Here is a 112,093-nt window from a genome sequence, read left to right as displayed (position 1 = left end):
CCCTCGGAATGGATTGCACCGGACAGTATCACTACCGGATTTTGAAGGAAGGCGATTGACCGCGATGACTGATCAGACCCAGCCCACAGCCCTTGACCTGCCGATGGCGGACCCGCTGCCGCCCGAGACGCAGAAGTATTTCGACATCTGCCAGGAAAAGCTGGGGATGGTGCCGAATGTGCTGAAAGCCAATGCGTTCGACATTAATAAGCTGAATGCCTTCACGGGGATGTACAACGATCTGATGCTGGCCGACAGCGGCCTCAGCAAGCTGGAGCGGGAGATGATCGCGGTCGTGGTCTCTTCGATCAACCGCTGCTTCTATTGCCTGGTGGCGCATGGCGCGGCAGTGCGGCAGCTGTCGGGCGATCCGCAGCTGGGCGAGATGCTGGTGATGAACTACCGGGTGGCCCCGCTGGATGCGCGGCAGCGGGCGATGCTGGATTTTGCCGCCAAGATGACAACGGCGAGTGCGGAAATCGAAGAGGCGGACCGCCAGGGCTTGCGTAAGGCGGGGTTCAGTGACCGCGACATCTGGGACATCGCCAATGTCACCGGCTTCTTCAACATGTCCAACCGGGTGGCCAGCGCAACCGCCATGGTGCCCAATCCGGAATACCACAGCCAGTGCCGCTAGGGCGGCTGCCGGCCCTTGCTGTCCTAGCCGCGGCGGCGCTGCTGGCCGGGCGGGCCGGGGCGGTGGAGATGGCCTTGCCGCCCGGCGCGGAAGCTGTGTCCGAACGGGACACTGCGCTGGGCGTCTACCAGCTGCCGGTCGGGCCGGAGGTTTCGGACAAGGTGCCTTCACAGCAGTTCGAGGGCCGGATTTCGCGCCGCACCTGGCGGGTGGAGGGCAGCAGCACGGTGCTGGAGATCCTGGCGCCGCTGCGCCAGCAGCTCATGGCGCAGGGCTATGAGGTGCTGCTTGATTGCGCGGCCCGCGATTGTGGCGGCTTCGGCTTCCGCTTCGGGACTGAGGTGGTACCGGCACCGGACATGATGGTGGATATCTCCCGCTATCACTTCCTGTCGGCGGCCAGGGACGGGCAGGCGGTCTCGATCCTGGTGTCGCGGGCGGGCGGCACGGCCTATGTGCAGATGATCACGGTGCAGCCGCCCGGCGCCGCGGTGCCGGTGGTGAAGCCCGCCGCAGAGGTGAAATCCCCGGAGCGCCCGGTGCGCCCGGTGGAGCTGGCCAAGGTGCTGGATGTCCGCGGCCATGCGGTGCTGGCCGATCTGGTGTTCGAGAGCGGCTCCACCCGGCTGCGCGAGGGCCGTTATGACAGCCTGGTGCAGCTGGCGGAATATCTGGCCGCAAACCCGGAATACAGGCTGCTGCTGGTGGGCCATACCGACACGGTCGGCTCGCAGGAGCAGAACGCCGGCATCTCAGAGCGCCGGGCGCAATCGGTGAAGGAGCGGCTGATTGAGGCTTACGGCGCGGAAGAGTCGCAGATCGGCGTGGCCGGTGCCGGTTTCCTGGCGCCGATTGCCAGCAACCTGACCCCGGAGGGCCGCGAGGCCAACAGGCGGGTGGAGGCGGTGCTGCTCGCTGACTGACTTTCTGCGGACGGGATCTGGCGAGGGGCTCCCGCCCCAGCAGGCGCCTTGGCGCAGCCAAGACGCCTTGGCATAACGGACGCGGGAGCATGGGATATGCTCTGGCGGCGGGCGAGAGGCGCTGGGAAGAGCGCAAATTCTCCGGCCGGCGCCGACATGCCTGCAGGCTCCTCCGGATGAGCGCTCTGGTGCGGGCGGGGAAAGCTGCTGCGGGTATGCGGGGCCCTTGGGAGATAGAAACGGCCGGAAAAAAAGCCCCCGCGCGGGCGCAGGGGCAGGTCTTCGAGGGAGGTCTTGGTCCGGTATTCCGTTGAACCGGTTCAGGTTTTCCATTCGGACGGGTCACGGTCGGCAAAGGCTGCGACCAGGAAATCGATGAACGCCCGCACCTTGGGCTGGGTGAACTTGCCCGGCGGGTAGACGGCGTAGATGCCCTGGGTCTCGACCGGCAGGCTGGGCATCACGTCCTCGACCAGCCCTTCCTCCATGGCTTCGGCGTAGAGGTAGCTGGGCAGGTAGGCGATGCCGAGGCCGGAAATGGCCGCGGTCAGCAGCGACTGGCCGTCATTCACTGACAGCCAGCCGGAGGTGCGCACCTGGCGCTTCTCCCCGGAGGGCGCGGTGATCTTCCAGACATTGCCGCTGGACTGGCTGGAGTAATGCAGCAGCTTGTGATTGTTCAGCTCGTCGATCTTCTGCGGGCGGCCGAATTTCTCCAGATAGGCGGGGGAGGCGATCATCCGCTTGGTGGTTTCGGTCAGCTTGCGGGCGCGCAGGGAGCTGTCCTCCAGCTCGCCGATCCGCACGGCCATGTCGAATCCTTCTGAAATCAGTTCAACATAGCGGTTGTTCAGCACCATGTTGACGGTGATGTCCGGGAAATCGCGCAGGAAGTCGGACAGGACCGGCGACAGATGATTGACGCCGAAATCGGTGGCGACGGAAATCCGCAGAAGGCCTGAGGGCGCCGATTGCATCGAGGTGACAAGCGCATCCGCTTCGCCTGCATCGTTCAGCACCCGGCGGGCGCGATCGTAGTAGGCAAGCCCGATCTCGGTCGGCGACACCCTTCGGGTGGTGCGGTTCAAAAGCCGCGCGCCCAGGCGGGCTTCCAGGCTGGAGACATGTTTGGAGACCGCCGACTTGGAAATCCCCATTTTGCGTGCCGCATCGGTGAAGCCGCCCTGGTCCACCACATTGGCAAAGGCCTCCATCTCGGTCAGTCGGTCCATGTTCACCCATCCTCGTTAAGCTGTGTTGCTGTCAGTGTTGCCGGGGAAATCGGGCAAGAACGGGGCGGGGGTGGGATAATTGCAGGGTTTTGCAGGGATCGTTTGCGCAGTGGAAACGGCACCTTACAGGACGGGCACTTGCCAGGCTTGGGTGCCAAGCGCTTACCGGCGGCTGCCGCTTTTTGTGCATTCGTTATGGGCGGCAGGATTGCCAGGGCCGGGCCAGCCGCTAGCTTTGTCTTGCTGGTTAAGCAATTTTCTGGAGGACCCGATATGAAACTGCTGATTGCGGCTGCCTTGTCTGCCTGCCTGGCGGCCCCGCTGTGGGCTGGCGGTGAGACGGCCTCGAACCCTGAGGCCAAGGTCTATTTCGCAAATGTCCAGGACGGGGACACGGTCACGTCTCCGGTAACGCTGGTTTTTGGCCTGTCGGGCATGGGGGTGGCGCCGTCGGGGATCGAGAAGGAGAACACCGGCCACCATCACCTGCTGATCGACCGCCCGCCGCTGGGCGAGGGGGAGGATGGTGCGGATGAGCTGGCCTTTGGACTGCCGTCGGATGACAACCACCTGCATTTTGGCGGCGGTCAGACCGAGGTGACACTGGAGCTGTCCCCGGGCCGTCACACGCTGCAATTGGTGCTGGGCGATGCAGGCCATGTCCCGCACTCAAGCCCGATTGTCTCTGAGCAGATCACTATCACGGTGGAGTGACGGTTCGGTCCGCGCCGAAGCATCCGGCTGATGGGGCGGGTTAGGCAGGTGGTCCTGAACAAGCAAAGGACATGCCATGCTGACCTGCATCATCCGTTACCGCATCGACCCCGCCAAGAAGGCGCAGTTTGAACAATACGCCCGTACCTGGGGGCAGGCGATTCCGCGCTGCGGGGTGGATCTGGTGGGGTATTACGCGCCGCATGAGGGGTCCTCGACGCTGGCCTACGGGATCTACAACGTGGAGAGCCTTGCGGAGTATGAGGCCTACCGCGCGCGGCTGGCGCAGGATCCGCTGGGGCGCGAAAACTACGAGTTTGCGCAGCGCGAGCGGTTCCTGCTGCGCGAAGACCGGACCTGGCTGAAGCTGGCCTCGGCGCCGCATGGGCAGGCCGGATGAGGGAGGCGCAGATGATTGCCGTGATTTTCGAGGTGGAGACCGCCGCAGGACAGAAAGAGGCCTATCTGGAAACAGCTTCGGAGCTGCGGCCCTTGCTGGAGCAGGTGGACGGGTTTTTGTCGGTGGAGCGATTCCAGAGCCTGAGCGCACCGGGCAAGCTCCTGTCGCTGTCTTTCTGGCGCGACGAGGCGGCAGTGCAGCGCTGGCGGCAGTTGGCGGAGCACCGGGCCGCGCAGGCCAAGGGGAGGGCCGGTGTCTTTGCGAACTACCGGCTGCGGGTGGCAGGTGTGATTCGGGACTACGGGATGACCGCGCGGAACGCGGCGCCTGCCGACAGCCGTGCCGTTCACGGCTGAGACCGCGGGCTGTGCGGGGAAAACCGCCCCGCGCCGCGGGCGCAGGGCGGAAACCGGTCAGGCTGCGGCGCGCGGGTGCGCGCCTTCCTCGATCTCCTCGGCGATTTTCGACACGAATGCCTTCAGATCCTCTGGCTGGCGGCTGGTCACGATGCCCTGATCCGTGACAACCTCGGCGTCTTTCCAGTTGGCGCCTGCATTGGCGATATCGGTCTTGATCGAGTGATAGGATGTCATGTCGCGGCCCTTGGCAATGCCGGCCTCCGCCAGCACCCAGGGTGCGTGGCACACTGCGGCGATCACCTTGCCGCTGTCATGGAAGGCCTTGACCAGATTGATGACATCCTCCTCGACCCGCAGCAGGTCGGGATTGATCTGGCCGCCGGGGATCACCAGCGCGTCATATCCATCGGCCTTCGCATCAGCGATTTTCAGATCGGCGTCGGCCTCGCGGCCCCAGTCGCTGCCTTCCCAGCCCTTGGCCGGCTTGCCGTCGAGGGTGGCGACATGGACCTCGGCGCCCTTTACCCGCAGCTGGTCGCGCGGGAATTCCAGTTCCGACTGCTCAAACCCATGGGTGGCAATGATCAGGATCTTTGCATCTGCGATTTTGGGCATTACGGGTTCCTTTCCTGTTCTGAAATGCCAAACCGTCCGGCCGGGCGGTGCTGCAGAACGAACGCGCCCCCGCCCGGAGGTGTTCCGGACGGGGGCGCAGGGACTGGAGGGGCGCGGCGTTTGGCCGCAGGTCAGAGGCCGGCTGCCAGACGGGTGCCCTGATTGATGGCGCGTTTGGCGTCCAGTTCCGCAGCGACGTCGGCACCGCCAATGACATGAGCGGTTAGGCCGCGTTCGGCCAGTTGATCTGCCAGTGACCGCTCAGACACCTGTCCCGCGCACAGGACGATGGTATCGGCCGGCACCAGCGTCGGGTTTTCCCGGGCCTCGCCGAAGCTCACGTGCAGGCCTTCTTCGTCGATCTTCTCGTAGTTCACGCCGCCCAGGAACTCGACGTCCTTCATCTTGAGCGTGGCGCGGTGGATCCAGCCGGTGGTCTTGCCAAGCCGTTTGCCGTGGCGTTCGGCCTTGCGCTGCAAAAGCGTCACCTGCCGGGCCGGGGCGGCGGGTTGCGGGCCCTCGGGGGCGAGGCCCGCGCGGTGCTCTGCCGGGTCGGCGACGCCCCATTCCTTCATCCAGGCGGGCAGATCGATGGCAGGGCTGTGGCCTTCTTCCAGCAGGAACTCGGAGACGTCAAAGCCGATGCCGCCAGCGCCGATCACCGCGACGCGCTGGCCGACCGGTTTCTTGTGGCGCAGCACGTCGATGTAGCTCAGCACATTGTCCCGGTCCTGACCGGGGATGGCCGGATCGCGCGGCAGAACGCCGGTGGCGATCACCACTTCGTCGAAACCGGTCAGATCATCCGCCGAAACTTCGCGGCCCAGTTCCAGCGTGATGCCGGCATCGGCCACCATTACACGGTACCAGTCCACCAGGCCCCAGAATTCCTCCTTGCCCGGCACCTGTTTGGCCATGTTGAGCTGGCCGCCGATCTCATCGGCGCGGTCGAACAGGGTGACCTTGTGGCCCCGCTGCGCCGCCGTCAGCGCGGTCGACAGGCCCGCAGGGCCGGCGCCGACGATGGCCACCGTCTTGGCGGCTGCCGCCGGTTCGATCACCAGCTCGGTCTCGTGGCAGGCGCGCGGGTTGACCAGGCAGGAGGTCAGCTTGCCGCTGAAAGTATGGTCGAGACAGGCCTGGTTGCAGGCGATACAGGGCGCGATCTGGTCCGCCTGGCCTGCTTCGGCCTTGGCGACAAAATCCGCATCCGCCAGCATCGGCCGTGCCATCGACACCATGTCGGCGCAGCCCTCCGCCAGCACTTGCTCCGCCACTTCGGGCGTGTTGATGCGGTTGGAAGTAATCACCGGGATGCCGACCTTGCCCATCAGCTTCTTGGTGACCCAGGCAAAGGCCGCGCGCGGAACGCTGGTGGCGATGGTCGGAATGCGCGCCTCATGCCAGCCGATGCCGGTGTTGAGGATGGTGGCGCCGGCCTTCTCGATTTCCTGCGCCAGCTGCACAACTTCCTCGTGGGTGGAGCCGTTGGGCACCAGGTCGATCATCGACAGGCGGTAGATGATGATGAATTCGCGGCCCACGGCCTCACGCGTGCGGCGCACGACCTCAATCGGCAACCGCATCCGGTTCTCATAGGAGCCGCCCCAGCGGTCGGTGCGCTTGTTGGTGTGGGTGACCAGGAACTGGTTGAGGAAGTATCCCTCGCTCCCCATGATCTCGACCCCGTCATAGCCGGCCTCCTGCGCCAGCCGCGCGGCGTTCACGATGTCGGCGATCTGCTTTTCGATGCCATCCTCGTCCAGCTCATGCGGCGGGAAGGGGGAGATCGGGGATTTCACGGGGCTGGGGGCGACGCATTTCGGGCCATAGGCATAGCGGCCTGCGTGCAGGATCTGCATGGCGATCCTGCCGCCTGCCTCATGCACCCGGTCCGTCACGACGCGGTGGTTTTCGACGTCCTTGGCCGATGTCATCATCGACGCGCCGGGCAGCACCGAGCCTTCCAGATTCGGGCCGATTCCGCCCGTCACCATCAGCGCGACGCCGCCGCGGGCACGGGCGGCATAGAACTCGGCCACCCGGTTCCAGTCGCCGGTCTCCTCCAGCCCGGTGTGCATGGAGCCCATCAGCACCCGGTTCTTCAGCGTGGTAAAGCCCAGATCCAGCGGGGCAAGCAGATTGGGGTACGCAGTCATCTTGAAACTCTCCCTGGCAGTTCCTTACAGGATCGGGCGCGCAGGCCGCCTTGTCACGGGCAAACGCCGCGTCACCCTCTTGCGTGCCCCGGCGGCAAGCGGTCTAAGGTTCTGGAAAAGCATTTCGAGGAGAGCCGGATGACACCGGAAGACATTGCCAAGCTGCCTTACCGCCCCAACGTGGGCGTGATGCTGATTAACGCCGAGGGCGCGGTGTTCGTCGGCCAGCGCAAGGACCGGTACAAGGACGCCTGGCAGATGCCGCAGGGCGGGATCGACAAGGGCGAGGACCCGCGGATCGCGGCGCTGCGCGAACTGGAGGAAGAAACCGGCGTGGGGCCGGAACTGGTGGAGATCATCGCAGAGAGCAATGGCTGGCTGCTTTATGACCTGCCGCATGACGTGGTGCCCGGCTTCTGGGGCGGCAAATACCGCGGGCAGGAGCAGAAGTGGTATCTGATGCGGTTCCTGGGGACAGATGACCAAGTGAACATCGAGACCGATCACCCGGAATTCTCCGCCTGGTGCTGGCAGCCGGTGGAAACCCTGGTGGAGAAGATCGTGCCCTTCAAGCGCGAGGTCTATGCGCGGGTGGTGGCAGAGTTCCGGGAGTATTTGTGAGATGCGTTTGCCGCGGTTTCTTTCCGGGGGTTTCGCCCGGCCGGCAGGCCGGGCAGCGCCTGACCTTGAAAAGGCGCTTGGCGCCTCCCCAAGGTCAGGCGTTGCCCTAAGCGTATTCGCCGCAGCGTTGTTGCCGGTAGTTTCTGTATCTCCCGCGGCGGCCCTCAGCTGCCTGCCTTGGGGCCCTGCGGACGCCTATTTGCACGCTGCTGCATCAGAGAGCGCCTATAACCTCGTCGCGGGGGAACTGCGGTTCGACGAAAGCCTGCTGCCGCAATCGCATGCGGACAATCCCAATGACACCCCGCCGCTGACCCAAATCCCGGCGCAGCTTTCCGGCAAGATGCTGGAGGGCAAATATTTCTCGGGGCGGGTCAATGTGCCAGCGGTGCTGGAGGTGGAATGCCTTGGCCCCTGGTGCGGCGGTATGAAGTCCGGTGCGGATTATGTGTTCTTTGCGGAGCAGCGGGGGCAGGATCTGGTGATCCGGGCGGGTGCCTGCGGCGGTTTCGCCTTTGACGATACGCCGGAAGTGCGGCGGCAGGTGCTGGACTGCCACCGCGGCGCAGCGTGTGAGCCGGCGATGCCGCGGTGACAGGCGTCAATCGGCCGGGGCTGCCGCACGGTTCGCGCGCAGCCGCAGACGGGATTGGCCAAGCCAAAGGCTGAAGAGGGCCAGCAGGGCCCCCAGCATCTGGTTGGGCGTCAGCGTTTCGCCCAGCAGCAGCCAGCCCAGGATCACTGCCGAAAGCGGGCTGAGCACGCCCAGCAGCGAAACCTGCGAGGGGTCGATACGGGCGAGACCCCGGAACCACAGGATATAGGTCAGCGCACCGCCGATCAGGCTCATATATGCCAGGCCCAGGATGTTGGCGGCGGTGAAGACGGGCAGCTCCGGCACCGCCCACAGCGCAACCGGGACCAGCAGCAGCCCGCCCGCGGTCAGCTGCCAGGCGGTGAAGGTGAGGGGCGGCACCGGCGGCTGCCATTTGCGCGTCAGCACCACGCCAGCCGCCATCGACACCGCCCCGCCAAGGCCCGCCAGCACGCCCAGCGTGTCAAGCTTGGCGGCGGGGGTCAGCACCAGAAGGGCAACGCCCGCGATGCTCAGCAGCGCGGCAGCGACGGCGGCGGCGCGGATCTGCGTCCCGAGCAGCGCGGCTGACAGAAACACCACGATCAGCGGCTGCACCGCGCCCAGGGTGGCGGCGACCCCGCCCGGCAGGCGGTAGGCGGAGACGAACAGAAGCACCCAGAACAGCGAGAAGTTTAGCGCGCCCAGCACCATAAGCCGCGGCAGCCAGTTGAGCGGCGGCAGCTGGCGCACCAGAAGCAACAGCAGCAAACCCGCAGGCAGTGCCCGCAGCAAGGCCACCACCAGCGGCGAGTGGCCGGGCAGCAGGGTTGTCGTCACAATATAGCTGCTGCCCCAGATGGCAGGGGCCAGCGCTGTCAGCAAAAGGGTCCGGGTGGGCATGTGTTTCTCCTTATCTTGATGTCGAGATAGTGGATTTTATCTTGACGTCAAGATGCAAGGGCTTAAACCGGTTGCCATGGATCATGTGGATTTTATTACCCAGCAATGGGGGAAAGAGCGGCCGGACCTGGATGTCACGGCCATGGGGGTGATCGGCCGGGTAGCGCGGCTGTACCTGGCCTATCAGCGCGAGATGCATAAGACCTTTGCGGAATTCGGGCTGAATGCGGCCAAGTTCGACGTGCTGGCCACTTTGCGCCGGTCCGGCGCGCCCTACACGCTGTCGCCGGGCGAGCTGCTGAAGGCTGCCATGGTGGCCTCCGGCACCATGACCAACCGGATCGACCGGCTGGAGGCGGACGGGCTGGTCAAGCGGGAGGTGAACCCGCAGGACAGCCGCAGTTTCCTGGTCGGGCTGACAGAGGAAGGGTTTGCCCTGATCGACCGGGCGGTGACGGCGCATGTGCAGACACAGACCCGGCTGCTGGCAGGGCTCAGCGCGGCGGAGGCCGAGGCCTTGACCGGGCTGCTGAGCAAGGCCCAGGCGGCAGCTGAACAATCTGAAACGGATCACCCGGGCTGAGCCTGTAATCCTGCGCGGGCTGTTGCCCTTACGTCCTGCGGACGGCAGGCGGGGCGTGGCGCGGAGCGGCAAAGCTGCTCCGCGCCACGCCCAACGGGAGGAATTGAACCATCAGGTGCGGTTTCGACGGGCGGGAGTGCCGCGCCGCACTTAGACCAGGCCGGCCTCTTCCAGCAGGTGCAGCACGTGGGTTTCCGGGCGCGGGCCGATGTGGCGGATCACCTCGCCGGCGCAGATGCAGCCCATCCGGGCGCAGATTTCCATACTGCGGCCGGTGGCCATGCCGAACAGGAAGCCGGCAGCAAACTGGTCGCCGGCACCGGTGGCATCCACCGGCACAATCGTTTCGACCGGCACGTCGATCCGCTCACCGTTGTTCAGCACCGTTACCCCGTCGCCCGAGCGGGTGCAGACCACCAGCGGGCAGATCGCAGCGGTCCTGGCAATTGCGTCTTCCAGGTCGGTGGTTTCGAACAGGGCGCAGATTTCGTCCTGGTTGCCGATCACGAAATCCAGCTCGTTGCCGATCAGATTGAGGAAATCGGCCCGGTGGCGTTCGACGCAGAACGGATCGGAGATAGAGATGCCAACCTTGCCGCCGCCCTCGCGGCAGTCACGGGCGGCCTCCAGAAAGGCGGTCTTGCCCTTGTCCTTGTCAAACAGGTAGCCCTCCAGGAACATGATCTGCGCGTTGCCGGCCACCTCTTGCGGCACGTCCGCCGAACTCAGCTCGGACGAGATGCCGAGGTAGGTGTTCATCGACCGCTCCCCGTCGGGCGAGACAAAGATCATCGACCGCGAGGTCGGCAGCTCGCCGTCGGCAACCGGCGGGTTCACGAAAGCCACGCCTTCGTTGTTCATCGCATCGGCGTAGAATTTACCCAGCGCATCGTCGCGGACCCGGCCGATGAACGCGGCCTCCAGCCCCAGCGCGCCGGCGCCCGCGATGGTGTTGGCCACTGAGCCGCCGGGGGTCAGCACCCGGTTGCCCATCGCCGCATAAAGATCCTCGCAGCGGTCGCGTTCGATCAGCTGCATGATGCCTTTTTCGATGCCCTGCTCGGCCAGGAAACTGTCCTCGCACTGCGCAATCACGTCGACCACAGCGTTGCCGATACCGACGAGATGATAGGTTTTTGTCATAAACTGCCCTCCTCGGGGATGTTCGTGCCGGGTCCGGGACCGGCGTGTCTGTTTCGATAGTTGCAATGGCCGGGGCAGGCCAGGCGGCGCGCTGCCCGCGCATGGGCTGCGTGACTGCGCCGGCGCCTCAAAGGTTCTTGTCCTCATACATGCAGAGGTCGCGGATCAGGCAGCTGCCGCACATCGGCTTGCGCGCCTTGCAGTGGTAGCGGCCATGCAGGATCAGCCAGTGATGGGCGTGCTGCTGGAAATCCACCGGGATGTTGTCTTCGATGGCGCGTTCGACGGCGTCGACATCCTTGCCCGGGCAGATGCCGGAGCGGTTGCCGACCCGGAAGATATGGGTGTCAACCGCCTGGGCCGGATAACGCCACCACATGTTCAGGACCACATTGGCGGTCTTGCGCCCGACGCCGGGAAGCGACTGCAGTGCGGCGCGGGAATTCGGGACCTCGCCGCCGTACTCCTCGACCAGGATCCGGGACAGCTTGATCACGTTCTTGGCCTTGTTGCGGTAAAGGCCGATGGTCTTGATATGCTCGATCAGGCGTTCCTCGCCCAGATCCAGCATCTTTTGCGGGGTATCCGCGATCTTGAACAGTTCATGGGTTGCCTTGTTCACGCCGGCATCTGTTGCCTGCGCGGACAGCGCCACCGCCACCACCAGCGTGTAGGCGTTGACATGCTCCAGCTCGCCCTTTGGTTCGGGCTCCGCTGCGTGAAACCGGGTAAAGATCTCGCGGAGGGTATGATAATCGAGTTGCTTGGCCATCGCGCGCCATATGTACAGGTCAGGCCTTAAAGCGCAATTTATTTTGCGCCCCGGAACCCGCTAGACGGGCGTTTCACGGCGGCACTCCGGCCAGCCTGCACAACGCGGTCTCGCCGGGCGATGGATTTCGCATGTTCCGGGTCGAATGGCGGGCCTGTGCGCGGTAATCTGGCTTGCAAGACTGCCGAAGGACACAGCGATGAATATTGAAGCCCGGGAAAGCACCTATCACTACGGCGTCATGCGGCGGGCGATTGAGCTGATCGACGATGGCGGAGAGGATCTGACGCTGGAACAGCTGGCCGCCCGCATGGACATGAGCCCGGCGCATTTCCAGCGGCTGTTCTCGGCCTGGGTCGGCGTCTCGCCGAAGCGCTATCAGCAGTATCTGCGGCTGGGCCATGCCAAGGCGCTGCTGCGCGACCGGTTCACCACGCTGCAGGCTTCGCACGCGGTGGGGCTGTCGGGATCCGGGCGGCTGCACGACCTGTTCCTGCGCTGGGAGGCGATGAGCCCCGGCGAATATGCCCGTAAGGGGGACGGGTTGCGGATATTCTGGGGCTGGTTCGACAGCCCCTTTGGCCTGGCGCTGGTGATGGGCACCGAAAAGGGCATCTGCGGGTTGGCCTTTGCAGCCGAGACCGGGGCGGAGCCCGCCATGGCCGATATGCGCGCCCGCTGGCCGCAGGCGGAATTCGTCGAGGACCCTGCGGCCTTGCGCCCGCTGGCGCAGGCGGCCTTTGCCCAGAAGGGCGAGACCGCGCTGCACATGATCGGCGCGCCGTTGCAGATCAAGGTCTGGGAGGCGCTGCTGCGCATCCCCTCCGGACATGTCACCACCTATTCCGAACTGGCCCAGGCGATCGGCTCTCCGCGCGCGGTCCGGGCCGTCGGCACCGCGGTGGGGCGCAACCCGGTCAGCTGGCTGATCCCCTGCCACCGTGCCTTGCGCAAGTCCGGGGCGCTGGGCGGCTACCACTGGGGCCTGCCGGTCAAACGCGCGATGCTTGCTTATGAGGCCGCCCGGGAGGAGGACAGCCCGGCGCAGGAAGCGCGCGCCGCCGGCTGAACAGGCGTTGCAGAAGTCCGGGCCGGGCGGGCCTTGCCGCCTGTTGCGCCTGGTGACGCCTGCGCGCTGCCTCAAGCTCGATTTCATGCGGGGCGAGGGGGCGGCGCTGGTTTTCCCAGCGGTCCAGGCCCAGGGTGATCAGCACGATCCAGTCATAACTCAGCATCGGGTTTCTCCTTCTTGAGGAGGCCAGAAAACCAGAGCACTGCTGACAGGCTGTTGTCAGTGGTATGTGCTAGGGTGTCAGCAGACTGTCACTGGAGCCTGCCCATGCCCCGCACCGGCCGCCTTTTTGAAATCATCCAGATCCTTCGCACCGCCGCGGCTCCGGTGCGGGCGGAGGATCTTGCCGGGACGCTGGAGGTCAGCAAGCGGACGATCTACCGCGACATCGCAGCGCTGCAGGCGATGCGCACGCCGGTGGAGGGCGAGGCGGGGATCGGCTACATGCTGCGCAAGGGGTACGACCTGCCGCCGCTCAATTTCGACGAGGAGGAGCTGGAGGCGCTTCACGTTGGCCTGGCGATGCTGATGCGCACCGGTGACGGCGCCTTGCAGAAGGCGGCCGCGCGGGTGAGCCACAAGATCAAGGATGTGCATGCGACCGCCGACTGGCTGCAGGTGGCCCCATGGGGCGCGCCGCTGGACGACCCAGAGCAGGGTTGCGTCTCCAAGGCGCTGCTGCGCCAGGCGGTGCGGGAAAGCCGCAAGCTGCAACTCACCTACCTCAGCCCGGAGAGCGGCGAGAGCTGCCGGACCCTGCGGCCGCTGGCGCTGATCTATCATATCGACTGCACCATGCTGGCGGCGTGGTGCGAACTGCGCGGCGGCTTCCGCCATTTCCGCACCGACCGGATGCTGGCGGCGGACGTGCTGGAGGACGGGTTTGCGCCTGAGGCGGGGGCCTTGCGTAAACTGTGGATGGAACAAGAGGGCTGGAACTTCGCCTTTGCCCCATAAAATTCGGTGTTTACGCGGATTTTGCGCGGTATTTCGCCGAAACTGCAAGACCGTCTCTTGAGTAGCCGCGGTGCCGGCATGATATTCGAGCGGACCTCCGGGCATCCCCGGATCTTAGAAAGCAGAAGGCAATTTGATGATGCAGATGAAACTCACCACGGCTGGTATTGTCGCCGCAGCACTGGGCCTGAGCGCCTGTACCGATCCCGCAACCGTCGGCACGCCGGGCAGCAACACCCAGAAGGGCGCAGTCCTGGGCGGCATCATCGGCGCGGGCGTCGGTGCGATCGCCAATGACTCCGACCGCGGCCTTGGCGCTGCAACCGGGGCGCTGGTCGGTGCAGCTGCCGGCAGCGTGATCGGCAACCAGCTTGACGCGCAGGAGCGCGAGCTGCGCCAGACCCTGGCCAATGACTCGATCACCATCGTCAACACCGGCGACCGCCTGATCCTGTCCTTCCCGAACGATCTGACCTTTGCCACCGACAGCGCCGCGGTTGCGCCGGCGGTTCAGGCCGACCTGCGCCGGGTGGCCGACAGCCTGGTGCGCTACCCCAACAGCGCCATTCAGGTGATCGGCCACACCGACAGCGATGGTGATGCCGGTTACAACCAAGGCCTCTCAGAGCGCCGCGCCAATGCGGTGGCCAGCCACATTCAGGCCGGCGGCGTGCCCTATCACCGGATGCGGATCATCGGCCGCGGCGAGTCGCAGCCGGTGGCCTCCAACCTGACCCCGGAGGGCAAGGCCCGCAACCGGCGCGTCGAAGTTGTGGTCATCCCGCAGGCGGCCTGATCCAGCTGCCGGCGGTAAAATGCACAGCCCGTCCCCCAGCGGGGCGGGCTGTTTTTTGTGTCTGCGGCCGCGCCGGTTCACGTAACGCTGCACAGTGCCTGCGCGGCATTTGCTGTTTCATGCTGCGGGCCGCCGCATACATGATGAACGATACACAGACGCGAACAGAAGGATTTCCCCATGGCTGACCCTGTACTGCTCACCATTTCCGGATCGCTGCGCCGCGAGGCGACAAACCGCAAGCTGCTGGCAGAGGCAGTCCGGGTGTTCGGGCCCGCCTCGGTGGTAGAGGCGGACCTGAACCTGCCGCTTTATGATGGCGACGACGAGGCGGCAGACGGCATCCCGCCGGCGGTTCAGACACTGGCGGATCAGATCGCGGCGGCGGATGCAGTGGTGATCTCCACCCCGGAATACAACAAGGGGCCGTCCGGCGTGCTGAAGAATGCGCTGGACTGGGTGAGCCGCACCGAAGGCAACCCCTGGGCGGATAAGCCGGTGGCGGTCATGTCGGCGGCGGCGGGCCGCGCCGGTGGCGAGCGCGCGCAGATGATCCTGCGCGGCTTCCTGGTGCCTTTCCAGCCGCGGCTGATCACCGGTCCGGAAGTGCATTTGGCCGGATCGAGCAAGGAATTCGACGAAAACGGACGGCTGACAAGCGAGCAGTATGAGGCCACGCTGACCAAGCTGATGCAGAAGCTGCGTTCGGAACTGACCCGCTGAGGCCGGTGGGGCGGCGCGCTCCCGCGCCCCAAGCTGCCCTGGCGGGCAGATTAGGGGCTTGGGCCGGGCGCCGCTGCGCGGCGCAGGGGGCCCGGTGTCAGAGGTTGTCTTCGACCCGGAAGCCCGCGGGGATGCAGTCCTTGCGGTCCAGCAGCAGATCCGCCATCACATGGGCCGCCTTAGGGGCCATGCCGAAGCCGATCTTGAAGCCGCCGTTGGCAATATAGTGGCCGTCGCGGCCGGGCCAGGCGCCCAGCATCGGGGCGCGGGACTTGGCGCGGGGGCGCACGCCGGCCCAGCGTTCAATGACTTCGGCGCCGTGCAGCACCGGCACTGCGGCGCGGGCGCGCTCGATCACGTCATCGAGCTGGGCATCTGTGGCCTTGCCGTCCTCGAACTCCCGCTCCGAGGTGGAGCCGATCGCCAGGGTGCCGTCGGCATGCGGGATAATGTGCAGGCCGTCGGCATAAAGCTGCGGCACCTCGCCTTCGTGGAACCTCAGCAGCGCGGCCTGGCCTTTGACGCCGCCGCCGACGGTCTTGCCGAAGGCCTCGTTCAGCTCCAGAAGGCCTGCGTAGCCCTTTGCGTGGACTACCTTGCCTTGATCCTGGGCCACGGCCTGGATCTCCACGCCCATCACCGCCAGGGCAGAGACCAGCGCGGCGCAGGCGCGGCGCGGGTGCATGCGGGCGCTGAGGGTGTCGTGGATGACATATCCGGTGGCGCTGGGCGGCACCCAGGGGCCAAGACTGTCCGCCTTGCAGACACGCCATTCGGCCTCGTCCTTCCACAGCTTGCGGGCGGAGAGTTCGCGCTGGCGGGCAAGTTCCAGCGTGCGTTCGTCGTTGATCGGCTGCAGGCGCCCGGTCCGGCCGTAACCGGGGGAGACACCGCCGGTGGCCTCGACCTCAGCCCAGAAGGTTTCTGCCATCAGCAGGCTTTCAAGCTGGAACTGCTTCTTGGCATTCCAGTTCTCCGGCACATGCGGGGCAAGGGCGCCAACAAGGCCTCCGCTGGAGCCTGCGCCTGCGCCATAGGGATCCGCCACCTGCACGCGCGCACCGCGGCGGGCGCAGACCCAGGCGACCGACAGGCCGAAGATGCCCGCCCCGCGCACCGTTACATCTGCCATTGCCATTTGGTATTCCTTTCGCCAGTGTCGCGCCGTTCCAGGCACTCACTTAGGGGATTATAGCATGGCAGACCAGCAGGCCCGCCTCAGCTGGCGCGATGGTACCGTTCCGGTGTCGGATCAGTTCGATGATCCCTATTTCTCGATCCAGGACGGGCTGGCGGAGACAGAGCATGTGTTCCTGGCGGGCAACGATCTGCCCGGGCGGTTTGCGCCGGGGTTCCGGATTGCCGAGCTGGGCTTTGGCACCGGACTCAATATGCTGGCGGCCTGGCGCGCCTGGGAGACGGCAGGGCAGGATGGACCGCTGCGCTTCACCAGTTTCGAGGCCTTTCCGATGGTGCCCGCTGACATGGCCAAGGCGCTGGAAGCCTTTCCGGCTATTGCCCCCTGGGGGGAGCGGTTTCTGGCGGAATGGAGCGGTACGGGCAGGTGCGATCTGGGGAGCCTGCAACTGGAGGTCATTGCCGGCGACGCGCGGATGTCGCTGCCGGAGTGGACAGGGCAGGCGGATGCCTGGTTTCTGGACGGGTTCTCGCCGGCCAAGAACCCCGAGCTTTGGGAGGAGGCCCTGATGGCGCAGGTTGCCGCACACACCGCGCCGGGCGGGACGGCTGCGACCTACACCGCGGCGGGCTTCGTGCGCCGCGGGCTTGAGGCGGCAGGATTTGAAGTGACCCGCATCCCCGGCTACGGGCGCAAGCGGCATATGACAAGGGCGGTACTGCCATGAGCACGGTTCCACAGGCCAAGAGCTTGCCCCAGCCCCGGGTGCAGCAGAACAACGTGCCGCTGGGCATCTTGCTGATGATCGGCGCCACGGTCGTCTTTGCGCTGCAGGACGGTATTTCGCGCCATCTGGCGGGCACCTACAACACCTATATGGTTGTCATGGTGCGCTACTGGTTTTTTGCCGCCTTTGTGGTGTTTCTGGCGGCAAGGACGCGGGGCGGGATCAGGGCCGCGGCCCGGACCGATCAGCTGTGGCTGCAGATCTTCCGCGGTGTGCTGCTGGTCGGGGAAATCTGCGTGGCGGTTTACGGTTTCACCGTGCTGGGCCTCATCGAAAGCCAGGCGGTGTTCATCTGCTACCCGCTGCTGGTGGCGGCCCTCAGCGGCCCGGTGCTGGGCGAAAGCGTGGGCTGGCGGCGCTGGGCGGCGATCGGTGTCGGCCTCGTTGGCGTGCTGATCATCCTGCAGCCGGGCATGGGCGTGTTCAATCCGGCGGCGGTGATCCCCTTCATCTCGGCGCTGATGTTTGCGGTCTACGGTCTGGTAACGCGCTATGCCGCGCGCCAGGACAGCACCGCAACCAGCTTCTTCTGGACCGGGGTTGCCGGCATGGTCTTCATGACCGCCATCGGCATCTGGTTCTGGGAGCCGATGAGCCAGGGCGACTGGTTCTGGATGGCGCTTTTGTGCGTTTCCGGGGTGACGGGCCACTGGCTGCTTATAAAATGCTACGAGATGGCCGAGGCCAGCGCGGTGCAACCCTTTGCCTATTTCCACCTGATTTGGGCGGCGATGCTGGGCATGGCGGTGTTTGGCGAGGTGATCCGCACCAATGTTGCCATCGGTGCGGGGGTTATCATCGCCGCAGGGCTGTTCACCCTATGGCGCGAACGCATGAAGGGTTGAGCCGCTCAGCTCCTGCGAGAACGGGACCGGCAGGGCTGTCTTGCCCAGCCGGGCGCGGTAGACCGGCAGGCTTTCGGTGACCCGCATGACGTAATTGCGCGTCTCGTTGAAGGGGATGTGCTCGATCCAGTCGACAATGTCCGGGCCGCCGCCGCGCGGATCGCCATAGCGCTCCATCCAGGACGCGGGACGGTGCGGCCCTGCATTATAACCCGCTGCCATCATCACCACGTTGCCGCGGAACTTGCCCGCCAGCCCGGCCAGGTAATTGGCTCCCAGCTTGGCGTTGTAGTCCCACTCCGCCGTCAGGCGGGAGGTGTTGTGCCCCGCCAGGATACCCAGCTCGGTCGCCACCAGTTTGGCGGTGGCCGGCATCACCTGCATCAGGCCGCGTGCGCCGGCGTGGCTGATCACTGCCGGGTCGAATTCGCTTTCGCGCCGGGCAATGGCAAGGGTCATTTCCTCAGCCATCGGCAGCTGCCGCTTGGCAACCGGATGCAGCGGATAATAGGCGCCCTCCAGCTCCACCCCGCCGCGGGCGGCACGCTTGGAGATCATCACCGCCAGATGCGGCTGGTTCAGCTCGACCGCCATCTGTCCCAGCTGGCGCGCCTGCACCGGCGGCAGGTTCTCGACCAGGTGGGTGAGGAAACGCTCGGCCAGTTCCAGATCACCTGCTTTCAGCAGCATCAGGCCGGCCTCGGCAACGGAGGACTGCATGAAATCCGCCGTCCGCCAGTCCGGCAGCTCCGCGGGTTTCACCAATGCTGGGTCAAAGGGGCGGCCCAGTTTTTCAGCCGCCAGCAGCCCATAGAAAGACGTCTGGTATTCCGCCCCCTTGGCATAGGCCTCATGCGCCTTGTCGGCTTCGCCCATCGCCGCGTAGGCCCGGCCCAGCCAGTAGCCGCCGCGGCCGATCGAGATCGGGGTTGCCACCGAGTCCATGAAACGCTGGAAGTGCACGGCAGCGAGTTCCGGGTCGCGCAGCTTCTGCAGGGCGATATAACCCGCCAGCCATTCGCAATCGGAGTATCCATAGCCGTCCGCGGGGGTGGAGAAGTGGTAGGCGGCCAGCTGATAGGCGCGCTCATGATCGCCGTCGCGCATCAGCTGCCGGGCCAGATCACGGCGGCGTTGCAGCCATTTGCCGGGTTCGCCCAGGTTTTCGGCGCTGGTGCTGCGGTCCATCATCATCGCAATGGCGCCGTCCTGCAGCCGCTTGCGGTCACGCCAGGCAAAGCGGTCGTAGGCAAGGCCTGCTGCTCCCTTCAGCCGGTCCGGAACCGCCTCGATCCGTGCGTCCACGCCGGGCGCGCGCTCCTGCAGGGCAATACGCGCCTCAGCCAGCTTGCGCTCGTCTTCGGGCACCAGCGGCAGCATCCGTTTGGCGCTGACCAGGTGATCCTCCCACAACAGCCGGTCCAGCCTGGCAGTGTGATGCGGCTTCAGCAGCTTGGCGAAATCGCGCAGGTACAGATCCTGGATGGCGCTGCCCATTGCCATGGTGCGCCAGGCCAGCACGATCTCCGCCTCGCCATCGCCGCGCTGTCCGCGGTCAATCAGCGCCTTGCCCAGGCTCAACGCGCCTTCGGCGGTTTGGGGGCGCTCATTTGCGTAGAACACCAGGATGGTCTCGCGGCCGGTTGCGGCAATCACATCCTCGTTCTCGCGCCGCAGATAATCCAGTCCCGGCCAATCCGGGCGCCGCTGCAGAAACGCCATCACATCGCCCGCCGACCCCAGCCCGGCACGCAGCCGGTGCCATTCGATAATGTCGCTGGCAGCGCTCTGCTGCGCCCCGGCCTCCCGCGCCGCCTGATCCCATTTTTCGGCCCGCATAAGCTCCAGCGCGGTGCCCAGATCGCGCGCCTGCGCCGGCGCCCCAGGCAGGGTTGCGGATATCAGCAGAATAAGGGCCAGGATGCGTGTCATCTCTTGCATTTTCCAGCAGTCCGGGGATAGAGGCTTGAACGTTACTCATTGGCGTGCCGGTATCAACTCAAATCACTGGCATTCCGTATCTTGACGGCGGCGGATTGCCGCCTGCACCTGCAGCAAAAGGGAGCGTGCCCATGTTCAAAGGCTCTATGCCAGCACTCGTCACCCCGTTTTCAAACGGCGAGCTGGATCTGGATGCGCTCAAACGCTTGGTGGAATGGCAGATTGCCGAAGGCTCCAACGCCCTGGTGCCGGTCGGCACCACCGGCGAAAGCCCGACCCTGACCCACGAAGAGCATGAAACCGTCATTGCCGAGGTGGTCAAGGCCGCGGCGGGCCGGGTGCCGGTGATTGCAGGGGCTGGTTCCAACAACACCGTCGAGATGATTCGGTTCGTGGAGTTTGCCGAGAAGGTCGGCGCCGATGCCGCCCTGGTTGTGACTCCCTATTACAACAAGCCGACCCAGCGCGGCATGGTGCAGCATTTCACAGCAGCGCATGACTGCGCCGGCATCCCGATCATCATCTACAACATCCCCGGCCGCTCGGTTGTCGACATGACCCCTGCGACCATGGGCGAGCTGGCCAAGCTGCCGCGCATCGTGGGTGTGAAGGACGCCACCGGCGATCTGGCCCGCGTCAGCCAGCAGCGCGCGTCCTGCGGCGCGGACTTCATCCAGCTGTCCGGCGAAGATGCCACTGCGCTGGGCTTTAACGCCCACGGCGGCGTCGGCTGCATCTCGGTGACCGCCAATGTGGCACCTAAGCTCTGCGCCGAGTTCCAGGCGGCGACCCTGGCGGGCGATTTTGCCAAGGCGCTGGAGTATCAGGACAAGCTGATGCCGCTGCATGAAGCGATCTTCATCGAGCCGGGCCTGGCAGGCGCAAAATACGGTCTCAGCAAGCTGGGTATGTGCAGCGAAGAAGTGCGCTCGCCGCTGACCACGCTGGAAGACAGCACCAAGGCGGCCATTGATGCTGCCATGGCCCACGCGGGCCTGCTCTGACCCCGGATTCAGTCAGGAAATGCCGGGCGGCCTCCTCGCGGAGCGCCGCCCGTTTTCATTCCAGAATCCCCTGTTCTGTTGGCTGAAAATATCCCGGGGTGAATCGCCCCGTCAGGGGCAAGAGGGGCCGGCCCCTTCTGTCTGCATCAGCGGCTCCGCCAGATGCCGCATCTTGTCCGGATTGCGGGTCACGTAAATACGGGCAATCCGCCCGTTCCGGACTTCCAGCGCGATGGCCTGAAGGATGCCGTCCGGTTCACGGCTCAGAATGGCGGGCAGGCCGTTCAGCCGGCACAGCCGCCAGTGCTCCGGCAGTCCGCGCCCGGCCTTGCGGGCCAGCCCCTCGCACAGCCGCAGCACGCGCTCCAGCCCGTAAATCGGGTTCAGCGTGGCGATTGCCTTGCCGCCGCCGTCGGAGATCAGCTGCACATCCTGCGCCAGCATCTGCGTCAGAGCCGCGGTGTCACCCGTTCTGGACGCGCGGAAAAACGCCTCGGCCAGATCCCGCCCCTGATCGGGATCTGCAGGGGCCTGCGGGCGCAGCTGCTGCACCTTGCGCCGGGCGCGTGCGGCCAGCTGGCGGCAGGCTGCGGCAGACCGGTTCAGCGCGGCGGAGATATCGTCATACGAGCTGTCGAAGATGTCGTGCAGCAAAAAGGCTGCGCGCTCCAGCGGCGACAGGGTCTCCAGCGCCAGCAGCAGCGCAACGGAGACGTCATGGTCCAGATGCTCAGCCGGGTCTTCCGTCAGCAAGGGTTCGGGCAGCCATTCGCCGGGATAGGTTTCCCGCCTGGCGCGGGCCGATTTCAGCTGGTCCAGGCACAGCCTTGTGGTGATCCGCATCAGATACCCGGTCGCGTCTTGCACCTGTGCCTGCGGTGCCGCCTGCCAGCGGAGATAGGCGTCCTGCAGGATATCCTCGGCGTCGCTGACCGTGCCCAGCATCCGGTAGGCGGCCGCAAACAATCGCGGCCGCGCGGTCAGGAACGCATCGGTTCCGTCCTTTTCCTGCTGAGCTGTCACGCGGCATTCGCCTCCTGCGCGGCAGGATGCGGGGTGCGGAAACCGATTGCAATCCGGTTCCAGGCGTTGATGGCACTGATCAGCAGCGTCAGCAGCACCTGCTCGCGCGGGGAAAACAGCTGCGCAACCTCCTCGTATGCCGCATCCGGTGCGCCGCTGGCCTCCACCCGGGTCAGCGCTTCGGTCCAGGCCAGGGCGGCCCGCTCGCGGTCCGAATAAAGTGAGGATTCGCGCCAGGCATTCAGCAGCTGCATCCGGTCCTCGCTTTCGCCATGGGCACGCAGGTCGCGGCTGTGCATGTGGATGCAGAAGGCGCAGCCGTTGATTTGCGAGGCGCGCAGTTTCACCAGTTCCACCAGGCTGTGCTCCAGAGGGCTGTCCTTGAACAGCTTTTCCTGCTCCAGCATCGGCTGAAACAGGTCAGGCGCGGCAGTGAAGTGGTCAAGGCGTTGGGTCATTTTCTGTTCCTTTCAGATGGCTTCAGGAACAGGACGAGGCAGCCGGGCGGTTTGTGACATGCCGTCAGGAAAATGCTGAAAAAAACCGGGGCGGCCTGTTCGGGCGCCCCGGCTGGCGTCAGCGTTTACCGTAATAGAGGCCGACCACATGTTCGGCCTGGGCAAAGAACAGCCAGCGCGAGACCGCGACGCCTGCGAGATGCGACAGCACCGCGAGGGCAGCAAACAGATGCTTAATCACAAAGCCCTGTACCGGTGTCAGGATCAGCAGCAGCGGCAGCGCAAAGCCGAGGGCAAAGGCAATGATCCGCAGCTTCTGCGCGTGCTTGCGGCCGACCACATGCACAAACTCCCGCAAAAGGTAGTTGGAACCTGTGTGCGGCGGCTCAAAGGCCCGCACGGACCCGCGGTCCCCCAGTCCGGTCGCAGTGCCCAGGTTGGTGCCGGAGGTTTCCAGCGCCCGGTCCCCTTTGGCCCAATAGGCCAGTTGCACTGCGCCTGCGATGGCCAGCAGCCAGGGGGCCAGATCTTCCGCACCGGCCAGCAGTGCACCGCCGGCCAGGCTGAAGGACAGGAACACCGCGGGCGTCAAGCCCATGTGCCAGCGCGGAATGGCCTTGAGCTGGGTGTAGATCATGGAGGTGGTGAAAACGGTTGCGAGGCTCAGGCCCGCGCCGGTCCAGCCCAAAAGCGTCCAATGGCTGTCCGCGAACACGGCCCCAATCGCATAAATCCCCATGACGATCAGGGCAGCAACGGCGCAAACGCCCTCCCGCGACAGCCAGCTGGTTTTCCATTGCGTGAGGGCCCGCCAGGCCCGCTCCGGGCGCCCCAGGTGGAAGGTCGAGGCCAGCAGCCCGCCCACGGCCAGCGCATAGGCAATGGCGTAGAAGACAAAGGCCACGGTGCCGGTCACAGCGGGCAGGCCGAGGCCCAGGAAGACCAGCAGGCCAAAGCCCAGGCCGGAGAGTGTGGTGAACAGGATGACGGATGGTGCCGGATGCATCAGTTCGTTCCCCCTGAAGACTGGCCCGGAAGTTTGTCGAGTGCCTTGTCTAGCCATGCGAGGAAGCCTTGCGGCTCTTCGGCGACCGGCGCCAGCAGCGGGGCGAGGATGTCGATCTGTTCCTCGATCCGGTCCTTGGGCCGGGGCGGCAGGTATTTGTTCACCGGCTTGGTGCCCATTTCCGGCATCAGGTCCATGCCGCCGCGCTCCGCCACCAGTTTTGAGACATCGCTGTCGGGATCGCCCAGATCGCCGAAGTGGCGCGCGCCTGCGGGGCAGGTCCGCACGCAGGAGGGGGTGCGGTCAATCTCCGGCAGGTTCTCGTTATAGATCCGGTCCACGCAAAGGGTGCATTTCTTCATCACGCCCTCGGCCAAGTCCAGTTCGCGCGCGCCATAGGGGCAGGACCAGGCGCAAAGGCCGCAGCCGATGCAGTGGTCCTCGTTCACCAGAACGATGCCGTCCTCCACGCGCTTGTAGCTGGCACCGGTCGGACAGACAGTGACGCAAGGCGCGTCCTCGCAGTGCAGGCAGGATTTGGGGAAGTGGATCAACTGCGCGTGCCCTTGTTGGGGCTGGACCTCGTAGGAATGCACCCGATTTAGAAAGGTCCCGGAGGGATCACCGCCGTAGGGCTCTTGATCCGACAGCGGCGCACCGTAGTTTTCGGTGTTCCACCCCTTGCAGGAAATCACGCAGGCATGGCAGCCGACGCAGGTGTCCAGGTCGATGACCAAGCCCATCTTGCGGTTTGTCTTGGCGGGAAGCTCAGTCATTGCGTACTCCCAGTGCAGAGTGAGGAGCCAAGAAAATTAGAATATTCTTGGCAATTTTCTTCGAAGAAAATTGCTCCCGTCATTTGCCGACCTTCCATTTCAGTTCCTTGGGGCCGGTGCCCACTGGCGACTCCTGCGCCGGGAAGGCTGGCTGGCTTTCCTGCAGACCGTCCGGGGCGGCGGCCTTTTCGATTTTGACCTTGAGGTCGAACCAGGCCGCTTGGCCGGTGATCGGATCGGAGTTCGCCCACCGCAGGCCGTCGCCCTTGGGCGGCAGCAATTCGTGGATCAGGTGGTTGAGCAGGAAGCCCTTCGTGGCCTCGGGCGCGTCGTCTTCCAGCGCCCAGGCCCCTTTGCGCTTGCCGATGGCGTTCCAGGTCCAGACGGTATTGCTGTTAAGTGCCGCCATCTCCATCACCGGCACGGTGATCTGCCCGTGCGGTGAGGTGACCTTGGCCCAGTCGCCGTCCTGCAGCCCGTGCTCGCGCATCAGTTTGGTGGGAACGTAAAGCGGATTGCGGCCGTGCAGCTGGCGCAGCCAGGCGTTCTGGGTGCCCCAGGAGTGATACATCGCCATCGGCCGCTGGGTCAGCGCATTGACGGTGAAGCCCTCGTTGCCCTGCTGATCCGTCTCATACCAGATCGGCAGCGGGTCCATCACCGCCTTCAGCCGCTGGCGCAGGTGATCCGGCGGCTGCCGGTTGCCGTGCCCTTCGGCGGCCAGCTGGAACTTGCGCATCGGCTCCACATAGAGCTGGAACAGATAGGGCTGCGGGCTGTCATAAAGCCCGATGCCCACCGCCCAGTCCTGATAGGCCGCGTTCCAGGGTTTGTAGTAGTCCGCGCCTTCCGGGATATGCGCCACATAGAAGCCGCCGTTTTCGATATAGCGGTTCAGCTGGTCCGGGTTCACCTCACCGCGGCCTTCCTTGTCGCCATCCTTGCCGCGGAAGCCTGCCAGCGGGCCGATGCCGGGCTTGCGCTCGTGGTTGATGATATAGTCGGCGTAATCCTTCCACTTGGGGCTGCCATCGGCGTTGGTGAAGCCCGGCAGGCTCATCCGGTTGGCCAGTTCGATCAGCACCGATTGGAACCCGCGCACATCGCGGTCCGGTTCGATCACCGGCCAGCGGATCGCATCGGCCGCCGCGTCTGCCTCGCAGATCGGGCGGTCCAGCAGCGAAATGCAATCGTGCCGCTCCAGATAGGTGGTATCGGGCAGGATCAGATCGGCATAGGCCACCATCTCCGACGAATAGGCATCGGAGTAGATGATGTGCGGGATCATGTAGCCGCCGTCGTCGTTGCGGGCGCTGAGCATCTCCATGACGCCCTTGGTGTTCATTGAAGAGTTCCACGACATGTTGGCCATGTACATGAACAAGGTGTCGATCTTGTAGGGATCGCCCGCATGGGCGTTGGAGATCACCATGTGCATCAGCCCGTGCGCCGACATCGGGTTTTCCCAGGTGAACGCCTTGTCGATGCGCTGGGGGTTGCCGTTTTCATCCAGCAGCAGATCGTCGGGGCCGCGCGGGAAGCCGAGGTGCGGTCCATCCAGCGGACGGCCGGGACGGCGGTCGCCATGCGGGGTGGGGTGTGCCTCGACGGGTTTGGGGTAGGGCGGCTTGAAGCGGAAGCCGCCGGGCACCTCGACGGTGCCCAGAAGGATCTGCAGCACATGCAGGGCGCGGCAGGTCTGGAAGCCGTTGGCATGTGCCGACACCCCGCGCATCGCGTGCATCGACACCGGGCGGCCGGTCATCTTTCTGTGGGTTTCGCCGCGGAAGTCGGTCCATTCCACATCCAGCTCAAACGCCTCGTCAAAGGCGACGCGGGCCAGCTCTCCGGCGATGGCGCGGATGCGCTTGGCCGGGATGCCGCATTTGTCCGCAATCGCCTCGGGCGCGTAGTCCGGGGACAGATAGCGTTCCGCCATCAGGTGAAAGACCGGGCGGTGGGTGACGCCGTCCTTTTCGTAGACTGCTGTCAGGTCCGGGCGCACGCCGGGCTGGTCAAAGGGGGTGAGGTTGCCGGTGTTGCGGTCGATCACCAGCATCTTGCCGTGATCATCGCGCAGGAAGAGGCCGTTGTCCGGGCCTTCGGCGGCGTTGATCAGCACCGGCGCGTTCGTGTAGCGGCTGAGGTAGTCGAGGTCGATCTTCCCCGCCTTCATCAGCACGTGGACCAGCGACAGGATGAAAAGACCGTCGGTGCCGGGTGTGATGCCGACCCAATCATCCGCCACCGCGTTATAGCCGGAGCGGATCGGGTTTACACCGATCACCCGCGCGCCGCGTTTCTTGATCTTGCCGATGCCCATCTTGATCGGATTGGAGTCATGGTCCTCGGCCACACCGAACAGCAGGAACAGCTTGGTGTGCTCCCAGTCGGGCTGGCCGAATTCCCAGAACGCGCCGCCCATGGTGTAGATGCCGGCGGTCGCCATGTTGACCGAGCAGAAGCCGCCGTGCGCGGCGTAATTCGGTGTGCCGAAGTTCTGCGCCCAGAAGCTGGTAAAGCTTTGGCTCTGGTCGCGCCCAGTGAAGAAGGCCAGCTTCTGCGGCGCGGTTTCGTGCAGCTCGTTCAGCCAGCCGACGGCGGTGCTGATCGCCTCGTCCCAGGAAATTTCCCGGAACTCTCCCGACCCGCGCGGCCCCACCCGCTTGAGCGGGGCGCGCAGCCGCGACGGGGCGTTCACCTGCATGATACCAGCCGAACCCTTGGCGCACAGGACACCCTTGTTCACCGGGTGATCGCGGTTGCCCTCGATATAGGCGACCTTACCGTCCTTCATATGCACGTTGATGCCGCAGCGGCAGGCGCACATGTAGCAGGTGGTTTTCCGCACCTCGTCGGATACAGGGGGGGACGTGTCCACCCGGGGTTGCTGGAATGTCATCTGGCCTCCCTTCTGGTCTTCCCTGGTCAGGTCAACAGCTCAATCCCCGCCAGGATCAGCCCGGCAATGAACAAAGTTTCGACGATGATCAGGGCAATGGCCGCGCCTCCTACGGCCAGGACCTGTTTCAGATTTGTTTTCATTCCCACCGCAGCAATCGCGGTGAGCAGCAGCCAGCGCGAAGCCTGGCTGAGGAATTCGGAAAGGGCCGGCGGGATCAGGCCAAAGGAGTTGATCCCGGCCAGCACCAGAAAGGCAATCACAAAGCCCGGCAGGATTGGCGGCCGCTTGCCGTCGCCGGGCAGCTCGGCAAAGGAGCGGATCATCAGCGAGGCCGCCAGCACAATCGGAGCCAGCATCGCCACCCGCATCAGCTTGACCAAAGTTGCGGTGTCGCCGGTCTGCTCGGAGATTGAGAAGCCCGCGCCGACCACCTGCGCCACGTCGTGGATGGTGCCGCCCAGGAACACGCCGGCCTGGATCGAGTTCAGCTCCAGCACATTCACCAGGATCGGATAGGCGATCATCGCCACCGTCGACAGCACGGTGACGCCCATCACCGTGAAGATCAGCCGTTCCTCGGAGCGGTCGTCACGGGGCAGGATGGCACTGATGGCCATCGCCGCCGACGCTCCGCAGATTGCCACGGAGCCTGCGGTCAGAAGCGCAAAGCGCCACTTGTGTCCAAAGAACCGCGCTACCGCGAGGCCGAAGGCAATGGTGGCGATCACGCCGCCAACAACCAGTGCAATAAGATCCCAGCCAAGCCCCATCATCAATACCATCGACACCCGCACCCCCAGCAAGGCCACCCCCAGCCGCAGCAGCGAGCGGGCGGAAAAGGCAATGCCGGGCACGGTCTTGCCCTCATCGCCCAGAAAGCTGACGGCAATTCCAAGCAGCAGCGCCAGCAGCATGGCAGGGGTTGCGTAATGCTCGGCAAGGAACTGGGCGGTGACGGCGACCAAGGCCGAAACCGCCACGCCCGGCAGCAGCTGGCGCAGCTTGTCTTGCAACTCACCCGATTGCAGCGAAGAGATGGGTGTCAGGATGGACATAGAAGGAAACCTTGCGGATGTGGCGGAGGATGGGCTGCTGGAGACGGGGGCCGGACGGCTGCGGGTGTGTTCAGTCTGTCGCGCTGCACTTGGGATAGTTTTCCAAATCAGGCGCAAATGGAAGGAAAATGTTTACTCCAGGTGGAGCAGTTTTCCTGTATGCAGGGCGATCTGCCGCTCTTCGTCTGCGGGGATGACATGGACGGCGCTGTCCGGCACTCCCGTCCAGGCCAGCCGCTGCAAGACCCTGGTGCGGATGGCTTCGGAATTTTCGCCGATGCCGCCGGTAAAGGCGATGGCGTCGATGCCTTCCATTGCAGCAATCATCGAGCCTGCGTGGCGGGCGCACCAATAGCAGAAATGCTCGACCGCAAAGCTGGCAGCTTCGCCGCCGTCCTCCAGCAGCGCGCGCATGTCGTTGGAAAGGCCGGATAGGCCAAGCAGACCGGACTGCTGCAGCAGCTCCCTGCGCACGCCGGCAATGCTGGTTTGCTCGGCCCGGTCCAGCACCGCGCCGGCGTCAATGCTGCCGGACCGTGTGCCCATCGTCAGCCCCTCCAGCGGGGAATAGCCCATTGTGGTCGCAACGCTCTGGCCATCGGCAATGGCGCACAGGCTGGCGCCGTTGCCAAGGTGGCACGCCAGCAGCCGGCGCGGCGGCGCAGTGCCGGTGGTTTCCGCCAGCCGCCGCAGCAAGGCCTCGTAGCTGAGCCCGTGAAACCCGTAGCGGCGGATCCCGGCCCGCTGCCAGGACTGCGGCACGGCATAGCGCACGGCGGCCTCAGGGTTGGTTGCGTGAAAGGCGGTGTCGAAACAGGCAACCTGCGGCAGATCCGGCAGCAGGTCCGTCAGCGTGCGGATGGCCGCTGCATTGTGCGGGTTATGCAGCGGAGCCAGCGGGCTGCAGGCGTCGATCCGGTCCAGCAGCGCCGCTGTCACACGCTCCGGACGGGTCAGGTTTGCACCGCCGTGGACAACGCGGTGGCCTGCTGCGTCGAAACTGGCAGCGGGATAGCCCTGGGCGGCGAGCCCCTCCAGCAGCCGTTCGAACGCCACTGCGTGGTCGGGCAGAGCGGCAGGCTGGCGGGTGCTGCCGATCCGCAGCACGCCGCTGTCACCGATGCCCGCTGCCTCTGCTGTCAGCAGGGATTTCAGCCCTTCGCCAAAGACGGCCAGCTTGATCGAGGAGGACCCTGCGTTGACGATAAGTATCCGGGACATTTTATGCACCTCGTTCAGACGGCAAGCTTAACGATATTGATCAGCGACAGCGCGGTCAGCATCAGCACCACCGCGCGGCGGAACAGGCTTTGGGACACCGCCTGGAAACCGCGGGACCCGGCCCAGATGCCGAGGCCCAGAATGGGGAAGGCCAGCAGGATGCCGGTCAGGGTTTGCGGCCCCACCAGCCCGTTCGCGGCCATCACCGGCAGGGCCATCAGGTCGATGCCGGTCAGGAACACAATCATGGTGGCGCGGAACACCGCGGGCGGCACCGGCTGCGCGGTCAGGAAGGCCGCCACCGGCAGCCCGCCGACACCGGCGCTGTTGGCGATGCCCGCGATGGCGCCGACACCGGCATTGCCGTTGCGCCCAACCGGCCGCTTCAGCTGCCAGCCGCTCAGCAATACCAGGCTCAAGACAAGGATCAGGCTGGAGATTGCCAGCCGCGCCTCCTGTTCGCCCAGCCGCGCCATGATGGCGATGGCTGGAACCGTGGCGACCGCCGCCCCGCCCAGCAGGGCAATGGCGCGGGGCCAGTCGACATGGGGGCGGATGCCGCGCGCCTGGAAGGCGGTCATGGCGATTTCGCAGGAAAACACCACCGGGATCAGCGGCAGCGGATTGGTGGTCAGCGCCGCCAGAATGATGAAGATCGCGGAGAACCCGAAGCCGGAAAAGCCCCGGATCAAGGCCGCCGCGAACAACGCGGCGGCCAGGTAGGCCCCCTGGCCCATAGAGAGGTCAAAGGGCAGGGGCACGTGCGTCAGACCTGCTGTTCGCGCATGTCGGCCTTGTCGATGCCTGCCACGCGGACCGGCTTCTTCATGGCATCACGGCGGAACGGTTCGCCCAGCTCCTGATTGATCATCGCTTCGATCAGGGTGGTGGTGCCGTTCTTCTGGTCTTCGATCGCCTGGGCCAGCGCCGAGGTCAGCTCGTCCATGGTGCGGGCAACCACGCCTTTCAGGCCGCAGGCCTTTGCGATGCCGGCATAAGACACCTGCTGGTCCAGCTCGGTGCCGACGAAGTTGTCATCGAACCACAGGGTGGAGTTCCGCTTTTCCGCGCCCCACTGGTAGTTGCGGAAGACCACCTGCGTGATGGCGGGCCATTCGCCGCGGCCGATCGCGGTCAGCTCGTTCACCGCGATGCCAAAGGCACCGTCGCCGGAGAAGCCCACAACCGGAGTGTCCGGGTTGCCGATCTTGGCGCCGACAACCGCCGGCAGGCCATAGCCGCAGGGGCCGAACAGGCCGGGGGCCAGATACTTGCGGCCGGCCTCGAACGACGGGTAGGCGTTGCCGATGGCGCAGTTGTTGCCGATGTCGGAGGAGATGATCGCCTCTTTCGGCAGCGCGGCCTGAATGGCGCGCCACGCCATGCGGGGGCTCATCCAGTCCGGCTTGTCGGCCCGGGCGCGCTCGTTCCAGGTGGTGCCCGGATCGTCGTCCTCGTGGGTCATCTCGGTCAGCTGCTGGGCCCAGCGGGATTTTGTTTCCGCGATACGGTTCTTGCGCTCAGCGCGGCCCTCGTCGCCAGCGGTGCCGCTGAGCTGCGCCAGGATGCCCCGTGCCACTTTGGCGGCGTCGCCGATAATGCCGACAGAGACTTTCTTGGTCAGGCCGATGCGGTCCGGGTTGATGTCGACCTGGATGATCTTGGCATTGGCCGGCCAGTACTCCATGCCATAGCCCGGCAGGGTGGAGAACGGGTTCAGGCGGGTGCCGAGGCACAGCACCACGTCAGCGTCCTTGATCAGCTCCATACCGGCCTTGGAGCCGTTATAGCCCAGCGGGCCTGCAAACAGCGGGTGCGAACCCGGGAAGGCGTCATTGTGCTGGTAGCCGACGCAGACCGGGGCATCCAGGCGCTCGGCCAGATCCTTGGAGGCCTCGATCCCGCCCTTGGACAGGACAACGCCTGCGCCATTCAGGATCACCGGGTTCTTGGCCTCTGACAGCAGCTTGGCCGCTTCGGCCACGGCGGTTTCGCCGCCGGAGGGGCGCTCGAACTCGACAATGGCGGGCAATTCGATGTCAATGACCTGGGTCCACATGTCACGCGGGATGTTCAGCTGGGCCGGGGCAGAGGCGCGCTTGGCGTTCATGATCACCCGGTTCAGCACCTCGGCCACACGGGTCGGGTCGCGCACTTCCTCCTGGTAGCAGACGCAGTCGGCGAACATGCGCATCTGCTCCATCTCCTGGAAGCCGCCCTGGCCGATGGTCTTGTTGGCCGCCTGCGGGGTGACCAGCAGCAGCGGGGTGTGGTTCCAGTAGGCGGTTTTCACGGCGGTCACGAAGTTGGTGATGCCGGGGCCGTTCTGGGCGATCATCATCGACATCTTGCCGGTGGCGCGGGTGTAGCCGTCAGCCATCATGCCGCCGGAGCCTTCGTGGGCGCAGTCCCAGAAGGTGATGCCTGCGGCGGGGAAGATGTCGGAAATCGGCATCATGGCGGAGCCGATGATGCCAAACGCGTGCTGGATGCCATGCATCTGCAGCGTTTTGACGAAGGCTTCTTCGGTGGTCATTTTCATGGCGGGTTCTCCTGAGTGAGACGCAGAATTCCTCCGGGCGCGGAGGCCGGGAATTGACTCCGGTTTAGGGGGCGGCGCAGGACCGGGTTAGGGCCAGTTTTTCCGGCTGGTAAGGCCAGAGAGGCCCTCCCGCCCGGCGTTGCTCATCCGCTGGATGCGCTGCGCCCGTTGGGCCCGGCGCCGCCCGTGCCGGGCGGCGGGCGCCTGCGGCGCCAGTTGCTTCAATCCGCCCTTGTTTCCTAAAGCGCCGCCCCAGGCCGCCAGCCTGCGCCGGTTCATCCGGTCCGAACGGGCGAGGGAGCCGCCCGGATGTTTGCGGGGGCTCAGCCTTGCTTCAGCGCGCTCGCAAGCAGTGCGAGACCGGGTTCGATCCGGGTGGCGGGAATCGACGAATAGCCCAGCCGGTAGTAGTTCTGCTTGCGGTTTCCGGCGGCGAAAAAGGGCGCACCGGGTTCGATGATAACGCTTTTCTCCTTGAGCCGCTCTGCCACCGCCAAAGTGTCCACCCCTTCCGGCGCGCGCATCCACAAGGCAGAGCCGCCATAGCCGCCCACGCCTGCGATCTGAAGGCCGTGTTTGCGAATGGCCTCCTCGATCACCGCGCGGCGGTCGTGCAGGACCTTGGCGGTGCGGCGGATCTGCGCATCATAATGCCCCAGCGACAGGAAATAGGCCACCGTGCGCTGCACGTGGCCCGGCGGATGCCGCAGCACGCTGGCGCGCAAGGCCCTTGCCTGGCGGATAAACGGTTCCGATCCAACCAGATAGCCCAGACGCAGCCCGGGAAACAGCGACTTGGAGAAGCTGCCCGCATAGATTACCCGCCCTTCGGTATCGAGCGATTTCAGTGACGGCGAGGGAGCCCCGAGGAACGACATCTCAAACTCGTAGTCGTCCTCGACGATCACCGCGTCGATATCGCTGGCCCGCCGCAACAGTTGCTTGCGGCGTTCCATCGGCATGGTGAAAGTGGTCGGGCTCTGGTGGCTGGGGGTGCAGAAGATTACATCGGTGCCTTCCGGAATTTGTTCCGGCGGCAGCCCGCCTGCGTCCACCGGGATGCAATCCATCTGGCAGCGGGTCTGCACCACCTGATCGCGCAGGGTGTAATAGGCCGGGTCCTCCACCGTCGCCCGGCGCTTGCGGTTCAACAGCAGCTGGCAGGTGATCCACAGCGCGTTCTGCGCACCGAGCGTGATCAGGATCTCCTGTGGCCGCGCAGTGATGCCGCGCCGGGGCAGTGTGTGGCGGGCAATGTATTCGATCAAGAGCGGGTCGTCCTGGTCGAAATAGTCGTTTGCCAGCGCCGCGAAATCTTTCTGCCCCAGAGCCCTCAGCGCGCACAGCCGCCAGTTGGCGTGGTCGAACAGCGCCGCATCCGCCTGACCGTAAATGAACGGATAGCGGTAGTCGCGCCAGTCCTGCGGCTTGCGCGGCGTGTCCCCGCCGGTAAAACTGCGCGCCAGCACCTTGTCCCAGTCCATCGCATCGCCGGCCTTCTGCTGCGGCGTATAGGAGGGCGGCACCGGGGCGTTATCCGACACGAAATACCCCGACCGCCCGCGCGAAGTGAGGTAGTCATTGGCCAAGAGCTCGGTATAGGCCAGGGTCACGGTGATCCGGCTGATGCCAAGATGCGCCGCCAGCTTGCGCGAGGACGGCAGCTTCTCCCCGACGCGGAACCGGCCGGACAGGATGCCCTCGGCAATCATTTCCTGGATCTGCGCCTGCAGGGTGCCCTGGGCGTCCGGGTTGAGGAAGAATGTGTCGACGGAAATGGCCATGCGCGCCACCTTAGGGTGGACTTAAACGCGGTGCAATCTGGACTTAGGGCCGGTTTGGCGAATTCCGCGCCCTGGACTGGGTCCGACGGCCCGCCAGCGAGCGGCGGTCATCAAATGGTGGTTCCTGCGGTCCCGCACCGGTCTTGCAAAACGCAATTAAAACTATAAAACTAGTTTTATCGAATCAAATGGAGCAACATCATGCAATGGGAAGAAGCCGCACAGGGCTTTGCCGCGATGGGATCGGAGGCGCGGCTGCAGGTGCTGCGCTGCCTGATCCGGGCGGGCGAGGCCGGGCTGACGGTCGGGGACATCCAGCAGCGCACCGGCATTGCGCCCTCAACCCTGGCGCATCATCTGAAATTCCTCACCGGCGCCGGTGTGGTGGCGCAGGAGCGCGTGGGGCGGTCGACGGTCAGCCGCGCCGAATTCACCCGGCTGGAGGCATTGGCCGGTTTCATCCTCAGCGAGTGCTGCGCGGATGCAGGCGCAAGGGCAGCAAACGATGGCTGAGCTGACACAACACCCCGGCAAGGCAAAAACACTGGGCAACTGGCTGAAGACGCCTTGGGCGCTGAGCTTTGCACTGCTGGCTGGCGCAGCCACCCTTGATCCTGGCAACTTCCGGTCTGTCGTGGAATTCACCCTGGCCGCGCTGGGCAGCACCGCGCGCTATATCCTGTTCGCGGTCGTGCTGCTCGCCTACCTCAAGGCGACGGGGGCCGAGGCGATGGTGGCGCGCGCTTTTGAGGGGCGGGAGACGCGGATGATCCTGCTGGCGGCGCTGTTCGGCGGGCTGGCGCCGTTCTGCTCTTGCGAGGTGATCCCGTTCATAGCCGGCCTGCTGGCACTGGGGGCACCGCTGTCGGCGGTGATGGCCTTCTGGCTGTCCTCGCCGCTGATCGACCCGCCGACGCTGCTGATCACCGCGGGCGCGCTGGGCTGGCCCTTTGCGATCGGCAAGGCGGTGGCCGCGGTGGCGCTGGGGCTGTTCGGCGGTTTTGCCATCAAGCTGCTGCGGAGGCAGGGCGTTTTCACCAATCCGCTGCGCAAGCAGCAAAGCAAAGGCTGCTGCGGCTGCGGCGGACCCAAGCTGGACACCAAGCCGAACTGGCGGTTCTGGACCGAGGCAGAGCGCCGGGTGAAGTTCCGCGAAGAGTTCGTGTCCAATGGTCTGTTCCTGCTGAAATGGCTGGCGCTGGCCTACGTGCTGGAGTCGCTCCTCGTCCACTATGTGCCGGCGGAGGTGATCGCCGGGCTGGTGGGCGGTGAAGGCGTGCTGCCGATTGCCACCGCGGCACTGGTCGGGATGCCTGCCTACCTCAATTCCTATGTCGCACCGCCGCTGCTGGCGGGGCTGATGGAGCAGGGGATGAGCGCGGGCGCGGCCATGGCCTTCATGGTGGCAGGGGCGGTCAGCTCGGTTCCTGCGATGGCGGCGGTCTGGTCGCTGGTCAGACCGCAGGTATTTGCCGCTTACCTGGGACTTGGGGTGAGCGGCGCGATCCTGTCGGGCATTCTGTTCCAGCTGATCTGAGACAGCTGCGGCGGGCAGGGTTCTCCCGCCCGTCGCAAAGCAATCGGAGATTGCTCCGCTTCCGTTGGGCCCGGCGCCGCGCTGACGCGCGGCGCTGATTTTGCCGAGAGGGCTTTCAGAGGCAGAACTGTCTGCGCAAGGGCATGTCTGATCGCGTTCTGAGCAACCGCGTCACGGACAATCCGCCGGGCGGCGGGACCTTCGGCCTCCCTGACTGGCGGGCTTCAAAAAAAGCGCCCCGGCAGAAACCGGGGCGCAGGTTGTTCGTCCAACAGGGAGAGTGTCAGCCGAAGACTTTGGTCAGGGCCTTGTCGACCGCGTCGCAGATTGCGTCGATATCGTCTGCGGTGGCGATCAGCGCCGGGCTGAAGCACAGGGTGTTGTTGCGCCCCGGCAGCGAGCGGTTGGTCACGCCGATGATCACCCCCTGCGCGCCGCATTCCGCGACAACCTGCTGGGCCAGCTTCTCGTCCACCGGCTCTTTGGTGTCGCGGTCCTGAACCAGCTCGGCACCCAGGAACAGGCCCTTGCCGCGCACGTCGCCGATCACGGCGTGCTTTTCCTGAAGCGCGCGCAGGTTGTTCAGCATCCGCTCACCCATGGCAACGCAGTTGTCGAGGAGGTTCTCGTCCTCGATGATGCGCATGTTTTCCAGCGCCGCTGCGGGGCCCGCGGTGCAGCCGCCGAAGGTGGAGATGTCGCGGAAGTAGTTCATCGGATCGCCCGCGTCGTCCTTGAACATCTCAAAGACTTCCTCGGTGGTCACCATGCAGGCAATTGCCGCATAGCCGGAGGCGACGCCCTTGGCCATGGTCACAAAGTCCGGCTTGATGCCGTACTGCTGGTAGCCGAACCATTTGCCGGTGCGGCCGACACCGCAGACCACTTCGTCGATGTGCAGAAGGATGTCGTACTTCTGGCAGATCTCCTGCACGCGCTCCCAATAGCCTTCGGGCGCCTCGATGACACCGCCGCCTGCGGTCACCGGCTCCAGGCACAGGGCGCCAACGGTCTCCGGGCCTTCGCGCAGGACTACCTCTTCGATGGCGTCTGCGGCGGCGATACCGAATTCGCGGCCGGACAGGTGCTCCAGGCCCAGCTCATGCTTGCGGTATTCCATGCAATGCGGCACGCGGACGAAGTCCGGCGCAAAGGGGCCATACTGCGCGTTGCGCTCGTCCTGGCCGCCCGCCGACATCGCCGCCAGGGTGGAGCCGTGATAGTCGCGGTCGCGGTACAGAATTTTGGTCTTCTTGCCGCCGTATTTCTTGTGGGCGATCTGCCGGACCATCTTGAAGGCCTTCTCGTTGGCCTCCGACCCCGAGTTGGTGTAGTAGACGCGGGTCATGCCCGGCATCTTGGAGATCAGCTTTTCTGCAAACAGCGCGCCAGGGATGGAGCCGGCCGAGTTGGCGAAATAGCAGACCTTCATAAGCTGGTCGTAAACCGCCTTGCAGACGCTTTCGCGGCCATAGCCGACGTTGACGGTCCAGACTCCGCCGGAGACCGCATCCAGGAATTCCTTGCCGTTCTGATCCCAGACACGCATGCCCTTGCCTTCGACAATGATGCGCGGATCCGCGCTTTCCAGCGCCTTGTGCTGGAACAGGTGGTGCCACATGTGGGCCTTGTCGGCCTCCACCACGCGGGAGAGATCGTTTTCGTTGAACGTGCCGTCCATGACATGTCCTTTCGGCGTTGGAAGTGAATCGGGCTGCCCGGCACCCTACACGGGCTTTCAGGCGTATTGTGTACCAGAAACGTCAGTTTTGCGGAATTCGTTAGGGCCAGAGCATTTGCTTGCTTAGGTCCAGAGGCCGCATCCCGGAGCAAGGCGGCGGCGGGCCGCAGACGCGGGCGGATAAAACAAATGTTCTGAGTCTGCCTTCTTGAGACCGGATGTGCCGCCGGGCCAAGCTGCGGACATCCCGGATACGAGTCGTACCGGGTCAGGCGGCAACGGAGGAGAGCGGTGGAATACAGTTTGATGGTGGCGCCCAACGGGGCCCGGCGGGGGCGCGGGGATCACCCGCAGTTGCCGGTGACGCCGCAGCAGACGGCGGAAACCGCGGCGGCCTGTTTCGCTGCAGGTGCCCATGCGCTGCATCTGCATGTGCGCGATGATGACGGGCGGCACTCGCTGGATGCTGGGCGCTACCGCGAAGCCCTTGATGCGGTGCGGGAAAGCGCGCCGGAAATGGCGGTGCAAATCACCACGGAAAGCGCGGGCATCTATGACGTGGCCGCCCAGTCCGCCTGTCTGGAGGCGCTGCGCCCGGCAGCGGCCTCTGTCTCGGTGCGGGAAATGGCGCGGGATCCGGAACTGGCCGCGCGCGCCTACGCCTTATGTGCGGAGGCGGGAACGCGGGTTCAGCATATCCTCTATCGTCCGGACTGCATCGCCCGGCTGCGCGCCTGGTATCAGGAGGGTGTTGTCCCGGCTGCCATGCGCCATGCGATCTTTGTCTTGGGCAAATACACTCCGCCGGTTCTGGCCCGGCCCGAGGGGCTTGCAGTCTTTCTGGACGCTGCGGCGGATCTGCGCCTCACCTGGGCTGCCTGCGCCTTTGGCCGCCATGAACATGCCTGCCTGCTGGCGGCGGTTGCCGCCGGAGGGGATGCGCGAATCGGATTTGAGAATAACATCGAAACACCGCAGGGCGGGCTGCTGGCAGACAATGCGGCCTCGGTCGCCGCCTTCGTTCAGGCCGCAAAGGCCCAGGGCCATACCCTCAAGGAGCGCTGATCATGAGTCATGTCTTTCCCCGCCATACGAAGGCCAGCCTGCCCACCGCTGTCGCCGGTGACGGCTGCTATCTGATCGACGCGGAGGGCAAGCGCTATTTCGATGGCTCCGGCGGCGCCGCGGTCTCCTGCCTCGGACATTCCGACGCCGGTGTGATCCAGGCGGTGCAGGAGCAGGTCGGCAAACTGGCCTTTGCCCATACCGGCTTCCTCACCTCTGAACCGGCTGAGGAACTGGCGGACCTGCTGGTCGCCAACGCGCCGGGGGACATCGACCGGGTCTATTTCGTCTCCGGCGGGTCGGAGGCGACCGAGGCTGCCATCAAACTGGCCCGCCAGTACCACTTGGAGCGTGGCGAGCCGCAGCGCCGCCATATCATCGCGCGCAAGCAGAGCTACCACGGCAACACCCTTGGCGCGCTGGCGGCAGGCGGCAACGAATGGCGCCGCACCCAGTTTGCACCGCTGCTGATCGGCATCTCCCATATCTCGCCCTGCTACGAATACATTGGCCGGAGTGAGGGTGAGAGCAGCTATGACTACGGCCAGCGGGTGGCGAATGAACTGGAGGCCGAAATCCTGCGTCTTGGTCCCGACACCGTGATGGCCTTCATGGCGGAGCCGGTGGTCGGCGCCACTTCTGGCGCAGTGCCGGCGGTTGACGGCTATTTCAAGCGCATCCGCGAGATCTGCGACCAGTACGGCGTGCTGCTGATCCTGGACGAGGTGATGTGCGGCATGGGCCGCACCGGGCATCTGTTCGCCTGCGAGGCGGATGGTGTGGCGCCCGATATCCTGTGTATCGCCAAGGGTCTGGGGGCAGGCTACCAGCCGATCGGGGCAATGCTTTGCACCCGCCAGATCTATGAGGCGATCGAGCATGGGTCCGGTTTCTTCCAGCACGGCCACACCTATATCGGCCACCCTGTCGCTACCGCTGCGGGTCTTGCCGTGGTCAAGGCGATGCTGGAGCGCGGCCTGGTGCAGCGCTGCGCGGAAATGGGAGAGAAGCTGCAGGCGGCGCTGGAGGAGCGTTTCGGCCAGCATCCCAACGTGGGCGACATCCGCGGCCGCGGCCTGTTCCGCGGGGTGGAGCTGGTGGCCGACCGCGCCACCAAGCAGCCGTTTGATCCTGCGCTGGGACTGGCCGGACGGATCAAGACGGCAGCCTTCCGGGCCGGGCTGATCTGCTACCCGATGGCGGGCACCCGCGACGGCCGGAACGGCGACCACATCCTGCTGGCGCCGCCCTTCATCATCACGGAGGAGCAGATCACCGAGGTGGTGGACAAGCTGGAAACCGCGATCGCCCAGTGCCTTCCGCAGGGGTGAACCAGACTGGTTCAGTGTCCTTTCGCCTGCCGCGCCAGCGGCAGGCACGCGTCCGCCCGTCCCACAGCGGGCGCGTTCAGCACCCGCCCGGGCGAACGCTCAGCGTATTGATCTGCGCCTAAGCGTTTTCCCGAAATTCCGGGCCGTCAAAACGCCTTTGCTGCCTGTCCCAGTTGCTCCAGAATGCTGGCGTAGTTCTCAACCCCTTGCGCACCGGTCACCAGGTGGCGGCCATTGAACACCATGGCAGGCACGCCGCGGATGCCTTGCTGCATCCAGAAAGCCTCGCGCTGGCGCACGTTTCCCGCGTGTGTGCCGCTGTCCAGGGCAGCACGAGCCGCGGCGCCGTCCAAGCCGAGGCTTGCGGCGGTCTCCACAAGCACCTCCGGGTCGGCGACATTCCTGCCATCGGTGAAATAGGCCTGCAGCAGCGCCTGTTTCATCTCGTGGCCCTGGCCTTTCTCTTCGGCCCATTCGATCAGCTGATGCGCCTGAAAGGTGTTGTAGATCCGCATCCCGTCAAAGAAGCGGAAGGTGAAGCCCAGGGCCTCGCCCAGTTCCGTCAGCTGCGCCCGCACCTGGGCCGACTGCTCTGCGGTGCTGCCGTATTTCGCCGCCAGATGCTCGCGCAGGTCCTCGCCTTCGGGGGCCATATCCGGGTTCAGCTCAAACGGCTGCCAGTGGATGTCCAATGCCACCCCGGCGCGGCGGGCGGCAAAGGCTAGCTGGTGGTAGCCGACCGCGCACCAGGGGCAGACCACGTCGGAAATGATATCGACCCGCAGGGCGGGGCTGTGGGCGGTCTCTGTCATGGCGCGTATCCTTGGATTTCCAGTGCTTCGCAAGGACATGGGGGCGCAGGCGCTGGAAAGCAACCGCTGCCCCCGGGGCCTTGCCCGGGTGCGCAATCTGCGCCAACGTGATGCGGTCCGGACAGGATGCGGTCACAATTCCCGGTGGCCGCCTGCCTTCGGACGGAGCCGCTTCCGCAGCTTGACCTGCAAGAAAGAGACCGCAATGTCCCGCATCGACCCGCTGTTTTCCCCTTCCCCCCGGGCCAGCCTGCTGTCACAGCCGATCCCGCTGGAGCGGCTGGACCGCGTGTCGCAGGAGCCGGGCATCGTCCTTTGGATCAGGCGCGACGGCCTGACCGCGCTTGGCTTCGGCAGCGGCGCAGGCGCGCAATGATCCTCTGCTGCGGCGAAGCGCTGATCGACATGATCCCAGGCGAAACCGCTGCGGGGCAGGCGGCATTTGTCCCGCATGGCGGCGGCGCGTCATTCAATACCGCGCTGGCGCTTGGCCGCCTTGGCGTGCAGGCAGGGCTGTTAACCGGGCTGTCCTCAGACGTGTTCGGGCAGCAGCTGACGCAAGCGCTGGCGGAGGCTGGTGTGGATACCTCGCTGGCGGTCGTCAGCCCCAGGCCTTGCACCCTGGCCTTTGTCCACCTGACGGGCGGGGACGCCAGTTACAGTTTCTTTGACACCGGTTCCGCCGGCTCGTCGCTCACCCCGCAGGCGCTGCCGGACTTGCCGGACAGCGTGGCTGCGCTGCTGCTCGGCGGTATCAGCCTGTGCAACCCGCCCGCGGCAGACGCCTATCTGGCGCTGGCGCAGCGCGAGGCTGGCCGCCGGCCTGTGATGCTGGATCCGAACGTGCGGGCCGGGTTTTCACGCGATGAGGCCGCCTACCGCGCGCGGCTGGGGAAAATGGTGGCGCTTGCGGATATCGTGAAGGTCTCCGAGGAGGACCTTTCCTGGCTGTGTCCCCGCGGGGATACGCCCACCAAACTGCGCGGCCTGTTTGCTGCCGGGCCGAAACTGATACTGCTGACCCGCGGCCGGGAAGGGGCCGAGGCCTATCTGCCGGACGGTCAGGTTGTGACCGCCGCGGCGGTGCCTGTCACTGTTGCTGACACGGTCGGGGCGGGTGACACCTTCAACGCGGGCTTTCTCGCGATGGCGCAGGAGCGGGGGGTGCTGAAGGCGGCGGCATCCGGGGAAATTGCCGAACCGGACCTGAAGGCCTGCCTGCACTTTGCCGTGAGGGCGGCGGCGGTGTCGGTTTCGCGCGCCGGCGCAAACCCGCCGTGGCGCGCGGAAGTGCCAGACTGATTTTGCGCTGGCTTAACTTTTGCCGAGCCTGCTGGCGTCGCGCGCCAGAGCCTCGATGGCGCCCCAGTCGCCGGCCTTGACCAGATCGGCGGGGGCCACCCAGCTGCCGCCGGCGCAAACCACATTGGGCAGGCTCAGGTAGGTTCCGGCATTGGCGGGGCTGATGCCGCCGGTGGGGCAGAAGGAGATCTGCGGCAGCGGCGCGCCGATGGCTTTCAGCGCCGGGGCACCACCCGAGGCTTCAGCCGGGAAGAACTTGAGCATTCCGTATCCGCGGGCCAAGAGCCGCATCGCCTCGGTCGCGGTGGCCGCGCCGGGCAAGAGCGGCAGGCCGATCGCTTCGCAGGCGTCGAGCAGGGCATCGGTCGCGCCGGGGGAGACGCCGAACTGCGCGCCGGCCTCCTTGGCGGCTTCGGCATCCTTGGGGGTGATCAGGGTGCCGGCCCCGACCACGCCGCCCTTCACCTGCGCCATCTCCCGGATTACGTCCAGCGCCGCGCCGGTGCGCAGGGTGACTTCCAGCGCGGGCAGGCCGCCGGCAACCAGCGCCTCGGCCAAGGGGCGGGCGTGGGCCGTGTCGTCCACCACCAGCACCGGCATCACCGGCGCCATGGCGCAAATCTCGCAGGTGCGCAGGCTGGCGTCCTGTGGGGTTATCCGCATGGCTTACACTCCAAACACGCTGGCGCCTTCGTCGGCCGAAGCGACCGAGCGGCGGAACAGGGAAAACAGCTCACGCCCGGTGCCGTGCTGATGGGCGCTGAGGTCGGCGGTCGCTGGCTCGCGCTCCAGTGCGCCTTCGGTGAGAACTTCCAGTGTGCCCTTGGCCGCATCCAGCCGCAGCAGGTCGCCGTCCTGGATCCGGGAAATCGGCCCGCCGTCCAACGCTTCAGGCACCACGTGGATCGCTGCCGGCACCTTGCCGGAAGCGCCCGACATCCGGCCATCCGTGACCAGCGCCACCTGCTGGCCGCGGCCCTGCATGATGCCGAGGAAAGGGGTGAGGCTGTGCAGTTCCGGCATTCCGTTTGCCTTGGGGCCCTGAAAGCGCACCACCACGATCACGTCGCCGGTCAGCTCGCCCGCCTTGAAGGCGGCCTTGGCCTCCTCCTGGTCGTGGAAGACGCGGGCGGGGGCTTGGACCACGTGGTGCTCCTTCGCCACCGCCGAGACCTTGATGACCGCGGTGCCCAGATTGCCGGTCAGCCGCTTCAGTCCGCCGGATTTCTGGAACGGCGCATCCGCCGGGCGCAGCACGGCGTCGTTCAGGCTCTGCCCCGGGCCTGGGCGGAAGGTGAGGCCGTCTTCCGTCAGAAAAGGTTCCTGCGTGTAATGCTCCAGCCCGTCGCCCGCGACCGTTCTGGTGTCCGGGTGCAGGAGGCCGGTTTTCAGCAGCTCGCCGATCATGTAGCCCAGCCCGCCAGCCGCGTGGAAATGGTTCACGTCGGCCAGACCGTTGGGATAGACCCGGGCCAGAAGCGGCACCACGTCGGAGAGGTCTGCAAAGTCCTGCCAGTCCAAAAGGATGCCGCCTGCCCGCGCCATGGCGATCAGGTGGATCAGCAGATTGGTCGAGCCGCCGGTGGCCATCAGCCCGACTATGCCGTTGGCATAGGCTTTCTCGTCCAGCACGTCGCAGACCGGGGTGTAAGTGTTGCCAAGGGCGCTGAGCGAGAGCGCACGCATGGCGCCTGCCACCGTCAGCGCCTCGCGCAAGGGCGTGCCGGGGTTCACGAAGGACGATCCGGGCAGGTGCAGCCCCATGAACTCCATCAGCATCTGGTTGGTGTTGGCGGTGCCGTAGAAGGTGCAGGTGCCGGGGCCGTGGTAGGCGGCCATCTCGGCCTTCAGCAGCTCCTCGCGGCCGATCTCGCCAGCGGCGAATTTCTGGCGGATATGCGCTTTTTCGTCATTGGCCAGGCCGCTGGTCATGGGTCCTGCGGGCAGGAACACCGCTGGAATATGGCCGAACGCCTGGGCGCCGATCACCAGCCCCGGCACGATCTTGTCGCAGACCCCGAGAAACACCGCAGCGTCAAAGACGTTATGGCTGAGCGCGACGCCGGTGGCCATGGCGATGGTGTCGCGGGAAAACAGGCTAAGCTCCATCCCGGCCTCGCCCTGGGTGACGCCGTCGCACATCGCGGGCACCCCGCCCGCCACCTGCGCGGTGCCGCCCGCTTCGCGCACAGCATCGCGGATCAAAGCCGGGTAGGTCTCAAACGGCTGATGCGCGGACAGCATGTCGTTATAGGCCGTGACAATTCCCAGATGCCCCTTGGAGGCCTCTGCCAGTGTCTGCTGGTCCGGTCCGGTGGCGGCATAGGCATGGGCCTGGCCGGAGCAGGACAGATGCGCGCGCGCAGGCCCCTTGCCGCGGGCCGCGCGCATCCGTTCAAGATAGGCTGCCCGCGTGGTTTCGCTGCGGGCGATGATGCGGTCGGTGACGGCGGCCAGTGTGGAATTCAAGGTCATGTGGGGCCTTTGTAGCAAACTGCGGGGGCAAAGGGGAGGGCGGCTGTCTCAGGTTCCGATACTGCGCCAGCGGCGGCCGTCGCGGTGAATCAGCAAAAGCGAGTCATCGGGCCCGGCGCTGCCGCTGTCATAGGGCTGCGGGGCTTCGCCGGTGTCTTGCCACCCGGCTATGATCGGATCGGCCCAGGCCCAGGCGGCCTCGACCTCGTCCCCGCGCATGAACAGGGTCTGGTTGCCGCGGATCACATCCATGATCAGCCGCTCGTAAGCGTCCTGCGGACGCCCCGATTCCGGCAGCTCGTCAGCAAAGGTCATGTCCAGGTTGGCGCCGGTCAGCCGCATGCCGCCGGGGCCGGGGTCCTTTATGGTGGTCTTCAGCGTGATGCCCTCATCCGGCTGCAGCCGGATCACCAGCACGTTGCCATGCACCGGGCCGGAGCCTTCGAAGATGTTGTGCGGCGGGTCGCGGAAATAGACCGCGATCTCGCTCACCCGCTCTCGCAGGCGCTTGCCGGTGCGCAGATAAAAGGGGGTGCCGGCCCAGCGCCAGTTCGCCACCTCCACCTTCAGCGCAATATAGCTTTCGGTGCGGCTGGCGGGGTTGCCCGCGTGATCGCGGTAACCGTCCCCGGCCTTGCCGCGGTACTGGCCGCGGGCGATGCTGGTTTGCGCCACCGGGCGCAGCGCTTCGATCACCTTGACCTTTTCGTCGCGCACCGCGTTGGGGGCGAAATGGGCGGGTGGCTCCATCGCGGTCAGGCACAGAAGCTGCATCAGGTGGTTCTGCACCATGTCCCGCATGGCACCGGATTTGTCGTAATATTCCTCGCGCCCCTCTATGCCGATGCTTTCGGCCACGGTGATCTGCACGTGGTCGATATGAGAGGAGTTCCAGAGGGGTTCGAACAGCGAATTGGCAAACCGCAGCGCCATCAGGTTCTGCACCGTTTCCTTGCCCAGATAATGGTCGATCCGGTAGATCTGCTGTTCCTCGAAGTGGTCCCGCAGCGCCGCATTCAGCGCCCGGGCCGAGGCGAGGTCATGGCCGAACGGCTTTTCCAGCACGATCCGGCTTTCGGGCGTCGCGATGCCGGTTTCGCTGAGGCGGCGGGCGATGTCGGGAAACAGGGCCGGCCCCACCGACAGGTAGAAGGCGCGGACCGCATCGTCGCGCAGTTTCCCGTGAATCACATCCCAGCCGCTCTCGCCCCGGGCGTCCACCGCGGCATAGTCCAAAAGCGCGGTGAAGCCGGCGATTTCCTCGGCCGTGGTCTCCACATCCTGGCCGAATTCGCGGATGGCGCCGGCGGTCTGGCTGCGGAATTCTTCTGCGGTCATTTCGCTGCGCGAGCTGCCGATGATCCGGCATTCCGTGTTGAACTGGCCGATCTGGAACCGGTGGAACAGCGCCGGCAGGATTTTGCGGCGGGCCAGGTCGCCGGTCGCGCCAAACAGCACGAGGTCAAAGGGCTGGACGGGGATGACGCGGGAAACCATTGATTTTACATCGCTGTTCCATTGAGGGCCAAAGGCCGGGCCATTGTGCCGCCTGGGGCAGGGCAATTCAATTGCCTCCGCTGGCCCGAGGCCGGTTAAAGTTGAGTTATCGCTAACATATTGTCCTGCAGCATTCCATCGGGAAATTGCCCGTTGAAGCAGGTGATGGATAAGCTGGATGATACGCACACAGAGACCCCGGCGCCGCGGCACGCAGAAACCCGTTTCCCGTCGCGGGAAACGGCTCGGAAAACATGCGGTTTCCGGCCGGAATGCGCGCCGGTTTCCGGTTCCTAGCTTGCGGGGCGCTTTCGCCGGGTTGCGATTTGATCAAATCTTGCAGCAAGGCGGCGCAGCGGCTAAGCATACCGGCAAAGACGATGGCACCAACAGGGAGGAGTGCCCATGACCCCGCTTGCAGGCCTCAAGGTGGTTGAACTTGCCCGCATCCTGGCCGGGCCCTGGATCGGCCAGTCGCTGGCGGACCTCGGTGCCGAAGTGGTGAAGGTGGAAAGTCCCGACGGCGACGATACCCGCAAATGGGGGCCGCCCTTCATCGAACGCGATGGCGACAAGTCGGCCGCCTACTATTATGCCGCCAACCGCGGCAAGGACTGTGTGACTGCCGACTTCCGGACCGAGGAGGGCAAGCAGGCGGTTCTTGAACTGATCAAGGATGCCGACATCCTGATCGAGAACTTCAAGGTCGGCGGGCTGAAGAAATACGGGCTGGACTATGACAGCCTCAGCAAAATCAATCCCCGTCTGATCTATTGCTCCGTGACCGGCTTTGGCCAGGACGGGCCTTATGCCAAACGGGCGGGGTATGATTTCCTGCTGCAGGGCATGTCGGGGCTGATGTCGATCACCGGCGCGCAGGACGGGCAGCCGCAGAAGGTCGGTGTTGCGATCACCGATATCGTCACCGGGCTTTATGGCACGATCGGCATTCTGGCAGCGGTAGAGCAGCGCCACCGGACGGGCCGCGGCCAGCATCTGGACATGTCGCTGCTGGATTGCGCCACGGCCCTGCTGGCGAACCAGGCAATGAACTATTTGGCGACCGGCGACAGCCCCACGCGGCTGGGCAATGACCACCCGAACATCGCACCCTACCAGGTGATGGCGGTGAAGGACGGCCATGTGATTCTGGCGGTGGGCAATGACGGGCAGTTCCAGCGGCTGTGCGATGTGCTGGGGCTGGCGGAGGCCAAGGCCGATGAGCGTTTCCAGACCAACCAGATGCGGGTCGCCAACCGCAAGGCGCTGACAGCGATTCTGGAGCAGGTTCTGGCCGGGTGGACGCAAGCGGATCTTCTGGCGGCGCTGGAGGCGGCGACGGTGCCTGCGGGACCGATCAACACAATAGGGCAGGCTTTCGAGGATCCGCAGGTCAAGCACCGGAAAATGCAGATCGCACCGGAGGGGGTGCCGGGGGTGCGGGGACCGTGGAAGTTCTCGGACGCGGAACTGGCGCTGGAAAAGTCGGCGCCGAAACTGCCGGAATAACCGTGCCGATGCCAATTGAAGGGGCATCCGGCTCCGCCCCGGCGGCTCGGTGCGGGTGCGGCCGGATCGGGCAGGAAAACGAAAAAAATCAGCGGCGTTCCTAGGCTGGCCGTCTCGGTTAGGGGCTAAACCGCGTCAGTTCGCTTACATCCGCTCACAAATGCTCCCTTTCCTTCGGCGGCTGATCTGGAGAATTTGCTGAGTGTGGCCAATGCCAAACCAACGACAGGAATATTTCCATGCCCGGCGCTTACCGCATCATTGAGAACACTTGGATCCCTCTGCCGGACGGTCGCAGGCTGTCGGCGCGGATCTGGATGCCAGAGGGCGCGGGGCCGTTTCCGGCGATCCTGGAGTATCTCCCCTACCGCAAGCGCGACGGCACCGCGCCCCGGGATGAAACCACGCACCCGGTTTTCGCCGCCGAAGGCTATGCCAGTATCCGGGTGGACATTGCAGGCACCGGCGACAGCGAGGGCGTGTTTGACGATGAATATTCCGAACAGGAGCTGAGCGACGGCGAGGCGGTTCTGGCCTGGATCGCGGCGCAGGATTGGTGCGGCGGCAATATTGGCATGATCGGCATCAGCTGGGGCGGATTCAACGGTCTGCAGCTGGCCTTCCGCCGTCCGGAGGCGCTGAAGGCGGTGGTGTCGGTGGCCTCGACCGTGGACCGCTACGCCGACGACATCCATTACATGGGCGGCTGCCTGCTGAGCGACAACGCAAACTGGGGCAGCCAGATGTTCGCCTATCAGTCGCGGCCTGCGGATCCCGAGCACCGGGCGGATTGGCGCGAGGACTGGATCAAGCGGATTGAGGGGATGCCTTTCATGGCTGCGGAGTGGCTGCGGCACCAGACGCGGGGGGGCTTCTGGAAGCACGGGTCGGTTTGCGAGGACTGGACGGCGATCCAGGCGCCGGTCCTGGCGATCACCGGCTGGGCCGATGCCTATGTGAATGCGCCGCCGGCGCTGGCGGCCAATCTGACCGTGCCCGCCAAGGCCATGATCGGCCCGTGGGAGCACCGCTATGCCCATATCGCCAAGCTGGATCCGGCGGATTTTCACGGCGAGGTGCTGCGCTGGTTCGGCAAGTGGCTGAAGGGCGAGGAGACCGGCGCCGAAGACTTGCCGGATTATCGCGTCTTCATGCAGGAGCACTTCAACCCAACCATGCAGAACAAGCCGCGCCGGGGCCGCTGGGTGGCGGAGGCTGAATGGCCCTCGCCGAATGTGCGGGACCGGGTGATGCATCTGGGGCAGGGCGTGCTGGCGGATCAGCCGGGCAGCGGTGTCACCGTAGTCAGCAACCCCGCGACTGTGGGGCAGGCCTCCGGCTATTTCTGCCCGGGTATGCGGTTTGACAATGAGCTGGCGGGCGATCAGGCGGAAGATGATAAGCTGTCCTCCTGTTTCGACACCGCACCCCTGACCGAGCCGCTGGAACTGCTGGGCAGGCCGCGGCTTAAGGTGACGTTCAGCGCCGACAAACCGGTGGCGCAGCTGGTGGCGCGGTTGTGCGATGTCTCGCCCGAAGGCGTGTCGCAGCGGATCACCTTCCGGCCGCTGAACCTGACATGCCGCAACGGGTACGAAACGCCGGAAAGGCTGGTGCCCGGGCAGCGCTATGAGGCGGAGATTGAGCTGAATGAATGTGCGCACCGCCTGAAACCGGGGCATGTGCTGCGGCTGGCGCTGTCGGCCTCCTATTGGCCGGTTGTGTGGCCCGCGCCGGAGGCCGCGGAGGTGACGCTGCATCTGGAGGCGTGCGCCCTGATCCTGCCGGAACGCAAGGCGGAACAGGAGATCGAACCGCAAAACCCCGGCGCGCCGCGGGAGTATCCGGTGCTGCAGGCCGAGCAGCTGCGCGCGCCTGGCGGCACTTCCAGAACCTGGACACGGGAGGACGGCGCGCTGGTGCTGGATACCTTTGACGATTACGGCAAGGCGGTGGACCCTTATCACGGCATGTGCGCGGGCAGCCATGTGACCATGCACTATGAAGTGCATCCCCAGGATCCGGCCACGGCGGCTTTTGCCAGTGACTGGACTTTCGAATTTGAGCGCGGCGGCTGGCAGGTCGCGATCGAGACCGGGAACAAAATGACCTGCGACCGGGAGAACTTCTATCTTTGGCGCAAGGTGACCGCTTACGAGGGCGCAGATCGGGATGTGGTGCTGACCAGGGAGTGGCAGGAAACGATTCCCCGCGGCGTGCTGTAAACCGGGGCGTGATGCGGGCGGATTTTCGGCAATTCGTCCGCATTTGCCCCGGTTTCGCCACAGTGCGTTACCGAAAGCACACAGGCCCTTAACCATTTAATTGCAAATTCAGCTCTTAGCGTCCCGCCGTTGCCCTGCCTGCGCCGGATCGGTCAGTATCTCGGTTAACGAGCGGTTAACAAACAGATTTGAGGGCGAGAAAGTGCAGCTTTCCGTTGTTGTGCCCTGCTACAACGAAGAAGAGTCGGTTCCCCTTCTGGTGGAGCGGCTGGTGCAGGCCATTGAACCATGGGCGCAGGACGCCGAGATTATCCTGGCGGATGACGGCTCCAGCGACGGCACCTGGGCAGCGATTGAGGCGGCCCATGCCAGGCATCCGGTGGTGCGGGGCATACGGCTGTCGGCCAACCGCGGGCATCAGGTGGCGCTGACCGCGGGGCTGGAGGCTGCGCGCGGCGCGCGGATCTTTATGCTGGACGCAGACCTGCAGGACCCGCCGGAGATCCTGCCCGATATGATGATGATGATGGACCGCGGATATGACGTGGTTTACGGGCGCCGGGCCGAACGGCAGGGGGAAACGCTGTTCAAGAAGGCCACCGCCTTTTTGTTCTATCGTTTCCTGAACACGCTGTCGGATGTGGACATTCCCAAGGACACCGGCGATTTCCGCCTGGTCAGCCGCCGGGCGCTGGATGCGGTTCTGGCGATGCCGGAGCGAGCGCGGTTTATCCGCGGCATGTTCGCCTGGGCGGGGTTCAAACAGATCGGGCTGGAGTATGTGCGCGATGCGCGGGTCGCGGGCGAGACGAAGTACCCCTTCCGGGCGATGCTGCGCTTTGCCACCGACGCGCTGACCGGCTTTTCGACCAAACCGCTGAAGATGGCGACACGGCTGGCGTTCCTGAGCCTTTACGTGACCTTCCTGATGGCGGTTTACGTATTCCTGTCGCTGGTCCTCTACAACACCGCGCCCGGCTGGGCGTCAATGCTGCTGGCGATCTCCTTCTTCTCCGGAATTCAGCTGCTGACGCTGGGGATCATGGGGGAATACATCGGGCGGCTGTACATGGAGAGCAAGCAGCGCCCGATGTATTTCCTGTCGGAGGAAACCGGCGGCGGCGCCTCCGCTGAGCCGTTGCAGATCGAGCCCGCGCCGCTGCGCAAGGAAGCGTCGTGAGCATGGCGGACACCGGGCAGATCCTGCGCTTCTCCATCGTCGGCGCGACGGTCGCGGGGCTGTATGTGCTGGCCTATACCGCGCTGCTGGCCGCGGGGACGGAGCAGGGTGCAGCCAATGCGCTGGCCTTTTCTGGTGCGGTTGCGGTGCAATATGTGCTGCAAACCTGGTGGACCTTCCGCCGCCCTTTGGGCCTGCCGGATCAGATGGCGCGGTTTGCCTGCACCATTGCTGCCGGTTTTGCCGTTTCGGCGCTGATCACGGGTTTCATCGGCCCGGCGCTTGGCTGGGCGGACTGGCTGTCCGCCGCAGCCGTCACGGTGATCTTGCCGGTTCAGAATTTCATCATCTTCCGCCTCTGGGTGTATGCCGCGGCTGGCTGACTAAAGTTCGGAGCAATCATGTCCCATATCTATTCCAACGAGTTTTATGACTACATCGACCAGGGCGCGCGCTCCTCGGCGCAGGCGATGATTTCGGTGGTTCAGCCTCATCTGCAGGCGGGCAGCGTATTGGACCTGGGCAGTGGCCGCGGCGTGTGGCTGAGCGAGTGGATCAAGGCCGGTGTGACAGATGTGGCTGGCGTTGACGGCGATTATGTCGACCGCGACCGGCTGGCGATCCCGCGCCAGCAGTTTCACGCCGCTGACCTGACCAAACCCTTTGACCTGGGCCGCAAGTTCGACCTGGCGCAGAGCCTTGAGGTGGGGGAGCACCTGCCGGAGGCAGCCTCGGAGAAGCTGGTCGGCAGCCTGACCCGCCACGCCGACCGGGTGCTGTTCTCGGCCGCGGTGCCGGGGCAGGGGGGCGAGTTCCATATCAACGAAAAACCGCTGTCCTTCTGGCAGGAAATGTTCGCCGCGCGCGGGTTCACCGCCTTTGACTTTGCCCGCCCCCGGCTGAAGCACATGCAGGGCGTCGAGCCTTGGTACCGCTATAACACCGTGCTTTATGCCAACGCCGCGGGCCGGGAAGGGCTGCCGCAAGAGGTGCTGGCAACCGAAATCCCGGCGGGGCAGAAGGTGCCGCTGGCGGGCAGCCTGGGCTGGCGGATGCGGCGCGGCATTGTCTCGCTCATGCCGCAGCCGATGGTGACCAGAATCGCTCAGGGCCGCGCCGCTGTGCTGGCCCGCCGCGCCCGCCGCCTGCAGGAGGCCGCGGGATGACACTGGCCTCTGCCGGCAGCAGCGTTGCGCCGCGGCGCGCCCTGCCGCAGCTGCCGGTCACGGTGGCAGCGGTCTTTTCGATGCTGCTGCTGACCGCGCTGTTCCAGCTGCCGGATCCGATGATCCGGCATGATGACTACCCCGCGCTGCTGGCAGATCCATCGCTGTTTTACTCAAAGACCCTGACTGAGGGGCGCTGGGTGAATTACCTGTGGCACCTGCGCGGTTTCGTGACGCCCGCCTGGCTGAATTTCCTCGCCTATCAATTTCTGTGGGCTGTCTACCTTGGCTGCCTGGTGCACAACGCCTTTGGCCGGGAAGCAGAGATCTGGCAGCGGGTGATGGTAGCACTGATTGCTGGTCTCGGCCTGCCTTGGGTGCTGATTTCATTGTGGTTCAATACGCTGATCCCCGGGCTGGCGATTGTTGCGCTTTACGCTTGGCTGGCCACCCGGCTGAGCGAGCGGGCCTGCCGCTGGCTGATGCTGGTGTTTGTGCCGGTTTCGCTGATGGCCTACACCACCTATCCGTTCCTGATCCTGGCGCTGAGCCTGACACGCGCGGGCGTCGCGCGCTCCGCCAGGGATCTTGCGGGGCTGCTGGCGCTGTTCATTGCCAGTTTCGCGCTGGGCATGCTGGCAATCTATTCGCTGAACTATGCTGTGCATGGGGTGTTCGGCGTGCCGATGGCGGAATGGCGCAACCCCAGTCCGGCCCGGGATCTGGCGTCGGCGCTGGAAAACTCCAAACTTGCCTGGCAGTTCCTGGTCAGCCTGGCGCAGAAGGGGGCCTATAACAACACGGTGCTGGTGCTGTTGCAGTGGGGCTTGCTGGCCTGCGCGGTTTGGGGCGTGCTGCGGCAGGACAAATGGCGGGCGATTTACCTGCTGTCCGGGGCAGCGCTGGGGCTCGCGCTGATTTGCCTGCAGGTGATCCGCAGCGGTATCGACATGCCAGTGCGCTCTGGCGGGTTCCTGTGGATCTTCGGGGCCATGTTCATCGGTCTGTTCGTCTTGACGCTGCGCGACAGCGGGCGGCCGCGGCTGAGCCGGAACCTGCTGTTTGCCGTGACCGCGGTCCATGTGATCTTTGGCGGGCTGACCCACCGGGTTCTGTCTGAATGGCACAGGGTGAGCCGGGTAATGGCAGCGGAGCTGGCTGAAGGGCAAGGTCCGGTGTACGTCACCGGCACCTATCTGTCGCTGGAGGCAGCCCGCAAATCGGATCTGCAAAAGCACCACTCGGTTGCGTTCCGCCTGCACTATCTCACCGGGCGCGAGATTGTAATGTGCGAAAGCCGTCCTGAAGATTGCACGCAACTGCCGGAGGAATTGCGCGCCGGTTTGCTGGGCCGGACAGGCTTCGAGGTGCGCCAGATCGACGGCGGTTCTGTACTGATGCTGTCGCCCGAGGCGCTGCGGCAGGACAAGCTTGAAGCGGCCCGTCAGCTGCGTCAGGCGGATTAGCGAAACAGATCGGGCAGGCAGGTGAGGGCCTGCCAGCCGCAGCTTGCCCGCTTTGGAAAATCAGAAGTCGAGGCCCAGATCGAGGGTTCGGGCCGAATGGGTGAGCGCACCGGAAGAGATGTAGTCGACGCCGGTCGCTGCCACTTCGGCAATGCGCTCCTGCCGCATGTTGCCGGAGGCCTCAGTCACCACCTGGCCCCTGGCCATCTCGACTGCTTTGGCCAGCGTGGGCGTATCCATGTTGTCGAGCAGAACCACATCGGCGCCGCCGGTGGCGATGACCTCGGCCAGCTGATCCAGGGTGTCGACCTCAATCTCGACCTTCATCATATGGCTGACGCTGGCCTTGGCGGCGTCGAGCACGGCCTTGATCCCGCCCGCAGCGGCAATGTGGTTGTCCTTGATCAGGATCGCATCCGACAGGCCGAAGCGGTGGTTAAAGCCGCCGCCGTGCAGCACCGCCTGTTTCTCGGCGATGCGCAGGCCCGGTGTTGTCTTGCGGGTGCAGGTGATGCGGGTGGCGGTGCCCTTGGTTTGCGCGGCAAAGGCCGCGGTCAGGGTGGCGATGCCTGTCAGCCGGCCGGCAAAGTTCAGCGCAACACGCTCCCCCGACAGGATCGAGGCGGCGGAGCCTTCGATGGTCATCAAGGTGTCGCCCTTCTTGCAAGGGCTGCCGTCGGACAGGAGGGTGTCCACCTTCAGCCCGGCATCGACCAGGTGAAAGGCGATGCGGGCGATTTGCATTCCCGACACCACGCCGTCCTCGCGGGCGTTCAGCCGGGCGGCGTAGGTGGCAGAGGCCGGGATCACCGCGCGGGTGGTGATGTCACCGTTCTGGCCCAGGTCCTCCATCAGGGCGGCGCGCACCATCGGTTCCAGGATCAGGTCGGGCAGGGTGGCGAAGTGGGTGCTCATGTCAGTTCCTTCACGGCCTCGGCGCGGATGGCCAGGGCCTCGTCCAGGGTGATGCGGGTGCGGTGGGCCTGCGCGGGGTCGGCCTTGGGGAAATCGTCGCGGAAATGGCCGCCGCGGCTCTCTTCGCGCCTTAGCGCGGCGGCAGCGATCAGCGTGGCGGTGGCGCACATGTTGATGAAGTTTTCGTCTGCCGCCTGTTCGGCCTCAAGCCGGGCGATGGAGGCCAGCGCTTGTTTCAGGCCGGCGCCGGTACGGCGCACCCCGGCGTGGGCGGTCATGGTCTGCCGCAGGCTTTCCAGCGCAGCCTGATCCATTTCCTGTCCGCCTTCCGGAAAACTGGGGCGGACGTCTTCTGCGTCTGGCGGGCTGTCCAAAGAGGCCATGTCCTGGGCCGCGTTGCGGGCATAGACCAGCGCCTCCAGCAAACCGTTGGAGGCGAGCCGGTTGGCACCATGCAGGCCGGTGGAGGAAGCCTCGCCGCAGACCCAGAGATGTTTCAGGCTGGTGCGGCCTTTCATGTCGGCCTCGACCCCGCCCATGTGGTAGTGGGCGGCGACGGCAACGGGGATCGGCTCCTGCACCGGGTCGATGCCCGCACGGGCGCAGGTTTCGGCGACCGTTGGGAAGCGGGTCAGCACCTCGGGCCCGAGCGCTGCGCGGGTGTCGAGCATCGGGCGGCGGCCAGCCTGGGTTTCGGCAAAGATGGCGCGCGCAACGATGTCGCGGGGTGCAAGCTCTGCATCCGGGTGCGCGGCCAGCATGAAGCGCTCGCCAGTTGCATTAATCAGCACCGCGCCTTCGCCGCGCAGGGCCTCGGTCGCCAGCGGCGCGGGGTCCTCGCCGATGTCAAAGGCGGTGGGATGGAATTGCACGAATTCCGGATCCGCGATGCGGGCGCCCGCGCGCGCGGCAAAGCCGATCACCTGGCCGCGGATGCGGGGCGGGTTGGTGGTGTGGGCATAAAGCCCGCCGGAGCCGCCGCCCGCCAGCAGCACGCCGGGTGCCTTGATCAGCACCGGGGCTGAGGGCGCGTCGGCGCGGGTGATCCAGATGCCGGTGACGGTGCTGCCCTCGGCCTCCAGCCGCACGGCCTGGGTGTTTTCCAGAACCTGCACAGAGGGGGCTGCGCGGACCGCGGCAATCAGCGTCCGCATGATCTGATCGCCAGCCTGATCGCCCTTGACCCGCACCACGCGAGCGGCGGAATGGGCGGCTTCGCGGCTCATCACATAATTGCCGTCGGCGTCGCGGTCGAAGGGGGTGCCAAGCTCGGTCAGGTCGACGATATGCTCGCGGGCCACCCGGGTGACCATCGCGGCGACCTCCGGGTCGACGGTGCCGGCACCGGCCTGCAGAGTATCCGCGGCGTGGGCTTCCGGCGTGTCGTGATTGGCCATGGCAGCGGCCACACCGCCCTGCGCCCAGGCTGAGCTTGCGCCTTCCCCCAGGGTTTCGGGAGAGATCACCAGGACCGGCCTGGGGGCCAGCTCAAGCGCAGCGTACAGCGCGCCCAAGCCTGCGCCGGCAATGACAATGCGGCCGGTTTCGACCACGGATCAGATGCCCAGTTTCTGCGAAAGGTCGATCATCCGCTGCACCGCGACACGCGCCTTTGCGGCCACTTCGGGATCAACCTCGACCGGCTCGGTCATGGTGTGCAGCGACCACAGGACTTTCTCCAGCGTGATCTTCTTCATGTAGGGGCACATGTTGCAGGGGCCAACAAACTCCACCTCAGGCAGCTGATCGGCGATGTTCGAGGCCATCGAGCATTCGGTGATCAGCAGAGCTTTTTCCGGCTTTTCGTCGGTCACGTATTTGACGATACCGCTGGTGGAGCCGGAGAAATCGGCCTCGGCCACAACATCGGGCGGGCATTCGGGATGCGCGATCAGCCGGGTGCCCGGGTTCCACTCGCGGAAATCGCGCAGGTCCTTGGCGGTGTACTGCTCATGCACGATGCAGGAGCCCTCCCACCAAACGATGTTCTTTTGCGGAACCTGCTGGGCAATGTTCTGGGCCAGGTACTGGTCCGGCGTCATGATGATGGTGTCTTCTTCCATCGCCGCAACGATCTGCGCGGCGTTGGAGGAGGTGCAGCAAATGTCCGACGCGGCTTTGACCTCAGCCGTGGTGTTCACATAGGTGACGACCGGCGCGCCCGGGTAGCGGCGGCGCATTTCCGCGACACCTTCGGCGGTGATGCTCTCGGCCAGGGAGCAGCCAGCCTCCATGTCGGGGATCAGCACGGTTTTCTCCGGGCTCAGGATCTTGGAGGTTTCGGCCATGAAATGCACGCCGCACTGCACGATCACGTCGGCCTCGACCCGGGTGGCCTCAATCGCCAGTTGCAGGCTGTCGCCGACAAAGTCCGAGATGCCGTGATAGATCTCCGGCGTCATGTAGTTATGCGCCAGAATCACCGCGTTGCGCTGCTTCTTCAGCTCCAGAATCGCCGCAACGTAAGGCGCATGGGCGGCCCATTCGATAGGGTTCACCACGCGGTTCATACGCGCGTAGATGTCTGCCATCTGTTCGGCCAAGGCCGGGTTGGGGGCCAGATCATAGTGGGCGGCGAGCTGATCCCGCATGGATTGCAGGTCGAACATGGCGTTTCCTCAAGGTTGCGTCCAGGGTGACACTTTGGGCGGGGGTTGTTTCACGTTCAAAACGCGCACGCAAGCGCGCGTGAATGGATTTGCGGCCAAATGCGGTGATTTGGCGCTAACAGGCGGCATGGGCCGGAGTGCCCTTGCCGGAGGACCCCGCCGGAGCCGGGGTTTCAGTGCTAAGCCTTTGACTGACCGGGTTGATATGGTGGTGAAACGGGCCTTTTTCCAGAGCTCTGCCGTTTTTAGCTGTTCCAATGCCTCCTCCTGTGATTTTGAAATCCGTCAGAGGGTGTTAGACCCGGTCTGACCGGGCTGATGCGGAGTTGAGCGAGCGGGATGACTGATCTGTGGGCAGGACTGTGCCAGGCCTTTTGGCTGCTGGTGACGCTGGACGCGGATCTGGTGGAAATCACCCTGCGCTCCCTGCGGGTGACGCTGACCGCGCTTGCCATCGCCTGTGCCATCGCGCTGCCGCTGGCGGCCTTTCTGGCGGTGCGCCGGTTCCGGCTGCGGCGGGCCACGATTGCGGTGCTGAACGCGCTGATGGGGCTGCCGCCGGTGGTGGTGGGGCTTGTTGTCTATGTGTTCTTGTCCCGCGCCGGGCCGTTCGGTGTCTTTGGCCTGCTGTTCACGCCCACGGCGATGATCATCGCGCAGGTGATCATCGTGGTGCCGCTGGTGGCCTCGGTCGCGCATCAGTCCTTGCGGGAGCTTTGGAGTGATTACCACGATCTTCTGATCTCGATGAACGCAACCCAGTTCCAGCGCATCCAGGCGCTGCTGTGGGACGGCCGCCGCGCCTTGCTGACTGCGGCGCTGGCGGGGTTTGGCCGTGCCATCGGCGAGGTCGGGGCAATCATGGTGGTGGGCGGCAACATTGACCATGCCACCCGGGTGCTGACCACGGCGATTGCCCTGGAGACAGGCAAGGGGGAGTTCGCCATGGCGCTGGGGCTTGGGTTTGTGCTGATCGCGCTGGCGATTGCGGTCAACTTGGCGATCCACTGGCTGGGCCGCACCGAGAGCGAGGGGCGCTGGTGATGCAGATGTTTCCGCTGGTGGCCCAAGGCGCCCAGGTGCGCCGGCGCGGCAAGGTGCTGGTCGGCCCGGTTGACCTGACGCTTGGCGGGCGGGGAACATCCATTGTCATTGGCCCCAACGGGGCGGGCAAGACCACGCTGTTGAAGATGCTGCATGGCATTGTGCGGATGAACGGCGGCAGCCTGAACTGGGCCTGCCCGCTGGAAGAGGCGCAGAAGCGGCAGGCATTCGTGTTCCAGACCCCGGTTATGATGCGCCGCACGGTGAGCGACAACATCGCCTATCCCTTGCGGCTGACCGGCATGAGCCGCCGTGAGGCGCGCGCGCGGGCGGCGGACTGGGCGGGCCGTGTCGGCCTTGGAGAGATCCTGCAGCGCCAGGCCACCATGCTGTCAGGCGGCGAGCGCCAGAAGCTGGCTCTGGCCCGTGCCCTGGTGCGCGAGCCGGAAGTTCTGTTCCTGGATGAACCTTGCGCTGCCCTTGATGGCCGCGCCACCCGTGAGATCGAAGAGATCCTGGCCGATGCCTCTGACAGCGGCACGCGGCTGATCATGTCCACTCACAACATGGGGCAGGCGCGGCGGCTGGCGGATGAGGTTATCTTTGTCCTGGGCGGCCGCATTCACGAATTCAGCCCGGCGGAGGTGTTCTTTGCCGGGCCGCAAACGCCGCAGGGGCGTGCTTTTCTGAACGGAGATATTGTCGAATGAAACGTCTGATAGCCGGTGCCATTGCATCTATGGTTTTCGCCACCGCCGCGCTGGCGGAAGAGATGAAGATGGCGGTAACCACCTCCTTCCACAATTCCGGTCTCGCAGAGATCCTGCTGCCGGAGATCAAGAAGGATCTGGGCCTGGATGTGCAGCTGCTGGTGGTCGGCACCGGCCAGGCGATCCGGCTGGGCGAGGCGGGCGACGTCGACGCGATCCTGGTGCATTCCAAAAAGGCCGAGGAAAAGTTTCTGGCGGGCGGCAACGGCACCCACCGGCGCGAGATCATGTACAACGACTTTGTCCTCATCGGTCCCAAAGGCGATGCGGCCGGGGTGGCCGGGGCAGAAGACGCAGCCGCGGCGCTGCAAAAGATTGCCGGTGCGGAGGCGAATTTCGTCAGCCGCGGCGATGACAGCGGCACCCACAAGAAAGAACTGGCGCTGTGGAACGCTGCCGGGCTGGACCCCGAAGGGTTTGGGGATTGGTACCGCGCTGTGGGTGCAGGCATGGGGGCTGCGCTGAACACGGCGGCGGGCATGGATGCCTATATCATGTCGGACCGTGCCAGCTGGCTGAACTTTGGCAACAAGGCAGGGCTGGCGCTGCTGTTTGCCGGGGATCCCGTGCTGTTCAACCAGTATGCCTATATCCCGGTGAACCCGGAAAAGCACGGCCACGTGAAGAACGGCCTGGCGATGCAGCTGGAGGGCTGGCTGGTCTCTGACAAGGCGAAAGAGCTGATCAACGGCTACCGGATCAACGGCGAGACGCTGTTTGTCTTCAACGCAGAACAGTAACCGGGGCTGCCCCTGTTGAGCGTCCGCCGGACGCCGCGGCAGAGCTGAGCAGGGTGCTCCCGCCCATTCCGGGCATTGTAAATGCCCTGCACGGTTGGGCGTGGCGCCGTGCCGCGCCCAACTGCGAGGCGCGATTTCAGTTGCGCTGCAGCAGGCGGGAGTATTCCGCGTTAGGGTTCACCGCCCACCGTCAGCGTCACCCGGTCGCCGGCGAACCAGGTGCGGCCGAACTCGACCGGCGTTCCTGCAGTGTCCACGCTGACCGATGTCGTGCGCAGGATCGGAGCCCCTTCGCTGATCTGCAAATGCAGCGCTTGGGTGGCGGTGGCGAGCTTGGCAGCGATGCGGGTTTCGCGGCGGGTGTAGTCCTCGACCCCGCAGCGTTTCAGGGCCTTGGTGATCGAGCTCTCCTCCTCCAGTGCCTCGCGCAGCCCTGGCAGCAGCCCGGCCGGGAACACCGCTTGGGCTAGGGCGATGGGCTGGCCGTCGGCCAATGAGAGCCCGTCGTAAACCAGCACCGGGTCGCCCGCCGTCAGCCGCAAGGCTTCAGCCTCGCGCAGCCCTGCGGCGCGGGTTTCCAGAGTCAGCAGTTTCTTGCCCGGTATCCGTCCCTCGCGTGCGAGGTTCTGGTGGAACCGGACCCGCTTGCCAATGGGGTAGTCGGTTGGCTTGGCAGCCACGAACACCCCAGCACCTCGGCGCGAATGGACCAGTCCCTGCGCCGCCATGTCCGCCAGCGCCCGGCGCACGGTGTGGCGGTTGACCCCGAACCGCGCCGACAGCTGGGCCTCAGCCGGAAGCTTGCCGCCGGTCTCATACCGGCCCTGGGCAATGTCATCGGTCAGGGCGATGGCGATGGATTTCCAAACCGGGGTGCGGGCCATGTCATGGAACTTTCATAAGTCTTCGATTGCGCCGGCCGGGGCGACTCGGCTAACATTTGTCTAGTTGTATAGTTGATGTAGACAACCCGGCCAAGAGGCATAGACAGATGAAAACCACTTTTTCCGCAGCGGACCGCAAGGGCTGGATGAGCCTTCTGGCCACTGCTGACGAGGCCCGGCTGACAGAGCTGTGGCAGGGCTGCGGGATTGATCCCGTTTATGATTGGCTGCGCCCGCCCGAGGCCGGCGGCGTTATGGTGCGGGGCCGCATGGGCGGGACCGGTGCGCCCTTCAATCTGGGGGAAATGACTGTAACGCGCTGTGCGGTATCTCTGGAGGATGGCACTGTCGGTCACGGCTATGTGCAGGGGCGCAGCAAGGCCAAGGCGGCAATGGCCGCCAAGATTGACGCGCTGATGCAGACCGGTGCGGCGGCGGGCGTGCGCAAGGCAGTGCTGGAGCCGCTGGCCGAAGAGAGGCAGGCGAAAAAGAACGCGCGAGCCGCCAAGGCGGCGGCGACCAAGGTCGAGTTTTTCACCATGGTGCGGGGGGAAGACTGATGAGCCTGGAAACCCGGAATGCCGTTTATGCCGGCGGCTTCAGCAATCCTCCGGTGGCTGCGGCACATGCGTTCCGCGCCGCGATGAAGGCCATGGCCCGGCCCGGACAGGTTCAGGACGTCACCGGGGCCGTACCGCCTGAAGGGATATCAGTCGCGGCGGGCAGCCTGCTGCTCACGCTGTGCGATCCGGAAACCGGTGTTTATCTTGCACCGGGCACCGACAGCGGGGACTTGCGCGGCTGGCTGGCGTTTCACACGGGCGCGCCGGTTGTCCCGGCGGAGCAGGCGGATTTCGCGCTTGGCAGCTGGGAGGCGCTGATGCCGCTGGACCGGTTCCGCATCGGCACCCCTGAATATCCAGACCGCTCGGCCACTTTGATTGTCGAAACGCCCGGTTTCGCTGCCCCCAACGCGGTGCTGAGCGGCCCCGGCATCAAAGGCACAGCCCGGATGCAGCTGCCGGAACTAACTGCGTTCCAGAACAATGCCGCTCTCTACCCGCTGGGAGTGGACTTCTTCTTCACCTCGGGGTCGCAGGTGGCTGCGCTGCCGCGGTCCACCGGCATCACCAGGGAGGCCTGAGTCCATGTATGTTGCTGTCAAAGGCGGCGAACGCGCCATTGAGAACGCCCATGCTTGGCTGGCAGAGGAGCGCCGCGGCGATACCAGTGTTGCGGAGCTGAGCCTGCCCCAGATCCGCGAGCAGCTGAGCCTGGCGGTGAACCGGGTGATGGCCGAAGGCTCGCTCTATGATCCGGACCTTGCTGCTCTGGCGATCAAGCAGTCCCGCGGCGATCTGATTGAGGCCATCTTCCTGATCCGCGCCTACCGCACCACCCTGCCGCGGTTCGGCTATTCGCAACCGGTGGAGACCGGGGAGATGGCCTGCGACCGCCGGATCTCGGCTACCTTCAAGGACGCCCCGGGCGGACAGGTGCTGGGTCCGACGTTCGACTACACCCACCGGCTGCTGGATTTCAAACTGGCGGCGGAGGGTGAGGTGCCAGAGGCGCCGGTGTCCGAGCCGCGCCTGGAGGCGACCCCGCATATCAGTGAGTTCCTGCAGGGCGAGGACATTATCGAGCGCGAGCCGTTCTCGGACGGCGTGCCGGGCGATCTGACCCGCGAGCCGATGTCTTTTCCGGCAGGCCGCGCGGTGCGGCTGCAATCGCTGACCCGCGGCGATGAGGGGTTCATCCTTGGCATGGCCTACTCCACTCAGCGAGGCTACGCCCGCAACCACGCCTTTGTCGGCGAATTGCGCATTGGCACGGTGCCGGTTGAGATGGACATCCCTGAGCTGGGCTTTGCCGTTGAAATCGGCGAGGTGGAGCTGACGGAATGCGAAACGGTGAACCAGTTCAAGGGCTCCAAGACGGTGCCGCCACAGTTCACCCGCGGCTACGGGCTGGTCTTTGGCCAGTCAGAGCGCAAGTCCATCGCCATGGCGCTGGTCGACCGGGCGCTGCGCTGGGAAGAGCTGGGCGAGGATAACGTTGGCGCCGCCGCGCAGGACGAGGAATTTGTACTGAGCCACGCCGACAACATCCAGGCGACCGGCTTTCTAGAGCACATCAAACTGCCGCATTACGTGGATTTTCAGTCCGAGCTGGAGCTGGTCCGCAAACTGCGCCGGGAAGCGGCAGAGCTGGCTGAGACGCTGGCGGCACGGGAGGCTGCGGAATGAACGACTACAACTTTGCATACCTGGATGAGCAGACCAAGCGCATGATCCGCCGGGCGATCCTGAAAGGGCTGGCGGTGCCGGGCTATCAGGTGCCCTTTGCCAGCCGCGAGATGCCCATGCCCTATGGCTGGGGCACGGGCGGCGTGCAGGTCTCCGCCGCGACGCTGACGCCGGAGGATACGCTGAAAGTGATCGACCAAGGCGCCGATGACACCACCAATGCGGTCTCGATCCGCAAGTTCTTTGAAAAGACGGCGGGGGTTGCCACTACCGAGGAAACGGAGAAGGCCAGCGTCATCCAGACCCGCCACCGGATCCCCGAAGCAGAGCTGACCGAAGATCAGATCCTGGTCTACCAGGTGCCGATCCCGGAACCGCTGCGTTTCCTGGAGCCGCGGGAGACCGAGACCCGCAAAATGCACAGCTTGCAGGAATACGGGCTGATGCACGTGAAACTGTACGAGGACATCTCGCAGCACGGTGCGATTGCCACCGCCTATGCCTATCCGGTGAAGGTGGAGGGGCGCTATGTCATGGACCCTTCACCTATCCCCAAGTTCGACAATCCCAAGATGGAAATGGCGGCGATCCAGCTGTTCGGCGCGGGCCGCGAACAGCGCATTTATGCGGTGCCTCCCTTTACGCAGGTTGTGTCCCTGGATTTTGAAGACTACCCGTTTGAGGCCAGCAAGGCGGATCACCCTTGCGACCTGTGCGCGGCGGAGGACAGCTATCTCGACGAGGTGATCCTGGATGACGCGGGCAACCGGATGTTTGTCTGTTCGGACACCGATTACTGCCGCACGCGGCGTGACGCAGGCCATACCGGCCGCCTGGGAGAGGGAGCGGCGTAATGGAGAGCGTGCAAAAAGTCTCAGAAGTATTGGCGGGAGGGCAGGCAATGACGCCTTTGCTGCAAGTGAAAGACGTCGCCAAGATGTATGGCGCAAGGGTTGGCTGCACCGGTGTGAGCTTCGACCTCTATCCGGGCGAGGTGATGGGGATCGTGGGCGAAAGCGGTTCCGGCAAGTCGACGCTGCTGAACAGCCTGGCGGGCCACCTTGTGCCGGACCGGGGGGAGGTGATCTTTGACACCCGCGCTGACGGGCCGGTGGATACCGTCACCATGTCTGAACCGGCGCGGCGGATGCTGGGCCGCACCGATTGGGCGTTTGTGCATCAGCACGCCCGCGACGGATTGCGCATGTCCGTGAGTGCCGGCGGCAATATCGGCGAGCGGCTGATGGCCGTTGGCAACCGTCACTATGGCGCGATCCGCGAGCAGGCGGCCGACTGGCTGGGCCGGGTGGAAATTTCGGAGAACAGGATAGATGACCGCCCCTCAGCCTTCTCCGGCGGTATGCAGCAGCGCCTGCAAATTGCCCGCAATCTGGTGACCGGCCCGCGGCTGGTATTCATGGATGAGCCGACCGGCGGTCTGGACGTGTCGGTGCAGGCGCGCCTTCTGGACCTGTTGCGCGGTCTGGTGCGCGAAATGGGGCTGAGCGCGATCATCGTGACACATGACCTGGCTGTGGTGCGGCTATTGGCGGACCGGCTGATGGTGATGAAGGACGGGCATGTGGTGGAAACCGGGCTGACCGATCAAGTGCTGGACGACCCTCAGCACGCTTATACCCAACTGCTGGTCTCCAGCGTGCTGCAAGTCTGAGGACGGGGCGATGATTGAACTGAAGAACGTGAGCAAAAGCTTCACCCTGCATAACCAGGGCAGCGCAGTGATCCCGGTGATGCAGAACGCCAGCCTGAGCGTGAAGCCTGGCGAATGCGCCGGCCTGATCGGGGCCTCCGGCGCGGGCAAGTCCACCCTGATGCGTGTGATCTACGGCAATTATCTGGCGGCTTCCGGCAGCGTGGTCGTGGGCGGCGTGGATGTGGCCAAGGCCGAGCCGCGGGAGATTCTGGCGCTGCGCCGTGAGACGCTGGGATATGTCAGCCAATTCCTGCGGGTGGTTCCGCGCGTGCCAACGCTGGATGTCGTGGCCGAGCCGCTGCTGGCGGTCGGCACGCCGGCGGATCAGGCACGGGACAAGGCGGCCTCGCTTCTGGCGCAGCTCAACATCCCCGAACGTCTGTGGAGCCTTAGCCCCACTACATTTTCGGGCGGCGAGCAGCAGCGGGTGAATATCGCGCGCGGCTTCGCATATGAGTATCCGGCGCTGCTGCTGGACGAGCCGACAGCGAGCCTCGATGCGCAAAACCGCGCCACCGTGCTGGCGCTGATCGAAGGTGCCAAGGCGCGGGGGGCTGCGATCATCGGTATCTTCCACGATGAAGCGGCGCGCCAGCAGGTTTGCGACCGGTTCATTGATGTCTCTGGCTTTGCACCAAAGGCGGCGGCATGAGTGCGCGTGCGGCAAAGGGCCCGGTCATTGCCGTGGTCGGGCCGTCGGGCGCCGGCAAGGACAGCCTGATGTCTGCCCTTGCGGTCTCCGGTCCCCGGCTGCGGCTGATGCGGCGGGTGATTACCCGCGCGCCCGAGGCGGGCGGGGAGGACTACCAGGCGGTGACGGAGGCTGAATTCTCGGCCCTTGAGCGAAATGGCGTCTTCGCCTTGCACTGGCAGGCGCATGGCCTGCACTACGGCATCCCGCGCGACATTGAGACGTTGCGGGCCGGTGCCGGCGGCGTGCTGGTCAATCTGTCCCGGGCTGTGCTGCTGCAGGCGCAGGAGGTGTTCGGCGATTTCATCGTGCTGTCGGTGACGGCACGGCCGGAGGTGCTGGCCGAGCGGCTGTCTGCCCGCGGGCGGGAAGGCGCCGAAGAGGTTCAGCGCCGTCTGGCCCGCGCAGTCAATCCCTTGCCGGACGGGCTGCGCAGGGTGCATGAAATCGACAACAGCGGTGCGCTCAGTGCAGCTGTGAGTGCCGCGCTGGCAGCCCTTCAGCCGGAGAGGGCGTAGCGGTGGATCAGGTGAAACCTGCCGTCCCGTGCTTCGCCCGCCAGCACGATGCCGCGGATAACCAGCGGTGCAGGCAGCAGCGGGATCAGGCGCTCTCCCAGCGCCGCTTCGACCGCAGGCAGGTCGGGCTTGGGCAGTTTGCCGGTGAGCGTGATGTGAAACCGGAACTGCTCCAGCACATAGGGGTAGCCCCACAGGGTGAGGTTCTTGTCCTGCTCCGGGCTCAGGCCCGCGCCGCGGCGGCGATCCAGTTCAGCCTGGGCCGGCGGCGCGCGGAAAGGGTCCAGCTCCGTGACGCAGGCGGCGGCGAGGGCGTTCAGCGCGGTTTCATCGCCAGTGGGGCGCAACGCCAGGAAGCGGCCCAGTCGGGCCAGGTGCAGCCCATCGAGCGTCACCGGCTTCTGCGCTGCGGCCAGCGCCGCGCAGGCCGCTTCCAGTGCCGACTGGGATTGCCCATCAGACAGGCGCATCGGCGGCTTCAGGGTGGCATGCAGCCCGTATTTGCGCGGGACTTCTGTTATCGCCGCCACGTCCAGCCCGGTGTTTTCCGGGTGGGGCAGGCTGCGGCCTGTTTCCAGGTCCCAGCCCAGCCAGCTGGCGGCGAACCGGCACCATTCCGCGTCCGCGGGCGGAGCATAGTAGATCGCGTATCGCGTGAATGTCACATTGGCCTCCTAAACGTGGCCTTCCATAACTCGAAAGATGTGAAGCTCAGATGACAGAAGAGTTGATCCTTGCCAATGCCACGCTGGTGCTTCCGGGGGAAACCCGCACCGGCAGCGTGAAGGTTTCCGGCGGTGAGATCGCGGATATTGCGGAGGGCACTGCGGTTCCGGCGGGCGCCGTCGACTGCGGGGGCGACTATGTCTGTCCGGGTCTGGTGGAACTGCACACCGACAATCTGGAGCGCCACATCCAGCCGCGCCCCAAGGTGGATTGGCCGCATGCCAGCGCGATCATTGCCCATGATGCGGAGCTGGCGGGCACTGGCATCACCACGGTGTTTGATGCGATGCGCGTTGGCTCGATCAGCCGCAAGGAAAGCCGCTATGGCGCCTATGCCCGCGGGCTGGCCAGCGAGCTGCTGGAGCTTCGGGCGGCGGACGCGCTGAAAATCTCGCACTTCCTGCACCTGCGGGCGGAGGTCTGCTCGGATTCTCTGGTGGCAGAGCTGGAGGCCTTTGGCGAAGCGGACAGGGTCGGGCTGGTGTCGCTGATGGACCATACTCCGGGGCAGCGGCAGTTCCGCGACCTTTCTAAGCTGGAACAGTATGTGAAGGGCAAGCACGGGTTCGACGATGCTGCATTCCAGGCGCATATCGCGCATCTAAGGGAGCTGCGCGAGACCTATGGCGACTTGCATGAGGCGGAGGCGGTGAAGGCGGCCAAACGCTTTGGCGCGGTCCTGGCAAGCCATGACGACACCACGGCAGGGCAGGTGGCCGTTTCGGCAGGCCACGGCATTCAGCTGGCGGAATTCCCCACCACGGTGGAGGCCGCGCAGGCCTGCCATGCCCATGGCATCAAGGTGATGATGGGCGCCCCGAACCTGATCCGCGGCGGATCGCACTCCGGCAATGTGGCAGCGCATGAACTGGCGGAGCTGGAGCTCTTGGACATTTTGTCGTCGGACTATGTGCCGGCGGCTCTGTTGATGGCGGCAGTGAGGCTGGGCGACCTGTGGGGCGACACGGCGCGGGGCCTGGGCACGGTCACACATGCGCCGGCCGATGCGGTGGGGCTGCACGACCGCGGGCGGCTGCAGACAGGCAAGCGCGCCGATCTGATCCGGTTCCGTGTGACAGCGGGCGCGCCAGCGGTACGCGGCGTATGGTCGCGCGGCTTGCGGGTGGCCTGACCGCCCGGCCGCGGAGGTGGGAGACGCGCCCGCCCTCTGGGGCCGGGCGGGTTCTGGTTCAGCCGGCGCGGTAAAACATGTAGCGGCCGGGCGGGATGCCCTCGGGGCCGGCAAGCTTCTCGAACCCGGCCAGCGGCTGACCGGAAACAATCATGCCGCCTGGCACCATTACCCGGGCAATAGCGGGAGACAGGGCGGCGGCCTCGGCGACGTCCTTTTCCTTCACCCCGAAACCGAAGTCATAATGCGCCAAGGCGATCCGGCGGCCTTCACCGGCGAGCCGTTCCAGCATCGGTTTTGCCTCGCCCTGCAGAAAGTCCTGTTCCGGCGGAATGCAGGAGGGGTGGCATTGAAGCACCCTGTCAATCACCCAGATCCGGCGGGCGGGGAGGATTGCGCGCAGATGGTCGTAGGTGCGCCCGTTGCCAAGCCCCATGTCCAGAACATCGCCCTCGATCCTGTTGATCTGATCTGCGGCCCAGTTCAGGCCATCACGCTGGGCGGTCAGGCGGCGCAGCATGGAGTCGAGGCGGCTCATTCAGGACATCCTTTCATCATAAATCCAGGCTTCGGCCGGTCCAGCCAGCAAACGCTTGGCAAGCGCGGCAGTGAACTCCCAGACCTTTTCATCATGCACCAAGTGGTGGGTCAGGAGGCCGTAAGGCTCTGCATTGTCCGCATCGCCCAGGCGGCGCTCGCGCAGCTGGCGCGCGGCTTGCGCGATCAGCCGCTCCGGCGGCAGCAGGCTGCGCGAGCCTTTCCAGTCGATCGGATCCAGATGCGTGTTCACCCGCAGAAGCCCGGAGGCGGGTTTGGCGCTGCTGCGCGGGCCGAAAGTGGAGACCGCGGTGAAACCGGCTCCGGCCAGCCACGTCAGCATCTCCGGCGAGACGCGGTTCCAGGGCGGCACAAACATAGGCCGCAGGCTGGTGCCAAACAGCTTCCGCAGGCGGGTCAAGCCGCGCTCGGCATCGTCCAGCAGCTCATCCAGCGGCCGGTGGGAACCGAATTCCGCCTTCTTCTCGCCTGCGGGGGCGTGGTTCTGGTGCGCCCAGCCGTGCACCACCGGGATCAGTTGCGGATTGGCTGCAACAAAACGGGTCAGATCCGGGGTGACGCCCTGCGGGATAACCGCCAGATGCACCGGCAGATCAAGCGCTGCGGAGAGGTCCGCCAAACGGTCCAGTTCCGCCGACTGGGACATCGCGTCATCGTCCCGCCACCACAGGGGCAGCGTCAGTCCCGCCTCCTGCCAGTGCTCCAGTTCCCGGTCCAGCCCGCTCCAATCCGGTGTCATCCGCGCCCTCCCGCAAGTTCTGCGGCAATCTCCACACTCCGGGCGGCTCCGTCAAACCTGAAACCGCCTGCCAGCCGCGGCGGAGCCTGCATTGCTGCCTTGACCGCAGCGCATAGCGTTTCAGGGGTGAGGTCTGCTGTTTTGATCACCTCTATGCCGTTCAGCGGGGCGAGGCTGGCGGCACGCAAGCCCTGTTCGGTCTCATTGCCCGCGTCAAAGGGGATGAGGACCGCGGGTGTGCCGGCCTGCAGCAGGTCAAGCGCGGTGTTGTAGCCGCACATGCTGACAGAGGCGGCGGCGTGAGAAAGCATCTGCCGGAAGTCCTTGCGCGCCGGTTCCAGCAGGGCGGGGGAGCCTGCCTTGGCAAATTCTGCGATCCGCGCGCCAGCGTCCGAACCGCCGATCAGCAGGCGCCAGGGGGTATCCGGCATCTGCCTGGCCGCCTCCAAGGCGGCCCGGTACAGCGGCGTGCCCACGCTGCCTCCGCCAGCACTGACAAGCACCTCGCCGCGGCCTGCCTGGTCCGGGTGCGGGTCGGCGGCGGGCGGCGCGACATAGCCAGTATAGCGCAGCTTGCTGCCCAGCATCGGCGAGACCGGCCAGCTGGCCTCCAGTCTGGTGGCCGCGGGATCGGAGTGGACCAGCACAGCATCATAGTGCCGGGCAATAACTGCATCGGCCTTTACCGCCTTCTCCGGTTTGGAAGGCGGCGCGAGGATATCACGGATGGAGGACAGGATCACCGGGCGCCGGGGCAGCGTTTCGGCAGCCTCCAGCAGCGCAAGGAATTCCTGACGCAGGGAGCGGCGGCCAAAGGGGTAGAGTTCGGTGATCAGCACATCGGGCTGCAGCCCGCGCAGAGCTGCGCAAAGGGCGTCCTTGCGGCGGGTGAGATACGCTTCGCCGGCCAAAGAGCCGTCCGCGTCCAGCAGCCTGGTGAAATCCACCCCGTCCGAGCGCAGCGGCGGCAGCTGGATCACCTCGACCCCTTCGGCATTGAGCTGCGGCGCGGGAAATCCGCCAGAGGCCACCTGCACCCGGTGTCCGGCCTCGGTAAAGGCGCGTGCCAGCGTCAGGGCCCGCGAAAGATGGCCCGTGCCGAGGAGGTGGGTGACGGCAATCAGAACCTTCATGGCGTGTCCTCGCGGATCAGCCGCACAGGTTCAGCCCAGGGTGTGAGCGAGGCGCCGTCAACCTCCACCACAAACAGCCGGTTGCGTTTGATGCGGAAGGGGGCGGGGCCGTCGAAATTCCAGCCGTGGGCGCGGGCCAGGATCATCCGCATGATGCCGATGTGGCAGACCGCGACCGCATCCCGCGTCAGCCCGTGCAGCCACGGGGCTATCCGGTCCCAGACCTCTGCCGGGCTCTCGCCGCCGGGCGGGCGGTAGTGCCAGCCCCAGTCCTCGATATCGCGGAATCCGCTGGCGGGATCGGCCTTCAGGTCCACCCCGTGCAGCCCCTCCCAGCCGCCCCAGTTCATTTCGGTCAATTCCGGCGTGGTGCGGGGCGGGCGGCCTGCCACCAATTCTGCGGTTTCGGCTGCGCGCACCAGCGGGCTGGACCATAGCTCTGCGGCGTCCCACGGGGCAGGCAGGGCGTAACCGTCCAAATCCTCTCGGGCTTGCGCGTCCAGCGGTATGTCGCTGCGCCCCTGAATGCGCCCGGCACGGTTCCAGGCGGTGTGGCCGTGCCGCAAAAGGGCGAGGCGAATCATGTCTGTGTCTCCATCAGCGGGGCGGCGATGTCCCAAAACCGGCGGGCAGCCGCGGGGGCGAGGTGGTTCCGGGCGATGTACTCACGGGCCTCCCGGCCAATGGCGCTGCGCAGGGCGGGGCTTGCCAGCAGGCCGACCGTGAAAGCTGCCAAAGCCGCCGCGCCGTCTTCGGGGGCCGGGTAGGGGCGGGTCAGCAGCACATCGCGCACGCCGGGGCGGTTCTGGGCTGCAACCGGAAGCCCATGGGCCTGCGCCTCAAGATAGACCATGCCGAAGGCTTCGTTCACGCCAGGCCACAGGAACAGGGAGGACTTGATGTAAGCCGCCGACAGATCCTCGCGCGAGAGCTGTCCGAGAAATCGGACCTGGCTGCCAAAGGGGGCCATCAGCGCCTCAACTTCGGACCGGGCCGGGCCATCGCCTGCGATGTCCAGCCGCCAGTCACCAGGCAAGTGCGCAAGTGTCTCCGCGATGATGCGGTAAGAGGCGAGCTTGTCGCCCGGGCGCATCATGCCTGCGGTCAGCATCGGGCCGTCCAAAAAGGACGCGGCGGGCAGATCCTCAAGCGGCAGGAAGGGCGGAAAGGGGGCGACAATCTGGTCTCCGCAGCGGTCGCGCTCCAGCGCGAAACGGTCCTGTCCGGTGAAATAGAAGATCGCCGCAGCGGCATCGGCAGCGGCGTGGGCGGCTTCGGCAAATCCCGCCCACGGCCCGGTCAGGCGCTTTTTGGCGCGGGTGGATTCGATCTGCACATAGGGTATCTCGCGGGCGCGGGCCACGGCGGGGCCGATCAGGTCCGGCGCCTTGTAATAGTTGTGGTAGGTGACCCAAAGGTCTGCCGCCGGCATCTCCCGGATCAGCCGGCCGGTCTCGGCCTCTGCTGCTTTGCGCAGGTCTGTGTGCAACGCCGCATCGCCGCGTTTGTCATAGGACCTGAACTCCGAGACCAGCTGCACATCCGCGCCGCCGCTGCGAAGCAGGTCCATCAGGTTGCGGGCAATCTCGCGGTCGCCTGAGGGCACCGGGTGGTGCGGCGGCTTCATTGGCGCGTAAAAGGCGACCCGTTTTCCGGTTCCCGGCTGCATGACCCGTCAGCCGCCGCGCAGCATCGCCGTCAACCGTTTCGAAAGCTGGGCAATTCCGGGATCCATGCCGAAATCCGAACGCAACCGGTCCAGCGCGGCCACGGCCATTCTGGCCAGCTCCTGCGGATGGCGGGCGGCGTAGAGCAGGGTTTCAGCAAGCGTCTCCGGGCTGTCTTCGCTCAGCAGGCCATGAGTGCCGTGGGTGATGAACTCCGGAATGGCGGACACCGGGGTCGACAGGATCGGCAGGGTTTGCGAGGCGGCCTCCATCAGAACATTGGGCAGCCCGTCGCGGTCACCGTCCGAGGCGACACGGCTGGGCAGCACAAACAGGTCGGAGCTGCGCATCGCCTCGATCACCTCGGGCTGGTCGCAGGCCCCGCGCCAGGTGATGCGGTCCGCGATGCCTGCATCCCGGGCCATGTCTTGCAAGAGATCGCCCAGGCCGCCGCCGCCGATGTGGGTCCAGTGCCAGTCAAGCCCTGCAGGCAGCAGCGCCAGCGCGGCGATCAGCCGGTCAAAGCCTTTCTTCTCCACCAGCCGGCCAACCGACATGAAGCGGACCGGATCCTGCGGCTGCCGGGCAATGCGTTCCGGCGGGGCGGGAAAGCGGGAAAGGTCCAGCCCATGATAGACCAGATCAACCCGGTCCGGTGTGTCGGCCAGGTCCTGAAGATGCTTGGCGCCAAAGCCCGTGCAGGTGGAGCCAAAGGCCGCGCCGTGATGGGCGGCGGAGAGTTTTTCCTGAAGTTCCCAGTCCGGCGAAGTCCAGATGTCCTTGGCATGGGCTGAAAAACTCCACGGCAGGCCGCGCATGATCGCGGCATAGCGCGCGACCGAGGAAGGCGTGTGCAGGAAGTGCGCATAGAGGCCCAGAACCTCATCCGGCATTTCGGCCGCCAGCACGCAGGCCTGGCCAAAACGGCGGATGCGGTTGGGGGTCAGGTCGCGGCGCAGATCTGCCCGCCAGATGCGGTAGGCCTTGGCGTAGCCCGGCAGGCCTTGCGCAATGGCCCGGGCGCGCCAGACCCGCTCAGGTTCCTGATACAGGTATTCCGGCAGGTAGTTCACCTTGGCCTGCAGCTGCGTGTGCAGCGGGTGGCGCTTGATGTCGGTGGGGTGGCGCAGGGACCAGATCTCGAATGCGTGCCCGGCGGCTTCCAAGGCGACCAGTTCCTGTGCGATGAAGGTTTCCGACAGCCGCGGCCAGCCTTTGACCACCACCGCAAGGGGCGGGCGGGAACCGGTCATTCAGCAGCCTCCCGGCGGATGTCGCGCAGCAGCGCGCTGACCCGCTGTGTCACGTAATCCAGGCCGTCCAGAAGCCCCTCGGAGCCCGCGGCAGAGGGCGGCGGCTGGGTGGCCAGCGCGCGGATTGCCTTGGCCAGCGCCGGCGCGTTCCAGCCGTCGCGGGTCTCGTCCAGCATGGTGGCCAGGCCGATTTCCTCGGCCCGGCTGGCGCGGATCCATTGTTCCAGCCGCGGGGTGGTGCGGGGCACGATCACCGCGGGTTTGTCGAAGGACAGAACCTCGCAGAAGGTGTTGTAGCCGCCCATGCAGACAACACCCTGGGCGCCGGCAAAAAGCGTCTCAATCTGCGATTCAAAGCCGACAGCGGTGACGCGGCCCTCGAGCCGGGCAACACGCTGCTCGAAATCCTCGCGGGTCTCGCCGGACAGGAAGGGGCCGTAAACCAGCACCGCGCGGGGGGACAGCTCAGGGTCGGCCTCATAGGCCGACAGCACCAGGTCCACCATCATCTCGCCATCGCCGCCGCCGCCGGGGGTGACCAGCAGATAAGGCTGTTCCGGCGGCTCGCCCACTTGGCCAAGGTCGCGGCGCAGATAGCCGGTCCAATGCATCCGCGCCTGCATCTGCGGCGTGAAGGGCAGCCCGGCGGTCGGGTCATAGACAGATCGCGGCCCGTAGACCCAGATCTCGTCATAGAAGTCTCGGGTCGCCTCAACCGCGTGCTTGCGCTCCCATTCGGCGGCCAGCACTTCCGGCTCATCCAGCACGTCCCGCAGGCCCAGCACCATCTTGCACCGGCCCTTGGATTTCAGCAGCTCCAGCGCCGGCATCAGCTCGCCGCGGAATCCGGTCGGCTCCTTGTCGGCCACCAGCACATCCGGTTCGTACTGTTCCACAGTGGAGCGGATGAGGGCCGCGCGCAGCTCGGCGGTTTCCTCGATGCTCATGCCCATGGTGCGCGAGGCATAGGAGCCATCGGCGCGTTTGATCACGCCGGGCAGGCGGACATGGTCGACCCGGGTCGGAAAAGAGAACCGTCCCGCCACTGGCGAACCGGTCAGGATCAGCGCCGAGGCATCCGGGTTGGCCGCCGTGATCGCCCCCGCCAGCGCCCGCGAGCGGCGCAGATGGCCCAGCCCGAAGGTGTCGTGGCTGTAGAACATGATCCGCGGTCCGCGCGTGCCGGGGGTCGCTGCTGGCATTTGCGTGCTTCTTGCCGTCATCGGGCCGCCTGATCCGGGTTCTGGACCGCACCGGGCAAAGGGATGGTTCCGGCGGCGCCGGGAGCACGCCAGCCAGTGCTGCCGCTTGTCCCAGCGCGCGTGCTGTTGTGCTCAGCCATCGTCCGCCTCAGATTGCGCGCACCGCAGCCGGTTGGGGCGGGGGGGCGCGGTCAGTATTTGCCTTTGCAGCTGCCGGTTCAGGCACTGGCTTGCAGGGCCACGGGCGCAGCTGACCGCCCGCAGGGCGGATATCAGGATTTGTATAGCCCGGACCCCATGCGCATGCAATCATGCGCTTTTATTGCATAACGCTCAGGAAATTGCGCGCGCGCCATTTACGCAACGCTGTTGCGCGTGGTTAATTTGGATCAAGTTTCCAGAAGGATATGCGGCCATGCTGAGAATGATGTTCAGGGTCCTGCTGTGTCTGCTGCTGAGCTTCAGCCTGGCGCCTTTCGCCGGCGCGCAGGAAAGTGATACAGCTGCGGGGGACGCGCTCTCCAAAGCGATAGAGCAAGCGGCCGAAAGCGGTGTCAGCGTGGTCGTGGTCGACAGCAGCGGCAAATTGCTGAATGCGCCGCCGCCAGCAGCGCCGGACACCGGGCATCCGGCCTCTGACGCGATGGAGCAGCCCTCGGTCCTGATGAAGGCGCAATCCAGGGTCGCGGCCTTCCGGGCAGAGCTGAACAGCCGGCTGGAAGCGCTGCCCTATTCGATCTTCGAAATGCAGTACATCCTGCGTCAGACCAGCCCGGACGGGCGCATCACGACCTATGTCGAAGTGATGGGCTGGAGCGTGCTGTTCCTGCTCATCGGCCGCTGGCTGTCGACGGAGATTTACGGCAAGCGTTTTGCCAAACGGTTCGTGGTCGCGCGGATCCAGGCCGCCCCCCGCGGCTATCAGGAGAAGATGCCCTTCCTGGTGTTCAGGTTCCTGATGGGGATTGGCGCCACGGTTTTTGCGATGGTCTTTGCCGCGCTGATCTCCTACCTGATTTTCGGCGCCTCAGGCGATCCGTCCATCGAGTTCACGGTGACGGCTGTTTACACCGCCTTCTTCCTGGCGCGCACGGTGTCCGACCTGTGGCGGATGGTGCTATCGCCATTTCTGGCACAGTACCGGATCCCCGTCTTCTCCGACCGGGACGCCAAACGGCTCTATATCTGGGCGTCGGTACTGGCGACCTACGACATCTCCTCGACGCTGTTTGCCACTTGGGTCGGGGATTTCGGCCTGAACTACAACGTCTATGCGCTGGTCTACGGCGTACTGGCCCTGGTGGGGACGCTGGGCAACCTTCTGATGGTTCTGGTCAACAGGCGGGCGATTTCAAACGCCATCCGCGCGGGCCGGGCGCCCGAGGAGTGCTCCTGGCTGGTGCGCGTCCTGGCCGTGGCCTGGGCGCCGGTGCTGATGGTCTATATGGCGTTCGGCTGGCTCAAACTGGCGTTTGATCTGGTTCTGGAACAGGATATCTCGATCCCCCTGACGGCTGGCAGCTATTTCGTGCTGACCACCATCCTGGTGGTCTACGGGGTGATCAACTATGGTATCGAGCGCTATTTCAGCCGCGCCCGTTTGGTAAAGCGCGAAGCGGCAGAGGTGGAAGAAACCGCGGCAGAAGGCGCAGAGGCGGAACCCGCCGCATATGAGGCCTCGGCGGCCCCCGCCGCCAGCGCCGCAGAGGCACCTGCGGCGGAGGAGGTCCTTGAGGATACTTCCGGGCTGGCAGCTGCCGGGACAATGAATGCGGTAAACGTGGACGTTCCGCAGGACGGTGCAACCCCGGAACCGGAGGACGACTTCTGGGAAGAGGAAGTAGCACCGCGGTCCAAGCACCCGATTGCCACCTACGAGGATCTTGCCCGCCGGGTTGCGGGCATCCTGGCCTTTGTGGTCGGAGCATACTCTCTGATGATCGTGTGGAACCCGGATGCAAGCTGGATCGATTCCGCTGCCGCCGAACGGGCAGTCGATGTGACGGTGATCCTGTTCATCGGCTATATTGTCTATCATTTGTTCCGGATCTGGATCGACAGCAAGATCGACGAGGAGGCCGGGGACGCTCCTCAGGGAGAGCTGGGCGACGAAGGCGGCGCGGGCGGTGCCAGCCGTCTGGCAACGCTGCTGCCGCTGTTCCGCGGCGCGATTCTGGCGGTGGTTCTGGTGTCGATCGTGCTGATCGTGCTGCTGGAACTGGGCATCAACGTAAGCCCGCTGTTTGCTGGTGCCGGTGTTGTCGGCCTGGCGGTGGGCTTTGGCTCGCAGACGCTGGTCAGGGATATCTTCTCCGGCGCCTTCTTCCTGATCGACGATGCCTTCCGCAAGGGCGAGTACATCGACATCGGCGACGTGAAGGGCACGGTAGAAAAAATCTCGGTCCGCTCTTTCCAGCTGCGCCACCATCTGGGTGCGCTGCACACCATCCCGTTTGGCGAGATCAAGGTGCTGACCAACTATTCCCGCGACTGGGTGATGATGAAGCTGCCGCTGCGGGTCACCTATGACACCGATGTGGAAAAGGTCCGCAAGCTGATCAAGAAGCTGGGCCAGTCCCTGATGGACGACCCGGTTGTCGGGCACACCTTCATTCAGCCGCTGAAGTCGCAGGGCGTGATCGAGATGCAGGACTCGGCGATGATCATCCGGGTTAAGTTCATGACCAAGCCGGGCGATCAGTGGATCGTCCGGAAACGGGTGTACCAGGAAATCCGCGAGCTGTTTGCCCGCGAAGGCATCAAGTTTGCCCACCGCGAGGTCACCGTGCGGATGGCGCCGGACCAGGAGGAGGAGCTGACGCCGAAACAGAAGGAAGCCGTAGCAGGCGCCGTGCAGGCAGCCATCGACGATGACATGCTGGAGGATATGGGCGGACCCGGCGGCGACGACCGCTAGGCCCGCCGCCGGAAACGCTCCCGCCCCCGCGCCGGACCGCTGGCGCGCTCCGCTTGGGGTTGGGCATGGCGCCGCGCTGGCGCGCGGCGCGCGCCGTTCCCTCCGGTCAGTCGAGCCAGCAAGCCGCGCTGCTGCCGCAACGGGCAGCAGGCAGGGTCCAGCGGATCTGCGCTGCGCCAACCCGCAGCGGCGGTGCCAGACGGCGGCCCGGGCCCCAGCCGGTCTGCTCTGTCTCCTCGGCGTAGTCGCTGTCCGCGGGGGGCGCAAGGTCCGGGCCATCAGCAGATTTTGGCAGTCCAGCAAGCAGTTCAGCCGTGCGCGCCAGGGAAAGATGGGCCGAGGGAACTTCCGCGCCCCGGGCCGCCGCTGCGAGCGCTGAGAACACGGCGGCAGCCATCAGATAACCAGTGGCATGGTCCAAAGCCTGCACCGGCAGCGGTGCCGGCTTGTCCGTCCTGGCCCAGGCACGGCCGGCATCGGCGATCCCTGCGCTCATCTGCACCAGGCTGTCGAAACCGCGGCGGTTTGCCCAGGGGCCGGTCCAGCCATAGGCGTCCAGCGTCACCTCCACCGCGTGGGGCGCGATCAGGCGGCGGGTGTCCGCCCCGTAGCCCAGCCCGTCGAGCGCGCCGGGGCGGTAGCCATGAACCAAGACGTCCGCATCCGCTAGAAGGGCCTCGAACACCAGCCGGTCTTCGCCCTTGGTGAGATCCAGCGCGGCCATGCGCTTGCCCAGGGAAATGTCGGTGATCACCCCCGGCTCGTCCCAGCCGGGCGGGTCGATGCGCAGCACATCGGCTCCGAAACCGGCCAGCGTGCGGGTTGAGACCGGCCCCGCAAGCACCCGGGTGAGGTCGAGTACACGCAGCCCCGCCAGCGGCCGCGCTGCCGTTGCCTGCGGCCGGTCCCTCAATCGGACAGTGCGGGGGGAGGTCCACCGGATCAGCGGCTCCGCGGCGACGGCGCGGCCTTGCGGATGGGCCAGCCAGTCTGCGCGGCTGCGCATGGCCGCGGCCACGCCGCCTGCGGCCACGATCTCACTCTCCAGCCTGTCCGCCCGCCAGTGGCGCACTGCGGCGGTGACGGCGCTGCGCTCTCCGGCGCACCCGAGCACCTGCAGCGCGGCTTGCCGGTGATGCGGCAGGTTGGTGTGCAGGCGGATCCAGCCGTCCTGCGTTTCATACACGCCCGCGATAGCGTCCCACAGGCTGGGAAGCTCCCAGCCTTGGGGCCGGAAACTGTAGCTGAACCAGAGCGACGCCAGCCGCTGGTCGACGGTAACCTCAGGCGCCGCGGGCGCGAGGTTGAGCGCTTCGGTCAGCCGCGCAAGCTCCTGCCCCGCGGCGGCAATCGAAGCAATGGCCAATTCCGTCACCGCAAAGGCGCTCGACCATTGGCCGGTGCCTGTGAGGCGGAAAGTGGACGTGGCGGGAAGAGAGGAAATCAATGTCACTGCTGATAAGGATCCAAACTATCACGCAGGCCGTCGCCGAGGAAGTTGAAGGCCAGAACGACAACAACGATAGGCAGCATAGGAATGGCCAGCCAGGGGTAGATTTCAACTGCGGTCAAGTTTTGCGCGTCATTCAGCATCACTCCCCAGCTGACCGCCGGCGCGCGCAGGCCCAGGCCGAGGAAGGAGAGCGCCGTCTCCCCAAGGATCATCGCCGGGATCGACAGGGCGGCCGAGGCAATCAAGTGCGACATGAAGTTCGGCAGCAGATGCTTGCGGATCACCCGCCCGGAGGAGGCGCCCATCATCTCGGCGGCGCGGACATATTCCTCTTCCCGCAGGGACAGGAACTTGGAGCGCACAGAACGCGCCAAACCGGGCCAGTCAAGAATGCCGAGGATGATCGAAATGATGAAGAACACCGCGACCGGCGACCAGTTCGAGGGGACCGCCGCCGACAGCGCCAGCCACAACGGCAGTTCCGGCAGCGACCGCAGGATTTCGATCACCCGGTTGACGAGCCAGTCGATCCGGCCGCCGAAGTAACCGGCCACGCTGCCAAAGAAGATGCCGAGAACAAAGGAAACCGTGATCCCGATCAGGCCGACCGTCAAGGACAGCTGCGCCCCGTAGGAGACGCGGCTGAAGATATCGCGGCCCAGACGGTCGGATCCCAAGATGAAGATCGTCGCGTCCTCGCTGGCACAGAACAGGTGGCGGTTGCTTTCGATGAAACCGGCCAGGTTATAGGCGCTGCCTTCACAGAAAAACGACAGCTTGAGCGGGCGCGAGGTGTCTGGCTTGAACTCCCATTGAAAGGTTTCCAGATTTGCCTCGGAGGTCATCGGATACACGAAGGGTCCTACGAATTCGCCCTCGTGGAACAGCTTGATGGATTGCGGCGGCGAGTAGAGATGCTCTGAAAACCGCTGGTTTGGTCCGTAAGGCGCGATGAAGCCGGCAAACGGTATCAGGCCGTAGGCAATCAGCAGGAAAATGCCCGAGATCAGGCCCAGCCTGTGCGTCTTGAACTTGCGCCAAACCAGCAGCCAGTTGGGTGCGTCCAGATCCTTGCGCTCCAGCTCCAGCAGCGAGGCCTGCGGGTCAAAGGGCTCGTCGTCGACATACCGTCCGTCAGGCAGCTGGGTCATGAGTTGCGCCCCTCGTAGCGGATTCTGGGATCAAGCAGCACCAGCAGCACGTCAGAGATCATGGTGCCGATCAGGGTGAGCAAGGCGACAAACATCAGCACGAAGCCCGAGAGGAACATGTCCTGGGTCTTGAGCGCGGTCAGCAGGGTCGGGCCAATGGTCTGCAGCCCCAGCACCACCGACACCAGCACCGAGCCGGAAATCATCGAGGGCAGCAGGTTGCCGATATCGGCGACAAAGGGGTTGAAGGCGACCCGAAGCGGGTATTTCGCCAGCATGCGCGAGGGCGCCATGCCCTTGGCAATTGCGGTCTCGACATACGGTTTGCCCAGTTCGTCCAGCATATTGGCCCGCAGACGCTGCATCATGGCAGAGGCGCCCGCGGTGCCGATCACGAAGGTTGGCACGATCAGGTGCACAAGTATGGACTTCACCTTCTCCCAGTTCATCGGCGCGCCTTCGAATTCAGGCGCCATCAGCCCGCCGATTGGCAGGTCGAACCAGCGGTGGCCATAGTAGAACAGGATCAGCGCCAGCAGGAAGTTCGGCGTGGCCAGTCCCAGATAGCCAACAAAGGCAGTGGTGTAATCAACCCAGGTGCGGGCCCGGGCCGCGGCGAGCACCCCCAGCGGCAGCGCCACGGCATAGACGAAGACCACTGCGGCGAGGTTCACCAGCACCGTCAGCCACAGGCTGTCGCCGACGATATCGGCGACCGGGCTGTCGAATTCGAAGGACCAGCCGAAGTTGCCCTGTATCATGCCGGAAAACCCGTGCGGGCCGGGCATGAAACCCATCCAGATCATGTACTGCTGCCACAGCGGCTTATCCAGCGCGTACTCCTTGCGCAGGAACTCGGCCTTGGCAACGCCCGCGGACTGGCCGGTGGCCTGCAGCTCCGCAATCTGGTTCGACAAGTAGTCGCCGGGCGGCAGGTTGATGATGGCAAAGACCAGCACCGACACCACCAGCAGCGTCAGCAGCATGGTGCCAAAGCGGTATATGGCGTATCGCAGAATTTCCATCAGTCTTCGCCGTCCTCGAAGAAGAACTCATCGGGGTGATAGACGCCGAAATGCGCCCCCGGATCCCAGGCCCAGATCGCCTTTTCCGGCACATTGCGCAGGCGGTTGCTCACCACGACGGGCTGCGGAGCGGCGGCCACCACGCCGATGGCATAAACCTGATCCGCGTGGATTTTCAGCATCTCGCGCCAGGCGGCCGCGCGTTCTTCCTGGGTGGCGGCCATGTTCCAGTCCTGCAGCAGCGACAGCAGCCGCTGGGCGGGGGCCATATCTGGCGGCTCGCCCGCGCTGCCGCCGGTCTGGTAGTGCTGCCCCCACTTCGGCCAGGACAGGAACACCTGATCGGTCGGCGCCAGATAAGCCGGAGAGGTATAGGCTTGCGGCAGCCCGTTGTCCCAGCCGAACCAGGCAGACGACATGGTGGTGCCGGAAAACACACGATTGCGCAGGATGTCGCGGTCCAGCGGCCGCATCACCAGCTTCACGCCGACATCGTGCCAGTCGTCGGTGATAATCTGGAGCGCGTTCTCCACCTCTTCGCGCTCGCCCGCGGTTTCGACCACCAGCTCCATCCGGCGCCCGTCTGGCAGGTAACGGATGCCGTAGCCGTCCTTTTCAGTCAGGCCTGCCTCGTCAAGAAGCTGGTTGGCCAGTTCCGGATTAAAGCCCGCCCAGGCCTCGCGCAGGGCGGGATCGAAGAATTCGCTCTGCTCCAGCACTGTCATCGCGCCAGGTTCGGCCAGATTGAAATAAAGCGCCCGGTTGATGGCGCGCCGGTTGATGGCCAGCGACAGGGCCCGGCGCACCCTGACATCGCGCAGGATCTCGCGCCAGACCGGGTCGTTCACGTTGAGGTTCGGATAGATGGCAATCTGGGAGGCAGCGCCGGAGGCCCACAGGTAGGTCTTGTAGTTCCTGCCGTCCTTCTCGCCTTTGCGCAGGATCGGAATGTCGCGGAACCCGAGGCCGCGGGCCTGCAGATCGGCTTCGCCCGCGTTCGACTTGGCCGCCACCAGACCGGCGGTGACGATCTCCATTTCCACGGTGTCGATATAGGGCAGCTGCACGCCGCGGCTGTCGATGCGGTGGTAGTAGGGATTGCGCACGAACTGATGGCGGATCTTCTTGCCGGGCGACGCGTTGATCCAGGGCTGCAATGTCGGCAACTCGTGGTTATCGAACTTGTACATATTGTCGTATTTGTTGTGCAGCGCCGCCCAGCTCTTGACGCGGGCATAATCGACCTCCTCGGCCAGAACCTCCGGATCGGCATAATCGGCATGGAACTGCTTCAGGTACTCCGCCGGCCGGTAAATGAACGGCGGGCGGGCCTGGGCGAGCATGTGCATGAAGCCCGGGTTGGGCGCATCCCACTCATAAATGACAGTGGTTTCATCCGGAAAGCTCACCCGCGGCAGCTTGCCCAGCACCCGCATGAAATCGGGCGGCCCGGCCGGGCTCAGCAATTCGTTGTTGGCAACGTCTTCCCACCAGTACCGGAAATCGGCCGAGGTGAAGGGGTCGCCGCTGGACCAGCGGTGGCCGGGGCGCAGTTTCAGGGTGAAGCGGCGGTTGTTTTCAGCCTCAAAGCTCAGAAGGATGTCCGGCTGCAGCTGATAGTTTTCGTCATATCCGGCCAGCCGCGCATAGCCATAGACCACCATCTGGCGGATGTCCTTTGAGCGGGTGACCATGGTGTTGAGGGTGCCACCCTGAATGCCGAATTCCCGCCCCTTGGCCGCGAGGTCCACCACCAGCGGCACGTCGGGAATGCGCTTGGCAGCGGGCGGCATGTAGCCGGCCTTGACCTCCGACTCCCAGAAGGCGCTTTCCTTCACTTCTGGTTCCGCCTGTGCGGCGAGCGGTGCCAGGCAAAGTGCGGCGGCGAGGAGCGGTTTCAGGGCATCAAACATGGCAGCGTACCTTGTGGCCGTGCTCCAGGTGGAGCATGTTCACCAGCGGCGGCGCCTCGCTACCGTCAAAACGGAATTCCTCGGGCCAGCATTCGGGCGCACCGGCGCCCTGGGCCACCAGGTTCAGGTCGATGGGCCGGTCGATATCGGGTTCCGGCTGGGCGGCGATCAGCGCCTTGGTGTAGGGGTGCTGAGGGTTGTAGAACAGGGTTTCCGGCGGCGCCTGCTCGACGATCAGACCGCGCCGCATGACCGCGACTTCATCGGCAATCCGGGCAACCACCGCCAGATCATGGCTGATAAACAGGTAAGACAGTTTCTGCTGGTCGCGGATCTCTTCCAGCAGCCGCAGGATCTGGTCCTGCACCGAGACATCCAGCGCCGAGGTTGGCTCGTCGCACACGATCAGCGCCGGGTCCAGCATCAGGGCGCGGGCAATCGACAGGCGCTGGCGCTGGCCGCCGGAGAATGCGTGCGGGTAGCGTTTGAGCATGTCTGGCGACAGTCCGACCAGGCGCAGCATTTCCGCCGCCTTGTCGCGGCGCTCAGCACGGCTGCCGATGCGGTGAATGTCCAGCGGCTCCATCAGCGTGTCCTGAATGCGCATCCGGGGCGACAAAGAGGAGTAGGGGTCCTGGAACACCATCTGCGCCTGGCGCTGAAAGGCGGTGCGCGCGGCGCGGTCCATGTCGTGCACGGTGACCGGCGGCTCTCCCTGCGCCGGACGGAACAGCACCTCGCCGCCGGGGTCAGGCAATTCTGCCCCCAGCGCAATCCGCGCTGCGGTGGTCTTGCCGGAGCCGCTCTCGCCGACGATCGCCAGTGTCTCGCCCCGGGTCATCCGCAGGTCGATCTCGCGGCAGGCGTGGATCAGGGTCGGTGCCTGCCAGCCCCTGCCGGCCCTGAGCGTGTAGGTCTTGGCGACCGATCTCATCTCCAGGATCAGGTCTTCGCGCGATGGCGGGATGGCGACCACTGCTTCATCCGGGATGCCGGGCGCGGCCTTGAACAGCGCCTGGGTATAGGGGTGAGCGGGCGCGCGCAGCATCGGCTCTGCGCCGCCGGATTCCATCACCCGGCCCTTGTGCATCACCACCACCTGTTCAGCCATATTGGCAACCACGCCCAGATCATGTGTCACCAGGATCATCGCCATGCCGGTCTCGCGCTGCAGATCCTTCATCAGCCCCAGCACCTGTGCCTGAGTGGTCACATCCAGCGCCGTGGTCGGCTCGTCGGCGATCAGCAACTGAGGCTTGGCCACCATCGCCATGGCGATCATCGCCCGCTGCCGCATCCCCCCGGACAGTTCGAACGGGTAAGAGCGGTAGGTTTGTTCGGGTTCCGGAAAGCCGACCCGCTCAAAACACTCCAAAACCAGTTTGCGGGCTTCACGCTCGCTTTTGCGGCCATGCAGCCACAGCACCTCAGACACCTGGTTGCCGATCCGGTGCAGAGGGGACAGGGAGCGCATCGGCTCCTGAAAGATCATCGACACGATGTTGCCGCGCACGTCGCGCATCCGGCGCTCCTCCAGCGTGGCCAAATCCAGCTGGTCCTGACCGGTGTCCAGCAGAATGCGCCCGGAACGCAGCTGCGCCACTTTCGGCAGGATGCGCAGAACCGCGCGGCAGGAGATCGTCTTGCCCGACCCGCTTTCCCCGACCAGAGCCAGGGTTTCGCCCGGCCGGACGGCAAAGCTCACGTCTTTCACGACGGAGTCGTCCTTGTTGAAACCAATGCTGAGGTTTTCGACGGACAGCAGCGGGCGCATTCAGATGTGTCCGCCCGGCTGGTTCAAGGCGTGCATGAGATCGTGTGTTCCCCTGTTTTTTGGCCTCACCATCGCGCGCCGGGGCCTGCTTAGTCAAACCCCATTTGGCGAAAGGAGCGCGGGGAAAGGGAGATTTAACCTGTATTTGCGGGGTGCAGCCCTGCGCCGCGCCGGGGCGGCTGTCGCTATCTGCCCCGGTTGCGTGACGGTTCAGCTTGCCGCGAACAGGGGCTTCACGCATGGTCATGCTTGTGTATTCGGGGTGTTCAGGCGCAATGCCGCCCGGTCGCGCGGGGCCTGTGGCCTGAAGGCCACTTGCATCGTACCGCTATCGCCGGGCGGCGGCTTTGCCATGTTGGCGCCAGCAGCCGCCCCGGCATAAGATGACCGCAAACGCGAACGATCCCAAGGGACGCATATGGCGCAGAAACCCGTTCTTCACCGCGACAATCCAGAGGCCGAGCCGCTGGTCGGCAATATCAAGGTCACCCGCAATGACTGGCTGAACGTGGCGATGGACGTGCTGATCTCTGACGGGGTCGAGCGGGTAAAGGTGCTGGCGCTGGCAGAGCGGATGCAGGTCTCGCGCTCGTCCTTCTACTGGTACTTCAAGTCGCGCCAGGATCTGCTGGATGCGCTGCTCAAGACCTGGGAGCAGACCAACACCGCGGGCATGGTGCGCCAGGCAGAGGCACCCGCCGGGACCATCACCGGGGCGGTGCTGAACGTGTTCCACTGCATCACCAACCCCGACCTGTTCAACACAGCGCTGGACTTCGCGGTGCGCGACTGGTCGCGCCGTTCCGGCAAGGTGCGCAGCCTGCTGGACCGCTCCGACCGCCGCCGGGTGGAGGCGCTGACAGCCATGTTCGAACGTTACGGCTATCCGCAGCGCGAGGCGGTGACACGCGCCAAGGTGCTCTATTACATGCAGCTTGGCTATGACATGGCCGACCCGAACGAAAGCCACGCCGACAGGCTGGAGGCGACACCGGAGTACCTGAAGGTGTTCACCGGGCGCGAGCCGCTGCCGGAGGAGATGGAAGCCTTCACCGAATTCACCCGCCAGCACTGGGATGTGTGACGCGCCGGCCCCGGGCGGGCCGGCGGCCGGCTTTACAGGCTGCTTAGTGCTTCCTCGGCTTTTGCGCGGACGTCCTTGGCGGCCTGCAGGCGCACCGGGCCGTAGCCGCGGATTTCCATCGGCGCTTTCAGGAGCTCCAGGCTTTGTTTGCGCTTGTCTGCGCCGTAGCGGCCCGCGACGGTGTCCAGCACGCCCTCATACCACGCCAGCAGATCGCGGTGCAGCCGGGCTTCTTCGTGATAGCCGAAGATGTTGAAGGCCGAGCCGCGCAGCGCCTTGCCCTTGGCCAAAAGGTTCATCGCCGGGCGCATCCATGCGCCAAACGCCCGTTTCGCCGGACGCCCCCGCGCATCCCGCTTCCAGTTCATCAGCGGCGGGGCAAGATGGTATTTGATAGAGAAATCGCCTTCGAACTCTTCCTCCAGCTGATGCTGGAACCCGTCGCTGGTCAGCAGCCGGGCGACCTCATACTCGTCCTTGTAGGCCATCAGCTTGAACAGCGACCGGGCGGCGGCTGCGGTCAGCTCTTCCTGCGCGTCGTGCGGCAGGGCCGCGCGGAACCGGTTCAGGGCTGCGGTATAGCGGCTGGCATAAGCCATGTTCTGATAACCGGTGAGGAAGGTGGCGCGGCGCTCAATCAGTTCGTCCAGCGTTTCCTCCTTCTGCGGCGCTTCCTCGTAATGGCTGGCAACCAGACCCGGGTCCACCGCCATGGCGCGCCCGATGGCAAAGGCAAGACGGTTCTTGTCAATCGCCACGCCGTTCAGCTCGATCGCCTGGTCCAGCGCCCCGGCGCTGACCGGCACCAGACCCTTCTGCCAGGCAAAGCCCAGCATCATCACGTTGGCCAGCACCGCATCGCCCAGCATCTTCTCCGCCGCCTCATTGGCGTTGAAGCCGGAGAGGTTCTGCGGGCCGACAGCCTCGGCAATCGTCCTTTCGCGCACGCCTGCCATCAGGTCGGCATCCCGGCGCAGAACCAGATCACCAGTGGGCATCTCCGCCCGGTTCAGAACAACCTTGGTGCCGGCCCGGTAATGGACGGAAGCCTTGGGCGCAGAGCTGACCACCACGTCGCAACCGATCACGGCATCCGCGCCGCCCTGGTCAATCCGCACCTGGTTCAAGGTGTCCGGAGCGGCGGACAGCCGGATATAGCTCAGAACCGTGCCGAACTTCTGGGCAAATCCGGTGAAGTCCAGCACGCTCGCGCCTTTGCCCTCCAGGTGCGCCGCCATGGTGATCAGCGCGCCGACGGTGACAACCCCGGTGCCGCCAACCCCGGTGACCAGCAGGTCAAACGGCTCCTTCAGCGCGGGCAGGCCGGGCGCGGGCAGCTTGGCGGTTAACGCTGCGGCATCCAGCCCGGCGATCTTTTTCTTGCGCCGGGCAGCACCTTCGACGGTGACAAAGCTGGGGCAGAACCCGTTCAGGCAGGAAAAATCCTTGTTGCAGGTCGACAGGTTGATTTTGCGTTTGCGGCCAAAGGGCGTCTCCTTCGGCTCCACGCTCAGGCAGTTGGATTCCACCGAGCAATCACCGCAGCCCTCGCAGACCAGGTCGTTGATGAAGGCGAATTTCGCCGGATCTTCCATCTTGCCGCGCTTGCGGCGGCGGCGCTTCTCTGTGGCGCAGGTCTGTTCGTAGATCAGCACGGTGACGCCGGGGATCTCGCGCAGTTCCCGCTGAACACTGTCCAGCGCGCTGCGGTCATGGAAGGTGGTGCCCGCCGGAAAGTCGCCGCGGCTGAATTTGCCGATGTTGTCGGAGACCAGGGCAATCCGCTCCACCCCTTCGGCGCGGCAGGTCTGGGCGATGCCATGCACCGACACGGGCCCGTCCACCGGCTGGCCGCCGGTCATCGCAACCGCGTCGTTGTAAAGGATCTTGTAGGTGATGTTGGTGCCCGCTGCGACGGCCTGGCGGATTGCCAGAGAACCGGAATGATACCAGGTGCCTTCGCCGAGGTTCTGGAACACGTGCTTGTTGCCGTTGAACTGCGAGGCCACGGTCCAGGGCACGCCTTCGCCGCCCATCTGGGCATAGCCCGCCGTCTCCCGGTCCATCCAGCTGGCCATCACGTGGCAGCCGATGCCGGAAAATGCCTTCGACCCCTCGGGCAGCTTGGTCGAGGTGTTGTGCGGGCAGCCCGAGCAGAAATAGGGCGTGCGGGTGGCACCAGGCACGTTCAGCACCTTCGGCGGCTCGGCTGTCAGCGCTGCCGCCTTGGCGGGCAGGTTTTCTTCGGGGAAGAACTTGTCCAGCCGCGCCGCCACGATCGGCGCCAGCAGCAGCGGGCTCAGCTCCCCGGTCCAGGGGATCAGCGGCTCGCCCTGGCTGTCGTATTTGCCGACCATTCTCTCCGGCTTGCTGCCCGGCCAGTCATAGAAGTTTTCCTTGAACTGGCTCTCGATAATGCCGCGCTTTTCTTCGACAACCAGCACCTCCTGCTTGCCCTTCACGAACTTCAGCGCATCGGTGCGGTCCAGCGGCCAGACCATACCGACTTTGTAAATATCGATGCCCAGTCGGCGGCAGGCGGCCTCATCCAGCCCAAGAAGCCGCAGCGCCTCCATCAGGTCCAGGTGGCCCTTGCCAGTGGAGATGAAGCCGAACCGGGCCTCCTTGATGTCATAGATCCGCTTGTCGATCGGGTTCGCCTCGGCAAAGGCGCGCACCGCGTCCAGCTTGGCCTGGATGCGGGTTTCGATCTCCGGCGAGGGCAGATCGGCGCGGCGGATGTGCAGGCCGCCGGGATAGTCCGGCAGCTCCGGGAAAACGAACTCGCGATCCGGCTGCAATTCGACCGAACGCGCGCTTTCCACGGTTTCCGAGACCGCCTTGAAACCGACCCAGGTGCCCGAGTAGCGCGACAGGGCAAAGCCGTACTCGCCAAATGTCAGGTATTCAGAGACATCCGCCGGGTTCAGCACCGGCATGAACCAGGACATGAAGGCCACATCGGACTGATGCGGCATGGAGGAGCTGACACAGCCGTGGTCGTCGCCCGCCACCACCAGCACGCCGCCCTTGGGGGACGAGCCATAGGCGTTGCCGTGCTTCAGCGCGTCGCCCGACCGGTCGACGCCCGGTCCCTTGCCGTACCACATGGAAAACACGCCCTCGACCTCGCAATGCGGGTCCAGCACTGCCTGCTGGGCGCCCAGAACGGCGGTGGCGCCCAGGTCTTCGTTCACGGCGGCCATGAACTTGATCCGGTTCTCCTCCATCCGCGCCTTGGCGCGCCAGAATTCCAGGTCCACCCCGCCCAGCGGCGATCCGCGGTAGCCCGATACAAACCCCGCGGTGTTCAGCCCCGCTTCGCGGTCGCGGCGCGCCTGGTCCAGCATCACCCGGGCCAGCGCCTGGGTGCCGGTCAGGAACACCCGGCCCTTTGTCATCTCATAACGGTCGTCCAGCTTGTAGCTGCGGAAATCGTGGCTCAGCTTGGTCATCGCAGGGGGAGTCCTTGCACGGCTAAATTGATCGCGGAAAGATAATCCTGCAGGCTTGAAAAGAATTGCCAGACTTGCTGGTTTTGCGCAGATTTATGGGTATATTGACCATTAAAGAACATAAGTACGGAAAAATAGACCGGAAAATGAAGCTCGACCAACGCGACCGCCGCATTCTGACCCTGCTGCAGGAGGATTCCCGCATTTCCAATGCCGACCTGGCAGAGGCGGTGGGCATGTCGCCGTCTGCCCTGTGGCGCCGGGTCCGGGCTCTGGAGGAGGCAGGCATCATCGAGCGCTACGGCGCGGTTGTGAACGCGCCTGCAATGGGGCTGGGGTTTCAAGCGATCGTCCATGTGCATCTGACCCGGCACGACCCCGACAAACTGGTGGAATTCATCCGCGCGGTGGAGACCAGTCCGCTGGTGCAGGAGTGCTACGCCACCACCGGCCAGGCGGATTACCATCTGCGGGTGCTGGCCCCGGATCTGGACGCCTATAACCGGTTTCTTGAGGACTTCCTGTTCCGCCTTCCGGCGGTTGCCAGCGCCCAGACCAACGTGGTGCTGCGCACAATCAAACGGGACAAGCCTGTGGCACCTTGAACGCCGCGCCAGCCGGGGGCGGCGGATCTGGAAAAAACTGAGACCGCGACCTTAGCATTTCACTTTTCCGGAAAATACTCCGGGGGTCTGGGGGCCGGCCCCCAGCCGATAGCCGGTTTCACATCGCGGCGTATTTCACCCAGGCCCAGGCCATGGCGATATAGGTCAGCTGATGCAGCGCCTGGTCCGAGCCCATCGCCTGCCAGAACATCGCCTGCTGCGGATTCAGCTTCTTGCGCTCGGAAAAGCGCGCCTTGCCGAAGTCGATGTGGAAATGCACCACCCACTCCAGCGCTCCCAGCACCAGGATGAAGGTCACCGGCGCGCCGAACAGCAAAAAGACGATGGCCGAGCCGATCACATGAACCCCGGCATGCTGCGCGCGCCCGGCGTGGACATAGGCACAGCGGCCAGACAGCATTTTCGGCGTCTGCAGAAAGAAGTCGGCAAACAGGTGCTTGACCTGCAAAGCACAGAGCAGCAGCAGAACAGAACCGACATAATCCGGCAAACCGAATGACCTCCAGCATGTGTACCTGGCTGGAACCTTACGGGTTTTTCGCCGCCTGGCAAATGCCGTGCCCGCAGGGTGCCGTAACGGGACAAAGCGGGTTTCTGCCCATTGCCTGTGCCCGTCAAACCGCGCTACCCATAAGGCAGACCACACCCGAAGCCGCCATTGATGGAGCTTTCCCATCGAACGCTCTCTGTTCCGTTTCATCTGGAAATACTCGAAACGCGATCAGCTGGTGCTGCTGGTGGTCACCGCCTGCCTGTTCCCGCTGCTGTATCTGACGCTGGAGCTGCCCAAGCGGATCATCAACGATGCCATCGGTTCGGAAACCGGTACCGTCACCGTGCTGGGGTACAGTTTCGACCAGCTGACCTTCCTGTGGATCCTGTGCGGCGCTTTCCTGGTGTCGGTGCTGTGCCACGGGCTGCTGAAAATGCGCATCAACACCATGAAAGGCGTGCTGGCCGAGCGGATGCTGCGCCGCTTCCGCTATCAGCTGATCGCCCGGGTCCTGCGGTTTCCGCAACCGTATTTTGAGCGCGTCAGCCAAGGTGAACTGGTGTCGATGGTGACCTCGGAGTCGGAACCGATGGGCGGGCTGATGGGGGATGCGGTTAGCCAGCCGGTGCTGCAGGCGGGCCAGATGCTGACCATCCTGTTCTTTCTGTTCCTGCAGAACTTCTGGTTCGGGATGGCGGCGATTGCGCTCATTCCGTTGCAAGGCTGGCTGATCCCGATGCTGCAGCGGCAGATCAACCAGCTGAACAAGAAACGGATCAAACAGGTGCGCGCCCTGGCGACCGAGATCGGCGAAAGCGCGGCGGGGGCCGCGACGCTCAGAATCAACGGCGGCTGGCGCTACCGGATGGCGGTGATCACCGACCGGCTCGGGTGGCTCTATGATATCCGCTTCCAGATCTACCAGAAGAAGTTCTTCATGAAGTTCCTCAACAACTTCATTTCCCAGCTGACGCCGTTCTTCTTCTACGCAATCGGCGGCTACCTGGTCTTGCAGGGCAAGGTCTCGCTGGGGGCGCTGGTGGCGGCGCTGGCAGCCTACAAGGATCTCGCCGCCCCCTGGAAAGAGCTGCTGGCCTATTACAACCAGACCCAGGACATGAGCGTGCGCTGGGACGTGGTCCTGGAGCGCTTTGCGCCGCAGGGCATGATCGGCGAGAAGCTGATGACCGGCGAACCGGAGGAACTGCCGCGTCTCAACGGGGACATCGTGCTGGACTCTGTCACCGTGCGGGACGCCGATGGAAACCTTGTGCTGGAGGAATTGAGCGCGGCATTCCCCGCCGGGCAGGTGATCGGGATTGCCGCCCCCTCGGAGGAAGACAGGCGTGCCCTGGCGGAACTGCTGACCCGGGAAATCCTGCCGTCCTCCGGCACCGTCACGGTCGCGGATCAGAACCTCAGCAGCCTGCATCAGGCCACGCTGGCCGCGCGGATCGGCTTTGCCACCTCCCGGCCGGTTCTGTTCCAAGGCTCGTTTGGCGACAATGTGATGATGCCGATGCGTCTGCGCCCGCTGGACCAGGGCCAGAACCTAGCGCGGCTGGAAACCGCCATTCGCGCAGGCAACAGCCCCGACCCCTTCGACGCGCGCTGGCTGGATCCTGAGCTCGCCGGGTTCACGAGCGAGGAGGAGCTGCGGGGCTGGTGGCTGAAACTGGTGGAGGGGATAGGGTCCGACACCGCCCTGTTCCGCCGCGGCATCGATCAGTTTTTCGAGGCCACCGCCCACCCGGGCCTGGCAGACCAGCTGGTCAGGCTGCGCCCTGCTGTGCGCCAGGCTGTTGAGAACGCGGGCCTGGATCTGCATGTGCGGTTCCTGGACGCCGACAGCTACAACCCGGCGCTGCCGGTCGCGGAGAACCTGCTGTTTGCCGCATCCCAGGAACCGATGACAGTTGAAACGCTGCTGCGGCATGCGGAGTTTCTGGCCCTGCTCAAACAGCTGGGGCTGGACGAGAGCCTGGTGTCGCTGACCCGCGATGTGGTGGAAATGCTGCGGCAGATCTTCGGCATGGATGGCACCGGCCACCCGCTGTTCCGCAAGCTAGGGCTGGATGTGGAGGCCTATGAGGCGGCGATTGCTCTCATGGACCGGCAAGGTTCCGGCAATGTCAAAAAGCTTAGCCGCGAAGAACTTGCGCAGCTGCTGATTGTGCCTTTCACCATATCTGCCGAACAGATTGGCCCGGCTTTCGAGGACAGGATGAAAGAGCGTATCCTGGGCTTCCGCCGCAGCCATGGGGAGAGCCTCCTGAAATCGCTTGGGCCCAGCTTTGTGCCGTTCTCACGGGACAGTTTCGCTCCCACCCTGACGGTTCTGGAAAACGCGCTGTTTGGTAAAATTTCGGATGCGGCCGGCGCCAAGGCGGATGAGGTGCGCAAGCTGGTCTCCGATCTGATGGTGCGCGAAGGCCTGCGCGACAAGGTGGTGGAGCTGATCTTTGACATGCCGATCGCCGTGGGCGGGCAGGGGCTGGCGGCCAGCTTTGCCGAGCCGTTGGCGTTCTGCCGTGCCACCATCAAGCGGCCGGACATCCTGATCCTGGATACCGCCATGGCAAGCTATGACCTGGAAACCCGGGTGGCGGTGCACAAGAACCTGCGCAAGCTGCTGCCGGACACCACATTGATTTACCTGGCGTCCGGCTTCCAGAACCCCGATGTGTTCGACGTCTTTTATGAACTGCGCCAGGGACGGCTGGTCAGCGACGAGGCGCAGGCAGTGGCGGCAGGCGAGGGGGCGGCCAGTCAGGACCTGGCCCGCAAGCTGCGGGCGCTGGAACAGACCGAGCTTTTCTCCGGCCTGAACCGCCGCCAGCTGCGCCTTCTCGCCTTTGGCGCGCGCTGGTACGAGGCCGCCAAGGGTGCGGCGGTTTTCCTCAAGGATGATGAGGCCTCGGACGGCGCCTATATGATCCTCGAAGGCGAGGCCGGGCTGTACCTGCCGCAAGAGGGCATGGAAGACCGGCTGATTGCCAGGGTCGGCCCGGGCCGGCTGGTGGGGGAGCTGGGCCTGATCCGGCAGGAGCCGCGGGCGCTAAGCATGATTGCGGAAAGCGACCTGCGCTGCTTGCGGATCGGCGAGGAGGAATTCCTGGCGGTTGTCGAAAACGACGCTTCAACCGCCTTCAAGCTGCTGCAGGTGGTGGCGGGCTACGTCTCCAACTGAACCGGAACCAACAGGAAACAGGGAAGACACTGATGAAACTTCTGCGATACCGCTCCGGCGGAGACGTGCGGCCGGGACTGCTGGACGGCGCAGGCGCGGTCCGGGATCTGTCGGCGCATGTGCCGGATATCACCGGGGCTGTGCTGGATGAGGCAACCTTGGCCAGACTGGCCGCACTGGATCCGCAGACGCTGCCGCTGGTGCCGGGCACGCCGGACCTGGCCCCCTGCGTCGGGCAGCCGGGCAAGTTTCTGGGGATCGGCCTCAACTATACCGATCACGCTGAAGAGATGGACATGGCGCTGCCGGAGCATCCGATTCTGTTCCTCAAGGCCACCTCTTCGATCGCTGGCGCAAATGACGATGTGATCTTGCCGCGCGGCTCGGTCGCTGCGGATTGGGAGGTCGAACTGGGCGTGGTGATCGGCACCGCTGCCAAATACGTGTCAGAGGCAGAGGCGCTGAACCACGTGGCAGGCTATTGCTTGATCAACGACGTGTCCGAGCGCGACTATCAGACCAAGCTGACCGGCCAATGGACCAAGGGCAAAAGCTGCGACACCTTCGGTCCCGTGGGCCCATGGCTGGTGACTCGCGACGAGGTGCCCGATCCGCAAGCCCTGTGGCTCACGTGCGACGTGAACGGAGAACGCAGGCAAACCGGCAGCACCCGCACAATGGTGTTCACAGTGGCGCAGATCATCGCGCATCTTAGCCAGCTGATGACCCTGCATCCGGGCGATGTAATCGCGACCGGCACACCGCCGGGCGTGGGCATGGGCATGAAGCCCGCACCGGTCTATTTGAAACCGGGCGATGTGATGCGGCTGGAGATCGAAGGCCTCGGCGTGCAAACCCAAACCGTGCGCGCGGACAGCTGAGGCAAGTCGGGTGAGACAAGGCGGGGCGCTCCCGCCCGCCCCGGCGCATTCGCAAAATGCGCCCTTCCGGTTGGGCGTGGCGCTGCGCAAAGCGCAGCGCGGGATCCGCTGCGGGGCAGGCCGTTGGTTTCAGAACGGAGTGCTGCCGCGCAGCTCAGAGACCGCTGCAGAAATGCTTGTAAAGCAGGGCGATGGTCTCTTCGGTTTTCGGATCCTGCAGCGAGTAATAGACCGTTTTCCCCTCGCGCCGGGTGGCAACCAGGCCTTCTTCGCGCAGCCGGGCCAGCATCTGGCTGACCGCAGCCTGGCGCATGTCCAGCAGCCCCTCCAATTCACCGACCGACCGCTCGCCCGCGCCTAGATGGCACAGAATCATCAGCCGCCCCTCATGGGCCAGCGCCTTGAGGAACGCAGCCGCAGCGGCAGCACTTTCTTGCATGTTCTGAGGGGTTTCCGGGGGAAGCGCGTCTTGGGGCGAAAGGGTCAATGCTCAGGTCCTGCGGTCGTCTTTTGCCGGCAACATTACCCTTTCCGGCGCCCGAGTCACCCCGCAGTAGCGTTTCATTCCGCAATGGGCGGAGTGCCACCGGCAAAAGCATAGCCCTTGGCGCAATCGCAGGCGGCCTCCTGCATGCTGAGGTGCAGATCGCTGCCGGTGAAAGGGCGTGCGCGTGCCAGAGCGGTTTTCGGCCCGGATGTAGCCTTTGATCAGCGGTTCGTGGAACGGGGTCCCGATCGTCCCCAGCAGCAGAATGCTGGGATCGAGGCGGCGAAGTGAATGCTGGCGGCCCAATTCACCGGCCCGGCGTACAGATCCGGTGCAATGCGTTCAACACCTCGGCAATCGCCGCGGCCTTTTTCATTTCCCAAATGCCGCCGGCCCGGCCCAAGGCGGGCTGCCGGATCTCCGCAGCACCAGCCCGCAGCATTGCGGCGCAGTCGGATGTGGTGGTCATCCGCTCGCCCGTGGCCACGGGAATGCGCAGGCTGCGGGCACCCTAGGTCATGCCTTCGATATTGTCGGGCGGTGTGGGTTTCACGAACCAGAGCGGCGAACAGGGCTCAAGCGCCTGCCCCAGCCGGGGGCCGGCAGGGCGGTAACGACCACGTTCAGGTCATGCAGCTTCACCGCCTACCGCTCCGCCGCCGCATCAAAGGCGGCCAGTTCCCGGTTGATCTCCGCCACCGCGGGCTGCGGGGCAAAGAAGGTGACATCTGCCTCGCCTCCGCGCTCCATCATCACCTCGATTTCGAAATGCGCAGGCACCGTGTCAAAGCCGCCGTCAATGCGCCAGCGGCGGCTCTGCTGCTCGGCAAGGTCCGGCAGTCCTGCGGCGACCGAAGCCGCCAGCCCGCCCGGCAGGCCGAAACGGGGATTGTTCGCAAGCCGCGTCAGGAAGGGGACAATCTCCTCCACCGCAAACAGCATCGACGTCTCCGAGGTGGCCGGGGCCGGTTTCACCGGTTCAGGCTTGAACAGGCTGGTCAGGAATTTCAGCACGGGCTGCGCTCCGGTTTGTGCGTGTCAGTCAAAGACAATCACATTGCGCTTGGCAGAGCCAGTCTTGGTGTCGGCAATGGCCTCGTTGATCTGCTCCAGGGACCAGCGGCCCGAGATCAGCTCATCGAGTTTCAGCCGGCCCTGCTGGTAGAGGTCGACCATCCAAGGAATGTCCCGCTGGATCACCACATCCCCCATCTTGGAGCCTATCAGCCCCTGTCCCACGGCGGCCAGAACCACCGGCTCGTAGCTGGCCTTGGCGCCGGAATGCGGCATGCCGATCAGCACCGCCCTGCCGCCGCGCGCCAGATAGCGCGGGGCTTGCTCGTAGGCGGGAATGGCGCCGACTGTGACCAGCACCGCATCCGCGCCGCGGCCGCCAAGCGCCCGGAATGCGGCTTTCCACGGCTTGTCCTCAGTTGCCAGAACGCCGTGGGTCGCGCCGAACTCCTTGGCGATGTCCAGTTTCTCCTGGCTCATGTCCACCGCAACGATGCGCCGGGCGCCGGCAATGCGGGCCCCCTGGATGGCGTTGAGACCTACGCCGCCCGCACCGATCACCACCACGTCCTGCCCGGCCCGCAGCTGGGCGGCGTTGACTGCCGCCCCGACGCCGGTGATCACCCCGCAGGACATCAGCGCCGCAGCGTCCTTGCCCATTTCAGCCGGGATCTTCACGATCTGGCGCTGGTCCACCACCACCTTCTCGGCAAAGGCACCGCAGGCCATGGCCTGTTCCAGCGGCCGGCCTTCGGCTGTCTTCAGCGGGCCGTTCACACCATCATAGGGTGTTTCGCAGATCACCGGCCTGCCGCTTGCGCAGGACGGGCAGGTTCCGCAGCTGCGGATCAGGGTGACCACGACGGAGTCGCCCTTGGCAAACCCCTGCACACCCCCGCCAAGGCCGGTAATCACCCCGGCGGCCTCATGCCCGTAGACCGCAGGCAGATATCCGCCCCAGGCGCCTTCAGAATAGGAGATGTCGCTGTGGCAGATGGCGACCGCGTCCAGCGTGACCTCGACCTCGCCCATGCCGGGCGGTGCCAGCAGGACCTCTTCAATCACCAGCGGGGCTCCGAACGCGTGGCAGACAGCGGCTTTGATGGTTTGCATGGTTTTCCTCCCCGTTTCAGTCAGGGTGGCGCGGCGGCCTGGCTGCATCAAGCGGGAATACGGCAGCCCGGCGGCGGTATTACGTCACAGAAGACTCGCTGCACAGAAACACCGTGCAGCCGATGGCCATGAGGAGCAGCGTGAACACGCGTTATCTTCTGAACTTCCTTTACCGGTTGCCCAGTTCCTCAGCCCGTTTGGCAAACTGCAAGGCATCCCACGGCGCCCGGCCCATCTGCTGCGCCGGATCAAACAGCGCCGCCGCGTCCAGGCCGGGATAGTCACGCGCCACCAGCGCCCGCAACGGTGTCTGCGAGGACTGTGCTTCCCGGCACAGCGCCTTTACGGCCGCTTGCGCATCGGGCCGCGGCATCTGCTCTGCTAGGGCAAAGCTCAGCGCCTCTGCGTGGATCATGCCCAGCCCGCAGGACAGCGCGGCGGCCATTGCCTCCGGATCGGGTGCCAGGCCCGCGCACAGGTCCTTGCCCGTCTTTGCGGCGCTGGCCGCACCCAGAACGATCTGCGGCAGGCTCATCCATTCGCTGAACCAGGCCGCCCCGTCGCGCTGATGCTGCTGCACCGAGGCCCCCTGAAGGACGGAGAACAAGCCGCTGCCCTGCCGCGCCAGCGCCGCCAGCACCGAAGGCGCCACCGGGTTCTGCTTCTGCGGCATGGTGGAGGACGCCCCGGCACCGCCCAGCGAAATCTCCGAAATGCCGCTTTGCACCAGCGCAATGCAATCCTCGCCGATCTTGCCGAAGGCCAGCGTCACCCGCTGCAGCCAGTCCGCGATCCGCAGGACCGGCGTGCGGTCGCTGTGCCAGCTGCGTCCCGGATCCTGCAATGCCAGCCCCTTGGCCATCGCAGCGCGCACCTCTGCTGCCTTCGGCCCCAGCGCGCCGGACGTGCCCGCCGCACCCGAGAGGGAGACCAGCAGGCACGACTGGCGCAGCGCGGGCAGTTCCTCCAGCAGGTTCAACAACGGGGTGCCCCAGGCGGCTGCCACCGCGCCGAAACTGGTGGGGGTGGCGTGCTGCCCATAGGTGCGGGCGGTCATCGGCAGGTCCGCATGGGTTTGGGCCAGCCTGCCAAGCGATACCGCAGCGGCCTTCACATCCGCTTCCACCAGTGCCAGCACCTGGCGCAGCCGCAGCATCAGCGCGCTATCCATGATGTCCTGCGAGGTGGCGCCCCAATGCACATACTGCGCGTGCTCCGGCGCTTTCATCTCCTCGCGGAAGGCGGCAACCAGCCCCGGCACCGGCACGCCATTCTGCGTGCTGGGCCGTTTCAGCACGCCGGGGTCAACGGCAATTTCCACCACCGCACGGGCGATTGCGGCAGCGCTTTCCTGCGGGATCATGCCCGCGTCGCCCTGCGCCTTGGCCAATGCGCCCTCGACCAGCAGCATGGCGCGCACCTCCGCACTGTCCGAAAACAGGCGGCTGGCCTCGCCGCAGCCGAACAGGCCGCCATACACCTGGCTGTCAAAAACCGAACCTGCCATCAGAAGTCCTTTGCGATGTGCCCGATCAGATCCGCGAGCCCCTCAGGGTCCGCAAAGAAGGGCGAATGGGAAGTGTTCATGTCAAAGACCCGGTGCGGCGGCAGCTGCGCCGCCATCTGCGCCTGGTATTCCGGCGGGATTACCCGGTCCTGCGTGCAGCGGATATAGGCCTTGGGCACACCTTCGAACCGGTCGCCCAGGCGGATTGGCGTGTCCTGCGGCGGGATCGGCTGCGGGCACAGGTGTGCCAGCGCGAACGCCACCGTTTCAGCCGGGCAGTCATGATAGAACAGCTCCGGCGCGCTCTCCGCCACGAAACTGTAGCTGGTGCCGGCCGCGTTCTTGGTTGTGGCGCCTGTCAGCGTCTGCCGCGGCCCCGCCTTGCGCATGTCGATCAGGGACAGGCCGCTGACCGGAATATAGCTGCAGAGGTAGATCAGGCCGCGCAACCTGTCAGGCCCTATCTCCGCTGCGGCGGAAATGGGAAACCCGGCCCAGGAATGGCCCAGCACGATGGTGTCAGGTGCCGAGGCCGCCAGCACCGCCTCAGCAGTTTCCTCCAGTGTGATCGCCGCCGGATCGCGCCCGTCGCCATGGCCGGGCAGGGTGAGGGTGCGGGCGGTGTGGCCGCGCGCCTCCAGGGCCGGAACGACATCGTGCCAGCACCAGGCGCCGTGGCAGGAGCCGTGAACCAGAAGAACCTCAGCCAATGTGCCCGGTCTCCCTCAGAAATGCGCTCAGCCGTTCTGCATATTCGTCGGGCTGCTCGACGCAAGGAATATGGCCCGCACGCCGGATCAGGTGGAATTGGCTGCCGGGGATCAGGTCCACCGTCTCGCGCACCAGGTCGGGCGGGGTGGAGCCGTCCTCGGAGCCCGCAATGCCAAGACAGGGCAGCCGCAGGCCGCTGGTGGGGGTATAGAAATCGGTGCCGGCAATCGCCGCGCAGCAGCCGGCATAGCCGTCGCGGGATTGCTGCACCAGCATGTTGCGCCACAGCTGCAGCTCTGGCGTGGCGCGGAAACTGCGGGCAAACCAGCGCTCCATCACCGTGTCGGCCAGCGCTTCGATGCCGTCGGACTGAACTGTCTGAACCCGCTCGTTCCACATCTCCGCAGTGCCGATCTTGGCGGCGGTGTTCGACAGCACCAGCGCCCGGATCTGATCCAGGCGCTTCACCGCAAGGCCCTGGGTAATCATGCCGCCGATCGACAGCCCCACGAACATGCAGTCGCGCACCTGCAGATGATCCAGCAGCCGCTCCGCGTCGCGCACCAGCGCCCCCATCGAATAGGGCGCGGGCGGGCAGGAGGACAGCCCGTGCCCGCGCTTGTCATATCGGATGATGCGCAGGCCTGCGGGAAGCCGGTCCACCACCGCATCCCAAACCCTCAGGTCGGTCCCCAGCGAGTTGGCAAAAACGATGGGGGCGCCGTCCGGGTCCCCGTCAACGCGGTAATGAAGCTGGACATCGCCCAGGTCTGCAATCTGCATGGAGCGCCTCTTTGCTGTTCCGCCGCACTCTACCTGCGCCGGGGCAGAGAGGTAAACCAGCCGCCTGCTGCGGGCGGGGGAATTTTCTTAAGAAAGAAAATTGGCCGGAAAACCGGTTTTCCTGCACGCCTCAGCCGCGCAGCTCCATGTGCGCCATGATCTGCGCGTGATCGGAGGCTGGCCTGTTGTAAGGCGCCTCCGGGTGGCTGCCGTCGGTCAGGTGGTCGTTGAAAACGCTGTAGTACTGCATCTCTCCTACCGCCCCGGGCCAAGACGGGTCGAAATGGCGTGACATGTAGATCTGGTCGACACTCTCATGCACACCGCCAAAGGCGGTGGTATAGACCACATCGCGCAATGACCTTTTCATGAACATCTTCCCGGCAGAGCGCAGCCGCACCCGGTCGACGTCCTCGCGGATCTGTTCGTCTTCCGCTGCGCTGTAGCGGTCGCCGGAGTGCCGGGCGTCATGGCGCAGCATCCAGGCGTAGTTCGTGAACGGCATCTCGCCGGCGATGATCTCGCTGCTGACCGCATGTTCGCCGTCGTTGAAATCCCCCAGCACCATCACCGGGCGCCCCTGCTCCAGCTCGTCCAGCACCGCACGGCGCAGCACCCAGGCCTCCCCCATCCGCCGGAGCGCCGCCCGCAGCGATCCCAGCGCCCGGCCTGCCGCATCATAGGCGGTCAGCACGGTTTCGGGCGGATAGGGCGCGCCCTGAGGCTTGATGTATTCGCCAAGCTTCGATTTCAGGTGGCAGTTGAACACGGTGATCACCTGATCCCCAACCGGCACCCGCACCTTGAGGATCGGCCGCGACAGCCGGCGCAGGGTGTAGAAACCGGCGTCCTCTTCCTCGCCCAGGCAGGCCATCGGGATGTCCAGCGGCTGGTCCATGTCCTGGATCACCTCGGGATCATCCGCAAAGCCCAGCCGCGACAGCACCGCCAGCCCGGGCCGCCGCTTGCCAGGTTCGCCGGTGTCGTTGAGGTTGGCGGCAAAGACCAGTTCCGCTTCGGCGTAAGAGCCATAATCCATCTTCTGAAAAACCGCCTTGCGGTGATAGCGTTTGGAAGGGTCGGGGATGCTGGCGGCGTTGGCCTCTGCCCCGCGCCGGTCGGTTTCGGTGATGACCTGGCGCAGCGGCGCTTCGTCAAAGATCTCCTGAAACCCCACGATATCGGCGTTGAGCGTCAACAGCTGGTCGGCCATCCAATCCGCCTTCCAGGCGTATTCCTCCGGCGTGTAGCTTTGGAAGCGGTAGTATTCCCGCTCCGGTCCGATCAGATTCTTGACGTTGAACGAGGCGATGGTGAAGCGTGTCATGACGGCCCCCCTGACTGCCGCGCTATAAAATGCGCGGCCAGGGGTCAAGCATAGCGCGAGAGCGCCTCCCGGAACAGCTCCGCATCCACATTGCCGCCGGTGGCAACCGCAATCACCGCGGCACCGGCGACCCGCCCGGGGTGGAACAGCGCCGCGGCAAACGAGGCCGCGCCGCCGGGTTCCAGCACGATTTTCAGCCGCAGGAAGGCCAGGGCCATTGCCCGCATCGCCTCATCCTCGGTAATTACCAGGCCCGGCCCGCACAGCCGGCTGAGAATGGGAAAGGTGATCTCCCCCGGCTGCGGTGTCAGTATCGCGTCGCAGATCGAGCCGGACTGGCTCGGGTTCCGGCAGATCTCGCCCGCCGCCAGCGACCGGGCCACGTCGTCAAAGCCTTCCGGCTCCACCGTCCGCACCCGCAGCCCCGGCGCGCGGGCTTCCAGCGCCAGCGCAATGCCCGACGACAGCCCGCCGCCGCCGCAATTGACCAGCACATCCGCTTGGGTGACGCCCTCGGCGGCAGCCTGTTCCGCGATCTCCAGCCCCGTAGTGCCCTGGCCCGCAATCACCTGCGGCTCATCATAGGGTTTGATCAGGGTCAAACCGCGGGCTTCGGCGTATTGCGCGCCCACCGCCTCGCGGCTTTCGCCGCCCGCGCGGTCATACAGAACCACCTCGGCCCCCAGATCGCGGGTGTTCTGGATCTTCAGCCGGGGCGCGTCGGCGGGCATCACGATCACGGCAGGCACCCCATGCGCCTTGGCGGCGGCTGCGACACCTTGCGCATGGTTGCCGCTGGAATAGGCAATGACACCGCGCTTGCGCGTCTCTTCCGGCAGCGCCGAGACCGCCGACCAGCCGCCGCGGAACTTGAAGGATCCGGTGTGCTGCAGGCATTCCGCCTTCACCAGCACGCGGCGTCCGGCAATCTCGTCCAGAAACGGCGAGGACAAAAGCGGGGTGACGCGGGCGTGGCCCTTCAGCCGCTCCGCCGCGGCGTCGATCATGGCAATTGAGGTCATTTGACGGGGTCCAGAACTGAATGGATGAGGGCGAGCGCTTCGGGCTCGTCCAGAAACGGCACATGGCCGCGTCCGGCAATCTCCGCAGCGTGCAGGCCGGGCAGGCGGCGCTGCATCTCTGCGAAGGTTTCGGCGCTCAGAATGTCCGAGTTCGCGCCGCGGATCACGCCGCAGGGAAGCCCTTCCAGCGCCAGGAACAGCGGCCACAGATCCGGGGCGGGGCCGGCCTCTGCCTGCGCCAGCAAAGCGTCCCGCAGCCGCGGATCATAGCGCAGGCGGAGACCCTCCGGGCCTTGGTCATAAAAAGCCTCTGCTTCCTCCCGCCAGCGCGCTGCGGGCACATCCGGGAAGGCCGGTGCCATCAGCGCTGCCAGCGTTTCCGCGGCCTGCGCATGGGTTTTGGCGGCCGGGCGGCGGCCCACGTATTCCATGATCCGGGTAATGCCGCCCGGCGGGATCTCCGGGCCGACGTCATTCAGGATCACCGCCGCCAGCCGGTCCTTGGCGATCGCGGCCAGCGTCATCGCCACCAGCCCGCCGCGCGACGTTCCCAGCACCGCGGCGCGCTCCAGTCCCAGATGGTCCAGCAGCTCCAGCGCATCCTGCGCCTCGCGCAGCACGTTGTAGGTCATGAAATCGGGGTCGTGCGCCGACTGACCCCGGCCGCGCGCGTCCAGAGTGATCATCCGGTATGGCCCCGCATGCGGCGCGAAATAGCGGAAGTCCCGGCTGTCGCGGGTGAGGCCTGCGAGGCAGAGGAGCGGCAGGCCCGTGCCGCTGTCCGTGTAATAGAGCCGCAGCCCGTCAGAAGTTTCAAAGAACGCCATGGGTCCGCCTAGCTCCGCGCAAGGTCTGGAATGGCGGTCAGATCCGGCAGGATATGCGCGGGCTTCCAGGGCAGCCTGTCCACCGGCTCGCCCGCCCGGTTCACCCAGGCGGTGACAAAGCCGTACCCCGAAGCCCCCGCCGCATCCCAGCCATTGGAGGACACGAACAGCACGCTATCTTTGGCGCACCCGAAACGCTCGCCGACGAGATCGTATACACGGCTGTCAGGTTTGAAGACGCCAACGCTTTCCACCGACAGCACATCATCCAGCACGTCTGCCAGCCCCGCCGACCGCACCGCACCGTCCAGCATCGCAGGCGAGCCGTTCGACAGGATCGCGGTGTTCATCCCGGCCTCTTTCAGCGCCTTCAGCATCGCGGGCACCTCCGGGTAGGCCTGCAGTTCCCAGTAGAGATCCAGGAGGCGCTGGCGCAGGGCGGCGTCACCGTCCAGCCCGGCGGCTTCCATCGCCCAGTCAAGCCCGTCCCGGGTCACATCCCAAAAATCCGCATGGGCGCCGGTGATGGCGCGCAGCCAGGTGTATTGCAGCTGTTTCAGCCGCCAGTGGCTGGCCAGCTCGGCCCAGCTGTCCCGCAGATGCGGGAACTGCGGCTCGCTGGCGGCCTGGCGGGCGGCGGCTGCCACGTCGAACAGGGTTCCGTAAGCGTCGAATATGCAGGTGGTGATCGGCATGGCTCCCTCCGTTGCGGCGAGAGTTGCACGAAGGCGGCAGGGTGGCAAAGCCGGAAATTGCCCCCATACGGGTTTACATCGCGTCTGCGGGCGCTAGGCTGCGCCCCTTTATTAACCCGCAACCGATTGGAGGTCTTATGACCGGGGTAAAGAACGGCGACACCGTGCGCATCCACTACACAGGCAAGCTGACGGATGGCACCGTTTTCGACAGTTCCGAAGGGCGCGAGCCGCTGGAATTCACAGTGGGCGCAGGCCAGGTGATTGCCGGAATGGATGCCGGTCTGGAAGGCATGGAAGCCGGCGGCAAGAAGACGCTGGAAATTGCTTGTGCCGATGGCTACGGCCCGATCAATCCCGAAGCGCGCCAGGAAATCCCGCGCGCAGGCATCCCCGCCGATATCCCGCTGGATCCGGGTACTCAGCTGCAAATGCAAAGCCCCGAAGGCCATGTGCTGCCCGTCACCGTGGTCGAAGTGACCGAAGAGACCGTGACGCTGGACGCCAATCATTTCCTGGCAGGCAAGGATCTGGTCTTCGACATCGAGCTGGTGTCTATCAACTAAGCTTGCGCCTGCGGGGCAGGGAGGTGCTCCCGCGCCCGCAGGTCCCCCGGCTGCGCCGGCGGACGCTTGGCAGCCTTGGGCGTGGCACCGCGCCCGGCGCGGTGCCACGCCCAACGGGAGCGGGCTTTGCCAGAAGCCCGGTGACGGGCGGGAGCGCGCCGCAGGCCGGATGCAGAACCCCGCGGGCCGGGGACAGCTTGGAGAAGAAACAGAAAAAGGCGCCCCTGGGGGAGCGCCTTTATTTAACAGGGCCTTTGGGGAAGTGGTTACAGGTGGTCCTGCTGCGGCATCCCCAGCACGTGGAAACCGCCGTCCACCCGGATGACCTCGCCGGTGGTGCACGCGCCCGCGTCGGATGCAAGGTACACGGCAGTGCCGCCCACCGCTTCCAGCGTCGCGTTGTCGCGCAGCGGCGCGTTCTGAGCGGTGTGCTTGAAGGTCTTGCGGGCACCGCCGATGGCAGCGCCTGCCAGGGTCTTCATCGGCCCGGGCGAGATCGCGTTCACCCGGATGCCTTCCGGGCCCAGATCGTTGGCCAGGTAACGGGTCGCCGATTCCAGCGCCGCCTTTGCCACGCCCATCACGTTGTAGTTCGGCACTACCCGGTTCGACCCCTGATAGGTGAGGGTCAAGAGGGTGCCGCCGTTGTCCTTCATCAGCGGGTAGGCGCGGCGCGCCACCTCGATGAAGGAATAGGCGGAGATATCCATGGAATTCTTGAAATTGGCGCGGGTGGTGTTCAGGAACCGCCCGGTCAGCTCCGACTTGTCGGAATAGGCAATCGCATGCACCACGAAATCAATCGTCGGCCAGCGTGCCGCCAGCTGTTCGAACGCCGCATCCAGCGAGGCATCGTCGGTTACATCCACGTCGACCATGAAATCCGAGCCGACGCTCTGGGCCAGCGGTTCCAGCCGCTTGCCAAAGGCCTCGCCCTGATAGGTGAAGGCCAGCTCGGCCCCGGCGTCCGCCATGGCCTTGGCAATGCCCCAGGCGATGGAGCGGTCGTTGGCAACGCCCATGATCAGGCCGCGCTTGCCGGTCAGAAGTCCCGTCATCGCCATTTATCCCTTGTACTTGCTCAGAACCATCGAACCATTGGTGCCGCCAAAGCCGAAGCTGTTGGTCATGACAGAGTCGAGGCCGGCGTTTTCCACCAGACTGGTGGCAATCTCGCCCGGCAGGATGCCTTCGGCGAGGGTATCGACGTTGATCGACGGCGTGATGAAATCGTTGTCCAGCATCAGGAGGCAGAAGATTGCCTCCAGCGCCCCGGCAGCGCCCTGGGCGTGGCCGGTCATCGACTTGGTCGAGGAAATCGGCGGCACCTTGCCCTCTCCGAAAACCCGGCGCGCGGCTTCAACCTCGCCGACATCGCCAACCGGGGTCGAGGTGCCGTGCGCGTTGATGTAATCCACCTTGCGGCCCTCCGGCAGGGTGGCCAGCGCCAGCCGCATCGCCCGCTCGCCGCCTTCGCCGGACGGCGCAACCATGTCGTGGCCGTCGGAGGTGGCGGCAAAGCCGGTCACTTCGGCATAGATCTTGGCGCCGCGGGCGAGCGCGTGCTCCAGTTCTTCCAGCACCACGATGCCGCCGCCGCCGGAGATCACGAACCCGTCGCGGTCCTGGTCGAAGGCGCGGGAGGCTTTTTCCGGCGCGTCGTTCTTCTTGGAGGACATCGCGCCCATGGCGTCGAACAGGCAGCTCAGCGTCCAGTCCAGCTCTTCGCCGCCGCCGGCAAACATAACGTCTTGCTTGCCCATCATGATTTGCTCCGCCGCGTTGCCGATGCAGTGCAGCGAAGTGGAGCAGGCGGAGGTGATCGAGTAGTTGATGCCCTTGATCTTGAACGCGGTCGCCAGGTTGGCCGAGATCGTGGAGGACATGCACTTCGGAACCGCAAACGGGCCGATGCGCTTGGTCGCGCCGGTTTTCAGCACCGTCTGATGCGCCGCCAGCATGGCAGAGGTGGACGGGCCGCCCGAGCCGGCCACCAGGCCGGTGCGCTCGTTCACCACGTGATCTTCGCTGAGGCCCGCATCCGCAATCGCCTGGCTCATGGCGATATGGGCATAGGCCGCGCCCGGGCCCATGAAGCGCAGGGTGCGCTTGTCCACATGCTCAGCCACATCGATCTTGAGCGTGCCGGCCACTTGGCTGCGGAAACCGTGCTCGGCCATTTCCGGGCTGGCAACGATGCCGGATTTGCCGGCTTTCAGCGAGGCGGTGACTTCTTCGGCATTGTTCCCGATGGAGGAGACAATCCCCAGACCGGTGACGACGACGCGGCGCATGTGCGTACTCCTGTTCCTGTGACTCTTGTCCTGCCGGAAAGCCTGTCAGCTCTCGGACAGGGCCACTTTCATATCTTTGACCTGATAAATCACTTCCCCGTCGGCTTCTACGATGCCGTCGGCGACACCCATGGTCAGGCGGCGGGTCTGCACGGCCTTGGTGAAGTTGACGCGGTAGGTCAGCATCTTGCGGTCCGGGCGCACCATGCCGGTGAGCTTCACCTCACCCACACCCAGCGCATAGCCGCGGCCTTTCCAGCCGCGCCAGCCCAGGTTGAAGCCCGTGAGCTGCCACAGGCCGTCCAGGCCGAGGCAGCCGGGCATGATCGGGTTGCCCGGGAAATGGCAATCAAAGAACCACAGGTCCGGAGTGATGTCGAATTCGGCAATCACATGGCCTTTGCCATGCTCGCCGCCATCACCGGAAATCTCGGTGATACGGTCCATCATCAGCATCGGCGGCGCCGGCAGCTGGGCGTTGCCCGGCCCAAACAGCTCGCCCCGTGCGCATTTCAGCAAATCGTCCTTGTCAAAGCTGCTGGGGTAATCGGCCATTCGGGCGTCTCTCCTGCCTAGGGTTCGGGTCTATATATCTGGCTCCCTGTAGCACCGCGCGAAAGGGTCCTGCAAGGGGACCCCGCGTCACTTCCTGCGTTGAATGTGCCACAGACGCCCCGGAAAGGGGAGTTCAGCTGCGAATGAATTTCATTTGAAAAACCCTGGCGCTTGCTCCTATATATACGGTCAGCAACGCGATGCAGGACCTGCTCATGACGCCAAACAGCGAAGAAGTGGCCACACGCTGGCTGACAGAGGCCGGGCTGAGACCCACCCGGCAGCGGGTTGCGCTTGCCGAATTGCTGGTCGGCGACGGCAAGCACCGCCATATCACCGCCGAAAGCCTGTTCGAGTCGGCCAAGAAAAAGGGCGCCGCGGTGTCGCTGGCGACCGTCTACAACACCCTGCGCGCGTTCTGCGACGCGGGCGTGCTGCAGGAGATCCCGCTCGACGGCTCCAAAAGCTATTTCGACACCAATACCCACGACCACCCGCATTTCTTCTGGGAGGACGAGGGCAGGGTGAGCGATGCGCCCGCGCAGGATCTGGTGATCCACAAGCTGCCGGAAGCGCCGGAGGGGATGGAGATCGCCTCAGTCGATGTGGTGATCCGCCTGCGCAAGATCTGACCGGCGGGCGCTCAGCGCTTTGCGGAGAATTTCATGTGCTTTGAAGGCCGGGGACTCCTCCGGCATTCCTGTGTGGGCAGCCAGAATCACCGGCTCCTGCGCCGCCGCATCCGTGACTGGCACCGCGCACAGGGTCTTGCCGTCATAGCTGATCCCGCCGGGCGGCAGGCTGTAGCTGATACCCACGCCCTCGCCATTGGCTGCCAGGCTGCGCAGCAGCTCCAGCGTCTCCGCCCGGTGCGCAATCCGCGGCACCAGTCCCTGGGTCTTGAACAGACCCAGCATGTGCTGCACCGACAGCCCTTCCTGCGACAGCACCAGCGGGTGCTGCGACAGCTCCGCCAGGGACAGGCCGCGACGCTGTGCCAGCGGATGCTCCGGCGGCACCAGCACATGCGGCGCGATCCTGTCCAGCTCGGCCCGGCTGAAAGCCGCATCCAGCCCCAGGTCATAGGTGATCGCCAGATCCGCCGTGCCTGTGCTCAGCGCGGAAATCAGCGGCTCAAAACCGCAGGCGCGGTGGCTGACTTCCACATCGGGCAGGACCGCCCGCAGGGCCTTCAGGGCAGGGGCCAGCAAAAACGGAGCCAGGTCGGAGAAACAGACCAGCGTCAGCTTGTGCACGGCCCCGGCGCTGCTGGGGTTCTCCAGCCGCGCCGCCTGATCCAGCAGCGCCTGCGCCTGTTCGGCAAACCGCCGCCCCTGCGGCGTCAGCGCCAGAGCCGCGCCGCGCCTGCGCAGGAACAGCGCATGGCCCAGGCGCTCCTCGATCCGGCTCAGCGCGGCGGACAGCGCGGGCTGGCTCACATGCACGGCATCCGCCGCCGCCGACAGGCTGCCGTGCCGGGCGACGGCGCAAACATATTCATAATGGCGCAGGGTTAGGTATAACATCTCTCGAAGGGTATCTTAAAAAGATATGATTTGAAACTATACCTCTGCCGCGGCAGGAATGGCGCATCGGATTTGCATCATTCAGCAGCGGAGACAGCAATGGTCCACCCCCTCATCACCCCGGAACATGTGGAGCAGTTCCAGCGCGACGGCGTGGTCCTGATCCGCGGCCTGTTTGCAGATCAGGTCGAACTGCTGCGCGCAGGCGTTGCGGCCAATATGGAAAACCCCGGCCCTTACGCGTCGAACAACGAAAAGGCCGGGCAGACCGGCCGGTTCTTCGATGATTACTGCAACTGGACCCGCATTCCCGAATTCCAGCAAGCGATTGAACAGTCCCCGGTTGCCGAAGTCGCCGCCGACCTGATGCGCTCCCGGTCAGTGCAAATGTTCCATGACCATGTTCTGGTCAAGGAGCCGGGCACCTCGATGGCGACCCCCTGGCACCAGGACGGCCCCTATTACTTCGTCGAGGGTGAGCAGACCATCAGCTTCTGGTCGCCGCTGGATGAGGTCAAAGAGGCCACCCTGCGCTGCGTGGCCGGCTCGCACAAATGGGAGAAGGAAGTGCTGCCGACCCGTTGGGTGTCGGAGGAGGACTTCTTCCCGGACGAGGGCCAGTACATGGCCGTCCCGGACCCGGATTCCGAGGGCATGACGGTGCTGGAGTACCCGATGCAGCCGGGCGATGCGGTGGCCTTCAACTACAAGACGCTGCACGGCGCCCGCGGCAATACCTCCGCCTCGCGCCGCCGCGCATTTTCGCTGCGGCTGGTGGGCGATGATGCCCGTTACGTGGAGCGTCCGGGCCGCACCTCGCCGCCGTTCCCGGGCCACGATATGAAGCCGGGCCAGCGCCTGCGCGAAGACTGGTTTCCGATCCTGCTGCAGCGGTGAGGGGGAGGGGGCGTTGCCCCCTCAGGCCTTTGGCCTTCACCCCCAGAGTATTTCGGGAAAGATGAAAGCCGCGCGCGCCTATTCCTTCAGGTCGCGGCGGATGCCCATGTTTTCGGCATTGGAGAAGGAGCAGGTCTTGCAGATGCCGAACTGCTTGAGGAAACCGCGCTTGCGGGCGCGCGCGGCCTCTTCTGAGCGGTAGGCTGCCAGGAAGCCGTCCTGCTCGACATTGGGCAGCTGGATCACTTGGTCGTAGTCGATGCAGCACAGCCCCAGATCGCCGTTCCAGAACACCACCGATTGAAACAGCGGCACCGTGCACAGCGCATGGCTGGTGTGGCGCGGGTGGCGGCGCAGTTTCTTCTGGCGCGGCAGGAAGTGGGCGAACTCGCGTTTCTGATCGGCAGAGGTGTACGAGCCGATCGAGAAGGTCTTGAACCGCACCCGGTCAAATCCCGCCTCGCGCGCCCAGGCTTCCATCTCGTCCATCTGCGGCTCGGAATAGCTGGTCAGCAGCGTCTGCAGCACGGTGACCGGGGTCTTGAAGCCCAGGTCTTTCTTGATCGTGAGGAATTCCTCGATGCTGGCCTTGACCTTATCGAAGTCGGAATTGACCCGGTAGGACTCCTGCGCCTCCTTGGAAAACCCGTCCATGCACAGGTTCACCCTCGCAAGGCCTGAGCGGATCAGCCGTTCGCTCATTTCGGGTGTCAGGCGGGTGGCGTTGGTCGACAGATAGGTGTCATGGCCGTTCTCATGCGCGTAAGCGATGAATTCGGGCAGGTCCTTGTGCAGCGTCGGCTCACCCGAGAAGCTGAAGTAGATCGCGGGTTTTTCCCGCTGGTCCTTGAAATCGTCGATGATCTTGCGGAACACATGCGGCTTCATCATGCCGCGCTTGCGGCTCATCGCAAAGGTGACGGGGCAGACCGGGCAGCGCAGGTTGCAGCTGTTGGTGGCGTCGATGATGATGATCTTGGGCGGACGGCGGAAAAAGGACAGCGGCAGCAGCCGGGCCATCAGATGCAGCGCCCGCTCATGCAGCCCGGGCGGCTTGGCGGGGAGGTCTGGCTGCGCGGTGTCCGGACGGAGGTCCGGCGCGGTGGCTTGATCTTTCATGCGACGATCTCCGCTGGGGCTGACACACCCTACCTTATAGCTCAGGGGATTGCAGACAACCTTTTGTCGCGTCACGGTTTGTGAGCTTTATGCGAGGCAGTTCAGCGCGGCGTCCACCGGAGCGTTGGTTTGGGGTCTGAGGGAGGAGAACTTCACAGGGCGTGAAGCTCATCCCGCATTTGCCGCTTGCGCGCAGCCCGGCGGCCGCGCGGCCGGAGTCTGGTGATCCGGCCGTCCGCGATGCGGCGAATGGCATCTGCCCGCCGTATGGCCGTGGTTATCCGTCGCGCCCCGGCTCGTTCGGATTGCTGGAGAAATGCGCGATCTTGTTGCCTTGCGGGCCGCGAAGATAGCCAACATAGAACAGCGGTCCGTAATCGGCGCGAAAGCCCGGCTGGCCCTCATCGGAGCCGCCTGCAAGAAGCGCGGCGGCGTGAGGCTCGCGCACCTGCTTTTGGGTGCGGCCTCGAAGGCGGTCATAGAGCCGTTGCCTGCCGAGGCCGGACGTCCACCAAGGGGCGGTTTGACGTAAAAGTCCGGCAGAGCGGGAGGCTGGCGCGGATTGGCCGGCAGCGTGTATCTCAGCCCCGCAGGCGCTTCTTCCAGCGCGTAGCCGGGGGGCTGGCAGGAACGCGGAAAAAAACCGTTCCGCGCGCGATATCATCCGCGCCGACAGTGAAATAGGCAATCATGCTTGGCGGTTCTTTCGGCAAGTCCGGTCCTTGCGGTGAGGCGTCCGCAGTATTGCAGCGCAATGCAGCATTCGTCACCGCAAACGGATACTGGCTGATGGTGAAAGAAGCGGGCTTCGTTGCGCGTGCGGTGAAAATCACGCCGTCCCGCCGGGCGGATCCGCAACCACGCGGCAGCGCAGGGCGGTTCATGAGGCCGGTGACCGCAGGGCGGCGATAAGCCTGCCGATTGCGGCTGAACTATCTGGTGCTTTTCATGAATGAAGATTTGGTGGAGCCTAGGGGAGTCGAACCCCTGACCTCTTGCATGCCATGCAAGCGCTCTCCCAACTGAGCTAAGGCCCCAAACCTGCCCGCTTTTCAGTGCCCGTTCCGTCTCCGGTGCGGCCCGTCTTGCGGTGTGAGCGTCGTTTACGGGACGGCGGCGCGGGCTGCAAGCGGAAAATGCGCCGGTGTCCGATTTTTTTCCGCCCCTTCCCGGAGCGCGGTCCGGGGAAGGCATTAGGCTCCCCCGAACGGCTTGAACTGCCTCAGGAATCGTCGTCCGGCGACGACATGTCGGCAATATCGTCCAGCGAGACGTTGTCGTCATCATCGTCATCGTCCAGGACATCATCGCCCAGATCGACATCGACGTCGTCGTCATCATCCAGGACCACGTCATCCGCGTCCAGGTTCTCTTTGGCCTTCAGGGTTGCCGCGTCTTCGGCATCCGCTTCAATCATCCGCGTTTTACCGGTGTCCAGCTCAACGACCTCGCCGGTGTAGGGGCTGATGATCGGGTTCTTGTTCAGGTCATAAAAGCGCTTGCCAGTGGTGGGGCAGACGCGCTTTACACCCCATTCTTCCTTGGGCATGTGGATCCCCTTGATTTACTGGTGAGTCGTATCGACGATTCCGGTGCCTTGCCATATGAGGGGGGCACTGTCAAAGCCAAAGCCTGGAAAGGGGCGCACGCATGGCCGAACATCACCTGCCCGGGGACCCGCCGGTGCCGCTGACCCTGCGCCGGTCTGCCCGGGCGCGGCGGATCAGCCTGCGGATTTCCTCGCTCGACGGGCGGGTGACGCTGACCCTGCCCAAAAGCCTGCCGGAACGGGCCGCGCTGGCGTTTGCCGAGGAAAAAGCCGACTGGATCCGAGGCCATCTGCAAAAGCACCCCGAGGCGGTGCAGGCGGAGTTCGGCGCCGTGCTGCCCATCGACGGCCAGAACCGGGTGATCGAGCTGGCCCAAGGGCGCCGCATCCAGCTGGAGGCGGGGCGGATTGCGGTGCCGGGGGACCGCCCGGCGCGGCCGCTGCAGCGCTACCTGAAGGAACTGGCGCGCAACCGTCTGGCAGAGGCGTCCGATTTCTATGCCGCGCGGCTGGGCAAGGGCTACAGCCGGCTGACCCTGCGCGACACCCGCTCGCGCTGGGGCTCCTGCACTGCCGACGGCGCGCTGATGTATTCCTGGCGGCTGATCCTGGCACCGCCTGCGGTGCTGCGCTACGTGGCCGCTCATGAGGTCGCGCATCTTGCGGAAATGAACCACTCGC

106 protein-coding genes, 1 tRNA gene and 2 pseudogenes (2 of these 109 cut by a window edge) are annotated in these 112,093 nt (G+C 65.2%); 48 read left to right on the top strand and 61 right to left on the bottom strand.

Translation table 11 applies throughout. The features are described 5' to 3' along the window. The 3 genes in view from DAEP_RS0111840 to DAEP_RS0111830 are tightly spaced (at most 5 nt apart) and all read left to right on the top strand, a layout consistent with a single transcriptional unit that may run on beyond the window. On the top strand, positions 1–59 hold the end of the coding sequence (locus DAEP_RS0111840; protein ID WP_027244811.1) for a GNAT family N-acetyltransferase. It extends 667 nt beyond the left edge of the window; the window shows 59 of its 726 coding nt (coding positions 668–726); the start codon falls outside the window, past its left edge; the stop codon is at positions 57–59. A gap of 5 nt (positions 60–64) precedes the next feature. Further along, positions 65–637 (top strand): peroxidase-related enzyme, encoded by a 573-nt coding sequence (locus DAEP_RS0111835; protein ID WP_027244810.1) that lies wholly within the window; start codon positions 65–67, stop codon positions 635–637. Next, positions 628–1,560, top strand: a complete 933-nt coding sequence (locus tag DAEP_RS0111830) for an OmpA family protein (protein WP_027244809.1) — start codon at positions 628–630, stop codon at positions 1,558–1,560. Before DAEP_RS0111835 ends, DAEP_RS0111830 begins: the two co-directional genes overlap by 10 nt. 320 nt (positions 1,561–1,880) lie before the next feature. Here DAEP_RS0111830 and DAEP_RS0111825 read toward each other — a convergent pair whose 3' ends face one another. Further along, positions 1,881–2,792, bottom strand: coding sequence for a LysR family transcriptional regulator (locus DAEP_RS0111825; RefSeq protein ID WP_027244808.1), 912 nt, complete (start codon positions 2,790–2,792; stop codon positions 1,881–1,883). Between the two features lie 273 nt (positions 2,793–3,065). Between DAEP_RS0111825 and DAEP_RS0111820 the strand changes: the two genes are divergently transcribed. The 3 genes from DAEP_RS0111820 (at position 3,066) to DAEP_RS0111810 (ending at position 4,262) form a co-directional block, all read left to right on the top strand. Then, the gene (locus DAEP_RS0111820; protein ID WP_027244807.1) at positions 3,066–3,506 is read left to right on the top strand and encodes a DUF4399 domain-containing protein; all 441 of its coding nucleotides are present in this window, start codon (positions 3,066–3,068) and stop codon (positions 3,504–3,506) included. Between the two features lie 76 nt (positions 3,507–3,582). Continuing rightward, entirely contained in the window at positions 3,583–3,906 is a 324-nt protein-coding gene (locus DAEP_RS0111815) for an NIPSNAP family protein (RefSeq protein ID WP_027244806.1), read from the top strand. 11 nt (positions 3,907–3,917) lie between these two features. Continuing rightward, a complete protein-coding gene (locus tag DAEP_RS0111810) occupies positions 3,918–4,262 on the top strand; it encodes an antibiotic biosynthesis monooxygenase family protein (protein WP_027244805.1) in 345 nt (114 codons plus the stop codon). Between the two features lie 57 nt (positions 4,263–4,319). On the opposite strand, the gene DAEP_RS0111805 is transcribed toward DAEP_RS0111810, so the two are convergent. Both DAEP_RS0111805 and DAEP_RS0111800 read right to left on the bottom strand, forming a co-directional pair. Next, a complete protein-coding gene (locus DAEP_RS0111805) occupies positions 4,320–4,880 on the bottom strand; it encodes a type 1 glutamine amidotransferase domain-containing protein (RefSeq protein ID WP_027244804.1) in 561 nt (186 codons plus the stop codon). A 131-nt stretch (positions 4,881–5,011) separates the two neighbouring features. Beyond that, entirely contained in the window at positions 5,012–7,039 is a 2,028-nt protein-coding gene (locus DAEP_RS0111800; RefSeq protein WP_027244803.1) for an NADPH-dependent 2,4-dienoyl-CoA reductase, read from the bottom strand. A gap of 138 nt (positions 7,040–7,177) precedes the next feature. Here DAEP_RS0111800 and DAEP_RS0111795 point away from each other — a divergent pair, with 138 nt between their 5' ends. Together DAEP_RS0111795 and DAEP_RS22655 are read left to right on the top strand one after the other, a co-directional pair. Then, complete coding sequence (locus tag DAEP_RS0111795) at positions 7,178–7,660, top strand: RNA pyrophosphohydrolase (protein WP_027244802.1); 483 nt, start codon at positions 7,178–7,180, stop codon at positions 7,658–7,660. 199 nt (positions 7,661–7,859) lie between these two features. After that, the gene (locus tag DAEP_RS22655; RefSeq protein WP_036760630.1) at positions 7,860–8,255 is read left to right on the top strand and encodes a hypothetical protein; all 396 of its coding nucleotides are present in this window, start codon (positions 7,860–7,862) and stop codon (positions 8,253–8,255) included. Between the two features lie 6 nt (positions 8,256–8,261). On the opposite strand, the gene DAEP_RS0111785 is transcribed toward DAEP_RS22655, so the two are convergent. Further along, entirely contained in the window at positions 8,262–9,137 is an 876-nt protein-coding gene (locus DAEP_RS0111785; protein ID WP_027244801.1) for an EamA family transporter, read from the bottom strand. Between the two features lie 76 nt (positions 9,138–9,213). Here DAEP_RS0111785 and DAEP_RS0111780 point away from each other — a divergent pair, with 76 nt between their 5' ends. Then, complete coding sequence (locus DAEP_RS0111780; protein ID WP_027244800.1) at positions 9,214–9,720, top strand: MarR family winged helix-turn-helix transcriptional regulator; 507 nt, start codon at positions 9,214–9,216, stop codon at positions 9,718–9,720. A gap of 150 nt (positions 9,721–9,870) precedes the next feature. On the opposite strand, the gene DAEP_RS0111775 is transcribed toward DAEP_RS0111780, so the two are convergent. Both DAEP_RS0111775 and nth read right to left on the bottom strand, forming a co-directional pair. Next, a complete protein-coding gene (locus DAEP_RS0111775) occupies positions 9,871–10,863 on the bottom strand; it encodes an adenosine kinase (RefSeq protein WP_027244799.1) in 993 nt (330 codons plus the stop codon). Positions 10,864–10,990: 127 nt separating this feature from the next. Then, entirely contained in the window at positions 10,991–11,635 is a 645-nt protein-coding gene (gene nth / locus DAEP_RS0111770) for an endonuclease III (RefSeq protein WP_008553753.1), read from the bottom strand. Positions 11,636–11,834: 199 nt separating this feature from the next. Here nth and DAEP_RS0111765 point away from each other — a divergent pair, with 199 nt between their 5' ends. The 4 genes from DAEP_RS0111765 (at position 11,835) to DAEP_RS0111750 (ending at position 15,183) form a co-directional block, all read left to right on the top strand. Next, on the top strand, positions 11,835–12,704 hold the full coding sequence (locus tag DAEP_RS0111765) for a methylated-DNA--[protein]-cysteine S-methyltransferase (RefSeq protein WP_027244798.1): 870 nt from the start codon (positions 11,835–11,837) through the stop codon (positions 12,702–12,704). Positions 12,705–12,974: 270 nt separating this feature from the next. Next, positions 12,975–13,664 carry a helix-turn-helix transcriptional regulator gene (locus DAEP_RS0111760; RefSeq protein ID WP_008555571.1) on the top strand — a complete coding sequence of 230 codons (690 nt, stop codon included), beginning with the start codon at positions 12,975–12,977 and terminating at the stop codon, positions 13,662–13,664. A 136-nt stretch (positions 13,665–13,800) separates the two neighbouring features. Then, positions 13,801–14,460 (top strand): YiaD family glycine zipper/OmpA-like lipoprotein, encoded by a 660-nt coding sequence (locus tag DAEP_RS0111755; protein ID WP_008555334.1) that lies wholly within the window; start codon positions 13,801–13,803, stop codon positions 14,458–14,460. A 180-nt stretch (positions 14,461–14,640) separates the two neighbouring features. After that, positions 14,641–15,183, top strand: a complete 543-nt coding sequence (locus DAEP_RS0111750) for an NADPH-dependent FMN reductase (protein WP_027244797.1) — start codon at positions 14,641–14,643, stop codon at positions 15,181–15,183. A 97-nt stretch (positions 15,184–15,280) separates the two neighbouring features. Here DAEP_RS0111750 and DAEP_RS0111745 read toward each other — a convergent pair whose 3' ends face one another. Further along, positions 15,281–16,321: an NAD(P)/FAD-dependent oxidoreductase gene (locus tag DAEP_RS0111745; RefSeq protein WP_027244796.1), complete on the bottom strand. Its 1,041-nt coding sequence runs from the start codon at positions 16,319–16,321 to the stop codon at positions 15,281–15,283. A gap of 58 nt (positions 16,322–16,379) precedes the next feature. Here DAEP_RS0111745 and mnmC2 point away from each other — a divergent pair, with 58 nt between their 5' ends. Continuing rightward, positions 16,380–17,048, top strand: coding sequence for a tRNA (5-methylaminomethyl-2-thiouridine)(34)-methyltransferase MnmC2 (mnmC2, locus tag DAEP_RS0111740; RefSeq protein ID WP_027244795.1), 669 nt, complete (start codon positions 16,380–16,382; stop codon positions 17,046–17,048). Then, on the top strand, positions 17,045–17,953 hold the full coding sequence (locus tag DAEP_RS0111735) for a DMT family transporter (protein ID WP_036760627.1): 909 nt from the start codon (positions 17,045–17,047) through the stop codon (positions 17,951–17,953). Before mnmC2 ends, DAEP_RS0111735 begins: the two co-directional genes overlap by 4 nt. Here the strand turns inward: DAEP_RS0111735 and DAEP_RS0111730 are convergent. Beyond that, positions 17,927–19,885 (bottom strand): lytic transglycosylase domain-containing protein, encoded by a 1,959-nt coding sequence (locus tag DAEP_RS0111730; RefSeq protein ID WP_027244793.1) that lies wholly within the window; start codon positions 19,883–19,885, stop codon positions 17,927–17,929. The two genes, DAEP_RS0111735 and DAEP_RS0111730, sit on opposite strands and share 27 nt — an antisense overlap. A gap of 140 nt (positions 19,886–20,025) precedes the next feature. Between DAEP_RS0111730 and dapA the strand changes: the two genes are divergently transcribed. Next, the gene (dapA, locus tag DAEP_RS0111725) at positions 20,026–20,898 is read left to right on the top strand and encodes a 4-hydroxy-tetrahydrodipicolinate synthase (RefSeq protein WP_008556460.1); all 873 of its coding nucleotides are present in this window, start codon (positions 20,026–20,028) and stop codon (positions 20,896–20,898) included. Positions 20,899–21,009: 111 nt separating this feature from the next. Here dapA and DAEP_RS0111720 read toward each other — a convergent pair whose 3' ends face one another. From DAEP_RS0111720 to pdxR, 10 genes are all read right to left on the bottom strand, one after another. Beyond that, a complete protein-coding gene (locus DAEP_RS0111720; RefSeq protein ID WP_027244792.1) occupies positions 21,010–21,921 on the bottom strand; it encodes a sigma-70 family RNA polymerase sigma factor in 912 nt (303 codons plus the stop codon). Beyond that, positions 21,918–22,379: a carboxymuconolactone decarboxylase family protein gene (locus DAEP_RS0111715; RefSeq protein ID WP_027244791.1), complete on the bottom strand. Its 462-nt coding sequence runs from the start codon at positions 22,377–22,379 to the stop codon at positions 21,918–21,920. Before DAEP_RS0111715 ends, DAEP_RS0111720 begins: the two co-directional genes overlap by 4 nt. Positions 22,380–22,497: 118 nt before the next feature. Further along, entirely contained in the window at positions 22,498–23,385 is an 888-nt protein-coding gene (locus tag DAEP_RS0111710) for a dimethyl sulfoxide reductase anchor subunit family protein (RefSeq protein ID WP_027244790.1), read from the bottom strand. Continuing rightward, positions 23,385–24,161 carry a 4Fe-4S dicluster domain-containing protein gene (locus tag DAEP_RS0111705; protein WP_027244789.1) on the bottom strand — a complete coding sequence of 259 codons (777 nt, stop codon included), beginning with the start codon at positions 24,159–24,161 and terminating at the stop codon, positions 23,385–23,387. The genes DAEP_RS0111710 and DAEP_RS0111705 overlap by 1 nt, the downstream gene beginning before the upstream one ends. Before the next feature lie 79 nt (positions 24,162–24,240). After that, positions 24,241–27,063: a molybdopterin oxidoreductase family protein gene (locus DAEP_RS0111700; protein ID WP_027244788.1), complete on the bottom strand. Its 2,823-nt coding sequence runs from the start codon at positions 27,061–27,063 to the stop codon at positions 24,241–24,243. 26 nt (positions 27,064–27,089) lie between these two features. Next, positions 27,090–28,121: a YeiH family protein gene (locus DAEP_RS0111695; protein WP_027244787.1), complete on the bottom strand. Its 1,032-nt coding sequence runs from the start codon at positions 28,119–28,121 to the stop codon at positions 27,090–27,092. A 132-nt stretch (positions 28,122–28,253) separates the two neighbouring features. After that, positions 28,254–29,342: an acetate/propionate family kinase gene (locus DAEP_RS0111690; RefSeq protein ID WP_027244786.1), complete on the bottom strand. Its 1,089-nt coding sequence runs from the start codon at positions 29,340–29,342 to the stop codon at positions 28,254–28,256. A 14-nt stretch (positions 29,343–29,356) separates the two neighbouring features. Beyond that, positions 29,357–30,103, bottom strand: coding sequence for a sulfite exporter TauE/SafE family protein (locus tag DAEP_RS0111685; protein ID WP_027244785.1), 747 nt, complete (start codon positions 30,101–30,103; stop codon positions 29,357–29,359). A 5-nt stretch (positions 30,104–30,108) separates the two neighbouring features. Further along, entirely contained in the window at positions 30,109–31,884 is a 1,776-nt protein-coding gene (gene xsc, locus DAEP_RS0111680) for a sulfoacetaldehyde acetyltransferase (protein WP_008556753.1), read from the bottom strand. Between the two features lie 323 nt (positions 31,885–32,207). Beyond that, positions 32,208–33,668 (bottom strand): MocR-like pyridoxine biosynthesis transcription factor PdxR, encoded by a 1,461-nt coding sequence (gene pdxR / locus DAEP_RS0111670; protein ID WP_008556769.1) that lies wholly within the window; start codon positions 33,666–33,668, stop codon positions 32,208–32,210. Positions 33,669–33,869: 201 nt separating this feature from the next. Here pdxR and DAEP_RS0111665 point away from each other — a divergent pair, with 201 nt between their 5' ends. Continuing rightward, a complete protein-coding gene (locus tag DAEP_RS0111665; protein WP_008553801.1) occupies positions 33,870–34,181 on the top strand; it encodes an ArsR/SmtB family transcription factor in 312 nt (103 codons plus the stop codon). Continuing rightward, on the top strand, positions 34,174–35,205 hold the full coding sequence (locus tag DAEP_RS0111660) for a permease (RefSeq protein WP_027244783.1): 1,032 nt from the start codon (positions 34,174–34,176) through the stop codon (positions 35,203–35,205). The genes DAEP_RS0111665 and DAEP_RS0111660 overlap by 8 nt, the downstream gene beginning before the upstream one ends. Before the next feature lie 283 nt (positions 35,206–35,488). Here DAEP_RS0111660 and DAEP_RS0111655 read toward each other — a convergent pair whose 3' ends face one another. Further along, a complete protein-coding gene (locus DAEP_RS0111655; RefSeq protein ID WP_008555668.1) occupies positions 35,489–36,886 on the bottom strand; it encodes an aminotransferase family protein in 1,398 nt (465 codons plus the stop codon). 306 nt (positions 36,887–37,192) lie between these two features. Between DAEP_RS0111655 and DAEP_RS0111650 the strand changes: the two genes are divergently transcribed. Further along, entirely contained in the window at positions 37,193–37,951 is a 759-nt protein-coding gene (locus DAEP_RS0111650) for a beta-keto acid cleavage family enzyme (RefSeq protein ID WP_027244782.1), read from the top strand. Between the two features lie 2 nt (positions 37,952–37,953). Beyond that, positions 37,954–39,282, top strand: coding sequence for an aspartate aminotransferase family protein (locus DAEP_RS0111645; RefSeq protein WP_027244781.1), 1,329 nt, complete (start codon positions 37,954–37,956; stop codon positions 39,280–39,282). A 146-nt stretch (positions 39,283–39,428) separates the two neighbouring features. On the opposite strand, the gene DAEP_RS0111640 is transcribed toward DAEP_RS0111645, so the two are convergent. Next, a complete protein-coding gene (locus DAEP_RS0111640; RefSeq protein WP_027244780.1) occupies positions 39,429–40,094 on the bottom strand; it encodes a DsbA family oxidoreductase in 666 nt (221 codons plus the stop codon). Between the two features lie 205 nt (positions 40,095–40,299). Here DAEP_RS0111640 and DAEP_RS23955 point away from each other — a divergent pair, with 205 nt between their 5' ends. Continuing rightward, positions 40,300–40,470: a hypothetical protein gene (locus DAEP_RS23955; protein ID WP_154665054.1), complete on the top strand. Its 171-nt coding sequence runs from the start codon at positions 40,300–40,302 to the stop codon at positions 40,468–40,470. After that, on the top strand, positions 40,467–41,396 hold the full coding sequence (locus DAEP_RS0111630; protein ID WP_027244778.1) for a carbohydrate kinase family protein: 930 nt from the start codon (positions 40,467–40,469) through the stop codon (positions 41,394–41,396). The genes DAEP_RS23955 and DAEP_RS0111630 overlap by 4 nt, the downstream gene beginning before the upstream one ends. Before the next feature lie 12 nt (positions 41,397–41,408). Here DAEP_RS0111630 and eda read toward each other — a convergent pair whose 3' ends face one another. From eda to zwf, 3 genes are read right to left on the bottom strand one after another with little or no spacing between them, the layout of a single operon-like run. Continuing rightward, positions 41,409–42,059, bottom strand: a complete 651-nt coding sequence (gene eda, locus DAEP_RS0111625; protein ID WP_027244777.1) for a bifunctional 4-hydroxy-2-oxoglutarate aldolase/2-dehydro-3-deoxy-phosphogluconate aldolase — start codon at positions 42,057–42,059, stop codon at positions 41,409–41,411. Between the two features lie 3 nt (positions 42,060–42,062). Continuing rightward, on the bottom strand, positions 42,063–43,871 hold the full coding sequence (edd, locus tag DAEP_RS0111620; protein WP_027244776.1) for a phosphogluconate dehydratase: 1,809 nt from the start codon (positions 43,869–43,871) through the stop codon (positions 42,063–42,065). Positions 43,872–43,919: 48 nt separating this feature from the next. Further along, complete coding sequence (gene zwf / locus DAEP_RS0111615; protein ID WP_027244775.1) at positions 43,920–45,368, bottom strand: glucose-6-phosphate dehydrogenase; 1,449 nt, start codon at positions 45,366–45,368, stop codon at positions 43,920–43,922. Between the two features lie 405 nt (positions 45,369–45,773). Between zwf and DAEP_RS0111610 the strand changes: the two genes are divergently transcribed. From DAEP_RS0111610 to DAEP_RS0111585, 6 genes are all read left to right on the top strand, one after another. Then, a complete protein-coding gene (locus DAEP_RS0111610; RefSeq protein WP_027244774.1) occupies positions 45,774–46,877 on the top strand; it encodes a CaiB/BaiF CoA transferase family protein in 1,104 nt (367 codons plus the stop codon). A gap of 239 nt (positions 46,878–47,116) precedes the next feature. Beyond that, entirely contained in the window at positions 47,117–49,102 is a 1,986-nt protein-coding gene (locus tag DAEP_RS0111605; RefSeq protein WP_027244773.1) for a CocE/NonD family hydrolase, read from the top strand. A 202-nt stretch (positions 49,103–49,304) separates the two neighbouring features. Then, positions 49,305–50,282, top strand: coding sequence for a glycosyltransferase family 2 protein (locus tag DAEP_RS0111600; RefSeq protein ID WP_027244772.1), 978 nt, complete (start codon positions 49,305–49,307; stop codon positions 50,280–50,282). 2 nt (positions 50,283–50,284) lie between these two features. Then, entirely contained in the window at positions 50,285–50,665 is a 381-nt protein-coding gene (locus DAEP_RS0111595; protein WP_027244771.1) for a GtrA family protein, read from the top strand. 18 nt (positions 50,666–50,683) lie between these two features. Beyond that, a complete protein-coding gene (locus DAEP_RS0111590; RefSeq protein WP_027244770.1) occupies positions 50,684–51,448 on the top strand; it encodes a class I SAM-dependent methyltransferase in 765 nt (254 codons plus the stop codon). After that, positions 51,445–52,914, top strand: coding sequence for a hypothetical protein (locus DAEP_RS0111585; protein ID WP_027244769.1), 1,470 nt, complete (start codon positions 51,445–51,447; stop codon positions 52,912–52,914). Before DAEP_RS0111590 ends, DAEP_RS0111585 begins: the two co-directional genes overlap by 4 nt. 60 nt (positions 52,915–52,974) lie before the next feature. Here the strand turns inward: DAEP_RS0111585 and nadC are convergent, their stop codons facing one another. From nadC to nadA, 3 genes are read right to left on the bottom strand one after another with little or no spacing between them, the layout of a single operon-like run. Beyond that, on the bottom strand, positions 52,975–53,829 hold the full coding sequence (nadC, locus tag DAEP_RS0111580; protein WP_027244768.1) for a carboxylating nicotinate-nucleotide diphosphorylase: 855 nt from the start codon (positions 53,827–53,829) through the stop codon (positions 52,975–52,977). After that, complete coding sequence (locus DAEP_RS0111575) at positions 53,826–55,382, bottom strand: L-aspartate oxidase (protein ID WP_008556621.1); 1,557 nt, start codon at positions 55,380–55,382, stop codon at positions 53,826–53,828. Before DAEP_RS0111575 ends, nadC begins: the two co-directional genes overlap by 4 nt. Before the next feature lie 3 nt (positions 55,383–55,385). After that, positions 55,386–56,438 carry a quinolinate synthase NadA gene (nadA, locus tag DAEP_RS0111570; RefSeq protein ID WP_027244767.1) on the bottom strand — a complete coding sequence of 351 codons (1,053 nt, stop codon included), beginning with the start codon at positions 56,436–56,438 and terminating at the stop codon, positions 55,386–55,388. A 339-nt stretch (positions 56,439–56,777) separates the two neighbouring features. Between nadA and DAEP_RS0111565 the strand changes: the two genes are divergently transcribed. The 3 genes from DAEP_RS0111565 to DAEP_RS0111555 are packed head-to-tail and all read left to right on the top strand — an operon-like array spanning position 56,778 to position 58,992. After that, the gene (locus tag DAEP_RS0111565) at positions 56,778–57,482 is read left to right on the top strand and encodes an ABC transporter permease (RefSeq protein ID WP_027244766.1); all 705 of its coding nucleotides are present in this window, start codon (positions 56,778–56,780) and stop codon (positions 57,480–57,482) included. Further along, positions 57,482–58,192 carry an ATP-binding cassette domain-containing protein gene (locus DAEP_RS0111560; protein ID WP_027244765.1) on the top strand — a complete coding sequence of 237 codons (711 nt, stop codon included), beginning with the start codon at positions 57,482–57,484 and terminating at the stop codon, positions 58,190–58,192. The genes DAEP_RS0111565 and DAEP_RS0111560 overlap by 1 nt, the downstream gene beginning before the upstream one ends. Further along, entirely contained in the window at positions 58,189–58,992 is an 804-nt protein-coding gene (locus DAEP_RS0111555) for an ABC transporter substrate-binding protein (protein ID WP_027244764.1), read from the top strand. The genes DAEP_RS0111560 and DAEP_RS0111555 overlap by 4 nt, the downstream gene beginning before the upstream one ends. Positions 58,993–59,162: 170 nt before the next feature. Here DAEP_RS0111555 and phnF read toward each other — a convergent pair whose 3' ends face one another. Beyond that, complete coding sequence (gene phnF, locus DAEP_RS0111550) at positions 59,163–59,876, bottom strand: phosphonate metabolism transcriptional regulator PhnF (protein ID WP_027244763.1); 714 nt, start codon at positions 59,874–59,876, stop codon at positions 59,163–59,165. Positions 59,877–59,983: 107 nt separating this feature from the next. Here phnF and phnG point away from each other — a divergent pair, with 107 nt between their 5' ends. From phnG to phnN, 7 genes are read left to right on the top strand one after another with little or no spacing between them, the layout of a single operon-like run. Next, positions 59,984–60,436 (top strand): phosphonate C-P lyase system protein PhnG, encoded by a 453-nt coding sequence (gene phnG / locus DAEP_RS0111545; protein ID WP_008557692.1) that lies wholly within the window; start codon positions 59,984–59,986, stop codon positions 60,434–60,436. After that, positions 60,436–61,020 (top strand): phosphonate C-P lyase system protein PhnH, encoded by a 585-nt coding sequence (gene phnH, locus DAEP_RS0111540; RefSeq protein ID WP_027244762.1) that lies wholly within the window; start codon positions 60,436–60,438, stop codon positions 61,018–61,020. Before phnG ends, phnH begins: the two co-directional genes overlap by 1 nt. A gap of 4 nt (positions 61,021–61,024) precedes the next feature. After that, positions 61,025–62,125, top strand: a complete 1,101-nt coding sequence (locus DAEP_RS0111535; RefSeq protein WP_027244761.1) for a carbon-phosphorus lyase complex subunit — start codon at positions 61,025–61,027, stop codon at positions 62,123–62,125. Further along, positions 62,122–62,979 carry an alpha-D-ribose 1-methylphosphonate 5-phosphate C-P-lyase PhnJ gene (locus tag DAEP_RS0111530; RefSeq protein ID WP_027244760.1) on the top strand — a complete coding sequence of 286 codons (858 nt, stop codon included), beginning with the start codon at positions 62,122–62,124 and terminating at the stop codon, positions 62,977–62,979. Before DAEP_RS0111535 ends, DAEP_RS0111530 begins: the two co-directional genes overlap by 4 nt. A 47-nt stretch (positions 62,980–63,026) precedes the next feature. Beyond that, complete coding sequence (phnK, locus tag DAEP_RS0111525; protein WP_027244759.1) at positions 63,027–63,797, top strand: phosphonate C-P lyase system protein PhnK; 771 nt, start codon at positions 63,027–63,029, stop codon at positions 63,795–63,797. Between the two features lie 10 nt (positions 63,798–63,807). After that, entirely contained in the window at positions 63,808–64,491 is a 684-nt protein-coding gene (gene phnL, locus DAEP_RS0111520; protein WP_027244758.1) for a phosphonate C-P lyase system protein PhnL, read from the top strand. Next, positions 64,488–65,048 (top strand): phosphonate metabolism protein/1,5-bisphosphokinase (PRPP-forming) PhnN, encoded by a 561-nt coding sequence (gene phnN, locus DAEP_RS0111515; protein ID WP_027244757.1) that lies wholly within the window; start codon positions 64,488–64,490, stop codon positions 65,046–65,048. Before phnL ends, phnN begins: the two co-directional genes overlap by 4 nt. On the opposite strand, the gene DAEP_RS0111510 is transcribed toward phnN, so the two are convergent. Then, positions 65,030–65,713 (bottom strand): DUF1045 domain-containing protein, encoded by a 684-nt coding sequence (locus DAEP_RS0111510; protein ID WP_027244756.1) that lies wholly within the window; start codon positions 65,711–65,713, stop codon positions 65,030–65,032. The two genes, phnN and DAEP_RS0111510, sit on opposite strands and share 19 nt — an antisense overlap. A gap of 50 nt (positions 65,714–65,763) precedes the next feature. On the opposite strand from DAEP_RS0111510, the gene DAEP_RS0111505 reads away from it, so the two are divergent. After that, a complete protein-coding gene (locus tag DAEP_RS0111505; RefSeq protein WP_027244755.1) occupies positions 65,764–66,906 on the top strand; it encodes an alpha-D-ribose 1-methylphosphonate 5-triphosphate diphosphatase in 1,143 nt (380 codons plus the stop codon). 58 nt (positions 66,907–66,964) lie between these two features. On the opposite strand, the gene DAEP_RS0111500 is transcribed toward DAEP_RS0111505, so the two are convergent. Genes DAEP_RS0111500 through DAEP_RS0111470 form a run of 7 tightly spaced genes read right to left on the bottom strand, consistent with a single transcriptional unit; the run spans position 66,965 to position 73,458 of the window. Then, the gene (locus tag DAEP_RS0111500; protein WP_027244754.1) at positions 66,965–67,444 is read right to left on the bottom strand and encodes a class I SAM-dependent methyltransferase; all 480 of its coding nucleotides are present in this window, start codon (positions 67,442–67,444) and stop codon (positions 66,965–66,967) included. Beyond that, on the bottom strand, positions 67,445–68,203 hold the full coding sequence (locus tag DAEP_RS0111495; RefSeq protein WP_027244753.1) for a polysaccharide deacetylase family protein: 759 nt from the start codon (positions 68,201–68,203) through the stop codon (positions 67,445–67,447). Next, a complete protein-coding gene (locus DAEP_RS0111490) occupies positions 68,200–69,336 on the bottom strand; it encodes a glycosyltransferase family protein (protein ID WP_027244752.1) in 1,137 nt (378 codons plus the stop codon). Before DAEP_RS0111490 ends, DAEP_RS0111495 begins: the two co-directional genes overlap by 4 nt. Further along, positions 69,333–69,920, bottom strand: a complete 588-nt coding sequence (locus DAEP_RS0111485; RefSeq protein WP_027244751.1) for a histidine phosphatase family protein — start codon at positions 69,918–69,920, stop codon at positions 69,333–69,335. Before DAEP_RS0111485 ends, DAEP_RS0111490 begins: the two co-directional genes overlap by 4 nt. After that, positions 69,917–71,005: a glycosyltransferase gene (locus tag DAEP_RS0111480; RefSeq protein WP_027244750.1), complete on the bottom strand. Its 1,089-nt coding sequence runs from the start codon at positions 71,003–71,005 to the stop codon at positions 69,917–69,919. The genes DAEP_RS0111485 and DAEP_RS0111480 overlap by 4 nt, the downstream gene beginning before the upstream one ends. Positions 71,006–71,011: 6 nt before the next feature. After that, positions 71,012–72,256 carry a glycosyltransferase gene (locus DAEP_RS0111475; protein WP_027244749.1) on the bottom strand — a complete coding sequence of 415 codons (1,245 nt, stop codon included), beginning with the start codon at positions 72,254–72,256 and terminating at the stop codon, positions 71,012–71,014. Further along, on the bottom strand, positions 72,253–73,458 hold the full coding sequence (locus DAEP_RS0111470; protein ID WP_027244748.1) for a glycosyltransferase family protein: 1,206 nt from the start codon (positions 73,456–73,458) through the stop codon (positions 72,253–72,255). Before DAEP_RS0111470 ends, DAEP_RS0111475 begins: the two co-directional genes overlap by 4 nt. Before the next feature lie 415 nt (positions 73,459–73,873). Here DAEP_RS0111470 and DAEP_RS0111465 point away from each other — a divergent pair, with 415 nt between their 5' ends. Then, a complete protein-coding gene (locus DAEP_RS0111465) occupies positions 73,874–76,375 on the top strand; it encodes a mechanosensitive ion channel family protein (RefSeq protein ID WP_027244747.1) in 2,502 nt (833 codons plus the stop codon). Between the two features lie 106 nt (positions 76,376–76,481). Here DAEP_RS0111465 and DAEP_RS0111460 read toward each other — a convergent pair whose 3' ends face one another. From DAEP_RS0111460 to DAEP_RS0111440, 5 genes are read right to left on the bottom strand one after another with little or no spacing between them, the layout of a single operon-like run. After that, the gene (locus DAEP_RS0111460) at positions 76,482–77,828 is read right to left on the bottom strand and encodes a CoA transferase (protein WP_027244746.1); all 1,347 of its coding nucleotides are present in this window, start codon (positions 77,826–77,828) and stop codon (positions 76,482–76,484) included. Next, a complete protein-coding gene (locus DAEP_RS0111455) occupies positions 77,825–78,979 on the bottom strand; it encodes an ABC transporter permease (protein WP_027244745.1) in 1,155 nt (384 codons plus the stop codon). The genes DAEP_RS0111460 and DAEP_RS0111455 overlap by 4 nt, the downstream gene beginning before the upstream one ends. After that, positions 78,976–80,004, bottom strand: a complete 1,029-nt coding sequence (locus DAEP_RS0111450) for an ABC transporter permease (protein ID WP_008555237.1) — start codon at positions 80,002–80,004, stop codon at positions 78,976–78,978. Before DAEP_RS0111450 ends, DAEP_RS0111455 begins: the two co-directional genes overlap by 4 nt. After that, positions 80,004–81,917, bottom strand: coding sequence for an ABC transporter substrate-binding protein (locus DAEP_RS0111445; RefSeq protein ID WP_027244744.1), 1,914 nt, complete (start codon positions 81,915–81,917; stop codon positions 80,004–80,006). The genes DAEP_RS0111450 and DAEP_RS0111445 overlap by 1 nt, the downstream gene beginning before the upstream one ends. Further along, positions 81,910–83,691: an ABC transporter ATP-binding protein gene (locus DAEP_RS0111440; RefSeq protein WP_027244743.1), complete on the bottom strand. Its 1,782-nt coding sequence runs from the start codon at positions 83,689–83,691 to the stop codon at positions 81,910–81,912. Before DAEP_RS0111440 ends, DAEP_RS0111445 begins: the two co-directional genes overlap by 8 nt. A gap of 418 nt (positions 83,692–84,109) precedes the next feature. On the opposite strand from DAEP_RS0111440, the gene DAEP_RS0111435 reads away from it, so the two are divergent. Beyond that, positions 84,110–84,775, top strand: a complete 666-nt coding sequence (locus DAEP_RS0111435; RefSeq protein WP_008556855.1) for a TetR/AcrR family transcriptional regulator — start codon at positions 84,110–84,112, stop codon at positions 84,773–84,775. A gap of 32 nt (positions 84,776–84,807) precedes the next feature. On the opposite strand, the gene DAEP_RS0111430 is transcribed toward DAEP_RS0111435, so the two are convergent. After that, the gene (locus DAEP_RS0111430; RefSeq protein ID WP_027244742.1) at positions 84,808–88,230 is read right to left on the bottom strand and encodes an indolepyruvate ferredoxin oxidoreductase family protein; all 3,423 of its coding nucleotides are present in this window, start codon (positions 88,228–88,230) and stop codon (positions 84,808–84,810) included. Positions 88,231–88,376: 146 nt separating this feature from the next. Between DAEP_RS0111430 and DAEP_RS0111425 the strand changes: the two genes are divergently transcribed. Continuing rightward, positions 88,377–88,835 (top strand): Lrp/AsnC family transcriptional regulator, encoded by a 459-nt coding sequence (locus DAEP_RS0111425; RefSeq protein ID WP_027244741.1) that lies wholly within the window; start codon positions 88,377–88,379, stop codon positions 88,833–88,835. Between the two features lie 118 nt (positions 88,836–88,953). On the opposite strand, the gene DAEP_RS0111420 is transcribed toward DAEP_RS0111425, so the two are convergent. Further along, positions 88,954–89,346 (bottom strand): DUF3307 domain-containing protein, encoded by a 393-nt coding sequence (locus DAEP_RS0111420; protein WP_008556224.1) that lies wholly within the window; start codon positions 89,344–89,346, stop codon positions 88,954–88,956. Positions 89,347–89,581: 235 nt separating this feature from the next. Between DAEP_RS0111420 and DAEP_RS0111415 the strand changes: the two genes are divergently transcribed. Next, entirely contained in the window at positions 89,582–92,539 is a 2,958-nt protein-coding gene (locus tag DAEP_RS0111415) for an ABC transporter transmembrane domain-containing protein (protein ID WP_027244740.1), read from the top strand. Positions 92,540–92,571: 32 nt separating this feature from the next. Next, the gene (locus DAEP_RS0111410; protein ID WP_027244739.1) at positions 92,572–93,420 is read left to right on the top strand and encodes a fumarylacetoacetate hydrolase family protein; all 849 of its coding nucleotides are present in this window, start codon (positions 92,572–92,574) and stop codon (positions 93,418–93,420) included. Positions 93,421–93,574: 154 nt separating this feature from the next. On the opposite strand, the gene DAEP_RS0111405 is transcribed toward DAEP_RS0111410, so the two are convergent. From DAEP_RS0111405 to DAEP_RS0111355, 11 genes and pseudogenes are all read right to left on the bottom strand, one after another. Next, positions 93,575–93,859, bottom strand: a complete 285-nt coding sequence (locus DAEP_RS0111405; protein ID WP_008555493.1) for an ArsR/SmtB family transcription factor — start codon at positions 93,857–93,859, stop codon at positions 93,575–93,577. Positions 93,860–93,981: 122 nt separating this feature from the next. Beyond that, a pseudogene (locus DAEP_RS23595) lies at positions 93,982–94,526 on the bottom strand (enolase C-terminal domain-like protein); the annotation flags it as partial. Between the two features lie 26 nt (positions 94,527–94,552). Beyond that, positions 94,553–94,921, bottom strand: coding sequence for a hypothetical protein (locus DAEP_RS0111395; protein ID WP_008554942.1), 369 nt, complete (start codon positions 94,919–94,921; stop codon positions 94,553–94,555). Between the two features lie 24 nt (positions 94,922–94,945). Next, positions 94,946–96,034 (bottom strand): Zn-dependent alcohol dehydrogenase, encoded by a 1,089-nt coding sequence (locus tag DAEP_RS0111390; protein WP_027244738.1) that lies wholly within the window; start codon positions 96,032–96,034, stop codon positions 94,946–94,948. Positions 96,035–96,203: 169 nt separating this feature from the next. After that, a complete protein-coding gene (locus DAEP_RS0111385) occupies positions 96,204–97,541 on the bottom strand; it encodes a class-II fumarase/aspartase family protein (protein WP_027244737.1) in 1,338 nt (445 codons plus the stop codon). Next, entirely contained in the window at positions 97,541–98,251 is a 711-nt protein-coding gene (locus DAEP_RS0111380; RefSeq protein ID WP_027244736.1) for an alpha/beta fold hydrolase, read from the bottom strand. Before DAEP_RS0111380 ends, DAEP_RS0111385 begins: the two co-directional genes overlap by 1 nt. Then, positions 98,244–99,035 (bottom strand): 3-oxoadipate enol-lactonase, encoded by a 792-nt coding sequence (gene pcaD, locus DAEP_RS0111375; RefSeq protein ID WP_027244735.1) that lies wholly within the window; start codon positions 99,033–99,035, stop codon positions 98,244–98,246. Before pcaD ends, DAEP_RS0111380 begins: the two co-directional genes overlap by 8 nt. Before the next feature lie 130 nt (positions 99,036–99,165). Continuing rightward, positions 99,166–100,362 (bottom strand): endonuclease/exonuclease/phosphatase family protein, encoded by a 1,197-nt coding sequence (locus tag DAEP_RS0111370; protein WP_027244734.1) that lies wholly within the window; start codon positions 100,360–100,362, stop codon positions 99,166–99,168. Positions 100,363–100,406: 44 nt separating this feature from the next. Continuing rightward, positions 100,407–101,384 carry a threonine ammonia-lyase gene (locus tag DAEP_RS0111365; protein WP_027244733.1) on the bottom strand — a complete coding sequence of 326 codons (978 nt, stop codon included), beginning with the start codon at positions 101,382–101,384 and terminating at the stop codon, positions 100,407–100,409. Beyond that, positions 101,381–102,211, bottom strand: a complete 831-nt coding sequence (locus DAEP_RS0111360; RefSeq protein ID WP_027244732.1) for an alpha/beta fold hydrolase — start codon at positions 102,209–102,211, stop codon at positions 101,381–101,383. Before DAEP_RS0111360 ends, DAEP_RS0111365 begins: the two co-directional genes overlap by 4 nt. A gap of 8 nt (positions 102,212–102,219) precedes the next feature. Continuing rightward, the gene (locus tag DAEP_RS0111355; RefSeq protein WP_027244731.1) at positions 102,220–102,906 is read right to left on the bottom strand and encodes a haloacid dehalogenase type II; all 687 of its coding nucleotides are present in this window, start codon (positions 102,904–102,906) and stop codon (positions 102,220–102,222) included. Positions 102,907–103,043: 137 nt separating this feature from the next. On the opposite strand from DAEP_RS0111355, the gene DAEP_RS0111350 reads away from it, so the two are divergent. Further along, positions 103,044–103,472, top strand: coding sequence for an FKBP-type peptidyl-prolyl cis-trans isomerase (locus DAEP_RS0111350; RefSeq protein WP_008554430.1), 429 nt, complete (start codon positions 103,044–103,046; stop codon positions 103,470–103,472). A 266-nt stretch (positions 103,473–103,738) separates the two neighbouring features. Here DAEP_RS0111350 and DAEP_RS0111345 read toward each other — a convergent pair whose 3' ends face one another. Genes DAEP_RS0111345 through fabA form a run of 3 tightly spaced genes read right to left on the bottom strand, consistent with a single transcriptional unit; the run spans position 103,739 to position 106,321 of the window. After that, positions 103,739–104,530, bottom strand: a complete 792-nt coding sequence (locus tag DAEP_RS0111345) for an enoyl-ACP reductase FabI (RefSeq protein ID WP_027244730.1) — start codon at positions 104,528–104,530, stop codon at positions 103,739–103,741. A gap of 6 nt (positions 104,531–104,536) precedes the next feature. Then, the gene (gene fabB, locus DAEP_RS0111340) at positions 104,537–105,766 is read right to left on the bottom strand and encodes a beta-ketoacyl-ACP synthase I (protein WP_008554159.1); all 1,230 of its coding nucleotides are present in this window, start codon (positions 105,764–105,766) and stop codon (positions 104,537–104,539) included. Positions 105,767–105,811: 45 nt separating this feature from the next. Next, positions 105,812–106,321 (bottom strand): bifunctional 3-hydroxydecanoyl-ACP dehydratase/trans-2-decenoyl-ACP isomerase, encoded by a 510-nt coding sequence (gene fabA, locus DAEP_RS0111335; RefSeq protein ID WP_008556232.1) that lies wholly within the window; start codon positions 106,319–106,321, stop codon positions 105,812–105,814. Between the two features lie 215 nt (positions 106,322–106,536). Here fabA and irrA point away from each other — a divergent pair, with 215 nt between their 5' ends. Then, the gene (gene irrA / locus DAEP_RS0111330) at positions 106,537–106,953 is read left to right on the top strand and encodes an iron response transcriptional regulator IrrA (RefSeq protein WP_027244729.1); all 417 of its coding nucleotides are present in this window, start codon (positions 106,537–106,539) and stop codon (positions 106,951–106,953) included. Here the strand turns inward: irrA and DAEP_RS0111325 are convergent. Then, on the bottom strand, positions 106,918–107,847 hold the full coding sequence (locus DAEP_RS0111325) for a LysR family transcriptional regulator (protein WP_027244728.1): 930 nt from the start codon (positions 107,845–107,847) through the stop codon (positions 106,918–106,920). The two genes, irrA and DAEP_RS0111325, sit on opposite strands and share 36 nt — an antisense overlap. 99 nt (positions 107,848–107,946) lie before the next feature. Here DAEP_RS0111325 and DAEP_RS0111320 point away from each other — a divergent pair, with 99 nt between their 5' ends. Continuing rightward, on the top strand, positions 107,947–108,744 hold the full coding sequence (locus DAEP_RS0111320; protein ID WP_027244727.1) for a phytanoyl-CoA dioxygenase family protein: 798 nt from the start codon (positions 107,947–107,949) through the stop codon (positions 108,742–108,744). Positions 108,745–108,822: 78 nt separating this feature from the next. Here the strand turns inward: DAEP_RS0111320 and DAEP_RS0111315 are convergent, their stop codons facing one another. From DAEP_RS0111315 to DAEP_RS0111295, 4 genes and pseudogenes are all read right to left on the bottom strand, one after another. Further along, positions 108,823–109,863 carry a radical SAM/SPASM domain-containing protein gene (locus DAEP_RS0111315; protein ID WP_027244726.1) on the bottom strand — a complete coding sequence of 347 codons (1,041 nt, stop codon included), beginning with the start codon at positions 109,861–109,863 and terminating at the stop codon, positions 108,823–108,825. A 277-nt stretch (positions 109,864–110,140) separates the two neighbouring features. Next, positions 110,141–110,555, bottom strand: a pseudogene (locus tag DAEP_RS23590) (VOC family protein). A gap of 269 nt (positions 110,556–110,824) precedes the next feature. After that, positions 110,825–110,900: transfer RNA gene (locus DAEP_RS0111300), tRNA-Ala, on the bottom strand. A 185-nt stretch (positions 110,901–111,085) separates the two neighbouring features. Then, positions 111,086–111,412: a TIGR02300 family protein gene (locus tag DAEP_RS0111295; protein ID WP_008556048.1), complete on the bottom strand. Its 327-nt coding sequence runs from the start codon at positions 111,410–111,412 to the stop codon at positions 111,086–111,088. Between the two features lie 101 nt (positions 111,413–111,513). Here DAEP_RS0111295 and DAEP_RS0111290 point away from each other — a divergent pair, with 101 nt between their 5' ends. Beyond that, positions 111,514–112,093 carry the 5' portion of a M48 family metallopeptidase gene (locus DAEP_RS0111290; protein WP_027244723.1) on the top strand. It continues 107 nt past the right edge of the window, so only the first 580 of its 687 coding nucleotides appear in the window; it begins with the start codon at positions 111,514–111,516; the stop codon falls past the right edge of the window.

The sequence above is a fragment of the Leisingera daeponensis DSM 23529 genome (genome assembly GCF_000473145.1).
Lineage (GTDB): Bacteria > Pseudomonadota > Alphaproteobacteria > Rhodobacterales > Rhodobacteraceae > Leisingera > Leisingera daeponensis.
This window is presented reverse-complemented; position numbering and strand designations above follow the sequence as displayed.

Coding starts and splice junctions, on each gene's coding strand:
- DAEP_RS0111360 (WP_027244732.1), bottom strand. CDS start 102,211: ATGGCGTTCTTTGAAACTTCTGACGGGCTGCGGCTCTATTACACGGAC.
- DAEP_RS0111730 (WP_027244793.1), bottom strand. CDS start 19,885: ATGACACGCATCCTGGCCCTTATTCTGCTGATATCCGCAACCCTGCCT.
- DAEP_RS0111660 (WP_027244783.1), top strand. CDS start 34,174: ATGGCTGAGCTGACACAACACCCCGGCAAGGCAAAAACACTGGGCAAC.
- DAEP_RS0111410 (WP_027244739.1), top strand. CDS start 92,572: ATGAAACTTCTGCGATACCGCTCCGGCGGAGACGTGCGGCCGGGACTG.
- DAEP_RS0111815 (WP_027244806.1), top strand. CDS start 3,583: ATGCTGACCTGCATCATCCGTTACCGCATCGACCCCGCCAAGAAGGCG.
- DAEP_RS0111795 (WP_027244802.1), top strand. CDS start 7,178: ATGACACCGGAAGACATTGCCAAGCTGCCTTACCGCCCCAACGTGGGC.
- DAEP_RS0111745 (WP_027244796.1), bottom strand. CDS start 16,321: ATGGCAATGGCAGATGTAACGGTGCGCGGGGCGGGCATCTTCGGCCTG.
- DAEP_RS0111805 (WP_027244804.1), bottom strand. CDS start 4,880: ATGCCCAAAATCGCAGATGCAAAGATCCTGATCATTGCCACCCATGGG.
- DAEP_RS0111315 (WP_027244726.1), bottom strand. CDS start 109,863: ATGAAAGATCAAGCCACCGCGCCGGACCTCCGTCCGGACACCGCGCAG.
- irrA (WP_027244729.1), top strand. CDS start 106,537: ATGACGCCAAACAGCGAAGAAGTGGCCACACGCTGGCTGACAGAGGCC.
- phnK (WP_027244759.1), top strand. CDS start 63,027: ATGACGCCTTTGCTGCAAGTGAAAGACGTCGCCAAGATGTATGGCGCA.
- DAEP_RS0111565 (WP_027244766.1), top strand. CDS start 56,778: ATGACTGATCTGTGGGCAGGACTGTGCCAGGCCTTTTGGCTGCTGGTG.
- DAEP_RS23955 (WP_154665054.1), top strand. CDS start 40,300: ATGTCCCGCATCGACCCGCTGTTTTCCCCTTCCCCCCGGGCCAGCCTG.
- phnG (WP_008557692.1), top strand. CDS start 59,984: ATGAAAACCACTTTTTCCGCAGCGGACCGCAAGGGCTGGATGAGCCTT.
- mnmC2 (WP_027244795.1), top strand. CDS start 16,380: ATGGCAGACCAGCAGGCCCGCCTCAGCTGGCGCGATGGTACCGTTCCG.
- DAEP_RS0111775 (WP_027244799.1), bottom strand. CDS start 10,863: ATGACAAAAACCTATCATCTCGTCGGTATCGGCAACGCTGTGGTCGAC.
- DAEP_RS0111450 (WP_008555237.1), bottom strand. CDS start 80,004: ATGGAAATTCTGCGATACGCCATATACCGCTTTGGCACCATGCTGCTG.
- DAEP_RS0111650 (WP_027244782.1), top strand. CDS start 37,193: ATGGTGGCGCCCAACGGGGCCCGGCGGGGGCGCGGGGATCACCCGCAG.
- phnL (WP_027244758.1), top strand. CDS start 63,808: ATGATTGAACTGAAGAACGTGAGCAAAAGCTTCACCCTGCATAACCAG.
- DAEP_RS0111590 (WP_027244770.1), top strand. CDS start 50,684: ATGTCCCATATCTATTCCAACGAGTTTTATGACTACATCGACCAGGGC.
- DAEP_RS0111490 (WP_027244752.1), bottom strand. CDS start 69,336: ATGAAGGTTCTGATTGCCGTCACCCACCTCCTCGGCACGGGCCATCTT.
- DAEP_RS0111630 (WP_027244778.1), top strand. CDS start 40,467: ATGATCCTCTGCTGCGGCGAAGCGCTGATCGACATGATCCCAGGCGAA.
- phnN (WP_027244757.1), top strand. CDS start 64,488: ATGAGTGCGCGTGCGGCAAAGGGCCCGGTCATTGCCGTGGTCGGGCCG.
- pcaD (WP_027244735.1), bottom strand. CDS start 99,035: ATGCAGATTGCAGACCTGGGCGATGTCCAGCTTCATTACCGCGTTGAC.
- DAEP_RS0111470 (WP_027244748.1), bottom strand. CDS start 73,458: ATGCCAGCAGCGACCCCCGGCACGCGCGGACCGCGGATCATGTTCTAC.
- DAEP_RS0111435 (WP_008556855.1), top strand. CDS start 84,110: ATGGCGCAGAAACCCGTTCTTCACCGCGACAATCCAGAGGCCGAGCCG.
- zwf (WP_027244775.1), bottom strand. CDS start 45,368: ATGGTTTCCCGCGTCATCCCCGTCCAGCCCTTTGACCTCGTGCTGTTT.
- DAEP_RS0111645 (WP_027244781.1), top strand. CDS start 37,954: ATGAGTCATGTCTTTCCCCGCCATACGAAGGCCAGCCTGCCCACCGCT.
- DAEP_RS0111665 (WP_008553801.1), top strand. CDS start 33,870: ATGCAATGGGAAGAAGCCGCACAGGGCTTTGCCGCGATGGGATCGGAG.
- DAEP_RS0111750 (WP_027244797.1), top strand. CDS start 14,641: ATGGCTGACCCTGTACTGCTCACCATTTCCGGATCGCTGCGCCGCGAG.
- DAEP_RS0111430 (WP_027244742.1), bottom strand. CDS start 88,230: ATGACCAAGCTGAGCCACGATTTCCGCAGCTACAAGCTGGACGACCGT.
- DAEP_RS0111355 (WP_027244731.1), bottom strand. CDS start 102,906: ATGCCGATCACCACCTGCATATTCGACGCTTACGGAACCCTGTTCGAC.
- eda (WP_027244777.1), bottom strand. CDS start 42,059: ATGCGGATAACCCCACAGGACGCCAGCCTGCGCACCTGCGAGATTTGC.
- DAEP_RS0111480 (WP_027244750.1), bottom strand. CDS start 71,005: ATGCAGCCGGGAACCGGAAAACGGGTCGCCTTTTACGCGCCAATGAAG.
- DAEP_RS0111365 (WP_027244733.1), bottom strand. CDS start 101,384: ATGACCTCAATTGCCATGATCGACGCCGCGGCGGAGCGGCTGAAGGGC.
- DAEP_RS0111785 (WP_027244801.1), bottom strand. CDS start 9,137: ATGCCCACCCGGACCCTTTTGCTGACAGCGCTGGCCCCTGCCATCTGG.
- nadC (WP_027244768.1), bottom strand. CDS start 53,829: ATGAGCACCCACTTCGCCACCCTGCCCGACCTGATCCTGGAACCGATG.
- DAEP_RS0111605 (WP_027244773.1), top strand. CDS start 47,117: ATGCCCGGCGCTTACCGCATCATTGAGAACACTTGGATCCCTCTGCCG.
- DAEP_RS0111485 (WP_027244751.1), bottom strand. CDS start 69,920: ATGATTCGCCTCGCCCTTTTGCGGCACGGCCACACCGCCTGGAACCGT.
- DAEP_RS0111585 (WP_027244769.1), top strand. CDS start 51,445: ATGACACTGGCCTCTGCCGGCAGCAGCGTTGCGCCGCGGCGCGCCCTG.
- DAEP_RS0111700 (WP_027244788.1), bottom strand. CDS start 27,063: ATGACATTCCAGCAACCCCGGGTGGACACGTCCCCCCCTGTATCCGAC.
- DAEP_RS0111760 (WP_008555571.1), top strand. CDS start 12,975: ATGCCCCGCACCGGCCGCCTTTTTGAAATCATCCAGATCCTTCGCACC.
- DAEP_RS0111535 (WP_027244761.1), top strand. CDS start 61,025: ATGTATGTTGCTGTCAAAGGCGGCGAACGCGCCATTGAGAACGCCCAT.
- DAEP_RS0111385 (WP_027244737.1), bottom strand. CDS start 97,541: ATGGCAGGTTCGGTTTTTGACAGCCAGGTGTATGGCGGCCTGTTCGGC.
- fabA (WP_008556232.1), bottom strand. CDS start 106,321: ATGGCCGATTACCCCAGCAGCTTTGACAAGGACGATTTGCTGAAATGC.
- DAEP_RS0111405 (WP_008555493.1), bottom strand. CDS start 93,859: ATGCAAGAAAGTGCTGCCGCTGCGGCTGCGTTCCTCAAGGCGCTGGCC.
- DAEP_RS0111370 (WP_027244734.1), bottom strand. CDS start 100,362: ATGACACGCTTCACCATCGCCTCGTTCAACGTCAAGAATCTGATCGGA.
- fabB (WP_008554159.1), bottom strand. CDS start 105,766: ATGCGCCGCGTCGTCGTCACCGGTCTGGGGATTGTCTCCTCCATCGGG.
- DAEP_RS0111390 (WP_027244738.1), bottom strand. CDS start 96,034: ATGCAAACCATCAAAGCCGCTGTCTGCCACGCGTTCGGAGCCCCGCTG.
- DAEP_RS0111595 (WP_027244771.1), top strand. CDS start 50,285: ATGGCGGACACCGGGCAGATCCTGCGCTTCTCCATCGTCGGCGCGACG.
- nadA (WP_027244767.1), bottom strand. CDS start 56,438: ATGTTCGACCTGCAATCCATGCGGGATCAGCTCGCCGCCCACTATGAT.
- DAEP_RS0111530 (WP_027244760.1), top strand. CDS start 62,122: ATGAACGACTACAACTTTGCATACCTGGATGAGCAGACCAAGCGCATG.
- DAEP_RS0111350 (WP_008554430.1), top strand. CDS start 103,044: ATGACCGGGGTAAAGAACGGCGACACCGTGCGCATCCACTACACAGGC.
- DAEP_RS0111560 (WP_027244765.1), top strand. CDS start 57,482: ATGCAGATGTTTCCGCTGGTGGCCCAAGGCGCCCAGGTGCGCCGGCGC.
- DAEP_RS0111475 (WP_027244749.1), bottom strand. CDS start 72,256: ATGACCGGTTCCCGCCCGCCCCTTGCGGTGGTGGTCAAAGGCTGGCCG.
- DAEP_RS0111755 (WP_008555334.1), top strand. CDS start 13,801: ATGATGCAGATGAAACTCACCACGGCTGGTATTGTCGCCGCAGCACTG.
- DAEP_RS0111440 (WP_027244743.1), bottom strand. CDS start 83,691: ATGCGCCCGCTGCTGTCCGTCGAAAACCTCAGCATTGGTTTCAACAAG.
- DAEP_RS0111695 (WP_027244787.1), bottom strand. CDS start 28,121: ATGTCCATCCTGACACCCATCTCTTCGCTGCAATCGGGTGAGTTGCAA.
- DAEP_RS0111445 (WP_027244744.1), bottom strand. CDS start 81,917: ATGTTTGATGCCCTGAAACCGCTCCTCGCCGCCGCACTTTGCCTGGCA.
- nth (WP_008553753.1), bottom strand. CDS start 11,635: ATGGCCAAGCAACTCGATTATCATACCCTCCGCGAGATCTTTACCCGG.
- DAEP_RS0111345 (WP_027244730.1), bottom strand. CDS start 104,530: ATGACGGGACTTCTGACCGGCAAGCGCGGCCTGATCATGGGCGTTGCC.
- phnF (WP_027244763.1), bottom strand. CDS start 59,876: ATGGCCCGCACCCCGGTTTGGAAATCCATCGCCATCGCCCTGACCGAT.
- DAEP_RS0111810 (WP_027244805.1), top strand. CDS start 3,918: ATGATTGCCGTGATTTTCGAGGTGGAGACCGCCGCAGGACAGAAAGAG.
- DAEP_RS0111715 (WP_027244791.1), bottom strand. CDS start 22,379: ATGACCCAACGCCTTGACCACTTCACTGCCGCGCCTGACCTGTTTCAG.
- phnH (WP_027244762.1), top strand. CDS start 60,436: ATGAGCCTGGAAACCCGGAATGCCGTTTATGCCGGCGGCTTCAGCAAT.
- DAEP_RS0111495 (WP_027244753.1), bottom strand. CDS start 68,203: ATGACACCGGATTGGAGCGGGCTGGACCGGGAACTGGAGCACTGGCAG.
- DAEP_RS0111455 (WP_027244745.1), bottom strand. CDS start 78,979: ATGACCCAGCTGCCTGACGGACGGTATGTCGACGACGAGCCCTTTGAC.
- DAEP_RS0111505 (WP_027244755.1), top strand. CDS start 65,764: ATGACAGAAGAGTTGATCCTTGCCAATGCCACGCTGGTGCTTCCGGGG.
- DAEP_RS0111500 (WP_027244754.1), bottom strand. CDS start 67,444: ATGAGCCGCCTCGACTCCATGCTGCGCCGCCTGACCGCCCAGCGTGAT.
- edd (WP_027244776.1), bottom strand. CDS start 43,871: ATGACCTTGAATTCCACACTGGCCGCCGTCACCGACCGCATCATCGCC.
- DAEP_RS0111295 (WP_008556048.1), bottom strand. CDS start 111,412: ATGCCCAAGGAAGAATGGGGTGTAAAGCGCGTCTGCCCCACCACTGGC.
- dapA (WP_008556460.1), top strand. CDS start 20,026: ATGTTCAAAGGCTCTATGCCAGCACTCGTCACCCCGTTTTCAAACGGC.
- DAEP_RS0111640 (WP_027244780.1), bottom strand. CDS start 40,094: ATGACAGAGACCGCCCACAGCCCCGCCCTGCGGGTCGATATCATTTCC.
- DAEP_RS0111320 (WP_027244727.1), top strand. CDS start 107,947: ATGGTCCACCCCCTCATCACCCCGGAACATGTGGAGCAGTTCCAGCGC.
- DAEP_RS0111325 (WP_027244728.1), bottom strand. CDS start 107,847: ATGTTATACCTAACCCTGCGCCATTATGAATATGTTTGCGCCGTCGCC.
- DAEP_RS0111800 (WP_027244803.1), bottom strand. CDS start 7,039: ATGACTGCGTACCCCAATCTGCTTGCCCCGCTGGATCTGGGCTTTACC.
- DAEP_RS0111425 (WP_027244741.1), top strand. CDS start 88,377: ATGAAGCTCGACCAACGCGACCGCCGCATTCTGACCCTGCTGCAGGAG.
- DAEP_RS0111835 (WP_027244810.1), top strand. CDS start 65: ATGACTGATCAGACCCAGCCCACAGCCCTTGACCTGCCGATGGCGGAC.
- DAEP_RS0111610 (WP_027244774.1), top strand. CDS start 45,774: ATGACCCCGCTTGCAGGCCTCAAGGTGGTTGAACTTGCCCGCATCCTG.
- DAEP_RS0111655 (WP_008555668.1), bottom strand. CDS start 36,886: ATGGACGGCACGTTCAACGAAAACGATCTCTCCCGCGTGGTGGAGGCC.
- DAEP_RS0111780 (WP_027244800.1), top strand. CDS start 9,214: ATGGATCATGTGGATTTTATTACCCAGCAATGGGGGAAAGAGCGGCCG.
- DAEP_RS0111465 (WP_027244747.1), top strand. CDS start 73,874: ATGCTGAGAATGATGTTCAGGGTCCTGCTGTGTCTGCTGCTGAGCTTC.
- DAEP_RS0111820 (WP_027244807.1), top strand. CDS start 3,066: ATGAAACTGCTGATTGCGGCTGCCTTGTCTGCCTGCCTGGCGGCCCCG.
- DAEP_RS0111705 (WP_027244789.1), bottom strand. CDS start 24,161: ATGACTGAGCTTCCCGCCAAGACAAACCGCAAGATGGGCTTGGTCATC.
- pdxR (WP_008556769.1), bottom strand. CDS start 33,668: ATGGCCATTTCCGTCGACACATTCTTCCTCAACCCGGACGCCCAGGGC.
- DAEP_RS0111825 (WP_027244808.1), bottom strand. CDS start 2,792: ATGGACCGACTGACCGAGATGGAGGCCTTTGCCAATGTGGTGGACCAG.
- xsc (WP_008556753.1), bottom strand. CDS start 31,884: ATGAAAATGACCACCGAAGAAGCCTTCGTCAAAACGCTGCAGATGCAT.
- DAEP_RS0111735 (WP_036760627.1), top strand. CDS start 17,045: ATGAGCACGGTTCCACAGGCCAAGAGCTTGCCCCAGCCCCGGGTGCAG.
- DAEP_RS0111710 (WP_027244790.1), bottom strand. CDS start 23,385: ATGCATCCGGCACCATCCGTCATCCTGTTCACCACACTCTCCGGCCTG.
- DAEP_RS0111690 (WP_027244786.1), bottom strand. CDS start 29,342: ATGTCCCGGATACTTATCGTCAACGCAGGGTCCTCCTCGATCAAGCTG.
- DAEP_RS0111765 (WP_027244798.1), top strand. CDS start 11,835: ATGAATATTGAAGCCCGGGAAAGCACCTATCACTACGGCGTCATGCGG.
- DAEP_RS0111555 (WP_027244764.1), top strand. CDS start 58,189: ATGAAACGTCTGATAGCCGGTGCCATTGCATCTATGGTTTTCGCCACC.